The following is a 115,343-nucleotide window of genomic DNA, read 5'->3' on the forward strand; positions in this document are numbered from 1 at the left end:
CATTAAAACCCGAATATACGCATGCATCTAATCTATTCTCGCTAAACAAGTTGTAATAACTCGGGAGTCCATATACTGGAATGACCCTACCTTAGAGCTGCTCTAATACCTGGGGGATGGCGAGCAATGTATCTTCCAGCATCCGTCATCCTGAACAACGAGGGACGGGGTGATTCAGGAGCTACCCACCGAGAGCTTTAAAGTGCGAAAGTTATCGTCATTTCCTAGCGAGCTGTAATCAGATTCCTAGTCTCGTTTCAACTCGCTAGATTGACCCTAATTTTAGTTCATGGTGCGGAGCCTAAGTATTAATATCAACCCACCAACTCTTTACGAATGATCTCCGCACCCGCACTTAACGCATTGAGCTTAGCGGTCGATACTTCACGAGACAAAGGTGCCATACCGCAGTTGGTACATGGGTAAAGCTTGTCGGCATCAACGTACTTCAACGCCTCTCGCAATGTGTTCGCTACTTCTTCTGGCGTTTCAATTTCGTTAGTAGCGACATCAATCGCACCAACCATCACCTTCTTACCGCGAATCAACTCAAGCAACTCAATAGGCACTCGCGAGTTATGACACTCAAGCGAGATAATATCGATATTTGACTGCTGCAATTTAGGGAATACTTCTTCGTATTGTCTCCATTCAGTGCCTAGCGTTTGCTTCCAATCCGTGTTCGCTTTGATGCCGTAGCCATAGCAGATGTGCACTGCAGTTTCACATTTCAGCCCTTCAATCGCACGCTCTAAACACGCAATGCCCCATTCGTTCACATCATCGAAAAACACATTGAACGCAGGTTCATCGAATTGAATAATGTCGACACCCGCCGCTTCAAGCTCTTTCGCTTCTTGGTTGAGGATCTTTGCAAATTCCCAAGCCAGCTTTTCACGGCTACCGTAATGATCATCATAAAGTGTGTCGATCATCGTCATAGGGCCTGGCAGCGCCCACTTGATAGGTTGCTTAGTTTGCTGACGCAAGAACTTGGCATCTTCAACAAACACGGACTTTGTGCGGCTTACTGGGCCAACCACAGTCGGAACACTTGCTTCATAACGGTTGCGAATAGTCACCGTTTTGCGGTTTTCAAAATCTACGCCGCTTAAATGCTCAATAAAGGTCGTCACAAAATGTTGCCGAGTTTGCTCTCCATCACTGACGATATCAACGCCTGCCAATTCTTGCTCTTGCAAAGCGACGCGTAGCGCATCGCGTTTGCCATCAATCAGTTCTTCACCTTGCAGTTTCCACGGTGACCAAAGTTTTTCTGGTTCGGCCAGCCAAGAAGGTTTCGGTAAGCTGCCAGCCGTTGAAGTCGGTAATAGTGTTTTCATCGTCATTCCTTTCTAGATTCTCGTTATCGATTACGCGTAGCTTGCAGACCATTGTTCAAGCACAGATTGATAGGGTTTGATGAAATGCTCCTCGGCAAATTTCCCTTGTTCAACTGCCAGTTGGCTGCGCTCTTCTCGGTCGTAAACGATTTGAGTTAGCGAGTGGTCTAGGTTTTTTAGGTTTGGCTGGTAGCAATTACCGGCAACCGCGTTGGCATTGTAAATCTCAGGTCGGTAAATCTTCTGGAATGTCTCCATCGTGCTTATCGTGCTGATAAGCTCTAGGTTTGAATAATCGTTCAACAAGTCACCGAAGAAGTAGAATGCCAATGGTGCAACACTGTTTGGCGGCATAAAGTAGCGCACCTGTAAGCCCATCTTTTTGAAGTACTGCTCCGTCAACGAAGATTCGTTCGGCTGATATTCAAAGCCCAAAACAGGATGTTGGTTTTCGGTGCGTCGATATACCTTGTTGTCCGATACACTCAGACAAATCACTGGCAGCTTTTTGAAATGCTGTTTGTAAGACTCAGAATTAACGAAAGCTTTGAACAGTTTGCCATGCAAATCACCGAAGTTCGCTGGGATGCTGAACTGTGGCTGGTTTTTGTTGTGGTCCAACAGCAAAACGCTAAAGTCGTAATCACGCACGTATGAAGAGAAGTTGTTGCCCACAATGCCTTCGATACGCTCGTTAGTGTTGTGGTCAACAATGTTAGTTTTGAGCACTTCAATCGATGGGAAGGCTTCTCCACTACCTTGGATATCCATATCAACGGAGATGATTTCAAGTTCAACGGAGTAGCGGTCACCTTGCGCGTTATCCCAATATGCCAACGCATTAAAACGATTGTCGATCATTCGGAGCGCATTGCGCAGATTCTCTCGGCGGTAGTTTCCGCGAGCCAGATTAGCAAAGTTGGTAGTGATTCGCGTATTGTCTGATGGTTGGTAATTCTCATCAAAGCGAATGCTTTTGATAGCAAATGTGAAATCGTTATTCATCGTGAGTTGGTATCCTATTTCCTTAGATAAAGCAGACTTTTCCTAACTCTGTGCATGGGGACATTTTTTGTTTTTTGGTTTTCCCAATCGTTAGGTTGCACAGCACTTACGACGAACGGTTCGTACAAAAATGACCGTCGCAGTGCCTAACACCAGAGCAGTCCTTTTTTTATACTTGCTTCACGAGTTGAGTAATATTGGTATTGTTTCACATTGAACATGAAGGAATTTCATGATTTGAGGAAAAAGCCTGTCTCGTGCGTGTTACACATGCAGTCGATAAAGACTTCCATTGCAGGCGTAACACACTTTCCGGCATTGCAGCCACACTGCGGTTTGATCATTTGCGGTGCGTTGGTAAACTCAAGCTCTTGCTGGCTGCCCTCTTGTAGTTCTTTTTCAACAGTGAAGCGAGGCAGATAAGAGATACCGATATTACTCTCTACACAGTTTTTGATGGTGTTAATACTGCTCAGCTCAATCCTGTTATCGATGCTGATGTTTCGCTCTTGGATGATGCTCTCAAAAGTCTGACGGAAAAGGCACTTAGGACCATTGCTGATGAATCCCAAATCAATGTGTTGCTCCCCTTTCTGTAGATCCAACCCTGTTAAAAGCGGCGAAGCAACAAGGACCAACGGCTCTTGTTCAAACTCATGCACCTTGAGTGCATCATCATTACCGACACGATAAAACACACCCAAATCGGCTTTATCAGCAATCAATTCATCACGAATCTTATAGCAGTTTTGTGATTGCAGTGAGAGCCTTACTTTCGGCGCTCGTATTCTGAATTCCTTCAAAACATTGGCCATTTTATAAGCGAGCTGAGTTTCTGCGATTAAAACCTTCAACTCCCCTGTCGGCTCAGAACTCTCTTGCTGCGCCGTGCCTTCAATGTTTTCCATCACTCGTGCGAGCTCATAAACGTAAGGAAGGATCTTTTCTCCTGCCTGAGTCAGCACCATTTTTCGGCCAATCTTTTCGAACAACTGCAATGAGAGATCTTGTTCTAACTGCCTGATCTTAAAGGTCACTGTCGACTGAGTGCAATAAAGCTTTTGCGACGCTTTAAGAAACGAGCCTTCCTAAACAATGGTTTTAAACGTAAGGAAACGCTTTAGATTCATGACTAAACTCCTGACGTGATAGTTCAAAAAATTAAAACTCTTAGTTTAAATATATTCAATTTCTTAATTGATTAACGCGAAGTATAGTGCACAAAAAACAGGAGAGATAGAGATGAGTGCCATCTACACCGCATTTTTCACCTACGTCATCATTACTTCGCTCACGCCGGGTCCCAACAACATTTTGTCGCTTAGTGTTGCAACCCAGCACGGGCTAAAGCGTTCTACTAAAGTCATTTCTGGGATGTTCTGCGGCTATATTGTTTTGATGCTGTTGTGTGGCGTTTTCACTTACCACATGGTCAGCCTGCTTCCTGTGATTACACCTTGGCTCACATGGGTGGGTGCGGCTTACATCATTTGGTTAGCTTGGGGAATTGCGACAAGTGATATCAAAGCCGCATCAAAAGATTCTGAGGGCATCACTTTCTTAACGGGCTTTGGTTTGCAGTTCGTAAACGTGAAAATCATTCTGTACGGCGTAACATCCATCTCGACATTCGTGTTGCCTTATACACAAAACATCTACTGGATCTTGGCCACCAGTCTAGTGTTCGCATTTATCGCATTGGTGAGCAACTTAATCTGGGCAATAGCAGGCAAACTTCTTCAATCGCAATTCCAGAAATATGGTAAAGCGATCAATATGACTTTAGCGGCGACGCTACTTTACTGCGCGGTACAGTTGTTTGTTTGAGGCTGAGGTTGAGGAGATGAGACGCAGCGATTTCCGCGTCTCGAATTTGTAGGTGGAGAAGTGGTTGGCTTTGAGTGTGCTAACTCAAAGTTGGACAGAAGCTTGTTGAACTTTCTGCTCTATTTTGGCTGGCGGTGATTAGGAGAAGTATGGATAGATCCATAAATATAGTTTTTTAAGATATCAAAAATCCGCCAAGATGCGCGGTCACTTGACAGTCATTCAATTTATGAGCGCTAAAACACTGAGCAGACGAAATGTTGCTGAAATGAGATTTCCAAATAAGTCGAACTGCCCTGTGGGAGTTAACTGCTCTTGTATGCTTTACGTTTGTTTGAATCACAAAGCCTTTCTGCTACCCAAACGACTAAGTAAATAACTGAAAGGCGTCTCCGACGGTAGCTATATTACCTTCAAAACAAAAGGAAGATCTTAAACATCTCCTCCCGTGCTCTACTGAATAGCTTTTGCATGTGGATCTGTCGTTAATTTTTTACCTTTCAGCAAGCCAAGCTCGTGTAAAAAAGAACCTGCACATTTATGTACTTTCGCCTTTTCGAGACTCATACAAACAAACCGTCAAAAGAACTACTGCCTTTTATTCGGCAGTACTCGTTTTGTGTGCCTCAATATATATGGTTTCAAGGATAACTTATCAATAGTTGCTATTTACCAGCTCAAGACGACAGCATCCAAAATAGCTTTAATTCCGCTTAGTTACTACACCAAGATCAAACGCCCATGGGCTAATAGTGCGCACCGAACCAGGAATGATCACACTAGTGATCTCGTTATCAGTAAATGCCCTCCTCCCAATGGTAAGTACTGAGTCAGGTAGAGTTACTCTGGTGAGCTCATTATGGCTAAGTGCCAGCTCCCGAATGGTAGTCAACGTGTTTGGAAGGGTTACGTTAGTGAGCTTATTTTCATAAAGTGCCCCCTTCCCAAGAGTAGTCACGGAGTCAGGAACAACGATATCTCTTCTTGCTCCACCGTAGGAAACAACGACCCTTTTGTTCTCAGTTCCATCATCATTCCGAGCAAAAATAAAGCCATCTGATGGTATATTGTTTAATGTGGATAACGCGTTACCATTGAACCCTCCAGCACCGATGGTGGATAACGAATCTGGGAGAGTTACGCTAGTGAGCTTGTTATCACTAAACGCCCCTTTGCCAATGGCTACCACGGAACCTGGAATGGTCAGGTTGGTGAGCTCATTGTCCTTAAATGCCTCATCTTCAATTGTGGTAACCGAATCCGGTATGGTTACATTAGTGAGTTGGTGACCAACAAACGCGCCTTCACCAATAATGGTCACCGAGCTTGAAATTATGACATCGGTCTCTCTACCGGTATACTCTACAAGTATTGATTTGTTCTGCGAGCCATCTAATTTTTTAGCGTAGACTAACCCTTCCGTTGCATGCTCACAGCCTGTTAGAAGGGCTAGACTAAGCAAGATGCCAAAGATTTAGCCAGTTAGCCTATTGAGTTTTATTCTTGATAATGACATTGCTACTCTCGGGTTTATAATTAGACCGTTATCGGTCTTTCTATGCAAACGCATAAAATGTTCACAGAAATTTAGCTCTACTCAGAGATAAAAGGATGATAACAATACTTTTAATGGATTATCACTCCCAAAAAGATGCTTAGATAGTTTCTCTAACAAAAGAGGCACTTTGACAAGCCAAACAAGCATATAAAACGCTTAAATCGTGTTGAATTTCATTCTATCGGATAAACTTTTGCAGGGTATTTGATCTAATGAGTATAGGGGCAACAGTTTCCTGTAATAAAGAAAACTGTTGCCTATTTGATCATCCATATTCAAGATGAATATTCATAAGAAGACTAGAGATGGGCAATTTCTGCGGCTATCAAAGTCGAGCTAAAAGTCGCGGAAGCGAACAAAGGCTCAGACCAAGCGGAAGTTACGCTCCTAACCCAATTCAATATTATCGGGATGTTTGCACGCAAGCGCCTGAAGGGGCGTAACAGCTGGTAAAACTAATGTATTTCAAGCGATGAGATTGGTTTTAGATTAATCATTATCTACTCCAGTCTGGCTGGAGTAGTTCATGTCAAAAATCGCCTTCGAATAAGTCAAATTAACTTAAATTCAACGCATAGAATCCATCAGACATTCACAGATATATTATCTCAAAGGAATAAGAAAGTGCGCTATATTCGTCTAATTATAATCGCATTGAGTATAGCGATTTTTTCTGTCCAAGCTTTTGACGGAGCTAGGTTTGATCACAAAGATTGGTATTTGGCTTGTGACAATACTGGCACTTGCCGAGCTGCGGGGTACGCGCCAGCTGGTCTTGGCTATGGTATGGCAATGATGTTTAGACGTGAAGCTGGACCTGCAACCCAGATCACGGCAAAGCTTTTTCTGCAGCTACATGATGAGCAGGCGTTGCCAGCAAGTGTGACTTTGTTGATTGACAACCAAGACCTCGGCCCAATCTACACGGATAAAACGAGTCAGCTGAGCGCCATGCAAGTACAGGCATTATTGGCGGTGGTTACTACTAACGCGGTAATTGAAGTAGGCGCTGGCAAGCAGCGCTGGCGCATTTCGAACAATGGCGCCAGCGCTGTGTTTCGCAAAATGGATGAGTATCAAGGGCGTAGCAACACACCATTTGCTGTGGTTGCCAAAGGTAAACAATCTGAGAACGAAGTACCACCCGCTAAAGTACCACCAAGTTTGACTGTGCAAGCACCGCTATCAAACGCTGTTACCCTTGAAATCGGTTCGTCAGCTTATAATGAGGTGTTACAGTTGCTGACCACTAATGTGCCAGCATCTGAGTTGGATTTCGAACTCCAGAGCGCATCACTTGAAACTGCAGAGCTGGGCCAGGGTAAACGCTTTATTGGTGCTTGTTGGCTTATGGCTTACAACGCGCTTTGCCACCATTGGTTAGCGGATAAAAATGACCCCAATCAGTTGGTTGCATTGAAGAGTGATGGTTTTTATATCGATGGTATGGCGCGCCAAGACCGCAAGGTACGAGGATACGGCGATTGCTGGGAAAGTCAGGCATGGGTGTTTGATGGGCAATCTATGGTACCCACTTTGATATCCAGCACGGGTCCATGCAGGGGTATTGCCGGCGGTATTGACCCTATGCCGACCTACATCACTGATGTAACTTTTCCTTCTAAGCAATAATTTTGTAAATGAGGTGAGTTTAAATGTCGCTCTTGGTAGCGGATTGCTAAGTTGTTCGCATCAATAAGTGGTGGAGTATAAAAAAGGATTACTTTCAGTAGGGCAGGTACATGCGGCCTCTGTTTTATAGGGTATAAGATTCTAAGCGATTTAGGGCATTTTCAAGCTAGAAAACACCATGTGTTAAAATTCAGATCGTGATATTTCTGTACAAAAACGTGTTTAGGAAAATTGAATATAAGCAACTATCAAATAACTACAGATGCGGCAACATGAGTTTGGAAGTGCTAGTGCGATGAGCGAAATCGCAATAGTAAAAAGGCTTTGTTTAGATACAGATTATTAAATACCATTACTTTAAATACCTAGACAAGGATGTTGCACGTCGACCTCGGTCGTCATAAGAGAGCCTTCAAAAACAATATCTGATGAAAACACCATTCTCCAAAAACTTTGTGTACTGCCACATATTAAAATTGCAACAGCACACAAAATAGTGTTAATACCAGTGAATATCTACACCTTCATCAAACGCTATCAAACCATTGTGGGTCGCCAAAGATGGAATAGTCACACTGGTGAGTTCATTGCCAGCAAACGCTTCACTTTGAATATCGAACACTGATTCTGGGATAGTTACGCTGGCAAGTCGGTTATTCCGGAACGCTTTATAACCAATGAAGGACACTGAACTTGGTATAGTCACCTTAGTGATCTTATTATCAGCAAACGCCTCCGGTGCAATGGTATTTACCGAATCTGATATAGTTACGCTAGTGAGATTATTGTTACTAAATACCCCATAGCTAATAGTGGAAACCGATTCTGGGATGGCCACACTGATAAGTTCATTGCCAGCAAACGCCTCACGCCCAATGGTGGTAACCGAATCTGGGATGACCACACTGGTTAGTTCGCTGCTAGCAAGCGCCCTACGCTCAATGATGGTCACCGTATCAGGAATAACAACTTCTTTTCTTGCCCCACCATAGGAAATAACAACCTTCTTATTCTCGGTGCCATCCTCATTACGAGCAAAAATAAAGCCATCTGATGGTGCATTATTAACTGTGGATAGTGCATTGCGATTAAATGCACCTAAGCCAATAGTAGTCAACGAATTTGAGAGGGTCACGTTGACAAGCTGGTTGTCAGAAAACGCAGCCTCTCCGATAGTTCTTACTGAATCTGGAATGGTCAAATTGGTGAGTTTATTATTACTAAACGCCTTATCCTCAATAGAGGTCACAGAATCTGGGATAGTTACGCTGGTCAGTCGGTTGTTCCGAAACGCCTCATTCTCAATGGTAGTCACTGAATAAGGTATAGTCACATTGGTGAGCTTGTTGTAAGCAAACGCCTTTTCACCAATGGTCGTCACCGAATCAGGCATAGTCACACTGGTGAGCTCATTATCAGAAAACGCGCCACGCTCAATAGTGTTTACCGAATCTGGAATAACAATTCCTTTTCTTGAACCACCATAGGATACGACAACCTTCTTGTTCTCTGTGCCATCATCATTACGAGCAAAAATAAATCCATCTGATGCCGCATTGTTAACTGCAGATATTACATTACCATTAAACGCTCCATTACCAATAATGGTCACAGAATCCGGGATAGTCACGCTGATGAGCTGGTTGTTAGAAAATGCAGCCCCCTCAATAGTGTTCACGGAATCTGGGATAGTCAAACTGGTGAGTTTATTATCACTAAACACCTTCCAACCAATAATGGTCACCGAATCTGGAATGATCAAATTGGTTAAATTATTGTAACTAAATGCTTCCCACCCAAGAATATTCACGGAATCTGGGATAGTCACACTGGTGAGTTCATTGCCAGAAAAGGCCCGATGTCCAATGGTGGTTATCGAATCTGGAATGGTCACGTTGGTGAGCCTGTTGTGAGCAAACGCATCATCCTCAACGGTAGTTAAAGAACTAGGTATAGTCACACTGGTGAGCTCGTTATCAGCAAACGCCCCCTGGCCAACGGTAGTCAGCGAATCAGGGATAGTCACGTTAGCAAGCTTGTTAGCAGAAAACGCCTTCACACCAATGGTGGTCACCGAATTTGGAATGGTCACACTAGTAAGCTCATTATCAGCAAATGCCCTCTCACCAATGGTGGTTACCGAATTTGGAATGGTCACACTAGTAAGCTCATTATCAGCAAATGCCCTCTCACCAATGGTGGTTACCGAATTTGGAATGGTCACACTAGTAAGCTCATTATCAGCAAATGCCCTCTCACCAATGGTGGTCATCGAATCTGAAATGGTTACACTAATGAGCTTGTTGTCAGCAAACGCCCCTTCACCAATGGTGGTCACCGAATCTGGAATGGCCACACTGATGAGCTTGTTACCAGCAAACGCCCCTTCACCAATGGTGGTCACCGAATCTGGAATGGTCACACTGATGAGCTTGTTACCAGCAAACGCCCCTTCACCAATGGTGGTCACTGAATCTGGAATGGTCACACTGATGAGCTTGTTACCAGCAAACGCCCCTTCACCAATGGTAGTCACCGAATCTGGAATAGTCACACTAGTGAGCGCGTTATCAGCAAACGCCTCCTCACCAATGGTGGTCACCGAGTCTGGAATGGTCACGCTGGTAAGTTTGTTGTGAGCAAACGCATTATCCCCAACAGTAATCACAGAACCTGGGAGCGTTACACTAGTGAGCTCATTGTAAATAAACGCATAGTCTCCAATAGTAGTTATCGAATCTGGAAGGGTTATGCTAGTGAGATTATTATGACCAAACGCGCTCTTATCAACGGCAGTCACCGAATCTGGAAAAGTCACACTGGTAAGATTGTTGCCCTCAAACATACCGAAACCAATGGTAGTCACCGAATCAGGAATAACAATCTCCTTTCTCCCTCCGCCAAAGGAAACAACAACCTTCTTGTTATCAGTACCATCATCATTACGAGCAAAGATTATGCCATCTGATGGCGCATTGTTGAATGTGGATATTGCATTACCATTAAACGCATTAGAACCAATGGTGGTCACCGAATCTGGGATAATCACGCTGGTGAGATTGTTGTCAGAAAACGCTGAACCCTCAATAGTCGTCACAGAGTCTGGGATGGTCACACTGGTAAGCGTATTGCCAGTAAATGCCCCCCAACCAATAGTGGTTACCGAATCAGAGAGACTCACGTGGGTGAGGTTGTTGTCAGCAAACGCAACTTTTCCTATGGTGGTCACTGAATTAGGTATAGTCAGGCTGGTGAGTTTGTTTCGAATAAACGCCTCATCCTCAATGGTGGTCACAGATTCTGGTATAGTCACGTTGTGGATCTCATTATCGGCAAACACACTCTCGCCAATAACGGTCACCGAATCTGGAAGGATCAGGCTAGTAAGCTCGTTGCGTTCAAACGCACTATCCCCAATAGTGGTCACAGAATTTGAAAGGGTCAGGCTAGAGAGCTTGTTTCCATAAAATGCTTCCTTACCAATGGTTGTTACCGAGTCTGGAATGATCAAGCTAGTTAGTTCGTTGTGTTGAAACGCCCAATCACCAATGGTAGTCAACGAATTTGAAAGGGTCAGACTAGAGAGCTTGTTTCCATTAAATGCATCCCTACCAATGGTGGTCACGGAATTTGGAATAGTCACATTGGTCAAATTGTTGTAACTAAACGCACTCGCACCAATAGTAGTCACTGAATCAGGGATAGTCACGCTGGTGAGCTTGCTACGTCTAAACGCATCACGCCGAATAGTAGTTACCGAATCTGGGATGATGACATCTGTTTCGCTACCATTATAGTCAATAATTACTGACTTGCTTTTTGTGCCATACACCAACCCTTCTGTTGCTTTTTCACAGCCAGTAAGAAAGGTTAAACAGAGCAAACTGCCCAGGGGCGGGCAGATTACCCTCGTGAATCTTGTTATTGATAATGACATACCTGTTCTCAGATTTATATTTAGACCGTCATCAGATTTTCTGTGCGAATGCATAAAACATTCACATACGGTCAGTTTTATCTTGGGTTAAGAGGATGATAGCAATACTTATTGCGACTTATCATTCCCAACAAGTTGTTTAAACAATTTCACTACTAAAAGAAGCGGTTTGACAAGCAAAACAACTATATAAAAGGCTTAAATCTTGTTAAGTTTCATTCTATCGCAGTATTTTCGTAGTATAAAACACACGCTTTTAGACTTTTTAGATTATTTAATCTAACGAATTTGGGGTAGAGCCCTCTTAAAACCATCACATCCACAAAGTACCACGAGCAAAATTAAGCTTGAGGGGCGAGCCGGCATAAAAGTTGAAATAGGAGTAAAGAACCTCATCAAAAGAGCTTTTGGTATAGTTCCTGATTTCGCAAACTTTACACCGAATTGATTATATATTGGATGTATTTTTTATCTGACTATAGCTACGCCTTATCGAAGCTAGGAACGCACAAGAAGAGTTTTATGTAATTTATACTTCACAAACAATTTCTCGTAGGTATTTGTGATAGGGTCTACCGTTTTTTAGTACCAGAATTGTTACGAGTCAGACAGCAATTATTGCTTTTAAACTCAGAACCTTAAAAGGCCCTGAGCAGAAGTGCTAGAACAGTAACTTAAAAACATAGCTATTTATTCAAATCTTGTGTAGTAACCACTTCGCTTACCCAAATAGGCATGAAGTCAATGCCTCCAGCGGCAATACCACGGCACAAACCTGTATTACCATAACTCGCACGAACCATTTGTTTGCCATCAAACAACCAGCTTTCAAAGCTCCAGCAATCCCCCAATCCTCGGCCTTTATGAGCGGAGGAAACAATGCCGTCAGAATAGTCATTACCAGAGATGTTAAGACGTTTAGGCACAGCAGCATCGCCTTCTCCCAACAACCAATAACTTGAACCATAGTTATAAGCCGCCATCCAACAGGACGCCTCAATCAATGATTGGCCATTATTAAGCTTTGCAATAGCAATTGACGGTGTTTCTTCAAACAACCTATGGCACTCGGAGCTGTCTCCCTTAGACTCATAGCTAGCACGAAGCTGTGGTAACAATTTGGCATATTGGGCAGATTCTGGCTCAAGTGATTTCATCATTGCATCGCCGCCAACATTCACAAGTGTTGGGATAGCCACAGCAAGATTCACCCTAGACTCAGCGCCCTGACCTTTTGCGACAATAGCAAACGGAGTATTCTGGCGCCCCTGATATTCATCCATCTTACGAAACACGGCACTGGCACCGCTACCAGACAGTACCCATTTAGTTTTACCATCACCAATTTCAATAAGTGCATCTTTAGTCACTACTGCAAGAATGGCCTGAACCTGCATGGATGTCATGGCGTCATGCTGTATCGGGCCCAACTCTAGGCCATCGATATAAAGATTTATCTGCTCAGGCCAATGGTCAAAATCAGATTCATCACCTAAATACACTTTGCCCGTTACTGGCGCTGCAGGCCCCGCTTTACGAGTAAACATCACAGCAACAGGATTAAGACTGCCAATTTCTGAATAGCCAGCCGCCCGGCAGGTCCCTGTATTATCACAAGCTAGATACCAATCTTTGTGTTGAAAACTCTCTCCCTCAAAAGCGCTGACAGAAAAAGCTACCAAACCCAATGTATATATTGTACTTCTAATACAGAGCATTAGCATATTCCTCCAGTTCAGTTTTAATGAATATATCATTGTGCCTCCTTTGCTACTTGCTACTTCTATTTGCCAGTATTAAAAATTCCGTATTCTTATTAACATAAATTTTATATTTATTTATTAGAGCGAACCAGAAAACAAATTTAGTCATTTACTCAAATTCATCAATAGCTAAAGGAATGGCTCCATATCTTTTAGGACTTAACTTTCTTCTCTTTATTGACAAACAATAATAAAAACTCATAATAAATTATTAAGCAATCTTATTTTAATAATTATTCACCTATATATAGTACCTTTTTCTCCCATTTTATAACCTAGAGTAAAGCCCAAACTTTTAACAGGTTTTACTTTATAATTCTGAGCCGAACGTAGTGCTTTATCTATATCTTTTTTCGTTAGTTTATCAGAAATTTCTTTGAACTGTTTTTCTGCGTCTGGATGTTTGTTTTTTTTTGCCCAGTAAGACCATTTAAACGCTTCAATTAAATTCATCATCCCATTTTCATTATCACGATATAATTGCGCAAAGCCAAATTGAGAATATGGGTCATTGTATTTAACCCCCAATGAATACCACTCTATTGCTTTATCTATATTCTTATCGCAACCCAGGCCGTATTGGTACATATACCCAATTTTCCCCATCGCAACGCTTGAACCTTCTTTTACTGCGCTATAATATTTTTGAATAGCCTCTTTATAATTTACAACGTTGTACTTAGTTGATGAATAAATGTCACCAAGTAAAACTAATGCGTAGTGATCCTTCTTTTTGGCAGCAGTCTTAAGCCACTTAAGAGCCTCGTTGAGATCGTAATGGTCATCATCGAGATAAGTGTGTCCAAGAAGAAGCATTGCATCCGTGTCATTCTGATCTGCTGCCTTGTGTAGCCAATGCATCATCATTTTAGGGTTAGAGTACTCTTTTTCCATGGTATAAATCGCCGCAAGAGTTTTTTGCGCTTCTAAATCTCCAGATTCTGCTGCAATCGTGTGCCATCTCAACATTTCTGCTGAATCTCGACGAAAGTGTCCGTTTCCTTCATAGATTACGCCTAAAATAGCAGCGCAATCTACTTCTCCGTCAGCATATGCTTCCGTCAACCATTTGCTAGCTAACCGCCAATCCTTTTTAAATTTTTCACCACTAAAATACAGGTAGCCAAGTTCTTTCTTTGCCTCCGAGCTTCCCTTCAACGCTGCCTTCGTTAACCAATTTACTACTAGCTTTTTGTTATACTTAACACGCCTTCCATGATAGTAACGTCTCGCTAAGATAATTTGAGCCACACTAGACCCCTTTATCGCTAAGTATTTAAGAATATCAATCGGCAACGCAACAACAAGTAATTTATAAATAATATTGAATGTTATTTTTAGCCTAAACATGACTCTTTGTAATAAATTAACATCACGTTTTTTCATTGTTATCTAAATTTCTCCAAGGTTAAATCCTCCGAACTTCATATCAAACTTAATAGTTATTAGTAATATTGAACTTCAACATTTACCTATATCTCTTTCAACTTGTTAAGTACAGGTAAGCATCTGTAGATGATAACCCAAAATTGACCGTGTTTGTGTTGGTTTCACTATGCAAGATAACTTTTTGTCAGGCAAAATCACGTCAGCAACATATAATTGAGTAAAAACACTCTGTAGAAAAGAAACACTATTGAGCTAGAAAGTATAACGGGTAGAAATACAATCGTGTTTGGTGTTCCACCGGCACATCTATGAATATCTATTTGTAACTTTTTCAAATTTAGTAAGTCATGATATTGCAACGTTATTTGTGGACACCAGCGTAATGGTTAAGATTGCACCAGTTAAAAGATATGATCAAAGTGGGTAAGTGCCGTTTCATTAAAAAGCACAGAATAATCATTGCTGACCAGATATCAGGATAACTCGCCACCCAAAAAGGTAACTTTGAACAGACAAACACCCACAGTGAGAGTTTGAATCGCTTTAGGTTACATTTTATGAGGGCAAACGAACGCACCAGATTTTGTAGGGTGTTTTATCTAGTGGGCAATCTAAAACTCAATGTCTAACTGAGCTTCCGTAAGTTTCTCTCACTACTAAAGCTTCTCCCCCTCCTTCCCTTTTCCCACACTTTCAACGATACTCTTGCGCCCTATTGTTCAGTTGGAAAACTTCATGCCTCAAGCTAACTCCGTTGTCGTACTCGACTTTGAAACCTCAGGTCTGTCTCCGAATATGGGGGATCGCGCGATTGAAATCGGTGCGGTTAAGATCGTCGATGGTGAGGTGGCCGATAGTTTTCAGCAACTTATGAATCCTGGCTTTCGTGTTAGCTCATTTATTGAGGGCTACACAGGCATTACCAATAACATGCTGCGCACAGCGCCGAGCTGCGATGAAGTGATGGCATCGTTCAGTGAATTTATTGCGGGTGAGAACCTTATCGCGCACAACGCGTCTTTTGATAAGCGCTTTCTGGATACGGAACTGGAGCGAATCGACTGCGGCTACTCTGGTGAGTTCGCGTGTTCTTTATTGGTAGCAAGACGCCTTATTCAAGATGCGCCGTCACACAAGCTGGGTGAGTTGGTTCGTTATAAGAACATCGAAAACGACGGTGTATTCCACCGCGCGTTAGCCGATGCACAGGTAACAGCAAAACTGTGGCTGCTGATGGTAGAAGAGCTTGAGCAATCGGGCATCGCAGCGCCAAGCTTTAAGTTTATGCAGACGGTAAGTAAAACAGCGAAAGGAAAAGTGGAGCAGTTGCTCTCTAAAAATCGGTTTTAACCACACGAGATATAGACAAAAGTCGATTGCTTTTGATAGGAATCGGATTATTAAATATAGAAAGCGATTGCTCACATTAACATCGCTTTTTATGTATTTAATAACTACTGTTTAGTGTTATTTAATCTCAAAATTTTTTTTGTCAGCTTTATTTGACCTGGAAGGTAAATCATTTGTAATAAACTTGGAACTGAAAATATCAAAACAGCTTTCAATAGATTCCAAATAACATCGTAATCACCAGGAGTAAATTTAAGGGCTGACATTAAAAAAGCCAGAACAATAAATGCATAACAAAACTTTTGAACAAACTCATCAGGATACCAAGAGTACGTTATTTTCGTTTTATTTTTATCTTGTTCTAGTTTACATCGAAGCTCGCCGCCAATCTCTCGCCCTGCAACAATTGAGCTGGAGTTTATAAACTCACGATCATTGAATAGCCGGTCTTGATGTGCTTCAGAACTTCGAGAAGTTTTTCTTTTTACTATTAAGATATTTTTCTTTTTCTTAGTCAAGTAAGCACCTTCACTAGGGTTACTCTCATTCAAATAAAAATAATCAGTATTGTTTAACCGAGAAAGGATCTCTTCTATTGGTTCATCGCTATATTTTTCACTTCTATAAAGTGCGTGATTGATATGCATTACAATATTACAGCCTTGTTTAAAATTGAGATGTAAATTCTAAACAAGGATGACTAAAACACCACTTCCAAAGTAACCATTTTCATAGGTAAATTATCTTTATTTTAGTAAAGTTCCAAACTGTAGATATCACTCCGGCACCCAATCCGAAATCACCTTACCATCTTTGATCGTGATGATGCGTTTGGTGCGTTCTGCGAGGGCGTTATCGTGCGTCACGATGATCAATGTTCTGCCTTCAGCGTGAAGTTGATTGAACAAGGCTTCAATCTCTGCGCCGGATTTTGAATCCAATGCACCCGTTGGTTCATCCGCTAAGATGATTTGAGGGTCGTTGACCAAGGCTCTTGCAATCGCAACTCTCTGCTTTTGACCACCAGAAAGCTGGTTTGGTTTATGGTCTAAACGATCCCCTAGCCCGACTTGCTCTAGCAATTTAGCTGCGCGCTGGCGACGTTCTTTGGCTTTGATACCAGAGTAAACCAACGGCAGTGCCACGTTATCAAGCGCCGTCGCGTATTCCAATAAGTTAAAGCTTTGGAAGACAAATCCGATCTTTTGGTTACGAATGCCAGCCAGCTCATTCGCACTTAAACTTGCGACGTTTTGGCCGCCAAGTTGGTACTTGCCATCGGTGGGCTTATCTAAACAGCCGAGCATGTTCATCAACGTTGATTTGCCTGAACCGGACGGGCCAAGAATCGAAAGAAACTCGCCTTGATTAATGGTTAAGTCAACGCCGTCTAGCGCGCGAACTTCCGCCTCCCCGCTTGAGTAGTATTTACAGATGTTGGTCAGCTCAACAAGCGGCTTGTTCGACATGTTCTTTCCAGAGTTATTGTTGTTATTCACTTTGTAGCGCCTCCAACGGGCTGACTTTTGCGGCTCGGTTTGCAGGTAACCATGCAGATGCCACACCAATGATCACTAAGGTGAGGATGACAATCGCGACAACGACCCACGACAACTCAGGGACAGGTTTACCCAGTTGTTCATAAAAAGCATTGCCCTCTAAAGGAATGGAACTGATGGCAGACACCAGCGCGTACGTCACGGCTAACCCAAACGCCCCCCCCATCATCATTGTCAATAAAGACTGTACTAAATAGTGCATGCGAATAGCCGTTGGGGTTGCACCGACTGCCATGCGCACACCGATATCACGCGTAGATCGCTTTACGGTGGCATACATCACATTGGCGATGCCAACACCAGCAACAGCTAACGTCACGAAGCCGATAATGCCAAGGAAACTCTGCAAACCTATCAGAAACTGCTGCATACTCTTTTGCTTAAGGAACATATCATCGACTTGGACGACCTGTTCATCACTGACACTTGCCCCGTGTTTACGGGCAATCACTTGCCTGATCGTCTTTGCTAAGGCTTCTCGGTCTACATCGGCTTGTGGTTGCACATTGATGCCACCAATTTCACCGTTGACATGAAATCGCTTCCACGTCGCTAACGGCACAAAGCTGGAATAGTTGATAAGATCCCCCTGTTCTATTTGGGCGCTGTTTTTCTCCAATACGCCCACAACGGTGAACTCCTCATTGCCGATTTTTACCTTTTTCCCCACAGGGTTGACTTGCAATGTGACTGTCGCAAACCAACTAAAGTCCTCATTCGGGTTGAATAAGTCGGCTGCCAGTTCATAACCCAGTACAACGACTTTGCGCGTCTCTTTTTGATCGAGTGGGTTTAACCATCGCCCCCCCGCCATCGGCACCAAATTGGTCATGGATTGAAACTCGCTCGTGACCGCTAACGGCTCTTGCCACGAGCTTCTGTCACCAACGGTGATGCGCTCTTTCCACTTCGCCGTTGGCGCAACGCTTTTTACATCGGGTAACGCTCGAACGACCTCTGAATCGTCCATTTTTAGTGTCAGAAACTTACCTTGGTGAAAAGCACCGTGGTCGACGGTGGCCATCCCTCCGGTCAAATAAATCAAGTTGCCGTTACCATTTTGTGCGGTTTTCAATACGCCCTGACGAATACCCTCACCTACCGCCAACATAGCAGCGATACAAAGGGTCGCCCACGCTACTGCTAGAATGGTCAAACCCAGTCTCAGCTTTTCTGCGGCCATTTCTTGGAAAATTTGTCTCATCGGTAACAACATGACTAAGCCCTCGCACTCAAAGCAATGACTGGCGTGAGACGCGATGCTCGCCTTGCTGGGAAATACGACGCCATCAAGGCCAAGATAAGCGTCACAAGTAAAGACCAAGCAATGGAATCTGGCGTGATCACAGGTAAACCAATCCATTCCGGTAATGCCATGCTGCTTAAGACAGATACCACGGCATACGAAAACATCAGACCTAATGCCGTGCCCACGGCTACCAAAATAAGCCCTTCAAGAATAAACTGACTGAGTATGGATTTTTGAGTCGCCCCGATCGCCAAACGCACACCGATTTCACGCGTGCGCTCCGTGACAGATAAAAACATGATGTTGGCAACGCCAAGCGCACCGACCGCCATGGTCATCGCGCCGCTCGCTCCAAGAAAAATCTGAATGCCACGCAAAATTCCACTGATGACCGCCGCACCTTCACTAAAATCGGGTAATTCGACCGCATCTTTATCACTTGGGTCAAAATGAAGCTGCTTGGCGAAAAAGTTCACGATATTTTGTCGAAATGACGATGCATCCATCCCTTCTCTCGGCTTCATCAATACCATCCAAGGTTTCGCATCCCACAAATCGCGGTACGTTGTTTGAGGAATGAAGGCCGTGCGGCTATCGCCGAATGAAATGCCAGTGTCCTCACCAACGGTTATCCCAATCACCAAAAACGGAATGCCGTTGACTTTGAGCCTATCCCCGATTTGGATTCCGCCCATTTGCGCAATTTGATCGCCTAACACCGCCACGCGAGTGTGGTTATCCATATCACTTGGTGACAGGTTTCTCGAACCGGATTGCAGCTTGCGTTGCATTAAAGGAAAGTAAGACGTATCAATACCGCTGACCGTACTCGATAAGTTCTGTCCTTTGAGATTGGTGATATTCGCATCCCATTTGGCGTAAACGCTTGACGCCTGTTGCACGAAGCCTGACTGTTTGATCATGTCGACTTTTTCTTGTGGAATATCAATTTGTCGTCTTGAAGCTAACCCTTGCCACGGTTTACTGGTACTCGACGGAAACACCACTTGCACATTGTTGATCATAAATGAAAACGACTGGGTCTGATGGCGATAAAAGCCTTCGCCAAGTGCGATTAACACCACCACAGAGATCACGCCCCAAGCAATCGCGATAATGGCCAGCACGCTCTTCATGCGGTGCGCCATCAACGTTTGCCAAGTTTGTTGCAATAGACTGCTCATGAATGAAAAGCTCGAGAGATCAACGCCATGGTATCGTCATCGAGTTTCCCTGCGGTTTGCAGTAAGCCGATTCTCTTACGCCAGTAGCTGTACAAGTTGGTTTGCAGACTGTTTTTCGCCTCAAACAAGCTGTTGTGTGCACTGATAACTTCCGACACTTCAAGCAGGCCAGCGTCGTAAAGTTTCTCTTTGCTTTGCAACACTCTGGCGCGCGACTCAACCAGCTCGTTCGCTATCAAAACTTGATTCCAGTTGATATCGACCTGCGTAAACTGCTGAATAACTCGTTTCTGAATATCAATTTCCACTCTACGCATATCTTGCTTGGCGCTTAAAATGTTCAACGATGCTTCGTCCACTTTCGCTCGCACTGCACCATTGAGGTCAATCGGCAAACTCAAACTAATCCCAGCGTTAAACTCGCCGTTTGAACGATTGTCACCATCGCTGTAGCCCACACTGCCTTTGACGGTCGGGTAGTATCCACCTTTAGCTGAATCTTTCGCGAACTCGCTCGCTTTCACCATCTGCGCCGCCACCAACAGCTCTGGACTGCTGTCTTTCGCCAGCTTTAGCCATTGCTCCTGAGAGTCCACCAGCATCGGCGGCTGAGTTAAAGAATCCGTTCGAATTTGGTCGACACTCTCCGGCATTTGATTGATTAACGCCGCAAGCTCTGCTTTTTTCACTTCGAGATCGGCTTTTGCATTGAGGATACTTGCTTGCTCAGAGACTTGATTCGCTCGCATCTCTTCGACATCAACCGACTTCACTTTGCCTGCTCGATAGCGTTTCTCGATGATGTTGAGAAGTTCCTTCCCCTCCTCCAGCTTGGACTGCGCCAATTTGAGGTCGCCCTGTGCGCTTGCCACATCTAGGTAAGCGGTGAGCAACTTCTGCGCAAGCTCGTTATGCGATTGAGATAGCTCTAACTGTGCTTTGAGATAATTGGCATTCGCTTGATCCAGTTCCGACCACAAACTGCTATCCCAAATAGTTTGAGTTAAGGTAGCGCCGTAACTGTTGGAATGGCTTGAGGACTCATTCCAATCCGCTGACGCACTGGCACTTAAGCCCGGCAATAACGCACTGCGGTTACTCTGTACGCCAACCTCGCCAAGCTGGACGCCGATTTTCGCTTTTTCGTAATTTGGATCGTTCTGCTTTGCTTGTTGCCAAGCTTGTTCAATAGAAATTGCGTAGGTCGGCAAACTGAGCGTGGCAGCCAACAATGCAAAGGCGATTGTTGATCGTTGCAGCTTAACCATGCGCCGCTCCCATCATGCTGTTGTCGATAACCTCTTCATCAAGCTCCACGCCGTCAAGCACTTCGACATTGATGCCATCTGACAGACCAAGTTTCACCGGTTGTTTATTAAACCCTTGTTCTGAGCTGTCGGGGATCAGAACATTCGGTACGTCACCATCAAATTGCAGAGCGCGCTCCGGTAGAGTGAGCACGTTTTCAGACCTCTTCAGAATGATTTGAGCCGTCGATGAAAAACCAGAACGAAGCAACACATCTTGTGGGATCTTGAGTTCTCCCACTTCAACCTCAAAACCGTTATCAAAACTTTTTGCCGAAGCATTGCCCTCTGGTGAGTTGAGGTTCTCAGATTGAATCGCCACTTTGGTTAGCACACCAGAAATCGCCACATCAGGATAAGGCGCAACCGTCAACATAACGGGCATTCCCGGAGACAACTGCGCAGCATCATGCTCACTGACGCTACCTTTAAAAATCAGACTGTTCATGTCGGCCAATGACATCATTTCAGTCGCGGCTTGGCTTGATTGAGTCGAGATGATCGGCTCTCCGACCTCTACTTTCTGGTTGAGTACTGTGCCATCAATTGGCGCGTAGATCGTCGACGTTAAACGCGCATCGCCGATCGACGCCTCACCACTGCGGATGAGTTCGAGATTCTGGCGCTTTTGCAATACGTCCGCTTGCGCAGATTTGACTGCCGAGCGCGCACTTACGTATTCGTCGTAGTTACTTGGAATAATGTCCTGCTTGACCAAGCTTTCTAAGTTGGACAGTTTTTGTTTGGCGGATTCCAGATCGGCTTCGCTACGCATGAGTTCTGCCGATGCATCCGTTAATGCTTGGGGAGTTGGGTTTGGACGCACTTTGATCAGCGGTTGGCCTTGCTTCACCTTTTCACCAACTTTCGCGTAAATTTCACCGACGATACCGTCGATTTGTGACTTGATAGACACAGAGTGTGCAGGGACAATTTTACCAACAGCCACCGCTTGTTTTTCAATCGTGCCTTTTTCCACAATCAATGTAGGCAGCAATTCTGGTTGAGCAGCAGATTGGAGATAGAAATACGTACCACCGCCGAGCAGCGCGAAGCTCACAGCGGAGACAAACCAACGTTTCGTCATTATTTATTCCAACAATTATTGGGTAGTCTAATGACTACTCCTAAAACACAAAGTTGAAGGAATAATATCCTGCTTTAATAGCGGTTTGGTTGTCACAGTTGGTATGGCTTTGTCAGTCGGCTCTGACAATCAAAAACTAAAGAATCATTCAGCAAAGACGTTGTCTACGATGGCGACTAACAAGCTCTGTAACCGCTCGTTTCAACCGCCCCCCTTTTCATTCTGAACAATGTGCAAAATGGCGCTGTTCTGTATCCTTCAATCGCATATCCATACAGTCTTGCGCCTCACGTCCTAAAGCAGGAAAAACCGCATGCGCTTTTAAAATGCCTTGGCTGATAAAGCCACATTTCTCCAACACACGAATACTCGCGTGGTTGCCAATATGCGGGGTAGTGCGAATGCGCTTTATACCCAAGCTTTGCAGGTAAACAACGCCAAGTTTGCAGGCTTGGGTTGCATAGCCTTTTCCCTGATAGCGAGCAGAAATACCAAAATGGATTTCACTGCTGTCTTGCTCAGGTATCAGCACCAGACAACCAATAGGAGTTTGAGAAGTGAGTTCTTCAATAGCGAAGACTAATAGGTTGGGAGACTTTTGATCATATTGAGCGCGCCATCTTTCGATCGCTTCAAGGGTTTGATTAACATTTTGGTGGGCTTGGCGATTGAGGAAGCGGCATGCTTGCTCATCGCCTAAATAGTTTTCAAACAGGGGAGCAGCGTCTGTTGTTTTGAGGTATCTGATTGCCACTTGTTGAGATTCAACTCTCATCATGATTTAGCTCTGATAAACATTCGGTTTCCAGATTTGCATGAAGTTTTCTACTGGAGCAATAGGAGTGAACCCAAACTGTTCGTACAACCCATGAGCATCGCGGGTTGCAAGCATCATACGGCGTAAGCCTTGTAGTTCTGGATGAGCAACAATTTCTGATATCAACAACTTACTGATGCCTTTACCACGGTGTACCTCCACAACAAACACATCGGCAAGGTACGCAAACGTGGTACGATCGGTAATTAACCGAGCAAAAGCAACGAGTTGATTTTCATCATCCAAAACCGCGAAACAGAACGAATGGCGCAATGACTTCTCAAAGCGTTCTCTTGGAATACCCTTTCCCCAATAACTGTTTGAAATGAACTGGTAGATAACGTCTAAATCCATGTCATCTAACGACATAGTAATTCGAAATCCTTGCATTGTATCCCTCAACATTGATTTATATTTTCTCAGCCACACAGACAAGCGAGTTGGCATTCGCCTCAAATACTTGCGCTGACCAAGATTGGTACTTCTCTATGATTCTGAATCCCGCTTGTTCAAGGAAACCCTCTATGTCTTCTAGCGGACGATATTTTAAATCAATGCTGGAATGCTCAATCGTTCCACTTTCAAAATGGCGCTCTTTGTTCAAATACATGATGGACGTTTGCAAGTCATACTCGGCCTTCATACCGAAATAATTCACTTCACCATAAGTTGGAGAAACATAGGTTTGCCACAGCGCCATCTCATGATCCAATTCTAGATTTTCTGGCGTTGGTAACCGCGTATCGAAAACAAATCGCCCACCTTTTTCGAGGTGTCTTGATATTGAGCTCAGTGCACCTGCTAGCATCTCGTCACTTAAAAAGGCTTGGAATGCATTCCCTGTCATTATGGCTAGGTCAAACTTCTTACCTAACGAAAACTGGGTTGCGTCGAGATGAAGAAAACGCAAGTTACTCCTGCTTTTGGCTTTGTCCTTTGCGTGTTTGAGCATCCCTTCAGAAATATCAATGCCAATGGCTTCGTTGAGTTGCTCAGAGACTGGAATCGTGACAATACCGGAACCACAACAAACATCCAATACACTTCGAGCATTGGTTTCTTCGATTAACCTTGTGATGAAAGCAATGTCGTGATGGTAATGCTGGTCGTATTGAGCATCGTATTCAATGCCAGACCCGAATTCGGTTAAATCTTGTGTTTTCAAAAACAATCCTTGTTTGTTACTTATTTCAGCGGTGTGACTTTTTCTGCTCTAGCATCAAGTATCGACACACATAACCAACACCAGATACGTAACCAATCACATTTTCTAGGGAAACCACTTCCAACCCAGCTTGCTGACAGAGTTGCTCAACTTCACTTTCGGTATATGCCTTATGCACGACCGATCCACTATAAGTATTTCGAGGCAAATCTTGTCCATCCGGATCGTGGTATTGAAAGCTGATAAAACATCGTCCATTCGCAGTTAGCTTATGCGAAATGCACTCCAGAAGTTGTTGAGGCTCTGCTAGAAACTCAGTAAAACCAAGTGCGGTGATAAGGTCGAAGGTTTGTTCAAACAAAAGGGAAAATGGCTCATCGAGATTATGAACCGCGACGCTTTGATAGAGGTTAGTTTGGCGCGCTTTATCAACCATTTTGGACGAGATGTCTAAGCCATGGATGGCGAGTTCTGGATAGTGACTTTTTACGACATGGCCGATACTGCCAGTCGCACAGGCTAGGTCGAGAACCGAGCCTTGCTCGATGGGAAAGGTTTTTAACTTCTCAGAAATCCAACGTGGACCGACGTAGTGACTGTCATCCACCAACTTTTGATAACGATCCGACACATCATCATACATTTTTGCTACGTTCATCGTTTCCTCCTTGATAACCAGAACGATGCTCGAATGTAGCACGCAATAAGCATCTAGACACTTATTGGTTAACTAGTTCTTTATGGTATGTGACCGACTGGTTGTTTAGGACAACAAAAAAATCCGATACTCAATATTTTGAATATCGGATTTTTATAGCGTTATCGAGCTAACCAAATTCTCGCTAGTATTCCTATCGGAGTGGTAACGCCAGTTGTGACAGAGGAAATTTCACCATTTCTTAAAACATAAATGGTTGGGGTCACGCTAATTTTCCATTCGCGCATAATATCGCTTGAAGGATCGTTTATGTTTTCGAAACGATATTCTTTTGCCCTCATAAACTGCGCCACACGCTCATTCGGTCCCGACGATCCAGAAACGCCAACTACGGTGTAGTCATCACTCAGCCAGCTCACGCTTGGGCTTACAAATTTACAAGCGGGACACCAAGTCGCCCAAAAATAAACAACGACAGGTTGTTCATAACTTTGCGCGATGGCATCGAAGTGTTCACCAGCGCTCAATACGGAGCTCAATGGTGGTAACTCCTGTTTAGGAATATCTTTAGTGCGATACCAATCCATCGTGATGGAAATGACGGTGACAATGAGCACCATCTGTACGATTTGAACGAGCCAATATCGGAATGTTCTACGCTGCTTTGTCGAACTCATTGAATGGTTCCCCCACTCGCTTGTTTCACCGCGCTTAAAACAACATCATCAGTCAGAATAACAGGTAACGGGATACCTTGTGGCGCCGCCGGGCCATAGACGATGTTAAACGGCACACCGTAAAGCCCATGAGCTCGTAAAAAGTCAGTTACCGAGCTGTCCGGATGTGTCCAATCCCCTTTTAACGTCGCCACATTAGGGCTTCGCAGCAATGAGTAGACAGGATCTTGCCAGATCACACCGATCTTGTTCGCTTTACACGTGACACACCAATCCGCAGTGACATCCACAAACACCACTCGCCCATTATTGACGTGATCTTCAATCGCCGAGTTAGAAAGCTTCTGCCACGCTAAGTCCTCAGGAAGCGGTATCGCCCATTGGTCGGCAGTGACACTACCAAGTAACAGGCCACCAGCTATCAACACTAATGACGCAGTTCCGGATACAGCAAGCGCTTTCTCACCATACACTTTCTTGACTCTTGCCATCATTACAACAAAAGCAGCCACAGCGATAAGTGCAATCCATAGCATCGGTACATGATTTGCCATTAATGAAAGTAGCCAAACGCTGGTTGCCAACATCATTATGCCAAACACTATTTTAACGACATTCATCCACGAGCCAGGCTTTGGTAGTTTCAGCGCGATATTTGGAAACACAGCGACTAAGAGCCAAGGCAGTGCCATACCCAATGCTAATGCTGTAAAAGTTGCAAATAACGTTAATACGTCGGCACCCAAGGCAAATGCCACGGCCGTTCCTAGAAAAGGCGCGGAGCAAGGCGTCGCAAGCAATGTAGCAAACATACCTTGAACATAGTGACCAACTAGGGAGTTATCACCTTTCGAGGCCAGCCATGTATTGGTACCCGATGATAGACGGATTTCAAACAGCCCTAGCATATTGGCCCCAAACAAAGTGGTGACCAACACCATCAAACCTAAGAACCAGGGGCTTTGAAATTGCACGCCCCAACCAATGGCATTACCTGTTAGCTTGAGCACCAAAATAAAACCAGCGAGAATCCAGAACGACGTTAATATACCAAGTGACGAGGCAACAAACTGAGCGCGAATTTGACGACGCTCGATACCTTGAGCGGCAACAATACTACTTAGCTTCATCCCCAAAACCGGAAGAACGCAAGGCATAATGTTAAGAATTAAACCGCCGAGCAACGCGAATAGAAAAACACTCGTTAGAGACGTGCTCGGCAGCGGTTCAACTATTGCCTCAGCAGTTGCTTGAGTGGTTTCTTCTGCTAGTAAATTGGTGTCTTTGATGGTCACAAACAGCGACTGTTCATCTAACGCCACATCGCCCAGCCAAGTATCAACGATATAGCTCGCGGTGACGATGTTTCCTTCTTGATGCATTCCTTCAAGCTTGAAGCTATAGTCTCGCGTTGCTTCATCGACACCATCCACCAGCACTTGTGGTTGTTGCCAACCCTGACTGTTCTGTAGCTTGATTTGTAGTTTCGATTGGTTCGCATCCCAACTCGCCTGAGTAACATCAATAAACGGCGATGGCTGCGGCACGTTACTCACTGCTTGAGCGTAACTGAACATCACGCCTTCATCGACTGTTAGATCAGAAGGCAAGAACGTCAATTGAATTTGATAGTCGGTCAGCACACAAATCGTCGTACAAGAAGAAAGTGTCAGTACCGCATCAATCGTGACAGGTCTGGACATGTCTTCGACGTGCAGCGTCATGGGGAACAAAGTATCGCCTTTATACCCAAGAGTCTCGATACCTAATAGTTCGAATTTTTGTGGGTGCGGCCATTGCCAATCCACTTTGGATAAATTTTGTGAATTTTGCCAATCAATAGATGGTGCTACGCCGCCCTCACCAGGTGAACGCCAGTAAGTTTTCCAATCTCCGGTTAACTTGACATCCAAATAACCTGTAAGTGTTTTGGCTTGCGGATCTTGTTGACCAGTGAGCACAAAGCGCGTTTGCACTGGAGGATGTTGTGGGTTGGTTAGCCAACCTGTATCAGTAGTTTGAGCTGAAATACTCAGAGAGAGCAAACTCAAAGCAAGCGTCATAAAAAACATGAACGCAAACTGAGTCAGTTTAGTAATTTGATTCATAGTGATTCCTAGTTAAAAGACAAAGGTGCTAAATAACTGACGCTAGTGGTCAGAAAGCACGCTTTTATTCTCGGAACACACAGAAAGTCAGATGGACTCGATACTTACGGCCTATCGGTTCCGTCCAATGTTGCGCACCAATATAGGCACTGCACAACCAAATTGCCGAAGCAAAAAGACCGACAAACAGAACAACAATAAATACATCGAGTTGATGTTGAGAAAACTGAATTAACTTTTCAGACAATTCGCACTTGCTGGTTTCTTTAGTATCAATCGACTTGACGCTCGAACGCTCATCAGTAAGTGAAACCGCGGGCGATTCCGTCTCATATTTCATAGAGCATGACGATGCAAAACCTGAATTTTGCATCAGACACACAACCACCACCCAGCCAATAATCGCCAGTAGCCATTTTGCCCGCTTATGTGGCGTGTGATGTCGTTTAGTCAACAAACTCATAAGAATTCAGATAAAGTAAGAACGAAGAAGATAATACGCGAGTCGTCATAAAGCTCAAGTTGTATCCTCTAAATAGCCTTAAGAGGCTTCACTCGGTAAGCTTTAATCTAGCTTGCCATAAATATATGCCAACTCTGCGACGGTTTTTGCCGAGAACTTCTTCAATAGATTAGCTCGGTGTACTTCAACCGTTCGCATTGCTATGCAAAGTTCGTCAGCAATACGAATGTTGCGCTTTCCTTCAATGATCAAACGCAAAATGTCTTTTTCTCTAGGTGTGAGCGATTCATAAGCCGATTTTGCTGCTGCCATATCGAGGTTTGTGGCAGACTGCGCCTGTCCCTGCAAAATGGCTCGTGCCAGTTCATCGCCTTTGACTGGTTTTTGGAAGAAATTGACCGCCCCAGCATGCAATGCATCGACCGCCATCGGAACATCACCATGCCCTGTCAGATAAATAACGGCTAACGGGCTGTTGGCTTTATTTAAAATTTGGTGCACTTGCTGGCCACGAAGGTTGGGCATTCGGCTATCAAGGATCACGCATCCGGCCTGATGAATGTTCACTTTATCGAGAAAAGATTGCCCATCAGCAAAAGTCGTCACGTTGAAGTCATGCTCTTCCAACATAAAAGCGAGCGAGTCACGCACCGATTCATCATCATCGACTACAAAAACAGGTAGCTGCTTTTCACCGCTGCTCATTGAGTGCTCCTATGCCTAGTTCAGATTAGTTTTGATATGGAAACACAAGCTCAACCAAACAACCATGTGGTGCTATCGAGCTGATGACAAACTCGCCACCATGCATTTCCATCACATCGCGACAAATGGCTAACCCTAGCCCAAGCCCTTCTTCTTTGCTACTCACAAACGCTTGAGTCGGATTCTCTTGCTGCAACCCTGTACCATTGTCTAACACTCGAATAGAGAGTTGACTGATTTGGTAATCGCAATGCAGGGCAATTTTACCTTGATAACCTGATGAGTGATATTTCTCTTGGAACAAAGTACACGCATCAATCGCGTTGCTGATCACATTAACTAAAACCTGTTGTACGCCAACTGCATCGACAAGTAACGGACGAATGTTCCCTTCTGTACTGGCCACAATAGAAATGTTTTGCTTCTGCATCCGAAAATGGAGTAACTCAATCGTGTCATCAATGAGTACTTGAAGATCGCACGACGTTTTGTCGACACTGCGCTTGCGAATCAACGTTCTTAATCGCTGAATAATTGCATCGGCTCTTTCAACTTGGCCCTGTATTTTCTCAAGCACAGGGACAATATCTTCATGAGGGCGCTTTTTGGCCAAGCGAAGTAAACCGCCTTCACTATAGTTGCGAATGGCTGCCAGTGGCTGATTGAGTTCATGGGCAAGACTAGTGCCGATTTCTCCGACAATCGCGACCCTTTGTGAATGTTCTAACTGTTCACTTTTCTCTTTTAATCGCAACGATGTCTGCTCCAACGCTTGCTTACTCTTGCTAAATCGATACTCAAGCCAAAAGTGGTACGCGTTCAACACAATCACAAACATGAACAGCGCCCATGCCCATTCTTGATGACTACGCAGCCAGCGTAGAGCCTCACTCCACCAAGGTTGTTGCAACGGATGGAGATCCAACGCCTGATAAAGTTTGTCGATGCTCAGCAAGCTGACGGGGGACGTCCAACCTGACGCGCCTGCCGCAATAACCGCAGGGTGTTCAGGTGGCATCGCTAACAATACTTGCGCAATCTGTTTGGCGATCTGAGCTGAGCCGCGCTCTGTTTTGGCAAATGACCAGTTAGGATAAAGCGGTGTGGAAACAGCGCATAACGAGCGCTCGTTCGGCTGTTGATTTAAAACTCGATAATTACTCGGTTGTAAAAGCCCTTCACTTAGCATCTGTTCCAATAAACAAGCAGGGACAACGGCCGCTTCCACATTGCCATCACGTAATTGATACAGGTTGGCATCAATAGGAAAACCAAGATAGCGGACATCAGAAAAGAAATCGTTTGGATTAAGCCCCATTTTGACTATTTGATAGCGCATCGTTAGATAACCACCAAACGCTTTTTCTGATACCGCCGCAACAGGACGTCCTGAGACATCTTGCACCGTTTGATAACTTGAATTGGCTCGAACCACAAGCGCCGAACCAATGCCGTAATTCGAGTTTTGTGGTGCTCTGCTGGTTAGCGTTGCCATCCACGACAGCGCGTATTGCCTGCCCAACCGCACTGCCTGACCTGGGTTGGTTAAGATGAAATCCATGGTCTGAAACTTCACCGCTTCGCCCATTTCATCCAAGTTAAGGGGATGAAGGACAAAATGCACATCGGAAATTTGCTGATTGAGCCAATCAATGGTCGGTTGCCATCTCTGCTCAGCATAAAGATGGCCGCGTATCGCTAACACGCCCACTTCGACTTTTTGCTTGGCCTGTGGCTGCTCTGCTTTTTGCTCTTGCATTCCTTGCAGATCTGCTTGTTCAGAAACTGCGCCCTGAGCCAAAGATGCAAAGGCAACTAAGCAAAGAACCCAAAACTGAAGCAACCGTGGCGTTTTGTTCATGATGAGTAGAATCGTTCCTTCGAAAGTAATGGAGCAAGAATAACAGCTACCCTTGGTAAACCACATTTGTTTTAGATCAAGTTTGATCTGGGTATGTGGAAATCCACAATATAAGCCTCGCAGTGCATTTCTCACAATGGAATCAGTCAATTCAAATACAACAAAAAAAGCAGGTGAGTTATGGATTCCACCAAACGTCGCTTTCTCAGCGCGGTCACTGCCGGAGCCGCGTTAATTCCAGTCGCTGGCATTGGCACGGCAACTGCGGGAAACATTATTCGAAATAACCAGTCCGCTGACCGAAAAGGACAAGTCGGGAAGCGTTATGCCATGGTGATAGATTTGCGTAAATGTGTCGGATGCCAGGCTTGCACTGTGGGTTGCAGCATCGAGAACCAAGCGCCAATCGGTCAATTCCGAACCACCGTAAAGCAATACGAAGTTACGTTAGATGATGGCTCTACAGCCACGCGAGAAGCAAAAGCCTTTATGCTACCGCGCCTTTGTAACCACTGCGACAACCCGCCTTGCGTGGCAGTGTGTCCGGTTCAAGCAACCTTTCAGCGCGAAGATGGCATTGTCATGGTGGATAACAGTCGCTGCGTAGCGTGTGCGTATTGTGTACAAGCTTGCCCTTACGATGCTCGCTTTATCAATGAAGACACCCTCACCGCAGATAAATGTACCTTCTGTGCTCACCGTCTAGAACAAGGTCTATTGCCTGCCTGCGTGGAAACCTGTGTTGGCGGTGCACGTGTAATTGGTGATTTGAATGATCCATCAAGTGAAGTCCGCCACTTAATTGCGAAGCACCAAGACGATATCAAAGTGCTAAAACCCAATGAAGGCACCAAGCCTCACGTGTTTTACATCGGCATGGATGAACGCTTCACCAGCCACATCGACGGACAACCTGCTATTTACGACCCACAGGGAGAGCGCGCATGAACATCACCGAAGTGTTAGTCCAACCTCAAGCGATGGCTTGGCTCCCGTGGGCGGTGCAATATTTCTTCTACATCGGTTCGGCTTATGCGGCTGCTGTTTTATTCCTAATCGCCCTATTATTTGAAAAACACACCAGTCACAGACTGCGCGCTGCGCTTGTTCTGACGCTGGCCATCGGCGCCATCGTGGGGCCATTAGCGTTAACTGGCGACCTTCACCAACCGGGACGCGCATGGCATTTTTACGCACACATCACTCCGTGGTCATGGATGTCTTTAGGGTCGCTTTTCTTGCCTGTTTTCTCAGGTTTAGCGGTAGTGACTGCATGGCTGTATCTCCGCGAGGATCTGATCAACTTACGTAATCAGCCAGGGAAAGTACTGCCTCTAATTTCAAAGCTGTCACTGGGTGACTGGGCGCTCTCTCGTAGAGTCATGCTTATGGTATCTGTTATCACGGTGCTATCAGGCATCACCATTGCAGTCTACACAGGCGCTGAAATTGCAGTCGTTCAATCGCGCCCTTTATGGCACCAACCCGCGTCACCAATTCTTTGGTTTGTCACTGCATTTATGGGCGCGGTCGGATTTTCTCTGTTGATTTGGCTCTTGCTGCCTAGTCAGTCAAAGACGCTGACATCTGGCGATACTAATTTACTTAAAAAATCAGTGGTTACCAGCGGTGTATTAACGCTGATACTGCTACCGATTTGGGCATCCAACAATTCCGCATTTTCGCTCTATTCTAGCGAACAATGGATGCACAACATTGCCCTGCTCACTTTTGTCGTTTTAGGTTGTGTTTTGCTCGCTTTCATCTTCTTTCGCGATACCAAAAAGTCCACATCAGCCAGATTTCGTCACGTCATAGGGCTCGGTTTTGTGTCTGCTGCCGCACTGGCAAGTGCATGGCTGATTCGCTGGTTTACCATCATGGAAGTGCAAACCATCGCCAAGTTCGATGCAGGGCTGTATCCATACCAACTCACTATGGATGGAAATGGCTGGATAGGCATTATCGGCATGCTCGGATTATGGCTTGCACTGGCACTGCTCAGTTCGGAGCTGGTTCAGCCAAAACAAAAGATCGAAGTAAAAGCCTCATCACTCACCTTAACTGAACGCTAATCAAAGAGGATTTCATCATGGATAACAAACGCCGTCAGTTTTTGAAATCAGGCATTGCAGTGGGTGGGCTTGGCGCATTCGCTGCGGGTTACGCCACCACCACCAAACACATGGTCGAAGGTGCGCTCGAAGGCACTGCGGGAGAAAAAACGCGTGATATTCACCACGGTAACTCGCTTGAACCAGAGTACACGGTCAACAGCAAAGGCAACCTAATCCCTAATCCAAATCAGCGCGTTGCGCCATCGATGTGCTTTGGTTGTTGGTCACTGTGCGGATTGCGTGTACGCATTGATAACCGCAGCGACGATATTTTGCGTATTACTGGCAACCCATATCACCCACTCTCTCATCAGCAACACATTCCGTTCGAAACGCCAGTCAAAGATGCTTATTTAAGTTTGGCAGGAGAAGCGGGCCTTGACGGTCGTTCAACAGCATGCGCACGTGGCAATGGGATGTTAGAAATTCGCAACAGCCCGTACCGCATTACTCAGCCACTGAAACGAGTTGGAAAACGCGGCGAAGGAAAATGGATTCCGATCAGTTACGAACAACTGATAGAAGAAGTCGTCGAGGGCGGTGATTTATTTGGTGAAGGTCATGTTGATGGCTTACGCGACATTCGCGATTTAACAACGCCCGTTGATCCTGAAAACCCAGAATATGGACCGAAAGCCAACCAACTGTTAATGACCAACGCCGGTAACGAAGGCCGAGACGACATATTCAAACGCTTCGCGTTCAACAGCTATGGTACGCGTAACTTTGGGCATCATGGCTCTTACTGCGGCTACGCATTTCGTGCTGGCAGCGGCGCATTTATGAACGATTTAGATAAGAACGCGCACTTGAAGCCAGACTTTGATAACGCGGAATACATCATCTTCATCGGTATGTCACCAGCTCAAGCGGGTAACCCTTTTAAGCGTCAGGCGCGCCAACTCGCCAATGCGCGAACAGAAGGTAGCTTGGAATACACCATCATCACACCAAGTTTGCCTGCTGGTTCATCGAGCTTGGCTGCCGGTGACAACAACCGCTGGGTACCAATCAAACCAGGCACCGACTCTGCCCTCGTGCTTGGCATGATCCAGTGGATCATCGAAAACCAACGCTACAACAAAACCTTCTTAACCCAACCGGGGGTGAACGCAATGAAACGAGCTAGCACCGCGCACTGGTGTAATGCTACGCATCTCGTGATAAGCGATAATCAGCACCCGAGAAACGGCACGTTTTTACGCGCGTCGGACTTGAATCTGCCATTCGAGGGCGAAGCGTTGTCTGACTCCGATCCGTACGTCATCGTGGATGATCAAAGCGGCGAATTTGGTGTTCATACCCAGACAGGAGAAGCGGCACTGTTTGTCGATAAAACGGTTTCGCTTGCATCAGGCGAAGTGCGAGTAAAATCTTCCCTGCAAAGACTCAAAGAAGAGGCGTTCAAATACAGTCTTGAGTTCTACAGCCAACAATGTGAGATTCCTGTCGAACAAATTGTTGAACTAGCAAAACGCTTCACCAGTCACGGAACAAAAGCGGTGGTCGATACCCACGGTGGCAACATGCACACCAACGGGTTCTATAACTCGTTTACCATCATGATGCTCAATGCGTTGATTGGTAATATCAATATGAAAGGCGGCGCGATGGCCAAAGCGGGTGGCTACCCAACTTCCGCTGCGGGTCCTCGTTACGACTTCACCAAATTTGCTGGCAAAGTCGGCCCGAAAGGCGTCTTTTTGTCGCGCAGTAAATTCCCCTACCACAAAACCAGCGAATACAAACGTCGCGTTGAGGCAGGTGAATCACCTTACCCAACTCGCGCCCCTTGGTATCCGTTTGCCGCGCCACTGCTGACAGAGCACCTATCTGCGGCTATTGATGGGTATCCATACCGCGTTAAAGCGTGGATCAACCACATGGCGAACCCAATGTATGGTGTACCCGGTTTGAAAACGCTGCTGGAAGACAAGCTTAAAGATCCAAAACAACTCGGTTTGATTGTGTCTGTTGATGCGTTCATTAACGAAACCACCGCGTTGTCGGACTATATTGTGCCGGACACGGTCACCTACGAAAGCTGGGGTATGGCAACGCCTTGGCACGACGTTCCGGTGAAAACCGTCACCGCTCGTTGGCCGATTGTGGGAGCGCGAACAGAGAAAACCGCCGATGGTCGTTCAATTTGCTTAGAAAACTTTTTGATTGATGTCGCCAAGAAAATGCAACTGGGCGGCTTTGGTGACAACGCGATTCAAGATGCGCAAGGGAATTGGCACGCTCTCCACAGCGCTGAAGATTTCTACTTACGTTCCGCGGCAAACTTGGCTTATGTGAAAGGCGGGGTGCCTGAAGTTTCGGCAGAAGACATTGCGTGGTCCGGCCTAGAGCGTTTAATGCCAGCCATGCAGAAGACGCTGACAGCGGATGAGATGAAACGTGTGGCGTTTATTTTTGCTCGCGGTGGACGTTTTGAAAATGCAACCGAAGCGTATCAAGGTGAGCAAATGAAGCACAAATGGACACGACCTGTCGCGATATGGAATGAACGTGTCGGCAGCGCAAGAAACACCATGACCGGTGATTTCTACACGGGTTGCGCAACATGGCATCCACAAAAACTGGCCGATGGCACATCAATGGAAGACCAGTTCCCAAGCTCAGAATGGCCTTTCAGCCTGACGAACTTTAAATCCAACATTCACAGTGCGGTATCCAATCTATCGCCAAGGTTGAACTCGATTAAAGGCGTAAACCCAGTGTACATCCATCCAATCGATGCCGAGTGCGCAGGCATTAAAACGGGTGATGAGTTTGTTATCGAGACACCATCTGCAAGCACCAAAGCACTTGCGATGATAGTCAGCGGGATTCGCCCTGGCACACTCGGATTTGAACATGGGTTTGGCCATACCGAGCTAGGACAACGCTCGCACTGGATCGGCGATAAGCAACAACCCGTAAAAACGCGCAGCCAAGATGGCGTCAATATTAACGACATTGGCTTAATTGACCCTACTCGAGAAGGCAAAGGCGTGTTGTTGGATTGGGTCGTGGGCGCGGCGGCACGTCAGTCCCTGCCGGCCAAAATCCGCAAAGCGTAACGCCGCACGTTAAGACGTCTCTACCGCTTAGAGCTGCCGATTTGTGCAGCTCTTCACCACTTTGTTTTTATCGCTTATAGAACAACCAATAAAAACAAATACGGCCATTTACACTTATTAAATATGTGGAAATCCACAATACCTTTCATTATTGACAAGGCCGACAATATTGTCCAAGTGACTACCAAGTAGCACTTAGACATATTAATAAAAATTAAAGTGAGTCAGCATGTCAAAAATTCTTCCAGTGGTGGTGGCCTGTTTGTTAGCAACCACTATGGGCGCAAGCGCCTCGTCTATTCCGGAAAAAGCCAGCGTATGTAGCGGTTGTCACGGCCAAGATGGCATGGGACAGCCAAATATCGCGCCGATGATCGCTGGTTTAAACGCGAATTATCTCAACACTCAAATCGAACTATTCCTTAGTGGCGAACGCCAAAATGTGGTCATGCAAGGCATGGCGAAGGAACTCAGCGACCCCGCAGACCGTAAGGAAGTTATGGAGTACTTTGCTAACCTCCCGAGCTATGAGTTCACGAATCCAGAACAACGCGGCGACCAAGCTGATATTCGTAACCCGTATCGTAAATTAATTTTCCAAGGCGATTGGGATAGAAATATTCCAGCTTGCGCAACTTGTCATGGAGCCAGCGGTATGGGCGTCGACAAGTTCCCTCGCCTCGCAAGCCAACATGCTGATTACTTAAAAACGCAATTGATGGCATGGAAAAACGGCACTCGCAGTGGCGACCCGCTCAATATGATGGGGACCATCGCAAAAAATCTCACTGACAAAGAGATCGAAAATCTTGCTTACTACTTTGCCTCATTACGTTACTAGGAGCAGTCATGAAACGTTTCTATTCTTTGTTCGCACTGCCTTTCATTTCTACGCTCGTACTAGCTAACGATCCATTACCGGACCGCCAGAAAGAGCTACCTGCGATAGAAAAAGATAAGCACGGTGAATACTTAAAACCGCGTGATCTCAGCACAATCCCAAACACCGCATTTGGTGAGCAAGTAAAACGCGGTTACTCGCTCTTTGTTAACTCACAACAAATGCGCGGAAAATACGTTGGCAACGAACAAAACTGTGTGAACTGCCATATGGAGGCAGGACGAAAAGCAAACGCTGCGCCACTGTGGGCAGCTTACATGGCATACCCTGCATATCGTAAGAAAAACGATCGCGTAAACAGCTATGCTGACCGTATCCAAGGTTGTTTCGAGTATTCCATGAACGGTAAAGCGCCCGCTTACGATTCGACAGAAATTGTTGCCCTTAGTGCTTACGCCTACTGGTTAGCGATGGGCGGCTTGCTTGACAAACATGGTATGGCGGATAAACCCATTCCAGAACTAGACGCAAAAACGTTGCAAATTGGTGGAAAAGCAAAAGACTTCCCGTTGCCCGAAGCCATCGCACAAGCATTACCAATTGAAAAGCGGGGTAATCTCTCTGGGCGTGGCTACCCAAAAATCGCCGCCCCTGAGCAAGAACCATCAATAGAGCGAGGCGCATTGGTCTACGAAAAGAACTGTGAAACTTGCCATCGCGCCGACGGTTCAGGCATCAAAGACACCAACGACCATTCATACATTCCACCACTTTGGGGCGAATATGCGTATAACTGGGGCGCAGGTATGCACCGGATTAACACTGCAGCCTATTTTATTTACGAAAACATGCCGCTTGGGAAAAGTGTGCAGCTGACAGAGCAAGAAGCTTGGGATGTCGCAGCATACGTCAACAGCCATGAGCGTCCACAAGATCCTCGATTCAAAGGCAATGTCACCGCAAACGCGGAGAAATATCACCAGCACCAAGGCTATTACGGCAAAACGCTCAACGGTACGCAAGTCGGGGCCAATGCCTTTAAGAGCGGAACGGTCAAATAAAGTACAACTAACCACTTTAAATAAAATACTCTTTTCCCTGCTCAGATTATCTGGGCAGGATTACTTACCCTTAAAAACAAGTAATTACCCCTCCACAGACAAGCAATATCACATTATTTTCGACTTCCAACATACTCATCTTCGCCGTAAAATCTTGTACCAAACGCGACTTCGTTTATGTCTTAGATCTCCCATATGCTCTAATGCCAAAAGTAAGAAACTCGTAAACTCCTGAATCAAAACAAGCGTGCCTAGTGAAAAAAGAGTATTCTTAAAGCAAATGAATCTAAAACCTACCCGATGAGTATTCAACCTAATTCCCGTCAGTTAATTTCATGCGAAGAGTGCGGCCTTGTTGTTCGCATTCCCGATATCGAACAGGGGCAAAAAGCACAATGTCCTCGATGTTCGCATTCGCTGACTAAAGTGAATGCCAAGCCTTACCAAAGCGTGATCGCCATATCATCGGCATGTTTGATCATGTTAGTGCTAAGCATTTCTTTCCCTTTTATGTCGTTCAGCGTGCAAGGGTTGTCGCAAGAAATCACCTTGTTGCACGCTGCAAAAATGCTGGCTGAGTTTCAAAATGTGCTTTTGGGTGTGCTGTTACTCGCAACAGTTATCGTTTTACCTGCAATCTATGTTGGCCTCATTCTCTTTCTTCACCTTGAAGCATTAAAAGCACGTAAACATACCCCCTCTAAAAAGCAGCAACGAATGGCAAAAGTTTTATGCCGTCTTCTGTTTCGAGTCGAACCCTGGTTAATGGTGGATGTCTTTTTGATTGGCGTGTTGGTCAGCTTAATTAAAATCGCTTCTCTGGCAGACATTGGAATGGGGACTTCATTCTGGGCGTTCTGCGTTTATACCGTACTGGTAGTCAAATGCATATCAATGGTCGACAAAAGCTGGCTCTGGGGGCACTTTATTCCAGCTATCGAGCTATCTAATGTAAAAGAGGGTGATACGCACCATAACCACAACCATATTGGTTGTCATACGTGTCACCAGCTCAACCCTATTGAAGCTAAAAAACACCAACACTGCATTCGTTGTAAAAGCCCTATTCACAAATACAACCCCGCAGACAACTTACAAAAAGCTTGGGCGCTTTTGTTTGCTTCAGTCATTTTCTATATCCCTGCGAACCTCTACCCTATGATGTACACCGTAAGTCTTGGACATGCAGAAGGTTCAACTATCATGGAGGGGGTAATATTGCTTTGGCATTTAGGTTCTTACCCTATTGCGATGGTAATTTTCTTTGCTAGCGTATTTATTCCAATGGCGAAAATGCTGGCACTCGCGTGGCTGTATTACAATGCGCAAAAAGCGCGATATCTTCCGCACGAAGAGAGTATTTCACGCTTAAAGATCTACCGTATAACTGAGTTTATTGGCCGTTGGTCCATGATCGATATCTTCGTCGTCGCGATCTTAGTTGCACTGGTTCAACTGCAAAACTTAATGGCGATTTATCCAGGTCCTGCTGCGCTCTCTTTCGCGGCAGTGGTCATTTTTACTATGCTTTCTGCAATGATATTTGACTCACGTTTGTTGTGGCAATTGCCACAAAACGAAGTGCAGGAGCCGATTTCTGACAACTTAAACGAGAAAGCCAAATATGAGTGATGAGAACAACGTAACCGCTCAAATAAAACCGCAAAAGCAGATTTCTGCGATATGGATTGTCCCGATCCTTGCGCTAGCCATGGGAGCGTGGATGCTGTTCCAATATATCAACAGTACAGGCCCACAAATTACTCTCCAACTGCCAACCGCAGATGGGATTGAGGTTGGCAAAACCGAAATCCGAGCATTGAATGTAAAAGTCGGACTGATTACTGAAGTCACTCTCAGTGAAAATTACGATCACATCATCGCTAAGGCACAAATGAACAAGGATGCAGAGCGCATGCTGCGAGATGACACCATGTTTTGGGTGGTGAAGCCTCGTATTGGCCGTGATGGCGTTTCTGGTTTAGAGACCTTGCTCTCTGGCGCTTATATCCAACTTCAACCGGGTAAATCTAAGATAGAGAAAGAGCGCTTTACGGTCTTAGATGTTCCCCCAGTGGCCTCTCCTGATGCAGAGGGGTTACGCCTTGTGTTAACACACCGCGAGGCTGGTAAGCTAGGCGTTGGTGACCCCGTCATTTATAAAGGCTTTACGGTTGGTCGTGTAGAGAAAACCAGCTTTGATGTTGACACTCGCAAAGCGTTATACCAACTCTTTATTTTCAAGCCTTATGACAGCTTAGTGCGCACTCGTACCAAGTTCTGGCTGAATTCTGGCGTAGATTTACAGCTCAACGCTGAAGGGTTCGAAGTCAAGTTTGGCTCATTAGAGAGCATGCTAACGGGTGGTGTTACCTTCGATACCGTTCCAGGTCTTGAATCCGGTGAACAGCTCACTGAAAATATGGTCAACTTCCGCTTGTACGATGATATTAAACAACTTCGAGAAGGTATGTACGATGATTATATTGAATTCGTTATGCTTTTTGATGAATCGGTACGAGGACTTAAACGTAAGGCACCTGTCGAATATCGAGGCTTGAGAATTGGTACTGTGATGCGTGTACCAATGCGACTTCCAACCCCAGAAGAGAACTTTTCTGCGAAAAAAATCCCTGTATTGGTACGTATCGAGCTCGGCCGTGTTTATGGCGATTTCCAATCCCAATCTTTACCAATGTTAAAAGATAAATTGAAGAGTGAGTTTGCTAAAGGACTACGTGGTACTTTAAAAACAGGTAACTTATTAACAGGCGCACTGTATGTTGACGCCGACTTCTATCCAAACGACGAGCCTTACGTACCGAGTAAGTTTGCTGATTTAGATGTTTTCCCAACCATGCGTGGTGGTTTTGCGCAGGTTCAGCGCCAAGTGAACGACTTCCTAAATAAGATTAATAACTTACCGATGGAAGAAACGCTAGATTCTCTCAATTCAACGTTAAAAACGTCCGAAAAAACGTTAGCTTCAGCAGAACGCGTGGCGGACAGTATTGATAAACTTTTGAATCAAAAAGAAACGCAAGAGATTCCAACAGATATTCGCCAAAGCTTACAGCAATTACAAAAAACACTCGATGGTTATGGGCCCAACTCAACCATGTACAGCGAAATGGAAGCCACGCTAAAAGAATTAGAAAGCGTGATGACAGAGTTTAAACCCGTACTTAAACAGCTAAACGAAAAGCCAAACTCTCTCGTGTTTGGAGAAGATGAAATCAGTGACCCAATACCAGTTAAAGGCCAAAACTAATGAAACGAGTATTCTTTCTGTCTATCGCGCTATTTGTCGGTCTAACGGGTTGCAGTAGCGCTCCGCAAACTAAAGGAGCTATGTACCTTCTACCTAAGGCGGAACCAGTGACGCTGAGCTCTTCTGATATCGCTCAGCGCCCAACTTTAGTTGTTCGTCCAGTGACATTGGCGAGTTATTTGAATGATAATGGCATTGTTTATCGAACCTCTGAGACCAAAGTTATTCAGGCAAAACACAATCAATGGGCGCACAGTATTTCTGAGCAAATCACTCAGAGAGTTGTCGCGGAACTACGTAAAAAGCAAAGTCATTACTGGCCGACTGAAATGAATAATCTGTTGGATCAAAGCGGTGAAGCCAAACTACAGCTTACGTTAAATAAATTTAATGGCAGCTACAAAGGTAATATCGAAATTGAGGGAGAATGGTTGCTCATTAATGCCGAAGGTAAGGTCGAAAACAGTGCGCCAATACAAATCTCACAGCCGCTTCAAGATGAGGGCTATGAAGCGCTCGTCAACGCTTTATCCATAGGCTTAGAAAGCCTAACCTCAGACATTGCCAAACAACTCTAAGTCAATGTTAATTACAGGGAAGCAAGTTGCTTCCCTTTTTTATGCAGAGTGTAGCGACTTCTACTAAGCTGAAAGCTGACGAAAAGCCGAAAAGGAAATTGGATGAAACCATGTAACCTGCTATCACTCTCCTCACTCATTCTTGTATTACCTACATCAGTAGCGCTCTCAACCGAGACACAAGAATCTCGTTGGCGAAATAGCATAGAAGTGTACATGCTAGGACTGAATATCCACGGGGATACCAGTATTGGTCGCTTTTCATCAGAGGTGGATGTCGATCCTAAGTTCATCGTAGACCACCTCGATATTGGGGCGATGTTGCGATTCGAGAGTATTTACCAAAGTAAGTGGGGCTACTACATAGATTATAGTTTCATGAACTTAAGTGGTGATGTTAATAATATCAAGGGCGCTCTGCCTAACGCTCGTTATCGTGCGGACATCGAAATACGGCAAGGTGTTCTAGAAGCAAAGGCATTCCAACGCGAACAATATTCATTTGGTAAACTGGATTATATGTTTGGATTACGTTGGTGGGACAATGACATCACCGGCAAGCTGTATCGTAATGATAACCGGGTACTAGAAGATAGACTGTCATTACAAGAAGATTGGGTCGATTTTTTAGTTGGCTTGCGACTCATTGATGAATTGAGCGAAAACTGGCGATTTCATGCCAGCATCGACGCCGGACTTGGCAACGATACTCACTTCACTTATGCCATTCAAACTGGTGTTCGTTATCGTTTTAACGAATGGTCTGATCTCAACTTAGCTTACAAGTCGACCTGGGTTGATTACAAAAATGAGGGAGTATTTGAATATGATACAGCTTCTCAAGGGCTTTTAGTCGGACTTGGCTTTTACTTTTGATCAGGTGAAACCCTAGCCTATATTCAAGCGTTGTAACTTGTACTAGCTCTAGGTACACGTCTAGTGTCGCGTTACAGATGCTTAAATAAGGCAAATTGATCTTCATCAGACTATAAATTGCTCTTCGGTGTTACTCTCTGTCGCAAAATATAAAACCCCACTCTATGACCTCATATAGGTCTTATTGATAAGGTTCCCGAGTAGCAATGTCGATTAACATTTCCGATTTAACCACCGCCCTAAATAAGGTGGAGCATATTCATAAAGTTCAGCTTGAAAACGTACATCAGTTCTTCAAAGCAAACGAAGCTTTTTCGTTGCAAACATTCAGCCAGCTGATATCTAGCGACTCGCTTGATGATCGATTTAAAACCATCGATAGAGCGTTCTCTTTGCTTGGTGATGCAAAAACCTACCTTTTAGAAGTGTCTTACCTTATTAAGTAAAAAAGAAAGCCCCGATAAAATTCATTATCGGGGCTATCATTTTCTATCTAAACTACTGATTTACAATTTGTAACGATCATCAATTACCGTTAGTTCTGGGAAGGTTTTACCCTCGTCCATCGCTTCTTCTGTCTCTTCTTTTACTTGGTTATCAATCCAGAAATTACCGATATCCATTGGATGAAGCACCCATTCTGTCGCTTTTGTCATGCCGTTTTTAGGAATTTTAACCCAGCGCCAATGAGCAACTCGAGAATAAGGCACCATGTAGCCAGGAACGATGATATTTGCTTTGCTGACATAGTTTTGGATTTGATGCGACAAGTCGTAACGCTTCTCCTGATCAAACTCAGAGTCATACGCTTCAATTAACTTGTCTAGCTCAGGGCTGCTGTAGTTGGTGTGAGCATTCGTTTGTGGTCGATTTGCATTATCCGAGTGTAGGTATTCCCAATACGCAGGGATCTCACCAGAGCCCATATTCAAAAACGCTAGCTGATGCTTTTTCTCAAGAATGTATTTAAACGCAGATGAGCCATCCACCAAGTTTAACGTGAACTCAAGACCAGCAAGTTTCGCTTGCTCTTTCAGGTATGCAATACGCGGTGTCCAAGAGTTGTATCCGTAGGTGATGGCAAAGCTCAAGCGTTGGCCCTTGTCGTTAACACGAATACCATCTGCGCCCACTTTGTCAAAGCCCGCTTTTTCGAAGTGTTTAACCGCCGCATCAGCATCAAACTTTGGCGGTGTATTGTTAGGATCATCGTATTCGCCATGACCAAAGCCGAGTCCATGCGGTTTACGTGAATAATCTCCACGCATGATGTTTTCAATCATGCCGTCATAGTCAGTGGCTGCCATAACACCTTTACGCACTTCTAGGTTATCCAACATCGGCATCGCTGTGTTCATCCAAAGACCACCAGCTCCTTGCGGTGCTTCGTTAAAGCCCCAGTACTTTTGGATATAGCCTTTTTTGTACACATCACTATTGGTTTTGTCATGCCAAAAGCTTGGTAGCACCATCTCAAAGTAGTCTAAGTTGCCTTTCTCAAAGTGCTTCATGGCAATATCAGGATCGCGAATTACCTTAATGCGAACCTTTTCAACGTTATAACGGTTTTTATAGTAGCGGTTGTTGTATCCCCACCAATCTTCACCGACATGTTTGAATGTCACGCTCTTACCTTTCTTCACTTGATCAATGTAGTAAGGCGCTGCGGTTGGCTCAGATTTAAAGTTAAACTTTCTGACGAAGTTATCAGGCATGCCATCGTTATTTGCGTCCTTTTCTCCTTCAAAGAAGTGTTCAGGACGAGGCTGAAAACCATTACTTGGCATGTTAATCATAACCATAAGTGAGTCATGACTTTGAGCTACAGCAAGATTGACTTTGATCGTGTAGTCATCAATTTTTTCAACACTCACAATACTGTTTGTGAAGAAGTCGTTATACCACGGGTCGATAATGTCTTTTGACGTGTAGTACTTCATCATAAAGACGTAATCATCTGCTGTAATTTTTTCACCATCTGACCACTCGGCCGTTTCGTCGAGTTTAAAGAATACGGTTTTGTTGTCCTCTCCAAATGCCCATGACTTAGCAAGTTGAGGGATCCATTTGCCAGTATTTGGATGACGCTGAGCCAGTTTTGGTGAACCATCCATTAAGTATTGGCGCAAACCTGAGTTCGCATCTGGACCAACACTTCGTAATGTTTGCGGAAAGCTCTGAATGTAAGTGCGATAGGTGCCACCTCGTACCGCTTCTTCAGAGGCAAATAGAGGTTCGTTGTTGTTTGAAATCCATTCGATATCAGCTGGCAATTCTGCCGCACTCAGTTGAAAACTGGCAGCGGTCAGTGTTGCTAGTACTGAAAATGGCAGTTTTTTAGTCATGTTTCTTCCTTGTTGTGTTTGCGCACTAAGGTCGTAACAAGGAAGACAGCGTGTGAAAGCTCACAGAAAGCTGCGATTTAAAATACGCAGATAGGAAATAATAGGAACGTAATATGAAGTGACGTCCTGCCAGCTTCTATATTAATTTCAAAGAGTTTCACTAGGTCATCCTAGACCTTACAACGCAGTGAATGCATCTTCGCCATAGTATTCTTTAGACATTTGTAACGCAAGCCATCAATAACACATGGTTGCATTTTCGAGGCATCACAGTGAGTTATGTTACAAAAGTGTGATCGGCATAGTACCAAGCCCTACTTTACTCAGAATAAACCGCAGAACCTTTATCTCAATTGGCCCCGATATACCAGTTAAAGCGAGTAAATGATCAGACATAGCTGGTTAAAAGGAATGGTTGTTTACCGCGATCAGTATTTTCATTCGATGTAAAAAGTGAGGCATCTTAGCCTCACTTTTCTCCATACAATCGAGACAGTGCTTACATGTTAGATAAGCTCTCATTGATCGACTTCAGCACTTCTGCAGGATTTGACGCTTGAGTGATAGGGCGACCAATCACAAGATAATCTGAACCTGATTGGATAGCGTCTACTGGCGTCATGATACGGCGTTGGTCACCTTGTTCTGAGCCAGCAGGTCGAATACCAGGGGTCACTAACTTAAATTCTTGGCCTAGTTCGCTCTTCAGTAATGAGGACTCTTGCGCTGAACATACCACACCATCTAAGCCTGCGTTTTTGGTCAAGGTTGCTAGACGAATCACTTGCTCCTGAGGCGCAACATTCAAACCAATACCAGCTAAATCACTTTGTTCCATACTGGTTAGTACCGTTACACCGATAAGAAGTGGACGATCTTTACCATATGGCTCAAGAATTTCACGTGATGCCGTCATCATACGCTCACCACCGCTCGCGTGTACGTTCACCATCCATACACCCATTTCAGCCGCAGCGCGAACTGCTTTCGAACAGGTGTTTGGAATATCGTGAAATTTTAAATCTAGGAATACCGAGAAACCACGTTTATGGAGTTCACGTACAAAATCAGGACCAAATAGCGTAAACATCTCCTTGCCAACTTTTAGTCGGCATGACGCAGGATCAATTCTATCTACAAACGCAAGTGCATCTGCTTGGTTATCATAATCCAGTGCGACAATAACTTTTTGGTCGATCATTTCATCTCCTAACTGTTTTGGTTCTTATTAAATAAAAAGTTAAAAAAATGCAGCGGACAGAAACTCTGCCAGCTGCATTAAGAATTATTCACCATCCAATCCGCGGATTGGCTTGATCGTCCCCCATCCTTTACAGGACGGACAATGCCAATAAAGGGAATGGGTAGAAAATCCACACTTCCGGCATCGGTAATGTGGTTTCACTTTTAACTGTTCACCCACCATCGCTTGTAGTGTTGATAGGCTGTCTTTCGCTCGACCATCTTCTGCTTCTGCAATGTGGTAGTCAATTAAACGGTAGAAGCCCTTCATGGTTGGGTTTTTCAGCAATTGTTTCGTCAGTAACTCTTGAGCAGCCCCAACGTTCTCGTGATGAGCAACTAATTGAGCCAACATCAACTCGGCTGATACGCCTGCTTTCTTATCAATACAAGCTCGCAGAAACTCGACAAGTTCATCTTCCTGACCCAGATGATGATAGCATTCTGCAATAGTTGGCAAGACATCACTGATAAAGTCTTTATCTTGCTCAAGTACCCCTGTCAGATATTTGATGGTGTGCTTATAGTCTTCAGACTCTAGATAAATTCGTCCCAAAGCAATACTTGCTCGAACACACTTCGGGTCTTCCGCTAACGCTTTTTTAAAATGCTGTATTGCCTTATTAGTATTCCCATCAGCTTGGTCGAGCATGGCTATTTCACACCAAAAATGGGCAATATTTGCACGCATCCTTGAGCGTTTATTACCTAACTTAGCCAATTGGTTCGCGTAATAAATCGCCTTTTCCCATTCTCGTGTTTGCTGATAAATGGTCACTAATTGTTGAAGAGCCGCCTCTTTGTAATCTGGCTCTTCAACTAACTGTTCGAAGATTTTCTCTGCACGATCAAGAAAACCTGAGACCATGTAGTCTTTCGCTAACTGTTGAAGGGCGAGGTTCTTTTGGTCCAGTGTTAAGCCTGAACGAGAAATAAGATTTTGGTGAATTCTGATTGCGCGATCGACTTCACCACGAGACCGGAACAGGTTACCCAACGCAAGGTGAGTATCGATGGTCTCGTTATCAACTTGGAGCAATTCAATAAAGTGATCGACAGCCTTATCTGATTGGTCAGAGAGCAGTAGATTAAGACCCGTCATATACTGACGAGAGATTTGATGAGATTGCTTCTGCTTGTCTTGCTGAGCGCTGCGATGTCCCATATACCAGCCATACGCAGCAGCTATAGGCAACAACAAGAAGAGTAGTTCAAGCATTAAAGTTAAGCCTTATCCTTATGCCTGTTTTTCAATGGCTGGCTTATCAGCAGCGTTGTTTGATTCAGTTGGTTCGTACTTTTTCAGTTTTTTCTTTAAACGACGGACCTGTAGCTGAGTTTTCAGTTGGATGCTACCAAAGATAACCCACGCTAAAGCAAAGCCAACCACAAATACTACACCTAATAGCGTAGATAAGTGGAACTCTCCTTTTGCTAGAAGATAGTTAAAAGTCACGAGCTCTTGGTTTTGGGAACCTAACGCCAATGCAATTAAAAAGAGAGCTAAAACAGCAACGATTTTTATAATTTTCATGTTACATCACCCTTCTAGGAGTAAGTCGGTAAGATTATGCAGGAAAATGCTTCTTCAGACTACGTATATTAGCAATAATCTATACCCAAGTAACCTCAAGATGCTTAGTTTGTAGACATGCTTAGAAGTTAAAGTTATTTGGGTATAGAAAGCAGCAAGGAAAACGGCTGAATCCACAATTAGATTAGTAAACGATCTTGGATGTATGACTAACTTGGATACATTACAAAAAAGCGGCATACACAAACGTATGCCGCTTTTTTCAAACTAATAAGAGTGCATTAACCAATATTTACACGCTCACGAAGTTCTTTACCAGGTTTGAAATGTGGAACGTATTTACCTTCCAATTCCACTTTATCGCCCGTTTTAGGGTTACGACCTACGCGAGGCTCGCGGTAATGAAGAGAAAAACTACCAAAGCCACGGATCTCGATACGGTCACCGCTCTCTAGTGTAGAGGCCATGTGCTCTAAAATATCTTTTACAGCATCCTCTACCTCTTTCGCTGATAAGTGTGTTTGCTCAGCGCAGAGTCTTTCAATCAGTTCAGACTTAGTCATAGTTGCCCTCTTTGAGTATCTTTATCACTTATTATAGTAAGTAATACTAATTCCAACAAACACTTGCTGACAATTCTAGACAAATTTTATGCAAAATGCGCAATGAAGAAATGCCTTTTATTAAGATAGTTTACTGTCATTAGTATTACTACTTAAATATGACCAAATATAAAAAAGGAGCCTTGCGGCTCCTTTTTTGCTTAAGCGAGTATATTATTCGCCTTTAGCAGCTTTGAAAGCGTCAGCCATTGCGTTACCGAATGCATTGTCATCTTGCTTGTTGATAGATGCCATTGCTTCTTGCTCGTCAGCTTCGTCTTTAGCTTTGATAGATAGGTTGATTACGCGGTTCTTACGGTCTACACCTGTGAACTTCGCTTCAACAACATCACCAGCGCTTAGGATTAGAGAAGCATCTTCTACGCGATCGCGTGATACTTCAGAAGCACGGATGTAACCTTCAACGCCTTCTGCGATTTCAACAGTAGCGCCTTTAGCGTCAACAGCAGTTACAGTAGCGTTAACTAGAACACCTTTCTTGTTGTCAGCAACGTAAGCATTGAATGGGTCATTTTCCATTTGCTTGATGCCTAGAGAGATGCGCTCACGCTCAGCGTCTACTGCTAGAACAACTGCAGAGATCTCGTCGCCTTTCTTGTACTCACGTACAGCTTCTTCGCCAGCAACATTCCAAGAAATGTCAGATAGGTGAACTAGACCGTCGATGCCGCCTTCTAGACCGATGAAGATACCGAAGTCAGTGATAGACTTGATCTTACCAGTAACTTTGTCGCCTTTAGCTTGTGCTTCAGCGAATGACTGCCATGGGTTAGCTTTACACTGTTTCAGACCTAGAGAGATACGACGACGTTCTTCGTCGATTTCAAGAACCATAACCTCAACTTCGTCGCCAACATTAACAACTTTAGAAGGGTGGATGTTCTTGTTAGTCCAATCCATTTCTGAAACGTGAACTAGACCTTCAACGCCTTCTTCGATTTCAACGAAGCAGCCGTAGTCAGTTAGGTTAGTTACGCGACCAGTTAGTTTGTGACCTTCTGGGTAACGCTTAGCGATTGCTACCCATGGATCTTCGCCTAGTTGCTTAAGACCTAGTGATACGCGAGTACGCTCACGGTCGAACTTAAGAACTTTAACTTGGATCTCGTCACCAACGTTAACGATTTCAGATGGGTGCTTAACGCGCTTCCAAGCCATATCAGTGATATGTAGAAGACCGTCAACGCCACCTAGGTCAACGAACGCACCGTAGTCAGTAAGGTTCTTAACGATACCTTTAACTTCAGAACCTTCTTGTAGAGTTTCTAGAAGCTCGTCACGCTCAACGCTGTTCTCTGATTCGATAACTGCACGACGTGAAACAACTACGTTGTTACGTTTTTGGTCAAGTTTGATAACTTTGAACTCTAGCTCTTTGTTTTCTAGGTGAGCAGTGTCGCGGATTGGACGTACGTCTACTAGAGAGCCAGGAAGGAAAGCACGGATACCGTTTAGTTCAACAGTGAAACCGCCTTTAACTTTACCGTTGATGATACCAACAACAGTTTCAGCTTCTTCGTAAGCTTTCTCAAGTACGATCCAAGCTTCGTGACGCTTAGCTTTCTCACGAGAAAGTTGAGTTTCACCGAAACCATCTTCAACAGCGTCTAGAGCTACGTCTACTTCAGCGCCAACTTCAACTTCAAGTTCGCCAGCAGCGTTCTTGAACTGTTCAGCAGGGATAGCAGATTCAGACTTAAGACCAGCGTCAACAAGAACGAAACCGTTCTCGATAGCTACTACAGTACCTTTAACGATGCTGCCTTGTTGGAATTCTGTTTCGTTTAGAAACTCTTCAAAGAGTTGAGCAAAAGATTCAGTCATTTAATTAATCTTCAATAAATTAAACTTCCACGGGTATCCTACCGCATGGGGTTATTAAATTCGCCAGTCATCATCCTTGCGACCAACGCTCTTAGCCTAGTCGAGTATTATTACTCAGCTAGCTTCGATTCGATATATTGTAGTGCCTTTTCTACTACTTCGTCGATAGTCATCGACGTAGAATCTAGCACAAGCGCATCCTCAGCAGGGCGTAATGGCGCCACTGGGCGGTTACGATCTCGGTCGTCACGCTCTTGGATCTCGCTTAAAAGGTCAGCAAATCTAACATCTAACCCTTTCTCTTGCAACTGTTTAAGGCGTCGATTTGCACGCTCTTCAGCACTCGCATCAAGGAAGATTTTTGCTTGCGCACTCGGGAATACAATTGTGCCCATATCACGACCATCAGCAACCAGACCCGGAGCGGTCTCAAATGCACGCTGACGACGTAGTAATGCTTCACGAACACGTGGCAAAGCCGCAACTTTAGATGCTGCCATACCCGTTTCTTCTTTACGAAGCTCCCCTGACACGTCTTCGCCTTCTAGAATGACCTTAACTAAGTCACCTTCCGCGATAAATTGAACGTCTAGGTGGGTTGCTAGTGGGACAAGAGCATCTTCTGACTCGGTGTCGACACCGTGGTGAATCGCAGCGAGTGCAAGTACACGATAAATTGCGCCAGAATCTAAGAGTTGGAAACCCAACTTTTTCGCCAGCAACATACATAAAGTGCCTTTACCTGCACCACTAGGTCCATCTACGGTTACAACCGGAGTTTGAGAGGACATGTTCTTCTCCACCAATAGTTTCTTTTCAGCAATTTGCTCGGTTTTCGAGGCGCACATTATACGGGTAATCAGTCTTTGGAGCGAGGAAAAATGTCGTGTAAAGCATTACACCTAATGCGTAATTGGATTCATCAATAAACATAAAGTTCAACAAAAACGGCGAGAGCTTCCGCCCTCGCCGTTTTAAATGTCATGAACTTAAGCTCGATTAAACAATCGGCTTTTGACCACGCTCAGCTAACTTTAAAATAACACTATCAGCGACTTTACCCGCCACACCTGCTAGCTTGTCGGCCAGTTTTTTCTTTTGTACATAATGCACAGAAAGTACAGTTTTATCTTTGCATGCTGCAACAACGATATCATCAGATGTACTAATGTCATCCACCAAACCAAGCTCTTTCGCTTGTGTACCGAACCAGTGCTCACCAGTGGCTACTTTGTCTAGGTCCAAACTAGGACGACGCTCACGGATGAAGTCTTTAAACAAGACATGTGTTTCTTCAAGTTCTTGCTTAAACTTATCGCGCGCTTTATCGGTATTCTCACCGAACATCGTTAGCGTGCGTTTATATTCACCCGCTGTTAGTTGTTCGTACTCAATGTCATGTTTCTTCAACAGTTTGTTGAAGTTAGGAATTTGTGCGATAACGCCAATAGACCCCACAATTGCAAATGGTGCAGAAACAATCTTATCTGCTACACATGCCATCATGTAACCGCCACTTGCTGCAACTTTGTCAACAGAGATGGTCAGAGGAAGACCTGCGGCTTTGATTCGGTCCAGTTGAGAAGAGGCAAGGCCGTAACCATGAACCATACCACCGCCAGACTCTAAGCGAAGTAACACTTCATCACCTTCACGTGCGACAGCCAAAATAGCGGTGATTTCTTCACGTAGAGACGCAACTTCTTTTGCGTCTATGCTACCGTTGAAATCAAGAACAAATAGGTGTGGTTCACGCTTGCTATCTAATGAACCGTCTTTGCTCGCTTGTTTGATTTCTTTCTCGCGAGATTTGTTCTTCTCTTTTTCTTCTTTCTTGACGGCTTTATCTCGAGCCTTGATGAAAGCATCGTCATGCAAATGATGCTCTAACTGCTCAACAGATTGTTTGTGTTGCTCTGAAAGGTTGGTAATCTCTAACTCCCCTTTCGCCGCACCCGATTTGCCACCAGCCGATTTTGCAATAATGAGCAGAACAATTATCGCAGCAACCACCGTGATAATTTTGGCCAGAAACAGACCATAATCTAATAAAAATTCCAACGAGAGCTCCTTTATCTCATTTCAGATGACGTTAGTATGTTACGCAGAAACATCAGCGAGAAGGCAGCGCGGTTTGTAACCACTTGTTCTGATTGATAGCATACCTAACGAAAGTTCTGGAATTGGTATAACACATGAATTGGTGTATTGTAACCATCTTGTCACGATTACCAAGATTTTCCATTGAGAAACAGGCGTTTTTTAGCGTCAATTAACTATCATGGACCCTCTTACAATAATAAGGATTTATCGCCGTGAACTACTCCGTTTCAGCTGATGCTCTAAAAGGTAAAGTCATTCTTGTTACTGGCGCTGGTAATGGCATCGGCCGTCAAGCCGCGCTTTCTTATGCCGAGCACGGTGCAACTGTTATTCTCTTGGGTAGAAATGTGCAAAACCTTGAATCTATCTATGATGAGATTGAAGCTGCTGGCTATCCACAAGCTGCTATCATTCCATTGGATCTCAAGGGTGCAACTCAGCAGAATTACATTGATATGGCAGAGACAATCGAAGGACAGTTTGGTCGCTTGGATGGTCTATTACACAACGCAGGTGTCTTGAGTTCGCTGTGTCCATTTGATCAAATCAAAGAGGAAGACTTCGACGATATCATGCAGATCAACGTGAAAGCCGAAGTGCTAATGACTCAAGCATTACTGCCTGTGATGCGTAAATCAGAAGCTGGGCGTATTATCTTTACCTCTTCAACCGTCGGCCACTCTGGCCGCGCATTCTGGGGGCCATACGCTATCTCTAAATTTGCCGTAGAAGGCATGATGCAAGTTTTAGCTGACGAGCTGAGTGATACACCGATCCGCGTTAACGCAATTAACCCTGGTGCCACTCGTACTCGCATGCGTGAAAAAGCATATCCGGGTGAAGATGCGAATACTCTCAAAACGCCACTGGATATCATGCCGCTATATTTGCACTTAATGGATCCTGCGGTTACCGATGTGAACGGTCAGTGCATCGACGCTCAACCGAAGCGTAAATAACTCATTCAGGTTACCTCACATAATCGATTGAAAAGGCAGCAAACGCTGCCTTTTTTCATTTCTCTCTTCATAAAAATCTTGCGACTTTCTCCCACAGAAATATACTGTACATATATACAGGTATTTATTATGCAAGATATTATTCAGAACTTAAAAAGCCAACACCTTGTTTGGCAAGCAAATTTAACGAAAGCAGATCCTCAGCAGTTGCAGACTAGTTCCGGTTTTTCTGAATTAGATGATTTGCTCGGCGGAGGCTTTCCACCTCATGGCGTAGTGGAGATGGAATCTATTGGTAGTATTGGTGAATTGCGTTTGCTCGCTCCCTATTTAAAAGCCACTCAGACCAATGGTATGACCGCATTTATTCAACCACCTGCGCTAGTGAATTCTCTGTTTTTACACTACATCGGGTTGGATATAAACCAAGTGTGGGTCGTTACTCCAACTCACCCCAAAGACGCTCTTTGGGCTGCAGAGCAATGTCTGAAAAGTGGGGTATGCAGTAATGTTTTGTTATGGCAAGAAGAGCTTGAAATACATCAAGTGAAACGCTTACAGGTAGCGAGTGAACAAGGTACTTGCCCTCTCTTTATGCTTAAAACAGATACTATCAACCGCTTGTCTTTGCCTGTATCACTCAGTTTAAAACTGAAAGGCGACGAGCAAGGGATTCATGTTGAAGTGCTGAAAAGGAAAGGAGGCTGGAATAGAGGTAGCGTTAGTATCGGATTCCAACACCATTACCCGCAACTGGTGAAACCATCATCTGAAACTGTGCACTCGACTGTGGTCAATTTCCCACTGGCGAACCAAGGTTAGTGATATGTCTCTGTGGATTTACTTGCACTTCCCTCGCCTGCAGCTAGACGCACTCTTTGGTGATAACCAAGAACAACCCGTGGTGATTGTCGAAAGCCAACGTTGCCAGATTCTTCAATACAACGAGATTGCCGAACAACAAGGCATTAAGCCTGGTATGGGCTTAGGCAGTGCTGCGTCCTTGTGTCGAGATTTACAAGTGCATCCTTATCATCCACAAACCGAATTAAATAAATTACAAGAGGTAGCCCAGTGGTTGTATTTGATCACATCTGACGTTGTGTTGATGCCAAACCAAGGTATTTTACTGCGTGCTACTCCAATGCTCGCTCTGTATGAAGGGCTTGAAAACTATTGGAATAAAGTCAGAGCTCACTTATCGGAGCTGAAACTGAGTTTTCAATTCGGATGTGGTTTTTCGCCTTTTGCTGCCAAATTGATGGCAATATCAGGAGCGAACGTCATCAGTGAAGACAAATCTGCCATACAAAAAGTCCTATCACCATTACCGTTAACACTGGCAGATTTATCAAGCGCTACCGTAGAGAAGTTACAACGTGTAGGCGTCACCACATTGCAAAACCTGCTTGAACTGCCATTGCAAGACATCGCACGACGCTTTGATATCGATTTGGTGAACTACGTTGGTCGACTGACTGGGCAGTTTAAACACCCTGTCGACCTTTATCACCCTACCGAATCCTTCCAAGTTTATTTAGAGCTGTTGTTTGAGATCGAAAACGTTCAGTGGATTGAAAAACCGTTGGCCAAATTACTTCGTCAACTCGAAACCTTTCTTAAATTAAGAGATAAGGTCGCTTTTGAACTGTGTTTAACACTCCACCAGCGTGAGAAACAAGAGCAACACCTTCAACTCACTTCTGCGCAAGGTGATTACCTATGTCAGCGTTGGCAACAGTTAGCGAGTTTAAGCTTAGAATCACTCTCGCTTAATGGCCCAGTCACAGGGCTAACGTTAAAAGTCATCCGTCAAGGTGAGCCTCTTAGTGCATCACGCGATCTCTTTGCTGGGCAGAAAGGAAACATGAATGCTTTAGAGCTGCTCTCTTTACTGCAAGCTAAATTGGGGAAAAGTGCCGTTTTAAAACCCAATATTGCTTGCGATCCTAGACCAGAAAAGGCCAGTCAGTATCGCCCTGCTGATGCTCCAGATAAAAAGGGGCACGCCATACCTTCCATACTACGCCCCGCAATGCAATTACCCACTCCCATTGTATTGCAAGAACAAGTTTCTTTGGTCCACGGACCTGAGCGAATAGTTTCTGGGTGGTGGGATGGTGATGAGATCATGCGTGATTACTACATTGCACACACCAAGCAAGGCCGCTGGTTATGGATATTTCGCGATCAGCACAAGCACTGGTTTCTTCATGGCTATTTTTGTTAAATCGACAGTTATTTTTGTTGGATCATTATGAGTTACGCGGAACTATTTTGTCAGTCTAACTTCTCTTTTTTGACTGGGGCTTCTCATGCAGAAGAGCTGGTACTCCAAGCTGCTTTCTATCGCTATCAAGCTCTAGCTATAACGGATGAATGCTCAGTCGCGGGCGTTGTCAAAGCCCATGCAACCATCGAACAACATAAACTCGATATCAAACAAATCGTTGGAAGTATGTTTTGGTTAAATGATGAATGCCAAATCGTACTGCTTTGCCCTTGTCGCAAGGCTTATGCCGAGTTGTGTCGTATCATCACAAACGCAAGGAGACGCAGTGAAAAAGGCAACTATCAACTGTTCGAATGGGATTTGATGTCGGTTCGACATTGTTTGGTATTGTGGCTGCCCACACATCAAGAGAGTGATCACTATTGGGGGCGCTGGCTCAATCAACACCACGCTAATCGTTTGTGGGTAGCGATTCAGCGCCATTTGAGTAACAACGATACTGAATACATTGCGCACTGCGAGCAGTTAGCACATGAATTTCAATTACCTATAACTGCCTGCGGAGGCGTTCTCATGCATGATGTTGAACGCTTGCCATTACAGCATGTACTTACTGCTATAAAGCATGGGTGTAGCGTCGATAAACTCGGTTTTGATCGTATTTCGAATACTGAGCGAGCACTTCGTCCTTTTAAAAAGTTGATTCGGATTTACAAACCAGAATGGCTGGAAGAAAGCACTTACATCGCCGATTTATGCGAGTTTAAGCTCTCCGATTTAAAATACGAATATCCTACCGAGCTGATCCCAGATGGTTACACACCCGACTCTTACTTACGTATGTTGGTCGAACGCGGTAAAAAGCTGCGTTTTCCTGAAGGCGTGCCAGCAGAAGTCAATCAAACCATCGAGAATGAACTGGCGCTTATTCAAGAGCTAAAATACCACTACTACTTCCTTACTATTCACGACATTGTAATGTTCGCGAAACAGCAAGGCATTCTTTACCAAGGGCGAGGTTCCGCTGCAAACTCTGTGGTGTGTTATTGCCTGGAAATTACCGCCGTCGATCCTCGACAAATCGCTGTCTTATTCGAACGATTTATCAGTAAAGAACGTAAGGAACCGCCGGATATTGATGTGGACTTTGAACACGAGCGCCGTGAAGAAGTTATCCAGTATATTTACAAAAAATATGGCCGTGAGCGTGCAGCACTTGCTGCAACAGTGATCAGCTATCGCTTTAAAAGTGCCGTGCGTGAAGTCGGTAAAGCACTAGGGATTGAAGAGACCCAATTGGATTTTTTCATTAAGAACGTTAATCGCCGAGATCGCAGCCAAGGCTGGCAAGCTCAAATTATTGAACTGGGCTTACAACCAGAATCTCTCAAAGGGCAGCAGTTCATCCAATTGGTCAACGAGATCATTGGCTTCCCACGCCATTTATCTCAGCACGTAGGTGGCTTTGTAATTTCATCTGGACCTTTATATGAGTTGGTACCTGTTGAAAATGCCTCGATGGAAGATCGCACTATCATTCAATGGGATAAAGACGATTTAGAAAGCTTGAAGCTACTAAAAGTCGATGTGCTCGCACTCGGCATGTTAAACGCCATCAAAAAGTGCTTTCAACTGGTCGAGAAACATCACCAGCGATCCCTCTCTATTTCCGAGATCACTCGCCGACAAGATGATCCACACGTGTACCGCATGATCCAAAAAGCCGACACGATAGGCGTATTCCAAATTGAATCTCGTGCACAAATGAGCATGCTTCCTCGCCTAAAGCCTGCTTGTTATTACGACTTAGTGATTCAAATTGCAATTGTTCGTCCAGGCCCTATTCAGGGTGATATGGTGCATCCTTTTTTAAAACGACGAGATCACAAAGAGCCAGTCAGTTATCCATCGGAAGAAGTAAAAAGCGTTCTGGAGCGGACTATGGGCGTCCCTATTTTCCAAGAGCAAGTCATCAAGCTAGCCATGGTAGCCGCAGGGTTTAGCGGCGGCGAGGCCGATCAACTCCGTCGAGCGATGGCATCATGGAAAAAGAATGGCGATCTCGCTAAATTCAGACCAAAACTGATCAATGGTATGCAAGAGAGAGGCTATGACTTAGCGTTTGCTGAGCGCATTTTCGATCAGATTTGCGGCTTTGGTGAGTACGGCTTCCCTGAAAGTCATTCAGCGTCTTTCGCAGTGCTGGCATATTGTTCTGCATGGTTAAAATATTATTACCCAGCCGAATTTTACACTGCATTGTTGAACAGCCAACCAATGGGATTTTATAGCCCATCGCAATTAGTACAAGATGCTCGCCGACATGGCATCGAAGTATTGCCGGTGTGCGTCAATCATTCAAAATATCAGCATCATCTCGTCTCACGTCCGAATGGCAGGCTCGGCGTGCAACTTGGTTTTCGCTTGGTGAAAGGCTTTAACGCAGAAAGCGCACAAAGGCTTATTGAGCGCAAACCACTTAATGGTTACCGAACGATTCAAGAAGTAAAGCAGATATTAAGAAGCCGAAGTGACATTGAATTATTGGCTTCAGCCAATGCATTTCAGGCCTTATCGGGGAATCGTTATAACGCTCGCTGGGCAGCAATGGATTCCTTATCTGACCTACCATTGTTTCACAAGGTCGAAGAACCCAATGTTAGCTACCAGACTCAACCCTCTGAATATGAAAATTTAATTGAGGATTACGCAAGCACGGGACTATCTCTTAGCCGCCATCCAATTAAATTATTAGAAGAAACGGGCAAACTCCCTCACTTTACTCGCATGATGCAACTGGCAGAGAAGCCGCATAAGTCACTGGTCACAGTGGTAGGCGTGGTAACAGGAAGACAATCTCCAGGCACCGCCGCTGGCGTGACATTTTTTACGTTAGAAGATGACACGGGCAACATTAATGTGGTCGTTTGGCAAGCGACAGCACGAGCCCAAAAGCAAGCGTATTTAGGCGCTAAAGTATTAATGGTGAAAGGCATTCTTGAAAGAGAGGGAGAAGTCACGCACGTTATTGCTGGCAAGTTGATTGATTGCACGCACTACTTGAACAATCTACAAAGTAAATCTCGGGATTTCCATTAGTACAGAGGAATTAAGGAGAGAGATGTTAAAAATCAGAGAGAGGTGCGCTCCCTCTGATTTCACTAGATCTAATCATGCACTTTTAGAAAGCATCTGGCGTAATCGGTCTTGAGCAACTTCAACCAGCAGATCCGGTTGGAATTTAGATATAAAGCGATCACAGCCTACTTTTTGTACCATGGCTTCATTAAAACTACCGCTCAGAGAAGTGTTCAATGTGATAAACAACTTAGACATACGTGGATCTTGGCGCACTTCATGGGTCAGTTTATAACCATCCATTTCAGGCATTTCAGCATCCGTAATCATCATCAACAGCTCTTTTTCTACATCTTTACCTTCATCACACCAACGTTTTAAAACCGTTAACGCTTCCAGCCCGTCACGACACTCGATGATATTCATACCTAATTGAGAAAGCGTATCGCGAACTTGATTACGAGCTGTAGAGGAATCATCCACAATCAGAACATTACGCCCGACCATTGCTTGGGCCAGTTCTTGATCGAGAATGTCCTCCGAAATAGTCACGTCGTAATGCACGATCTCTGCTAAAACTTTTTCAACGTCAATAATTTCGACAATTTGAGAGGCATCCCCCTCTTTGATTTGCGTGATAGCCGTGAGGTAATTCGAGCGACCAGACGTGGAAGGAGGCGGCTGAATTTCAGTCCATGCCGTATTAATAATGTTTTTAACCGGACCGACTAAGAAGCCCTGCACCGTGCGGTTGTACTCTGTCACGATCAAATTTTCTTCTTCCGCTTCACCACGTAAAGCAGGAAAACCAATTGCGCCTCGTAAATCAATCACTGGTACCGCTTCACCTCGTAGAGAAGCAACCCCACGAATATTGTAGTGCGACCCAGGGAGCTTGGTTAACGGTGGAAGCTTGATGACCTCTTTCACTTTGAACACATTAATCGCAAATAATTGGCGACTATTTAAAGTGAACAGCAGAAGCTCTAGTCGATTTTCACCAACCAAGTTTGTACGCTGGTCAACCGTATTTAACACTCCGGACATACTACTACCTAAATTATGGATAATTCTTATTTTACTCGAAATCAGTACAGACACAGCAAGGTTATATAACCAAATAACCTTAAAATATTTGGCTTTTCGAGCACAGCTTTAAAGTACAACAGTTTTAGCGTATTACTTCTCTTTGCATCAGACGCAAAGTCACGCAGCACATTGAAAGCCATTTTGTTTATTTACTTGAGCTTTTTAGGAAATTACATGAATGGCGCAGATATAGCAATGCAACATAACTCAAATTCCCTTTCTAGTAATAGGCGATCAAAAAGGGTGAGCCGTTAAGTCTCACCCTAAATCACCTACAAATGCAGTCTCAACAGCCAGGCACATCATCATGTTAAAAAGTACTTAACCTTCCACAACCTTCATCAATAGTTGACCATCGTACAACGCTTGCTTAATCAACGCGGCACCAGGCATTGTGGCTTGCTTATAGAAACGAGACTCCACCAGCTCAAGATCTTGGTGATAAACAGGTAAACTCTGCTCTTCGATACAGCGACGAACCGCAGGATAAAGCACATCTTTTGCTTGGTTAATCACACCACCGATCAAGATTTTCTCAGGGTTAAATAAGTTGATCACAATAGCAATTGCAGAGCCTAAGTAGCGTCCAAGTTTTTCAATCACATCGACGGCCAAAGGATCACCGTTTGCAGCGGCTTCACAAATGCTCTCAATACTCATTTCTTCTTGTTTAGCAAGAATAGAGTCTTCGCCATCAGCGATTCGTCTTACGACTTCTTCACGAATTGCTTGAGAACTGGCAACGGTTTCCAAACAGCCAATATTGCCGCAATGACAACGTTTTCCATTTGGGTCAATTTGAATATGCCCGAGTTCACCAATGTTACCGTGACGGCCTTGCAAAACGCGCCCATCCAGAATGATGCCCGCACCTAAACCGTGGTGGATAGAGATAAGAACGGAGTTGTCATTATCTTGAGAATGACCAAAAAGCTTTTCTGCTAATGCCCAAGCTCGCGTGTCATTGGCAATGAAAACTGGCAAGCCTGTTGCTTTGTATATCTCTGGTCCAAGAGCAAGATTTTCGACATTGTAATGAGGCATCTGCAAAACGACACCTTGCTCTGAGTTCACGAGACCAGGCAGCGTAAGGGCAATACTGGTAACCCGATCAAGTTGATCCGCGTAAGTCTGAAAGAATTCATCAATTTCGTAAAGCAGGCGCTCAAGCACATCGTCTTGATCAAGCTCGTGTATCTCGATTTTAGTATCGATCAGTACATCACCGCCTAACTCATGCAAAGCAATGGTTAAATAACCTCGCCCCAAACGCATTGACAAAAATTGCCAGCCTTCATTATTGACCTGCAAACCGACAGCAGGTCGACCACGACTCGTCGCTTCTTGTACTGTCGTTTCATGAATCAAGTGCGCTTCAATTAATTCTCGAGTGATTTTGGTGATACTAGCAGGAGCAAGCTCACTCTGCTTGGACAAATCAATTCGAGAAATAGGACCTTTTAGGTCAATTAGTTTATATACACGACCAGCATTGACCTGTTTGATATGATCAATATGGCCCGGTTGAGCCATGTACATCTTGCACTCCGAAATTCTATAACGGGACAATTTTTTTACTTTGCGAACTAATTGTGAAGTGAATTAATAAATCCCCGTGACAAGCATCACGTATAAACCTGTTTGTTTGTGTATTCAATCAAATAACGAAGAATCTACTCCTGTTAAATTGTTTGAAAAATAACTTATTTTTATTCACTAAATTATGAAGTAGTGCCTTTAAAGCAGCGCATTTTTATCAATAAGGCCATTGCCTGTCGAATATCTGTCTGTTTTACCGGGGTTACTCTTAATATAAACATTCTGTGCATATACTTATATTCAAGTAGCTTTAAGGTGTGGGCTCAGCAACGAGGCTAACCTTGAGAGCGATTGCGTAAAGTAAGGATAGAGTTCAAGTTACCTTTACACACACATTCATCGGAGAATCTATGACTTCCAAATTAAGACGAACAAAAATTGTCACTACGCTGGGTCCTTCAACGGATAAGGACAATATACTTGAGGAGATCATCAAAGCCGGTGCAAACGTTGTCCGTATGAATTTTTCACATGGAACCAGTGAAGACCACATTCAACGTGCGAACAAAGTCCGTACCATTGCAGCAAGACTTGGGCGTCAGGTTGCAATTCTTGGTGACTTACAAGGCCCTAAAATCCGTGTATCAACGTTTAAAGACGGCCAAGTCATTTTGAATGTGGGCGATAAATTCACATTAGATAGTGATTTACCAAAAGGTGAAGGCAATCAAGAATCTGTAGGGTTAGATTATAAAGAACTGCCGCAAGATGTTTCACCAAATGACATTTTATTACTCGATGATGGACGCGTTCAGCTGCAAGTTACTACAGTAGAGGGTAATAAAGTTCATACCCGTGTGATTGTCGGTGGTCCACTGTCCAACAATAAAGGGATCAACAAAAAAGGCGGCGGATTGTCAGCGGATGCGCTCACAGAGAAAGATAAAGCCGACATTCTTACCGCCGCAGCAATTCAAGTAGACTACCTTGCTATTTCATTCCCGCGTAACGGCGAAGACATGCATTACGCTCGACGCTTAGCCAGAGATGCAGGCCTTGAAGCCATGTTAGTGGCTAAAGTCGAACGAGCAGAAACCGTCGCGACCAATGAGTCTATTGACGACATTATTCTCGCATCCGATGTAGTGATGGTTGCACGTGGTGACCTTGGTGTAGAAATCGGTGACCCTGAGCTCATAGGTGTCCAGAAAAAACTGATTCGCCGCGCACGCAGTTTAAACCGTATCGTGATTACTGCGACACAAATGATGGAGTCCATGATTACTAGCCCAATGCCAACGCGTGCTGAAGTGATGGATGTGGCCAATGCGGTTCTAGACGGCACTGACGCGGTGATGCTGTCTGGAGAGACTGCTGCAGGTAAATATCCTGTAGAAACGGTCAAATCCATGGCCGAAGTATGTGTGGGGGCAGAAAAAATGTCGGAGGCAAGTCTATCTACTTATCGCTTAGATAGAACCTTCGAAACCGCTGAAGAAACCATCGCAATGGCAACCATGTACTCTGCGAATCACATGGAAGGAATTAAAGCGATGATCTCATTAACTGAGTCCGGCAGGACTGCGTTGATGATGTCTCGCTTAAGCTCTGGCTTGCCAATATTTGCCTTATCACGGAATGAATCGACACTAAATCGAGCAGCATTATACCGAGGCGTGACACCTGTATATTTCGAGTCAAAAAGTGATGCGGGTTTACCAACGGCTCAAGCAGCTATTACTAGCCTTAAAGAGCAAGGGTTCTTGCACAAAGGTGATTTAGTCATTATTACTCAAGGCGATGTAATGGATGTTGTTGGCTCAACCAACTGCATGCGCATTCTACAAGCGTAGTCGTTATACCTAACTGGAGTTAACCACAAGAACCCGCAAATAAGGCTCCGAAAATGGAGCCTTATTTATATGCTTTGTATATTGCGCACATCGTGAACGTAAGAAGGTTTATGCACTCTCTCTACCATCAATTTCAACATCCAGCTGGTCATAGAGTTGAACTAGGTTAAACCCAGCTTGAAGCCCAAGTTGATAGTCATGCTCTAGTGACTCTTGGTCACTTAACAAAGAAGAAGAACGAAGTCCCTCTTTAGGCGCAACTTGTAAAATAAAAGTGTCGTCAGGTGGAGCAGATATAAAGGCCTGAGTGAGCTCAAATGTTTGATAATGAATCATCAGCATGTCGGCTAAACCTGAATCAAAATTCTCACCAATCAGATGACTTAAACGATACAAGTTATCGGCACCGAACAACCAACGACCTCCATTTAACAGCATTTTCCCTGCAAGCTTCGATTGATGTGCTGCATTAATTTTTTGTTGGAAGAACGACGCCCAATCCAGCTTCCACTGATTCACTTTTTGCTGCCATGATTGCTGTACTGAGTTGATAGACTCTCGATACCATTCGACAGGCACATCCCCCACTTCACTTTGGGCTCTCGCTTCAATCTCTGAAAACGGCTCTGTGCGAATGACAATAATGTTGCGAGCATTCTGACGCCACGCTTCTTGAACAGGGATAGAGGCAGACACGCCGCCATCAACAAACTTATTGCCATTTACGTCGACAGGTCCGTGGTACAACTTGGGAATCGCACATGTCGCTAGCATAGTGTTAAACCACGAGTCATCCAAGATTGGTAGATATTGATCTGATAGCGTCTCTATATTCGTTACCGCAGCAAACGCTCCTCGTTTTCCCAATGCACTACGACCTAAATCAAGGTCAAGCTTGTATGGGAAATCTTGAATCCGTTCTAATGCCCACTCTAAACCTAAGTACTGCTGCTTTCGGATATAGCGAAACAGATTAAAAAATTCAGGAGACGTTGTCAGCTCGGTAATAAAAGCTTTGCCCATGCCATGTTGACGACACAAGTAAGAACATAAGTTAAGTGCTCCGGCAGAGGTGCCATAGAACTCATCGAAAGGATCGAAGTTGGAAAGTAAAAAGGCGTCTAAAACGCCAGCGGTAAAAATCCCTCTCTGCCCTCCACCTTGCGTGACTAAAGCAGTTTTACCATGCCTAAAGTGCTCATAAACTTTTACATCAAGCTCTGCATGGCTTTCTGTGATTATACCGCTGTTACGTATCATAGGCTCACGCCATTTTGTTAAATCGTTTGGTAAAAGTGGTTATCTTAAGCTGTTGTAATAGCAATGATGCCAAATGACAAAAGCACTGCAAAAACAGTCACCACAATGATTAATGCGGATTTTAGATCGTGTTCCATAAACACCTCCTTAATATGTAACAAATTAATAACACCGGTGTGAAATATGTTCAAGACTTGCTTAATTTAGTCGCGCAATTTTGACTAACCCATCACAATTAGCTTAGTCATAATAAGGAGATAGGGCATGAACCAAAAACTCAGCTGGCTAGTAGGAATCATGATGATGAGTACTGCTATCAATGCACAAGCGAATATCATCGTTACGCCATACATAGGCTATACAGGAGGCGGCCAAGTAGAGGATGAAAGTGGTAATACATACGATCTCGACCCCGCAGTGAATTACGCTCTTTCAGTCGAGACTCCCTTAGAAAAAGGAAGGATCGGATTGTTTTACTCCAATCAATCGACGGAACTTGAAAAGCTGTCCAACTCGGCAGATATCCATTATCTGCACTTCCAAAGCAGCATGTACTATCCTGTCGCAGAAAATTGGCAAACCTATATCGGTGTAGGTTTGGGCGCTTCTTACGCCGATGTGGATTGGGTAGACAAAAAATACGGATTTTCGGCTAGCGCTTTTGCAGGGCTGGAATATGAATTTTCAAAGAACTTTGCATTAACAGCCCAACTGAGGTGGTTAGGAACGGTCGTTGATAACGATACATCTGGCGCCTGTACTCTACCTAATGACGGCTCAAACTGTATCATTAAGTTCGATACTGATTGGATGAACCAATTCCAATCAAATGTCGGTTTTAGTTTCCGCTTCTAATTTTTATGCATGTTCCTTTGTAGGACTCGTCACAAAGAACGCTGAACGAGTCCTGCACAGAGCCGATAAAGGATATCGTCTAAACACCATTGTTTGGCAAAGTAACGAAGCATCATCTAAATAGGTGCACAAAAGATAGCCGTACGCCCTAATTCATCAAAATAGTCTTAAACACCAAAGCAATTATTAGATTCCAGTCATTTATTCCAGACAAACAACCAACCACCCACACAAAACCACAATCAAACCCAAATTTAACAAGATTAAAACCAGACAACGCATATGAATTAACATTTAGATTCTATTGCGCTAAGTATTATTAGAAGTTAGTCTGATCAGTGAAAACAGATAAATATTTCAGTTTTATCAAACACACATCAAAATTTTAAGATTAATAATCTACTTTCTCTTACAGTATCCAGAATATAGCTCTATAAAATTATAAGAAGTTAGAATTAAGGATAGAAAAGCTGATGGATAACAGCGGTCCTTTCTTCCAACTGTTTGCGCAATTATTACTGTGTTACGTAGAGAGCTTCATTCCTCAGGGAGTCTTATAGGAGTCAAATATGAAGCGAGAACAATGGGGATCCCGGGCGGGATTCATCTTAGCAGCAGTTGGGTCTGCTATCGGTTTGGGAAACATTTGGCGTTTCCCATACATGGCCTATGAAAACGGTGGCGGCGCATTTTTTATTCCTTACATTTTTGCCATGATCACTGCCGGTATTCCATTTATGATCCTTGAGTTCAGTATGGGACAAAAATACCGAGGCTCAGCACCAAAAACACTTGCGAAAATTCATTCTAAGTTTGAATGGCTTGGCTGGTTCCAAGTTGGTGTGGCTGCAGTTATTGCCGTTTACTATGTGGCTGTTATCGGTTGGTCGATTTCTTACTTTGGGTTGTCGTTCACTCAAGGTTGGGGAACCGATACCAACGCATTTTTCTTTAGTGAATACCTAAAGCTAGGTGACAACTCACCAACAGACTTAGGTAGTATTCAATGGAAGATTGCTTTATCCATGGTAATTGCTTGGGCAATTACTTACACCGCCATTGCCAAAGGCGTGAAATCAGGAATTGAACGAGCATCTAAAATTATGATGCCAATCCTATTCTTGATGGTGATTTTCTTAATCGGACGTATGATTTTCTTGCCAGGAGCTCTAGATGGCGTGAACTACATGTTCGAACCCGATTTCAGCAAAATTTGGGATGTGAAAGTATGGGCAGCGGCATATGGTCAGATCTTCTTTACGCTAAGTATCGGCTTCGCCATCATGCTAGCTTACTCTAGCTACCTACCAGAAAAGTCGGACATAACGAATAACGCGTTTATGACCGTGTTGATCAACTGTGGCTTCTCGATCCTAGCCGGCATCATGATCTTCTCAGTATTGGGTTACATGGCTCAAGAGCAAGGTAAGCCGTTAACAGAGGTGGTATCTGCAGGCGTTGGCTTGGCTTTTGTTACTTTACCTGCGGCAATTAACCTACTACCTGCCCCATATATTCTTGGTCCACTTTTCTTCTTTGCACTGGTGGTTGCTGGTCTAAGTTCGCATATTTCAATTATGGAAGCCGTAACTTCAGCCATTATCGACAAGCTGAAGTGGAGCCGTAAAAAAGCTGCAAATGTTGTGATTGGTATTGGCTTCGTTGTCTCTATGGCGTTTGCTACCAATGGCGGTCTGCTGCTACTCGATCTAGTAGACCACTTTGCGAACAACGTTGGCATCATGGTTGGTGGTCTGGTTGAGATTGTCTTGATGGCGTGGCTATTGAAGCGCGTGCCAGAAGTACGTAATTACGTTAACGAGCGCTCTGATTTCTCTGTTGGTCAATGGTTCGAGATCTGCTTACGCTTCGTTACACCAATCATGCTCGCCATTATCTTAGCGACCAAGCTATACGCCCTAATTACTGAAGGCTACGGTGGCTATGATCTAACTTTAGGCTGGGCACTTATCGCCGCACTCTTTATCTTTGGTCTAGTGATCAACGCAGTGAACCGCAAGGAGACAGCAAAATGACAATCAGCGCAATTATTATGATGGTTATTGGTTTAGGTATCACTTGGGGCGGCGCTGCCGTTTGCATCAAGCGAGCCATGGATAAACAATAGAACGTTAAGTTCCATATAAAAAAACGCCGGTAGTTACCGGCGTTTTTTTATACATACATTAGTTCAATTCTAGAAACTGTACTTGATGCCAACGGCGCCGCCAAGTTGCAAGTCAGCACCTTTGTAAAGATCTAGCTCTGGGTGTATTTGGCCATAAAGGTCCCAGCCGCGTGATAAATCCCAGTTCACACCAAGTGGTACTCTCACACCAAACTCGTCATCCCATTCATACCAGCCACCAACGCCGACATACCAAGTCACAGGCATGTTTTGATCGAATGTTCCACGCTTAGCGATGTAATCAAACGCCATACCATCGTTTCCGATAATGCCACGATATTTGTTATCTAACTCTACAACAACACTTAATTGTTGATCGACAGCCATACCAACTGATAGATCCGTTGGTTCGCTTGCCGCCATTGCCGTACTAGAAACTAGTCCCAAAACTAAAATGAATTTGTTCTTCATACACGTTATCAATTATTCAAAAAAACATTATTCGCTATTCAAACATAATGGCATATCAATATGTCAACGATGGGTAAGCTCGATGTATGAAAAAGCTGACAAAAGTAAAGATGAGTTTAGGATCACACTAAAAAAGGAACTGTCAGTTAATAAAATAGGAACTAAAAAAGGAGGCCGAAGCCTCCTTTTATGCATTACTATGAATGACTGCGATTAACCGTGGTTACGAATCCACTCATCCATTTCAGTTTTTAGGTTATCAGACTTAGTACCGAAGATAGCCTGTACACCACCAGCTACAACTACAACACCAGCAGCGCCTAGTTGTTTTAGCTTGTCTTGGTCAACAGCTGCTGTATCTGCAACTGCTACACGTAGACGTGTGATACATGCATCTAGACCAGTAATGTTAGCTTTACCGCCAAACGCTGCAACCAGTTCACCGCCCATATCAGAGCCAGAAGTTACAGCTGCACTTTCCGTTTCATCTTCACGGCCAGGTGTTTTTAGGTCAAGCGCTGTGATTACACCACGGAACACTACGTAGTAAATTACTGCGTAAACTAGACCAACGGCAATCATTAGCACCATCTTCTGAGCGTTACCAGATAGAACTAGGAAGTCGATCAGACCGTGAGAGAAAGAAGTACCGTGTACAAAGCCTAGAGTGTTCGAAACGATGTATGCAGAACCAGCTAGTAGAGCGTGGATACCGTATAGTAGTGGAGCAACGAATAGGAATGAGAATTCGATTGGCTCAGTAATACCAGTTAGGAATGAAGTCAGTGCAGCTGACGCCATGATACCCATTACTTTTGCACGGTTTTCTGGTTTAGCACAATGAGCAATTGCGATTGCTGCAGCTGGTAGACCGAACATCTTGAACATGTAACCACCCGCTAGCTGACCGAAGCCATTACCAGCAGCACGAGATGCTTCATCAGCAACTAGGTAACAAGTTAGTACACCATTTTGAGCTTCACCGGCAGCGTTAACACAAGAACCTGCTTCGAAGAAGAACGGTACGTTCCATACGTGGTGTAGACCGAATGGGATTAGAGAACGCTCAACAACACCGTAGATACCGAATGCTAGCTGTGGGTTTTGGTGTGCAGCCCAATCAGAGAATGCAGAAATTGCACCGCCAATTGGTGGCCAGATAACAGAAAGGATAACACCTAGGATGATCGCAGCAAAACCAGTGATGATTGGCACTGCGCGCTTACCAGCGAAGAAGCCAAGGTACTCTGGAAGTTGGATTTTGAAGAAACGGTTGAATGCCCAAGCAGCCACACCACCGACAAGGATACCACCTAGTACACCTGTATCGATTTTCTCAACACCCATAACGCCCGCCATTACACCTAGCGTTGCCGTCATGATGCCGTAACCAACGATAGCTGCAAGACCTGCAACACCGTCGTTGTTAGTGAAGCCTAGAGCTACACCTACTGCAAATAGAAGTGCCATTTGGCCGAATACTGAACCACCAGCTTGTTCCATAAGATTAGAAACGATCTCTGGAATAAAGCTTAGATGGGCAGCACCCACACCTAATAAAATACCTGCAACTGGTAAAACTGATACTGGAAGCATCAGAGCCTTACCAACTTTTTGCAGGTTAGCAAAAAGGTTCTTAAACATGTTTATGCTCCTGATAAATTTATAAGTATTATTTGGGCACTAACGGCACACCCCCGTAGCCTAAAGGTTAGCACCCAATGAAAATGTAACCACAACTGCATTATATTTTCCGGCTCTAAATATATATTGATGACCCTCAAACTTTCCACACAGTTACGAAATTTAGTTTCAAAACAAGTCTTGGATCACACCCAAAAACAGCCGATGAAAAGGTTTGCATTGTACTTATATTACTGTTTTATAAAGAATTAATTATTTATATAATTAATTTTAAGGCGTAAATAAAATACGCCTCAATGTTATTTTTAGTAACAAAATTACATTTGTGATTTTTGAATGTTATTAAATCAACATTTTTAGTAAACATTAAACTCGTGAGCGTATCTGTTGTTTTTATCAACAAAAAAGGAGCCTAAGCTCCTTTTTTATGCTCTTATTATTTTTTTATCGCAAAAAAAGATTTCGGAAGTTTTCGGTGGTTTTTTGTGCCACTTCAGAAAGAGAGCACGATTTGAGTTGCGCAATATAAGAAGCGACTTCGACAACGTAAGCGGGTTGATTCTCTTTGCCACGATGAGGGACAGGAGCCAAGTAAGGAGAATCTGTCTCAATAAGAAGCTTCTCTAAAGGTAGAGTCTTCACCACTTCTTTTAACTCTGTAGCTTGACGGAAAGTAACAATCCCCGAGATAGAAATATAAAACCCCAGCTCCAGTGCAGCTTCAGCAAATGGAAGATCTTCTGTAAAACAGTGGATAACACCACCACATTTCTCTGCCCCACCCTTACGCAAAATATCTAGAGTACCCGCACGTGCGTTTCTGGTATGGATAATTAAAGGTTTGTTGAGCTCCACTGCAAGATCAACGTGTTGCTCAAAGCGCTCTTTCTGTAACGCGGCCGTTTCGGGCTTGTAATGATAATCTAAACCCGTTTCGCCAATAGCGACGACTTTTGCATTCGACGCATGGTGGCGCAATACGTCCATCGAAAAGTCGCTTTCAACATCAAGTGGGTGCACACCGCACGAAGCATAAACATTGTCATAAGGCTCGATCATTTCCATCATTTTCGGGAAAGAATCCAGCGTTACTCCAACAGAAAGTAGCTCAGTTACGTTTGCTTGTTTAGCTTTGTTAATAACGTCTTCCACATTGATGTGGAGATCGTCGTAATTCAATTTGTCTAAATGACAATGAGAATCTACGAACATAATGCCTCTCGTGATTCAATTAACCAATTCATTGATAGTAGCTCAAGGTTCAGGCCAGGAAAGGCTTGCACCTGAGCTTTCAGGTTCATCAGCGCCTTCGCTGATGAGTACAAACCGTTATAGTTGTCCGGTTGAAACTTTGTCGCGCCCGGAAGCATTTGAGCTTCTGATACACCAAACTGCGCTTTCTGAGCATCTGTCAGTAAATACCATGCCCAGTCTAGTGATTGCTCTGAGTGTTTAGCGATTAAAGAAGCACACTCAGAAACGTCTGAAACAGGCGAAGACATTGCCTTAATAAAACTGCGTTCAAAAGCCAAGTAAGCTTCGAGCTCACCATTATTTAACGCATCCAATGTTTTTATTGGAGAGCCCATATTCAGTTTTAAGGCATAAGCAGGAACTTGCTTCGCCCCTTGTTCGTGCATCCATTGCATCGCTTGTTCCGCTGACGGAGGCGCAACAACCCAGTGTTGGCAACGGCTACGAATCGTTGGGAGCAGACGCTCCTGATTGTGGGTAACGAGCAAAAACAAGCACTTTGCCCCAGGCTCTTCTAGCGTCTTTAACAGCGCATTCGATGCCGACTCGTTCATAGAGTCCGCCGGTTCTATTACAAATAGGCGGTAACCATTAAGCTGAGATGATTCCTGAGCAAGACGGTTACAAGCGCGAATTTGGTCCACCGTTATCGCCTTTCCTTCTTTCTCTGGCTTGATCCAGTGTAAATCAGGGTGGTTTTGAGATTGATTTAGCTGGCAGCTATGACAAAAACCGCATGCTTCACTCGCGTAATTTTGGCAAAGAAGTGCTTGGCTAAAAAACTCGATAAGTTTTTCGATGCCCAAGCCCTGCTCGCTTTGTAATAAAAGCGCACCTGGTATTCTGTCCGACTCTAACCCTACTTTGAGGTTATCCCATATTGGCTGTAGCCATGGATAATCATTTAACATGAGTCACCTAAATTTACGTTTCACTTATTGACGAGCTAGCCACTCGTTTAGAGCGTCCCGAATATCACGCGACACGCCTTCAATCGTCTGTTCTGCGTTAATGATAACGATGGAAGGATCGGCATGAGCAATCTCCAAATAACGCTCACGTGTACGCTCGAAGAAACTAATATCCATCTTCTCTATACGATCTAACTCACCACGCCCACGTGCACGCTCAAGCCCAACACGAGGGTCAATATCCATATAGAGAGTGAGAGCAGGTTTAAAATCACCAAGCGTTGTATCTCGGAGATTTTTCATTAACGATGCGTCAATCTGACGGCCACCACCTTGATAAGCTTGCGACGACATATCGTGTCGGTCACCAACCACCCACTGACCGTTTTCCAAAGCTGGTTTGATCACGTTCTCAACCAACTGAACACGTGCAGCGTACAGAAGAAGCAACTCCGTCATGTCCTTAAGTTCTTCGCCTTCGTGCTCTTCTTTCACCAGAGCGCGCATTTTTTCTGCTAGCGGTGTGCCTCCTGGCTCACGGGTATTTACGATATCCTCAATACCGGCCGCTTTTAGCGTATCTAAAACGGTTTTAATCGCAGTGCTTTTACCCGCGCCTTCTAGGCCTTCAACGACAATAAAGTTTGCTTTCATCATTTGTTCTTTCTTAGTTCTCTTAAATAGGCACGAACAGCACGGTTGTGCTCAGCAAGGGATTTCGAGAATACATGTCCGCCCTTTCCACTTGCTACAAAATATAAATAGTTGCTGCTTTCTGGATTCAAAGCCGCTTCAATGGAAGCTTCACCAGCCATCGCAATCGGTGTTGGTGGCAAACCATTGATGGTATAGGTGTTATATGGTGTCGGCGTACGCAAATCTTTCTTACGAATGTTGCCATCGTAGGCGTCACCCATACCATAAATAACTGTCGGATCAGTTTGTAACCGCATACGTTTGTTCAATCGGTTGATAAACACAGAAGCGACGCGCTCACGCTCAGAATCAATAGCCGTCTCTTTCTCGATGATAGACGCGAGAATCAAGGCTTCATATTTATCCTGTAATGGCAGCTTTTCTTGACGAGCTTCCCAGCTAGCGTCCAGTATTTTATTGAGTTTTCGATGCGCTCGTTTTAATAACTGGCTTTCACTCGCACCCGCTGTGTAATGGTAGGTTTCTGCTAAAAACAACCCTTCTAGCTTTTCTCTCTCAATTCCGAGCTTCGCAGCCATTTCTTTTTCTGAAAGATCGGTTAAATCATGCTTTAAATAAGGAGCACTTTTTAGTTGATCTACCCATTCAGAAAAGCGGCTGCCTTCAACAAAAGTGATCGCAAACTGGTATTCTTTTCCAGTATTCAGATGCTCCAATGTTTGCGAAAGTGACATACCAGGCTCAAGTTGGTAAGTACCCGCTCGCACTTGCAACAATTCTGGATATAAGTGAGGAATTAAACGGATGTACTCCGATGTTTCAATCACCTCATCTTCAACTAAGGCGCGCATGACATGATGAAAGCTTGTACCACTTTCTACAGTAAACAGCTGAGGTTGTTCCAATAGAATAGGCTTTTCAACGTATTGTTTAGCCTGAGAAATTATATAAAAAACAGCTGCTGCGCCTATCACTGCGATCAGCACAACAAAAGCCAACAGTTTTTTAATCACGTAGTTAAATTCCCTTGCAGTCGTTGAGTCAATTTTCCTATCGGAAATATAGTCTTAGAGTTCGATGTCACTATGCTGCTAATAGGTGCGACACCTAATATTGAGTTACACATGAAAGCCTCGTCAGAACTCAGCAAATCTGGAAGTATAAAACGCCCCTCGATGACTTCAATATGACTTACTTTAAGTAACTCAAGCACCTTACGACGCATTACGCCCGTAACGCCTGATAAGGTCAGCTCCGGCGTAAATACTTTATTACCTTTAACCCAAAAAAGGTTGGCCATTGTAGTTTCAATGACATGGTTTTGCACATTTAACGTTATTGCATCTGCAAACTCTGTATTGTCGATTTCAGCCTTGGCGAGAATCTGCTCTAAACGGTTGTTGTGCTTATGTCCAGCAAGTAAAGGTTGAATCCCTAGACGAGTATTACAAACGCCCAAGTCCACACCTTGTTCTTGCCAAGATGAATAATGAGAAGGAAACGCAAAATTGGAAATTGTCACGATAGGGCCTTCAATCCCATTAGGGCTATACCCTCGCCCGCCAATACCGCGGCTAACGTGAATCTTCACCCCCGCTCGTGCGTCAGATAATACCGCTTTGCTTGCCCAATCATGCACAACTTTCCAGTCAGGTGAAGAGATCTTCAAAGCGTCAAGGCAAGCACTCATGCGCTCAGTATGTTCTTGCCAGTAAACCAACTCTCCATTTTGGGTCAGGATGGTGGTAAAGCCTCCATCACCGTATTGGAATGAGCGATCACCTAGCTCTACATGCGTTTGCGGAACTCCATTTACCCAAAACATTCACGTACCTTCAAATTAGCAGACAACAAATAAAACAAAACGGCTCAATGCTAAGCATCGAGCCGTTAGAATACAAGTTTCGCTTATCTAAATTAGGTTAGATAGCGTTACTCAGCGAACTTCTTAAAGATCAAAGAACCGTTTGTACCACCAAAGCCAAACGAGTTACAGATAGCGTACTCCATACCTTCAACTTTGCGCGCTGTATGCGGCACAAGGTCGATGTCTAGACCTTCTTCTGGATCATCAAGGTTAATGGTTGGCGGAACAATTTGGTCAACCAAAGACATAACCGTGATAATTGCTTCAACAGAGCCAGCAGCACCTAATAGGTGACCCGTCATCGACTTAGTTGAAGACACAAGAACTTGCTTCGCACCTTCTTCACCAAGAGCACGTTTCACGCCTTTGATTTCTGCAACATCACCAGCTGGAGTAGAAGTACCGTGAGCATTCACATAACCTACTTGAGTACCTGTGATGTTAGCATCACGCATCGCCGCTTCCATCGCAAGTGCACCACCAGAGCCGTCTTCGCTTGGAGATGTCATGTGGTAAGCATCACCAGACATACCAAAACCAACCAGTTCTGCGTAAATCTTCGCGCCACGTGCTTTCGCGTGTTCGTACTCTTCAAGCACCATCATGCCAGCACCATCACCTAGAACAAAACCATCACGGCCTTTATCCCATGGGCGAGACGCTTTTTGAGGCTCGTCATTACGAGTAGATAGCGCTTTAGCTGCACCGAAGCCAGCCATGCCAAGAGGCGTAGAAGCTTTTTCTGCACCACCAGCAACCATCGCATCTGCATCGCCGTAGGCAATCATACGTGCTGCATGGCCGATATTATGCAGGCCAGTAGTACATGCGGTAGAAATCGCGATATTTGGACCACGAAGACCACGCATGATAGATAGGTTACCTGCAACCATGTTTACAATGGTCGAAGGAACAAAAAATGGGCTAACTTTGCGAGGGCCTTTGTCTACTAATGCAGTATGGCCAGTTTCGATAAGGTCAAGACCGCCAATGCCTGAGCCGATAGCAACACCAACTCGAGCCGCATTTTCTTCGGTAATTTGTAAGCCAGAGTTATCAAGAGCTTGAATACCCGCTGCAATGCCGTACTGGATGAAAAGGTCCATCTTACGAGCATCTTTTTTAGACATGTACTCTGTGCAATCGAAATCTTTAACAAGACCTGCAAAACGAGTTGAGAAGTTCGTAGTATCAAAGTGCTCGATATTTACGATACCACTTTGACCTTCTAGCAGGGCTTTCCAAGATGATTCTACTGTGTTGCCTACCGGTGACAACATACCCATGCCAGTGACAACTACACGACGCTTGGACACGATATAATTCTCCGGGAATTGAATATTTCTATGAGAGGATAGAAGAAGTTAGAAAGAACACAGGCGGTCTAGGAGACCGCCTGGGAGAGCTAATTACTGAGCGCTGTTTACGTAGTCGATTGCAGCTTGAACAGTAGTGATCTTCTCAGCTTCTTCGTCAGGAATCTCAGTGTCGAATTCCTCTTCTAGAGCCATAACTAGTTCTACAGTGTCTAGAGAATCAGCACCTAGATCATCAACGAAAGAAGCTTCGTTTTTAACTTCTGCTTCGTCTACACCTAGCTGTTCAATAATGATTTTCTTTACGCGTTCTTCGATGTTGCTCATTTTTCTTTTCCTTTACAGATTTCGCCTAATGCGATGATTCCGTAGTTTATTCGAACTATTGAAAGTTGCAAGGGGGTCCTTGCTGGTCAAACCACAAAATTAGCGAATTTAACCGAATTTCAATACATTTTTGACTTAAATCATGCACAAATCTTGCGCATAAGCATGACAAGTTCATGACAGTTAACTGCAACTATAGGCTATTTTTCACAATGTAAAATAGCTTATTTTGCATAAACTGTCGCATTAAACCATGTACATACCACCATTTACATGCAAAGTTTCACCAGTAATGTACGCTGCTTCAGGAGAAGCAAGGAAAACTACTGCTGATGCAATTTCACGTGGGTCACCTAAACGACCTGCTGGCACGTTCGACAAAGTTGCCGCACGTTGGTCATCATTTAGTGCCTTAGTCATGTCAGTTTCGATGAAACCAGGAGCAACAGTATTCACTGTTACACCACGAGACGCAACTTCACGAGCCATTGATTTAGTAAAACCAATCACGCCCGCTTTCGCTGCTGCGTAGTTAGTTTGACCTGCGTTACCCATGGTACCAACAACAGAGCCTACGTTGATGATACGACCCGCACGTTTTTTCATCATGCCGCGTAAAACCGCTTTAGACATGCGGTAGATAGGCGTTAGGTTGGTATCGATGATGTCGTTCCACTCATCATCTTTCATACGCATCAATAGGTTGTCACGAGTAATACCAGCGTTATTCACCAGAATATCGATCACACCAAATTCTTCGTTGATCGTTTTTAGTGTCGCTTCGATAGACTCGACATCGGTCACGTTAAGAGCTAGACCTTTACCGTTATCACCAAGATACTCGCTGATAGCAGCCGCACCACTTTCAGAAGTAGCAGTACCGATAACCGTAGCACCTCGCTCGACAAGAAGTTCCGCGATCGCGCGGCCAATACCACGGCTTGCGCCGGTAACTAGCGCGATCTTACCTTCTAGATTCATCATGTTGTGTTTCCTTTTCTTATCGCAAATTTATCGCTTGATGGATTACTTCGCAGCGTCTAGCGATGCGATATCATTCACTGCTGCTGCAGTTAGCGTTTTCACGATACGTTTTGTTAGACCTGTTAAAACTTTACCAGGGCCAAGCTCAAGAAGATTTTCTACGCCTTGTTCGTGCATCAGTTCAACTGTTTCAGTCCAACGAACTGGGCTATGTAGCTGACGAACAAGCGCATCTTTGATTTTTGCAGGATCTGTCTCAGCAACCACATCAACGTTGTTGATAACTGGCAGCTGTGGTGAGTTAAATTCGATAGACTCAAGAGCTACAGCAAGTTTTTCCGCTGCTGGCTTCATAAGTGCACAGTGTGAAGGTACTGAAACAGGAAGAGGAAGCGCACGCTTCGCACCGGCTTCTTTACATAGCGCACCAGCTCGCTCTACTGCGTCTTTGCTACCAGCGATAACGACTTGACCAGGCGAGTTAAAGTTTACTGGAGAGACCACTTCGCCTTGCGCTGCGTCTTCACACGCTTTTGCAATCGCATCATCAGCCAAACCGATAATCGCGTACATTGCGCCAGTACCAGCTGGTACTGCTTCTTGCATAAGTTGACCACGTAATTCAACCAGCTTGATGGCTTCTTTAAAGTCAATAACACCCGCACATACAAGTGCTGAATACTCACCTAGGCTGTGACCGGCTAGGTTTGCTGGTTGCTCTAAGCCAAGTTCCTGCCATACACGCCAGATTGCAACAGATGAAGCTAGCAAAGCTGGTTGAGTACGGAAAGTCTCGTTTAAATCTTCTGCAGGTCCATTTTGAACAAGCGCCCATAGATCGTAACCTAGTGCGTCAGATGCTTCTGCAAATGTTTGTTTTACTACGTCATATTGTTCGCCTAGTTCTGCAAGCATACCTACAGCTTGAGAACCTTGACCTGGAAATACGATAGCAAACTTGCTCATGTTGTTTTCCTTTAAGCAAAGTAAAAAGAAATAAGATGCACCAAGTGCACCTTAAATTTTGAATTCTTGTGAAACTTAGAACTTCACAAGGGCCGAGCCCCAAGTGAATCCGCCGCCAAACGCTTCAAGAAGCAGAGTTTGACCGCGTTTAATACGACCATCACGTACCGCTTCATCTAGTGCTGTTGGCACCGTCGCAGCTGATGTGTTGCCGTGTTTATCAAGTGTAATCACGACTTGGTCTAGTGACATCGAAAGTTTCTTCGCTGTCGCTGAAATAATGCGGTAGTTCGCTTGGTGCGGCACTAGCCAGTCTAGTTCAGACTTATGCATGTTGTTGGCTTCAAGCGTATCTTTTACTAGTTTCGATAGCTGAGTGACAGCGACTTTGAATACTTCGTTCCCAGCCATATGAAGCCATTTATCCGCATCTTGCCCCCGCACAGGTACAGGTAGGCTTAGAAGCTCTCCGAATTGACCATCCGAGTATATGTGGGTAGAGATAATGCCAGGCTCTTGGCTAGCGCCTACGACAACGGCTCCGGCACCATCACCAAATAGAATAATGGTTGAACGGTCTGTCGGATCACACGTTTTAGACAAAGCATCTGAACCAATCACAAGTACGTTTTTGCACATACCAGATTTGATATGTTGGTCTGCAACAGATAATGCGTACACAAAACCAGAACAAGCAGCGGCTAAGTCAAAAGCTGGACAACCTTTAATGCCAAGCTTTGCCTGCACCTGACACGCAGATGAAGGGAAAGTATGGCTACTGCTCGTTGTGGCTACGATAATCAGGTCGATATCGTTTTTATCAATACCCGCCATATCGATAGCGTTTTCAGCTGCGTAGAATGCCATGTCTGCTACAGTTTCGTTTTCTGCAGCAATTCGACGCTCTTTAATACCCGTGCGAGCAACGATCCACTCATCACTTGTATCTACCATTTTCTCTAGATCTGCGTTTGTACGCACCTGAGATGGCAGGTAGCTGCCAGTACCTAAAATTTTGCTATACATGAAGACTAATAATGCCTCTCGAGTAAAACCGCTTCCAAACGATCGCTAATACGGCTTGGTACTTGTCGTTTGACCTCGTGTACTGCCTCGCCAAGTGCATTGACAATCGCAGATACATCCGCACTTCCATGGCTTTTTATGACAATGCCGCGCAATCCTAGCAAACTTGCGCCGTTATACTGGTCGGGGTTCAGTGTTTTTAGTTCATTAAACAGCCTAGAAAACAACTTTCTAGCTATCCAACCCTTTATCGTTGATGCCATTATGCTGGTTTTAATTTTTTCGATAAAAAGTTGAGCTGTTCCCTCACTGGCTTTTAAGCATACGTTGCCGACAAATCCATCACAAACAATGACGTCAGCAACATCATGCAAAATTTGATTACCTTCAATATAACCGACAAAGTTAATCGCATCGGTCTGAGAAAGCATTTCTGCGCAACGTTTGACTAAATCGTTACCTTTAATCTCTTCTGCGCCAATATTGAGTACAGCAACGCGAGGAGGACGACCCAAGTGTTCTTCAGCTAATGCACTGCCCATTACAGCAAATTGGAACAAGCTATCAGCATCGCACGATACATTCGCCCCCAGATCTAGCATCCAAGTGCGCTTTCCGGTAATCGTCGGTAAAGCGGAAACTAAAGCAGGACGTTCAATGCCAGGAAGTAACTTAAGAATGAAACGCGATAGTGCCATTAATGCACCGGTGTTGCCACCACTAACACAAGCATCCGCTTTCTGCTCAGAAACCAAATCGATAGCCATACGCATAGAACTATTTTGGCTATTACGTAACGCCAATGAAGGTTTTTCTGAGTTCGAGATAACTTTCTCGCTGTGAAGAATAGTCAAGCGGGAACTGGTCGAGGTACCGAGTTGAGATAATTGAGACGTGATCAGAGATTGATCACCAATAAGAATCACTTTTAGCTCTGGGAAATGAGACAGTGCCTGCACGGCGGCAGGCACTGTTACGCGTGGACCGAAATCCCCGCCCATTGCATCAAGTGCAACGGTAATACTTTGCAAAGGTTCAACCTTACTTGTTGATAACCTTTTGACCACGGTAGTAACCTTCAGCAGTTACATTGTGGCGTAGGTGAGTTTCACCAGAAGTCGCGTCTACAGATAGAGCAGCTGTAGTTAGCGCATCGTGTGAACGACGCATACCGCGCTTAGAACGAGTTTTACGGTTTTTCTGTACGGCCATTGACCCTACTCCTATACTATTGGGTTAAAAACCTGAAGAAGAATCGGCTACCACACCTATTACTTTTTCAGACTTTTCAAAACGTCGAATGGATTCGGTTTTTCTTCCTCAATTTCTTCAGGAATCTCACCAAAAACCATGTTATTTGAATCAACGCTACAATCCGCTTCATCGTGCATCGCAATTTGAGGTAATGCTAAGATGAACTCGTCTTCAACAAGTTGTATGAGGTCTAATTCACCATATTCATTTAGATCTACCAAATCATAAATTTCTGGTGCTTCCTGTTCTGTTTTCTCACCGTAGTAAGGAGTAGAAAGGAATTCAACTTCGCACTCATGTGCGAATACCTCATTACAACGCTGACACTCTAAATCGACTTCGATGTTAGCTTTACCAGAGATAACAACGAGTCGCTGTTCATCCATCCCAAATGACAATGAGACTTCTGCGTCGCGTTTTACGCCTTCAGTTGTTTCCACTAAGCGCTTGAAAAGACTAGCTTGGATGATGCCATCGTAATCCAATCGTTTCTGTGCAGCTTTAGCTGGGTCAACCGTTCGCGGTATTTTTACCTTTTGCATAGGGCGCGAATATTATCTTCCAAATCAAAATTAGTCAAAGAAAAAGGCAAAAAAGTTGTACTTTTTTACGCTTAACATACAGAGCATTAGCCAGAATCATTTTTGATCGATTATCCTATTGGAAATGCTCCCACGAATTGTAATTCAAAATGAAAAATTACCAACTGGTTTTAGCCTCAACTTCCCCTTTTCGTAAACAACTGCTTGAAAAGCTCTCACTACCATTCGTTTGTTTACCACCTGATTGCGATGAAACACCTTTTGACCAAGAAACGCCAACTGAACTTGTGCAGAGACTGGCCCAAGAGAAAGCAATATCTTGCCAGACGGATAAAGCAAGTTTAGTTATCGGCAGTGACCAAGTTTGTGTCATTAATGGTGAAATCGTTGGCAAGCCTTTAAATAGAGATAACGCGATAAATCAACTTTTGGCTCAAAGTGGAAAAGTCATCACTTTCTATACTGGTCTTGCGGTACATAACACCGTCACAAACCATACAGAAGTCGGCTTTGATTCTTTCGAGGTGCACTTTAGAGATTTAACGCTTGAACAAATCGAACGCTACGTCGACAGGGAAGAACCTTTTTACTGCGCAGGCAGCTTTAAAAGCGAAGGCATGGGAATTTGTTTGTTTACGAAATTAGTTGGTAAAGACCCGAACACACTTGTCGGACTACCATTGATTGATTTGATTGATATGTTGCATGTTCAAGGACTCGATGTCCTTTAACCCAAATACGATAAAAGGGAGCCACAGGCTCCCTTTTGCATCCGCGAGGAAAACATGGTTACGCGTTTCTTAAACCCGCCAACACTTTTTCTAGTTTCGGTTCCATCGGTGCGTTGATTTCCATCCACTCATCATTTGATGGGTGTTGGAACTTGATGTTTGCCGCGTGTAGGAACAAACGATCTAAACCAACTTGACCTGTATAAGCATCAAAGCGACGATCACCGTAGCGATCATCCCAAGCGATTGGGTGACCAGTGTATTGCGTATGAACTCGGATTTGGTGAGTTCGACCAGTAATCGGACTCGCCTGAATCAATGTAGCTTGTTCGAACTTTTCCAAAATCTTAAAACGCGTTTCTGACGGCTTACCATTAGGGTTAACACGAACAATACTGTTCACTTCGTTTTTGAGCAGTGGCGCGTTCACAACCTTACAACTGCTTTTCCATTGCCCCATGACAAGAGCTAAGTAAAACTTCTTTACTGTCTTTTCACGAAACTGGGCTTGCAAGTGACGAAGTGCAGAACGCTTCTTAGCAACCAGCAAAATCCCTGAAGTATCACGGTCAATACGATGCACAAGTTCAAGAAAGCGAGCTTGAGGTCGCAGAGCCCTAAGCGCTTCAATCGCACCAAACTTTAAACCACTGCCACCATGCACAGCGGTGCCAGATGGTTTGTTTAGAATCAACATATGATCATCTTCGAAGATAATCATATTTTCCAACTCAGCGACTTTGTTAAGTTTCGTACTTGGTGCGACATCGTCATCTTTTTTCTCGACGGTAACCGGTGGAATACGAACGAGATCGCCTGCTTTTAACTTGTACTCTGCTTTTATACGCTTTTTATTTACGCGCACTTCGCCCTTACGCACAATTCTGTAAATCATGCTTTTAGGAATGTCTTTTAATTGGTTGCGCAAAAAATTATCAATGCGCTGACCCGCCATATCTTCGTCAATGTCGACGAACTGGACTTTTGTTCTTATTTCGTTCATGAGCCGTATTGTAAACTCAATTTCGTGCGACTTCACATTATTCTTGTCGTAAAAGAAACACTCGGTGGCACATACTGGTCTAAATTTCGCCAAGCTTTTGTTTAAATTATTAAAACTCTCAATCAAGTTCTCAATTTGTTTTCTGTCTTGAACAGTTTGCACATCTCAATTGCTTATGAAACAGCCAGTTATAAAATAGAAATTTTGAGTTTAGCGGCAAATTTTCTATCGTTTGCGTGAAAGCAGATTGCTGATAGCCACGCGCACTGCTATAGTTCACAGCTGCTAAGGAAGGTTTGGTTACATTTTATTCATTACCAATCATTTATCCTCAAGCAATGTGAGTAGATCGTTGAAGGTCGAGTGCAGCATTGGCGTGAGACACATCGAATTCAACACTCTTGCCACCCTACTCCTCGCATATTCACGTTGAGTACCTACCGCCCAAATAGCGGGTCACAAGTCTACGTTTCCAACAGAAACCACAAGAGGCTTGTGATGACTGAAGTGCCCGAGAGCATCCCCTTCCAGCCGGGAGGCTGCAAAATACAAGCCATGGGATCAGGCACCGTGAAAGAGCGAAAAAACAGTGGCAAGTCGACAAGAAAGATATAAAAGAAAAGACAACGAGAATTTTCAATGAAAAGAATGTTAATTAACGCAACTCAAAAAGAAGAGTTGCGTGTCGCTCTGGTTGATGGCCAGCGACTTTTCGATCTTGATATCGAGAGTCCAGGTCATGAATCTAAAAAAGCGAATATCTACAAAGGACGTATCACACGTATCGAACCAAGCTTAGAAGCCGCATTTGTTGATTACGGCGCCGAGCGTCACGGTTTCCTCCCTCTCAAAGAAATTGCCCGCGAATATTTCCCTGAAGGTTACACCTACCAAGGTCGTCCAAGCATCAAAGAAGTGCTAACGGAAGGCCAAGAAGTTATCGTTCAAGTGGAAAAAGAAGAACGTGGAAGCAAGGGCGCAGCTCTTACTACTTTCATTTCTCTTGCTGGTAGTTACCTTGTTCTGATGCCTAACAACCCTCGTGCTGGCGGTATTTCTCGTCGAATCGAAGGTGACGAGCGTACTCAACTAAAAGCCGCATTAAGTACTTTGGAACTGCCTCAGGGCATGGGCCTAATCGTACGTACTGCTGGCGTTGGCAAGAGTGCTGAAGAGCTTGAGTGGGATTTGAATGTACTACTTAACCACTGGGGTGCAATCAAAGGTGCAGCGGACTCTAACCCTGCTCCATTCTTAATCCACCAAGAAAGTAACGTTATCGTTCGTGCAATCCGTGACTATTTGCGTCGTGATATTGGCGAAATCTTAATTGATAGCAACACCATCTACGAACGTGCAAAAGAGCACATTCAATTGGTGCGCCCTGATTTCCTTAACCGCGTTAAGAAATATGAAGGCGAAGTTCCACTATTCAGCCACTACCAAATCGAAAGCCAAATTGAATCGGCTTTCCAACGTGAAGTGCGTCTGCCATCTGGCGGTTCTATTGTTATTGACCCGACTGAAGCACTAACGTCTATCGATATCAACTCTGCTCGTGCAACCAAGGGCGGTGATATTGAAGAAACAGCCCTAAACACGAACCTAGAAGCAGCCGACGAAATTGCTCGCCAGTTACGTCTACGTGACTTGGGTGGCTTAGTGGTTATCGACTTTATCGATATGACACCTGTTCGCCACCAACGAGAAGTAGAAAACCGTCTACGTGAAGCCGTTCGTCTTGATCGCGCTCGTGTACAAATCGGTCGTATTTCTCGCTTTGGTTTGTTGGAGATGTCACGTCAACGTTTAAGCCCTTCTCTAGCAGAAGCAAGCCACCACATCTGTCCTCGCTGTAGCGGTACTGGAGTCGTTCGCGACAACGAATCTCTAGCACTTTCTGTACTTCGTTTAATCGAAGAGGAAGCACTGAAAGACAATACAGCGCAAGTTCTCGCAGTTGTACCTGTGCCAATCGCTTCTTACTTGTTGAACGAAAAACGTCGTTCAGTTAACCATATCGAACGCATTCAAGAAGTGAAGATTACGGTTGTTCCAAACTCTGACATGGAAACGCCGCACTTCGAAGTTATCCGTGTTCGTGAAGGTGAAGAGTTCGATCTGATTTCTTACCTACTTCCTAAAAAACTGGAAGCAATGAAAGAAGCGGAAGGTAAAGAGCCAGCGGAAGTTGACGTAAAACCAAAACGAATTGAAGAGCCAGTTCTTAAAGGCTTTGCGGCTCCGTCTCAAACCGCACCTGCACCAGCAGCTAAACCAGCTCCTGAGGCGAAGAAGAAAGAACAAAACGTTGAACAAGAAGAGAAACCTGGATTGTTCAGCCGTCTGTTTAAAGCACTTGGTAGCTTCCTATTCGGTGGTTCTGAAGAAACAAAAGAAGAACAGAAACCTCAGGAAGAGAAAAAACCAAATCGCGATAATCGACGTAACAAACGTGATCGTAACGATCGTCGTCGCAATAACAACCAGCGCGATAATCGTGATAACCGCGACAATCGCGATAACCGACGTCGTCGTAAGCCTCGTGATGAGCAGGCTAATGAGCAAAACGAAGCTCAACAACAAACAAATAAACCGCAAAACCGTAACCAAAAGCGTAAACCTAAAGCTCAACAGGCAGATAAAGCCCAAGAGCAGAAAGCAAACGCAAAAGTAGCGGAAAAAGGTCTGCAGCTAGCAGCGGAAGCTCGTACTGAAACAAAACCAGAAGAGAGCAAACCGAAGCAGCAAAATGCGAAAGCAGAAAAAGTGAAAGAGCGCCGCCAACGTCGCAAATTGAACAAGTCTGTACGCGTTAAGGACCAAGAAGCTATTGAGAAGAAAGCCGAAGAAACAGCGGTTAAGACTCAAGAAACGGTTGAAGCTAAAGTTGAAAAGCCAACAGAAGCAGCGGTAGAGGCACAGCAAGACAACAAGCAAGCAGAGTCTAAGCAACGTCGTAATCGTCGTTCGCCACGTCACCTGCGTGCAAGCGGCCAGCGTCGTCGCCGTGGCCGTGATCGCCGCCCTAACCCGTTCCGCCTACGTAAGGGAGGTGTCGCTTCTCCTGAAATGGCTATGGGTAAAGTAATGCCACGTTACATTCCGAAACCAGCACCTAAGAAGGAAGAGCGAGTTAAGGAAGAAGCTGTAGCAGCAGTACCTACAATCCAAGGTGGCTTTGCGTGTCCAGAAATGGCAATGGGTAAAGTGATTATTCGTCGCGAGCAGCCTGTCGTAACAGATGCGCCAGTTGTTGAACACAAGGTTCAAGAAACCGTTGAAGCGAAAGTGGAAGCTCCAGTAGTAGAAGCACCCGTTGTGGAAGCACCTGCTGTGGAAACAGTAATCACAGAAAAAGCTGAATCAGCAGTAATAGAAACAGCCTCGGTAGAGCCTATCGTTGAAACTCCTGTAACTGAACATGCTGAACCGGTTGATGCCATTGTAGAAACGGCACCTGCTGAAGAGCCTATCGTTGAAGCAGAAAAAGAGATTGCGGCCGAAGCGCCAGTAGATAAACCAGAGCCTAAAGTCGAAGCCATTAAAGTTGCGGCTAAGCTAAACGCTAGCGCACCGATGACAAAAGCACCTGGCCCTCAAGAGCTACGCGAAATCACGGTTGCAGCAGCACCGTTCAAAACCGAACGTTACCAAGCTAAAGGTGCTGGTAGCCAAGTGGCTAAAAACCGTGCATCGGCAGAGATGACAAAGCCTAACTTTAACTAGGCTAAATCATTACGTTCAACTGCTTAACGGCATAAATAAATTAAAGGCTACCATCTGGTAGCCTTTTTTATCTTCATATTTGCCCAAAAAATTGTTCATATAAATACCAATTCGTGATCACATTTGTACGCCATTATTCGTATCATTCTTGAACTTAATCACACTTTTCGGTAGCATGCGCCGACTCAAGTTTTCGACACCATTCTGATGCTGCTCTTTTAATACTACGGTTTACACTGCAATGTTTGATTAAAATTCAACCTTCCAGTGGCTTGTGCAAATACGAATATGTGTCGGGTTTAACTCATTGCAAAGAGAACTTAAAAACAAACATGTTCGAATTTCCCCAATTTTCTAAGCACTCCGTAAAAAATGATGTGCTATCAGGCTTAACCGTTGCGCTAGCATTGGTTCCTGAAGCTGTCGCATTTGCGTTCGTCGCAGGCGTAGATCCGATGGTCGGTCTTTACGCTGCATTCATCGTTGGTCTTATTACTTCCATTTTCGGTGGTCGTCCTGGCATGATCTCTGGTGCAACAGGTGCCATGGCAGTCGTAATGGTTTCGCTTGTCGCGACTCACGGTGTCCAGTACCTATTCGCAGCCATCATGCTCGCTGGTATTCTTCAAATTGCCGCTGGTATGTTTAAATTGGGTAAGTTCATCCGTATCGTACCTCACCCTGTGATGATCGGTTTTGTGAACGGTCTGGCTATTGTTATCTTCCTAGCTCAGTTGGGTCAGTTTAAAGCGCCAGACATCAACGGCATGCTTACTTGGCTACCACAAGACCAGATGCTGCTAATGCTTGGTTTGGTTGCGCTGACTATGGCAATCATTCACTTTCTACCAAAAATCACAACAGCTGTACCCTCTTCACTTGTTGCGATCGTAACGGTGACGGCTTTAGTGGTTGGCTTGGATCTGGAAACTCGCACTGTTGTTGACTTCCTGCGTACAATGTCTGGTGATGAAGCTGCAACACTCGCAGGTTCACTACCAACCTTCTCTATTCCTGCGGTACCATTTACACTAGAGACACTACAAATCATTCTTCCATACGCGATCATTCTCGCGGCCATTGGTCTAATTGAATCTCTACTAACACTGACAGTTTTAGATGAGATGACGAATACTCGTGGTCAATCTAACCGCGAATGTATCGGTCAAGGTATGGCAAACATGACGTGTTCTGTGTTTGGCGCAATGGGTGGTTGTGCGATGATTGGTCAGTCGATGATCAACGTAAACTCAGGTGGTCGCGGCCGTCTATCTGGTATCGTTGCGGCTATCGCTCTATTGATGTTTATCTTATTCGCTTCTTCGCTAATTGAAATGATCCCACTCGCTGCTCTGGTTGGTGTGATGTTCATGGTTGTCATTGGTACATTCGAATGGGCAACATTTAAGCTAGCACGCCGCGTACCGAAGCAAGACTTCTTCGTTATTGTTCTTGTGACCGTTGTTACTGTTCTTACTGACCTTGCTGTTGCCGTAGCGGTTGGTGTTATCGTTTCTGCATTAATGTTTGCATGGCAACACGCTAAGCACATCTATGCCGACACGTGCTTAAACGAGGAAGGTTCAAAAGAGTACAAGATTCACGGCCCTATTTTCTTTGGCTCTGCGGCTAACTTCCTGGAGTTGTTTAACGCGCCTGAAGATCCAAAAGATGTGATTGTCGATTTTGCAGACTCTCGCGTGACAGATCACTCTGCAATTGAAGCCATTGAAACACTGGCTGAGCGTTACAATGCTCAAGGTAAAACGCTACACCTTCGTCACCTAAGCCCAGATTGTCGTAAACTTTTGGACAAAGCTGGCAGCTTGGTTGAAATTAACGTGAAGGAAGACCCAAGCTACAAAGTCGCAACCGACATACTAGCGGGTTAACACGAATAAAAAGGGATGAGCTGAGCTCATCCCTTTTTCTATTGTCTTCAAGCACGGCGATTATAGCTTCTTCAAAATTGCGTCTGATGCCTCTTCGATTAAATCAAGCACCAGTTCAAAGCCATCTTCCCCACCATAATATGGGTCCGGGACTTCGTCGTAAACTGACTCAGAATGACTTAAAAATAACGATACTTTGTGTCGATACTTCAACGGACAAATATCCAATAAATCGGCCAAATTTGCTTTATCTGCGGCTAATATAAGGTCAAACTTTTCAAAGTCATCAATGGTGACTTGGCGCGCTTGCATTCCTTTAAAAGAATAGCCTCGCTGCTTTCCTGCTGCCATCGCTCTTGAATCCGGTCGGTTTCCTGCGTGGTAGCCAATTGTACCTGCCGACTCAACCTCTACTTCAACGCCTAGCTTTTGAGCTTTCACTCTTAACACTGCCTCTCCAGTTGGTGACCGACAAATGTTTCCCATACAAACAACAAGTATTTTCTTCATTTTATTCCCTGAATTATCGGTGGTTTTTCTTCACGATATGTTGGTCTATCATAGCGAGATAAATCAATGAACCCAAATTAGCTTGGGCACAGCACGAAAAGGAATTGAGGAAGTATTATGTCTATCGAAGAAAATAAAGAAGCACGCCATAAAGCTCGCCAACAAAAAGTCAAAGAACAGGTAGACGCAAAAATCGCTGCTGCTCAAGAGGAAAAAGGTCTGCTACTGATCATTACCGGAAATGGTAAAGGTAAATCGACATCAGGATTCGGTACGATCGCACGCGCAGTGGGTCATGGTTTGAATTGTGCTGTCGCGCAGTTTATTAAAGGTACTTGGGACAACGGTGAGCGCAACCTACTTGAGAAACTCGGCGTTGAATTCCAAGTAATGGCAACCGGCTTTACGTGGGAAACTCAAAACAAAGCCGCTGATACCGAAGCAGCGCAAGGCGTATGGCAAGAATGTAAGCGCATGCTGCAAGACGACTCTATCGATGTCATCTTGTTTGACGAGCTAACTTATATGGTGAGCTACGGCTACATCGACTTAGACGAAGTGGTCGAAGCACTGAGCAACAGACCTAAAATGCAGTCGGTTATTATTACTGGGCGTGGCGCACATCGAACCCTGATTGAAATGGCCGATACCGTTTCTGAAGTGAAAAATGTAAAGCACGCATTTGAATCTGGCGTAAAAGCCCTCAAAGGCGTCGATTGGTAACACTCGCAGAGTAATTTAAAAAGGGTTGGCAAAATGCCAACCCTTTTGATTTTCACGCACGGTTAGTTGAAAAGATTCTTCAATAAACCATCGACCGCATCTTTGGTTTTCTCGTCTTTGATTTTGTCCGTTAGCTTCTCTACGCCACGATCGATTTCTTTCTGAGCTTTCTGCTTCAGAACATCATCGAATACGAGCTTGAATTTAGGTTCTGCCCACTGACCAGACACATTGATTGGAATCGTGATGTCTTTCAGCTCATCTATATCTTTACCGCCCTGGCCTTCTAGGCTGCCTACAACTGACGTGCTGATAGTAAAGTCGACTGTTTCATTGATGTAGTTTGCGGTACCTTTACCACGAACACGTAACAATGGAGACTGAGCTTGCATATTATCCGTTGATACTACACCTTTGTTGAGTTTCAATGTCGCCGTCATCGCACTGAAGTCTGTTTTCTTAGCTTCATTGGTGCCTTCAACTTTTTGCCCTTTAAATTTCGCATAGTTTTCACGAATCAACTGAGCAACGTTGATGCCATTCACCGCACCGTCAGCAAAATTGATAACAACCGTACCAGATAGATTCTTCTTGATACCGGTAGGCGTTAGACTCTTACCTGTAACATTCACATCAATGTTACCTGTCCCTTCAAGTTTGTCGTTCTCAGCAACGTCTATAAGTAGCGGTTGAACTTTCACGCCTTTGATTGACTTTTTAACGCTGTAAGTCGCTGGTGATTGGCGTGCATCTAACTTCGCTGTCGCTGAGATTAAGCCTTGGTACAACTTCGAACTAAATGATGTAAGCTCAAACACGCCACGATTTACAGTGAAGCTCGTTTTTACCGCTTCCATCTTCGCATTTGCCGCTTTGAATTTGTCGATGGTAATGTCACCCTTTACATCTAACGCTTTCAACGCAGACAAATCAGGCTCAACCTCAGGTCCGGCAGGAGCACTCTCGCCACCAGAAGCAGGCTTATTACCTTCGGCAGCTTGCTTATCTAACCCTAAGAACTCATCAAGATCGATATTGGGGCTATGGAGAGCAAAGCGTACTTTAGGAATATCACCGAGTGTCACATCTGCCTTACCATCTAGGGCGATAGCATTCGCTGTTAACTTCTCTAGAACAAAACTCAGATGGTTTTTCGTTAGGTCGAAAGACAGATCAGACACCATGTCGACTTTCATCGGGGACTGAGGTAAGGCATCACCCTCAAAAGTCGATTTAAGAGTTAACTTATCCAACTGTACTTTGCTGATAGCCTTGTCCACGCTAAGTTGACCAGCACCCCGCATATCTAACTTCATACCACCAGCGTCACCCTTAATGGCATAAGTCAGGTTATTTACTTTATCGAATTCAAACGTGTCTAAACCGATCGTTGCCGATTCAATTTTATTGGCAGGGTCAGAGTATGTCGCATCAAAGTTGATGTTCTTTAGCGCGTAGTTTGCCAAACCTTTTTCTAGCTTAAAGTCTGCCTGACCTTTCGCGGTGAACTTTTGGTCGTTCATTTCGCCCTTCACGCCAAAATCAGCCGTTGTCCAGTTGTCAAAAGCGAATTCGGAAAGGTTTAATGAGATATCATAAAGTTTGGTGTAACTACCGGCTTGCTTATCCTGCATTTCTAATGAGCCATTAGAAACCGTAACACCAGCAAGATTAATGCTCCAATCAGAGCCAGCAGGCTGCGTTTCACCATTTTGCGTAGGCGCAGTATCGCTCGCTTGCTCTGCTTGTTGTGTTTGGGCTTTCGTCAATGCATCAATATTCTTGCTGCCATCTTTCTTGGTTTCAATGTAGAACTCAGCCCCATCAAGCGTGACGTTTCCAATTTCAAGCTGTTGACTAAAAAGTGGCATGACAGAGATATCTACACCAACGGTATCAACTTTGAATAAATTGGGTTTACTAAAGCCTTGTGGGTTTCGCAACTCTGTATGTCCCAACTCAAAGCCAATCGATGGGAAAAATTGCCAACTGATATCCCCTTCAATCACCAACTCTAATCCCGTTTGCTTTTGCGCTTGCTCAACAATAAGGGGTTTAAACTGATTCGGATTGACGAAGATGGTTAACGCTAAAATTGCGACCAAAATGACCACAATCGGTATTGCTAGAATTAAGAGCAGTTTCTTCATTTGTTTTTCCTTGCTCGAGTGTTTTTACAATTATAAGCGCAGACTCCATTTACCGCTGACAGTTCCACAAAAGCGTGAAAAGTGTCTGGTTTTAACCTGCAACTGACTAATTTAAAAACAAAAAAAGAAGTGGCACTTAAGGTGCCACTTCTTCTCGTAAAAATAAAGCGATATAGCCGTCTATAGGCTTAAGCTTTCAAAAGTCTTGCAATGTGAGCTTTTAATACATCAATTGCGATACGGTTTTTACCACCGCGAGGAACAATAATGTCCGCATATTGCTTAGAAGGTTCGATAAACTGCATGAACATCGGACGTACTGTTTGTTGGTATTGCTTAAGAACAGACTCCATAGTTCGGCCTCGTTCTTCCACATCACGCTTAACACGGCGAAGCAAGCAAATATCTAACGGTGTGTCCATAAATACTGTCGCATGCATCAAATCACGAAGACGAGGGTCTGTAAGAAGAAGGATACCTTCTAGAATGATCACCTTTTTAGGTGTCATTGTGGTGGTGTTAATTGTTCTTGTGTGCTCAGTGTAGCTGTACTCAGGCACTTCTACTGCTTCACCACGTACCAATTTTTCTAGGTGCTCACACAGTAGGTCGTGGTCCAACGCACTCGGGTGATCGTAGTTCGTCTTTACTCGCTCTTCCATGCTTAGGTGGCTTTGGTCGTTGTAGTAGCAATCTTCCGTGATGACACCGATTTGATGATCGCCTACTTTCGCGCGAAGCTCATTATAAATAGTGCTCGCGATCAGACTTTTTCCAGAAGCAGAAGCGCCAGCAATACCTACGATGACGCATTGATTATTATCAGACATTAGTTTGCACCCGATGATGATTTCTTGTCACATAAAAAGATAAACTGCCTGATTATAGGGAGTTCACCCCATAGTTACTAGTTGGAATTAGGGTTTAGTCATAAGTTTCTGCCTGCTCAGAGGATTAACCTCCGAGCAAACGTTAAAATGTGCAATTATCAACCAACAGGCATAGTAAACTTAGTTCACCATTGTAAAGCTAATCGCATCTGGTTTTGCTTTGCCTTGCCAAAACATCGTGCTACATACGCGATCGGCAAGTTGCTTATAATACCCTGCATGCTCACTTTCTGGGCGTCTTGCTACCGTTGGCACGCCAGCGTCAATATCTTCTCGCATAGAGATATGAAGCGGAACTTGTCCTAACAATGCTAAGCCAAATTCTTGCGACATTTTTTCAGCTCCGCCCATACCAAAAATATGCTCTTTCGCGCCACATTGACTACAAATGTGATAACTCATGTTTTCCACAACACCAATAACCGGGACATGGACTTTGTTAAACATTGCCGCTCCCTTCCTTGCATCGGCAAGGGCTAAATCTTGCGGCGTTGTGACTAGCACGCTACCTGTTACCGGAATTTGTTGTGACAGAGTCAATTGAATATCCCCCGTACCTGGCGGCATATCAATCACCAAATAATCCAAATCTGGCCAATCTGTTTCAGTTAATAACTGCGACAATGCTTTTGAAGCCATTGGACCGCGCCATATCGCCGCTTCTGATTTATCCACCAAATAACCGATAGAATGAGTATAGATGCCGTGAGCAAAAATGGGTTCCATCCACTTGCCATCACGAACTTCTGGTTTAGCATCTTCTTGCCCCAACATCATAGGTACAGACGGACCATAGATATCTGCATCCAACAATCCCACTTTCGCCCCAGATTGAGCAATCGCCAACGCTAAGTTAACTGCGGTAGTAGATTTACCAACGCCACCTTTCGCAGAACTGACGGCAATGATGTTCTTAACACCCTTAACCGAGTTAGCCACTTGAGTTTCTAAAGCTTTAACTCCAAGGCGAATATTAAATGGGAATTCAGCCACTTTACCCGAGGCTTGCTGCTGTTTGATCCAGTCATGCAGTACGGTTTGAAGCTCATTACTTGCGAATGGCAACGTTATATCAATAGAACCCTGTGTCGTAATCGAAATTGCGCCATGAATATCTGCCCAGTTTTCCACCAAATGTAGATGTTGGAATTGGTTAAACCAGTGACAAAAATCTTGTTTTGAAGTGAACTGATGCATAAGCCCTCCTTTTAGATGTCATGCTACCACCGTCCAGGCTCAACCAGAACCCCAAAAAAACTAAGGCATTCCGCAGTTTGACACCTTGGAGTTAGTCAGTTCATGGGGTAGTATTATCCATCAAAATTTATTTATACCTATCAAGAAAAGCGAATATTAAGTATGGCAAACGATCCAAAAAACTTTCCGTCAAGGAAAATGCTGGTAACTTGTGCCCTTCCGTACGCTAACGGTTCGATCCACCTTGGTCATATGCTTGAGCATATCCAAGCGGACATTTGGGTTCGTTACCAACGCCTACGCGGCAACACTGTAAACTTCATCTGTGCTGACGATGCTCACGGCACGCCAATCATGCTTAAAGCGCAACAGATGGGTATTACTCCTGAAGAAATGATTGCCGCAGTTAGCGAAGAGCACCAAAAAGACTTCGCTGGATTTGATATCAGCTTTGATAACTACCACAGCACACACTCAGATGAGAACCGTGAGCTAGCGTCACACATTTATCTTGAGTTGAAGAAAAATGGCTTTATCTCTAGCCGCACTATCTCTCAGCTGTTCGATCCAGAAAAAGAGATGTTCTTACCGGACCGTTTCGTAAAAGGTACCTGTCCAAAATGTAAGTCTGAAGACCAGTACGGTGACAACTGTGACAACTGTGGTGAGACTTACAGCCCAACAGAACTGATCAATCCTAAATCTGCGGTTTCTGGTGCGACGCCAGTAATGAAAGATTCAGAGCACTTCTTCTTCGACCTGCCTCAGTTTGAAAGCATGCTAAAAGAGTGGACTCGCTCTGGCTCGCTACAAGCTGAAACAGCGAACAAAATGCAAGAATGGTTCGAATCTGGTTTGCAGCAATGGGATATCTCACGTGACGCACCATACTTTGGCTTCGAGATCCCTGGTGAGAAAAACAAATTCTTCTACGTGTGGCTAGACGCGCCTATCGGCTACATGGGCTCTTTCAAAAATCTATGTGACAAGCGCGACGACCTAGATTTCGACGAGTATTGGAAAAAAGACAGCTCAGCAGAGCTGTACCACTTCATCGGTAAAGACATCGTTTACTTCCACAGCCTATTTTGGCCAGCAATGCTAGAAGGTTCTGGCTTCCGCAAGCCTAACAACGTATTCGTACACGGTTACGTAACCGTAAACGGCGCGAAAATGTCGAAGTCTAAAGGTACGTTCGTAAAAGCAAGCACTTACCTAGAGCACCTAGACCCTGAGTGTCTACGTTACTACTACGCTGCGAAGCTAAACAGCCGTATCGATGATCTAGATCTTAACCTTGAAGACTTCACTCAGCGCGTAAACGCTGACGTTGTTAACAAGATCGTTAACCTGGCATCTCGTAACGCAGGTTTCATCGCGAAACGTTTTGAAGGCAAACTGTCTGACAACTTTGCAGAGCCTGAACTTTACAACGAATTTGTTGCTGCTGCTGACCGTATCGCTGAGCTTTACGAAACGCGTGAGTTTGGTCGTGCAATCCGTGAAATCACGGCATTGGCAGACAAAGCTAACCAATACGTTGATGAAAAAGCACCGTGGGTTGTAGCAAAAGAAGAAGGCAAAGATCAGGAACTACAAGACATCTGTTCTGTCGGTATCAACCTGTTCCGCGTACTGATGACTTACCTGAAACCAGTAATGCCATCGCTAGCTGCGCGTACTGAAGCGTTCCTAAACCAAGAGCTAACTTGGGAAAACATCGCTGCTCCACTAACAGGCCACGAGATCACTAAGTTCAAAGCACTGTTCAACCGTATCGATCCGAAGAATGTTGCAGCGATGATCGAAGCGTCTAAAGAAGATGCGGCGGCAGAAATGGCGGCGAAAGAGAAAGCTGAAGCGGAAAAGAACAAGGCTAGCCAAACCGAGCTAGACAAAGAACCAATCGCTGAAGAGATTGAGTTCGATGCTTTTGCTGCAGTAGATATGCGTATCGCTCGTATCATCTCTTGTGAAGAAGTACCAAAAGCCAACAAACTGCTTAAGTTCCAATTGGACATCGGTGGTGAAACTCGTCAGGTATTCTCTGGCATCAAGTCAGCTTACAAACCTGAAGAGCTAGAAGGCAAGCTAACGGTAATGGTAGCAAACCTAAAACCTCGTAAGATGAAGTTTGGTATGTCTGAAGGTATGATCCTAGCGGCAGGCCCTGGTGGTAGCGACCTGTGGATCCTTGAGCCACACGAAGGCGCTCAACCTGGCATGCGCGTAATGTAAGTTGTAGCTTTACAATCAAATTTAAAAAGTCCTCGCCAGTTCAGCGGGGACTTTTTTTGACTGAATTCACACTTTTGGGGAGTTTGTGCACCAAACTTGTACAGCACCTCTCCCATCACAATCCTAAATTACTGTTTTAATAGAATTTAATTAGTGGCATCAAAACTGCAATCTTCCTTGTTAGGTCCAAACACTAACAAGGAGTTGGTTATGTTTGTTTTGATTTCCACACTATTGTCCATCGCTATTTTAGCCGGAATATATCACTTATCTTCTAAACGAGAGCAGCAACATGCGCGCAAATATCAGCTGTTAACATTGTTGCGAGATGTTGTTCACCTTCTGAGACACCACCGAGCTGCTACTCACTACTCGCTTCAATTCCAACAAAACGATCAACAAAAATTGGACGCTCTTCATGATGCTCTGACTAACAAGCTGCATCTTTTAGTCGAAACATCACGGTTTGAAAACAAACCCATGTATCGCGTATTACAGATTAAAGTAGGGAAACTACTTGAACAATGGAATGACCATAGTGTTGCAAGAAACCAGATGGAGCATGGTAAGTTAATTCGTCATTGCTTGTTTTTGATGGATGAAGTAACCATCGCATGGCTAGCGGTTGAGCAAAGAGATGACTTGCATAATGAGTATCACATGAACTGGCAAAACATTATGGATAGCTTGGAGACCCTGACTCAGTTACGAATCAGCATTCAAGATTTAGGAGAGCAAGGCGGAAATGAGCGTTTCAAAAATTATGCATCGGTCATGATGCGTAAGCTAAACCAACTAGCGGTTATCGCTCCACTTAGCATTACCTCTCCTGCTTCCACGCGCTCAATACAGACGCTAAATGAATACGTGACAGGGAGTCATGTCGACTTAACAGAAGCAGAGCTTTATGGCATCACATCGGACTTGTCATTGACCATCTTCAATACTTACGACCATGTCCTTTCAGATGTCGTAGAGTCATTATATCTACCGTTACCCAGACTCTCGCTAGCAGGATAAACGTTCCATGCCTTATTATTGGTGCTTGGTTCGTCGCCGACTTATAAATAAAAACAAAAAAACCGCAGGCCTAAGGCACTGCGGTTTTCGCTTATCCAACTTGTCAGCGCTTAACTGTCGTCTTCCGTGAAGTTCGTTGGTAATTGCTTTTTCATTTCGTTCCAGATCAACGCACTTTCCATACCATAATGACGAATCACTACTGGTAGTTGTTCACGCTGGCCACTTTCACAAGTTTCGAGCAATTGATGGTAAAACTTCAGAGCTAGCTCACGAGAAGCTGGATTTGAGAAGTAGTAGCTACCGACACGATCGTAAAGCTTCTTCAAACCATTAAAGATCAAACCGTAAATTTGATTTCCTGAATGGAATGCTAGGCGCTGGAAAAGCATATAATCGTAAAAGTTGAACGTTTTAGCAATCAAGATTTCTTGACGCTTCGCTTCATCTTTCTCGTTATCTTCTTTCACATTCTGCAGAACTTTTTCAGCATACGGCGAAGAAGCGATGAATTCGTCCCAGGAAGCCGCATTCATTAAAGCTTCACAAGATTCGATTACGTTCTTAATTGTACGCTCAGAGCTCTCTTTGTTCGCTTTAAATGCATAGCGCATAAAGATAGGACTGATGTTGGTACGTGCCGCAAGCAGATCTTCTACAATGTTTGTCGCATTATCAACGTCTAGCGTCATTAAAGTATCCAAAATATGCAGACCAGAGGTCTCCATAAATTGGTTAACTTTCGTAGGTTTGCCGTGCTGGATAGTCAGCCATCCATCACGGGCTAGTCGTTGAAGAACCTCTCTTAAAGTCGTTCGAGTAACACCAATCAGTTCGGACAGCTCGCGCTCAGCAGGTAAAATTGAGCCTGGAGGAAAACGGCCGTTCCAAATGCTCTCGATAATATATTTTTCTGCGAATCCCGCAGGGCTTTTCGCCTTTATGACCATTCTACTTTTTATCCAATATTGATTTCTGAGGGTCGATACTACTCATCATACCACTACTTAGCGGTTTGAGAAAATTTACGATCAATAGTGGAAACGACTACATAACATAGAGTTAATACTCTATATGTTGTGTCAATTTAAGAGGCTCTAACATGCGAGCGAAAGCAGTAAAATATGAATTTTCATTTAATTAAACAGCTCACAAATCTCGGAGAAATAAAGACAACCGTGTCACATTTTTATATTCAAAATATGAAAAATTACTTTGTATATCACAGTTAATATTCTTTCTTAATTTGCCTTTTCTCGTCACTGACCGTCATTTAAAATCCAAGAGGATTTTTTTAAGACTTTCATGGTATAGTAACGCTGTTTTGATCGCGTTATTACATTTAAAAAGTCATTTTAGTCGGTAGCATCACGTTTTGTTATTGACTAATAAATGCCTGAGTGTAGAGTTTGCGGTCGAAAGTGAGCGGTGCTTGAGTTCAGGGGAAGTAACTTGGCAAGACTACAATAAACAAAGGATTGTTGTTTTACTAAGTTATTGTTTTTAAAGACTAGTTAATAAGTCTAACAAACAGATACTTAAGCACTATTGTAGTGTCTATTCATAATTTTGTTATAAAGAGAATTATCATGCCGATATCGCTCGGAAACGCTTTTATCAAGAACTTCCTTGGTAAAGCGCCTGATTGGTACAAAGTTGCCATTATAGCCTTCTTAATAATTAACCCGATTGTATTCTTCCTAATAAACCCATTTGTAGCTGGATGGTTGTTGGTCGCTGAATTTATTTTCACGCTAGCAATGGCATTAAAATGCTACCCATTACAACCTGGCGGTTTACTTGCTATTGAAGCCATTGCTATCGGCATGACTAGCCCTGCGCAAGTTAAGCACGAATTAGTAGCAAATATCGAAGTACTGCTACTTCTGGTATTTATGGTTGCGGGCATCTACTTCATGAAGCAGCTATTGCTGTTCATTTTTACCAAAATTTTACTTGGCATTCGCTCTAAAACCCTACTATCACTCGCGTTCTGCTTTGCTGCGGCATTTTTGTCTGCATTTTTGGATGCCTTGACAGTTATCGCCGTTGTTATCAGCGTGGCGATCGGCTTTTACTCTATCTATCACAAAGTAGCGTCTGGTAACCCTATCGGTGACCATGACCATACACAAGATGACACGATCACTGAACTAACGCGTGATGACCTAGAAAACTATCGTGCCTTTTTGCGCTCTTTGTTGATGCATGCTGGTGTAGGTACTGCCTTAGGTGGCGTAACCACGATGGTTGGTGAACCTCAAAACTTAATTATTGCAGACCAAGCGGGTTGGTTATTTGGTGAATTCCTAATCCGTATGTCTCCAGTGACACTACCTGTATTTTTCTGTGGTCTCATCACTTGTGCTTTAGTTGAAAAGCTTAAAGTGTTTGGCTACGGCGCGAAGCTTCCTAACAACGTTCGTCAGATCCTCGTCGATTTTGACCGTGAAGAGCGTAAAACGCGAACAAATCAAGATGTCGCAAAACTCTGGGTTCAAGGTCTTATTGCGGTTTGGTTGATCGTTGCACTCGCTTTGCACTTAGCGGCTGTCGGCTTAATTGGCCTTTCTGTGATCATTTTAGCGACCGCATTTACTGGTGTCATTGAAGAGCACTCCATGGGGAAAGCGTTTGAAGAGGCCCTGCCCTTCACTGCACTGCTTGCAGTATTTTTCTCGATCGTTGCTGTAATCATTGACCAAGAGCTGTTTAAACCAGTCATCGATGCGGTGCTTGCCGTTGAAGATAAAGGTACTCAGCTAGCTCTGTTCTATGTGGCGAATGGCTTATTATCTATGGTGTCGGATAACGTGTTCGTTGGTACGGTTTACATCAATGAAGTAAAAACTGCACTCATTGAGGGTCTCATTACTCGTGATCAGTTCGACTTACTGGCGGTGGCAATCAATACTGGTACTAACCTGCCTTCTGTTGCAACGCCAAACGGTCAAGCGGCATTCCTATTCTTACTCACATCGGCTCTCGCTCCATTAATTCGTCTGTCTTACGGTCGAATGGTTATCATGGCGCTGCCTTACACCGTCGTTCTTGCGATTGTCGGTCTGATGGGAATCATGTTCTTCCTAGAGCCTGCAACCGCTTCTTTCTACGAAGCTGGTTGGATTTTACCTCATAGTGGTGATCTGACTCCCGTAGTATCCGGTGGTCACTAAAATTTGAGTTGATTAGGAAACTTATCCACGATAAAAAGCTCTGAGTATTCAGAGCTTTTTCTATTTCAGACAGGAACAAAAACGTGACTATTTTAAATTCACTTAACCAGTTTTCAAAGGGACGTTTATCGTGGCTACTGCTTCTGCTATTCGTCGTTTTCTTTGAAGCATGTGCCCTCTATTTTCAGCACGTCATGATGCTTGCACCATGTGTCATGTGTATTTATGAAAGAGTCGCGATGATTGGAGTGGGCGTCGCTGCAATGGTTGGTATATTGGCACCCAAGAACCCAATTTTCCGCTGGCTAGGTTTGATAGGCTGGGGATTAAGTGCTTACAAGGGTTTGTTACTTGCGATGCAGCACGTTGACTACCAGTTTAATCCATCACCATTCGCGACTTGCGATTTATTCGTCACATTCCCTAGCTGGGCTCCGCTCAATCAGTGGGTTCCTTGGATGTTTGAAGCATATGGTGATTGCTCTAAGGTTGTGTGGCAGTTCCTTGATTTATCAATGCCACAATGGTTAGTCGTAATTTTTGCAGGCAATTTAATCGCTTTGGCATTAATTGTAATTGCACAATTCTTCCCTGCAAAACGCGTTAATCCAATTCGTTAATCCTACTGACGCGTAAAAATTAACAAAAAGCCGACCATCTGGTCGGCTTTTTGTTAAGTGGATAGCGCGGCGATTCGATTTAGCCGCGTGATTGACCACAGCACTGCTTGAATTTTTTTCCGCTCTCACAAGGACAGGGATCATTGCGCCCGATACCTTTGAATGGGTTTAGGCTTTGAGCTTTATTGCCTACCATCAACTCATCCGCGCCCAGCGCGACTTCACCGACCATTAAATCAAGCTGGTCGACTAAATCTGTCAGGGCCGGTGGCGTTTCAATACCTGCGTCGCGCATCTGTTGCTGCGTTGCTGGCTCATCGATAGCCAGCATCAAAGTGGTCAGTAATGCTTGCAGCATACGCTGTAATCCATCATTGAGCTCAACGTCTTGCCACTGTTCTTCAATCATTGGCCAAACAGACATAAAGCCTTCGGCAAAATCAGCAAGTTGTTCAGGTTCTTTGCCTGTTAGCTCTAGCACAGAATATTCGTTTCGTTGAATTCGGTTATGCTGCTTGTGAATTTGCTCTTCCACAGCTGGTTGAATCGCTTTGAATCCCTCACCTAATAGCGGCTCTAACCACTTTTCAGGAACGAGTGGTTTTGTCGTCAGATTCGCAGCTAACACTGCGCCTTCGATAAATAGGCAAGATTCATCGACGTGAACTTCACCTTTTTCAATCAATGTGTATTGCATGACATCTGGTTTCCCATAAATTTGGCGGCATTATACCTCAGAGCTCAAAAGCACGTAACCTAACGTTGTGTGTTTGACTGCATTGGGCGCTTCGAGTCTTTTAATGACAAACTTAACTTACATCGCTACAATCGCCCTCCTTTTTACCACCAAACTGTATTAGGCAAGCTATGCGAGTTGTACTAGGCCCAATGGAAGGCGTTTTAGATCATTTGATGCGCCAAATCCTGACCGAGATAAACGACTATGACCTGTGTGTTACGGAGTTTGTTCGCGTAATCGACCAGCTATTACCCGATCATGTGTTTCACCGTTTATGCCCAGAGCTGTTGCAAGGTTCTCAGACTGCATCTGGTGTGCCAGTACATGTGCAATTGTTGGGACAAGAACCGAACTGGATGGCTGAGAACGCAATTAAAGCGGCAAACCTTGGCGCAAGAGGCATTGATATAAACTTTGGTTGCCCAGCCAAAATGGTCAACAAAAGTAAAGGTGGAGCAGCGCTACTCCAACATCCAGAGCTCATTCACCGTGTGGTTAAAGCTTGTCGAGAAGCCGTTCCAGAAGCCATTCCCGTAACTGCAAAAATTCGTCTTGGCTGGGAGAACCCTGAAGATTGCTTTGAAATTGTCGATGCCATTCAGTCTGCTGGCGCAAATGAATTGACCGTACACGCACGTACTAAACAAGGTGGTTATAAAGCTTCTGAGATAAAATGGGATTACATCAACCAAATTCGCGAACGTTTTGATATCCCACTGATAGCGAATGGTGAAATTTGGAATTATGAAGACGGTCAACGTTGCATTGAAACGACAGGCGTTAACTCTTTGATGGTGTGCCGAGGCGCTTTCAATATCCCTAACTTAGGCAATATGGTGAAACATAACCACCAGCCAATGTCATGGCCCGAGGTGGTTGAGTTGCTCATCTATTACTCCAAGTTCGAGATGAAAGGCGATAAAGGCTTGTATTACCCAAACCGCGTAAAACAATGGTTCTCTTACTTACGTCAGGCTTATCCTGAAGCAAAAGACCTATTTAGAGAAATCAGAACGTTCAACAAAGCCGCACCAATTGTTGAGCATATTCAACGCTACCGCGATGACTTAAACTCTCAGGTTGCATAATTCCCGAACACAAAAAGGACGAATATCTCGTCCTTTTTAGTACCTAAATCCTAGTAACAAATCTTATTTTTTCCGGTACTTTTGGCTTGATATAACTTTTCATCCGCCGCTTTAAACAACTCATCAAAGTTTTCTACTCGGCTCTCTTTACTAAACACCACACCGCCAGAGATCGTAAAGCCTTCTTTCGTTACGCGTATCGAGCGCTCATCTATGGCTTTTTTTACTCTGTCTAAAATGAGTTTAATGCCTTCTGAATCTTCGTCATAAATAGCTAAAACGAACTCTTCGCCACCAAACCTTGAGGCAACATCGGTATGGCGAATATTTTCACGTATACATTTTGCAACAAGCTGAATTGCAGAATCACCGACATCATGACCATAGGTGTCGTTGATCTTCTTGAAGTTATCAATATCGAACACTGCCAAAGCAACCTGTTTTTTTGTCATCTTATTACGCCACACGGTTTGCATACCTCGACGATTCAATAAGCTGGTCATTGGGTCTCTTGCTGCCAGTTCTTTAAAGTAACGTCGCTCGCTATGCATATTCACATAGAACAAGACGACGGTACTCAGCACGTAAATAAATAGTGCGACAATAAGGCTGTATTTTTCAAAAACCGCTAGGTTCTTAGCTTCATCCCAAAGGTTGTACTCGTAGTACATGCTGTGATTCGCACTCAATCGCTCTAATTCGACTGGTTTGATTCGTGTACTGTTTGAAGGAATGGATTGTAAATTGGAAACCAAATGAAACTGACCAACAAGACCTAGCGACGAAGCCATGAGCGTATTGATGTCAAAATCAATAGACAAAACACCTTGATGTTCTCCTTTCTCATAGACGGGTACCGTCATACTAATGACTTGACCTTCCATCGAGTCCAACACAGGCCCTGGTCCAGCCAAGGTAATGTTCACTTTATCTTGCGCGGTTTTTTGCCAAAAAGGTCGGGCTTTTAGCGTTGACAAAAGCTCTCTTGTGAAATTTTTTGCGTAGGTATCGGGTGAGGAGATAACGTAACCGCGCTTGTCAATGTAATGGATTCCAACAATGTGCGATTCAATATCGTGCAGAAATGACAATGACGGCGCAAAACCCGCCTTTTGTTCAGCTAACTGGTTAATCGTTGAACCTTGCTGACATAAGCTTTCGTCCCCTACGATCATATAATCAAGGTCAACCGCAGGTAACCCTTCACTATAAACACTTTCGAGTAATAACACATCTATAGGCCAAAGATAACAAAGCCCTTCTTTGACTAAAGAATTATGTTCTTCAAACAGTGGGTTAGCGTAATTGGTATAGTTGGTGAAGCTGTAATCTAAAGCCGTGAGTACTTTAATACCGCGAGACATTGCACGCTCGATACGCGAATACTCAGAATCGATATAGCGGTTAACCGCATCATAGTAATTTTTCGTTGTCACGAGTAAAACCACTACAAATAACGCCAGAGGAAAAAAGATGACAAATGAGAGGCTAAATCGCCTTTGGTTTACCATTGAGTACCATACATATGAAAGGTCAATAGTCTCTTATGACTGCTATTAAATTGATACTCGTTATCTGGTGACGCATGCAATGCAGCACCAGATAACAAGAGACCAAACAAATGTGTGCGCGCTGTTTGAGACCGTTTATATATTAAAGGAGTTTAATCAATATAGAGTGTGGTGTCACTTTAGTCGCCATAATTTGCAGCTCTGTGCAGACATATTGACAGAGATATGACCTTTATAATCAACCTGTTCTGTGTCATCTAACAACGATACAACTTGGCTAACCTCCAAGCCCAGTTGCCACATAGGTAAATCGATTGAACATTCATTACCACTGAGATTAATCATAACAACGACTGCTTCACGACCTAGTACACGTGCGTACGCCAACTGGTTGTTAGTGCAATGCAGCCATTGAATACAGCCCGACTGTAAAGGCTTACATTGTTTACGTATCTTGATCCATTGTTGGTAAAGCGATAGCCATTGTGAACTTTCGATTTCATTCCAAGGAAAACAGCGACGATTATCCGGGTCTAGACCTCCTTCTAGACCGACTTCACTCCCGTAGTAAAGACAAGGCGTGCCAACGTAAGTCATAAGCATTGCTAGCGCGATGTTCATTTTACGCTTATCACCATCAACCAGTGTGATAAACCGAGCAGTATCGTGACTATCGAGTTGATTTAGCTGCGATAGCTGATTAGAAAATGGGATTTTTGCTCTGGCTTCGTCCAACCATGCTTTAAACTCCAAACCATCAATGTTGATTGGATCGTACATAATGTCTTGTCGTGCGATAAAAGCTCGAACTGGATGAGCAAAACCGTAGTAGTTCATCGCCCCATCCTCTTGATCACCTTGCAACCACTGCGTTGCTTCAAAAAAGTGCTCACCTAACACATAAGCATTCGGGTTTACTGACTTAGTCGCATTACGAAACGCTGCCACATAATGAGCATTGTTTTTCGCGCCGTCTCCTTCGCCAAGCATATGGATTACATCAAACCGCCAGCCATCAACCAAGTACGGTGGCTTCAGCCAATACTTGATGACAGACTCTTCACTTTGGTAGATGTAGTCGCGCACCTGTTCATTTTCAAAGTTCAGAACCGGTAAGTTACCAATGCCTTTCCAACCAATGTAGTGATTGGTTTCGCCTTCGAAAAAGTAGTAATCACGGAACTTTGACTGCGGATTGCCATACGCTCCTTCTCCTTTTTGTTCTATATCAAACCAAGGATGATGCACTGATGTGTGGTTAAACACCGCGTCTAAGACAATCTTCATATTCTTACCACGGATTTTCTCACACAGTTCAGCAAACTGATCATTGGTGCCGAACATAGGGTCAACAGTGAAGTAATCGGTGGTGTCGTATTTATGATTACTTGGTGAAGAAAAGATCGGATTAAAATAAAGCGCAGTAACGCCGAGCTGTTCAAGATAGTCCAACTTTTGTTCTACACCTTTGAGGTCGCCGCCAAAGAATTCACGTGCCCCGGTATTTTGGTGAGAACCTACCGCGTCTCCCCACGCCTTGACGAACGAGGCAGAATCATACTGAGCATAAGCGTGGCGAATATCAGACTCACTTTTACTAGCAGAAAAACGGTCAGGAAAGATTTGATAGAAAACTTGCTCTTGGACCCAGCTTGGTGGTTGATGCTCTACATTCAACTTAAAGTGGAACTCTTTGGGTGGAATACGCTTTTGTACGCCTCGTGCATCGAGCCAGTATTGTTGTCCGTCTTTGAGGAGCTTAAACACATAATGTGTGACATCTCGATCTTGATTTGGTCGAAACAATGCCTCCCATAGTAATAATTCACCAGCCGTTCCTACTTGAGCCATGTCGACCAGATATTCTTCATTGTCCGGCTCAATACGCACATAGACGGAATCAAAATCCAATGTCTCGGTTTTCAGTCTGACTGTAACTTGCTCGTCATTAAAAGCTAAACCATCAATAGTTTGACTATGAAAAATAAATGGCAGGTTCATTATGGGCACTCCTCGTCATCGGATATGCCACTATGTTATTGAAGAATTAGAGACAAGAAATCCTCCTTGCGAGTTGACATATCAGCCAATTTTCTCAAGGAGGATCACACTTAGTAGGCGTAGTGACTTGTCGGATACCGCTTAGTTCAACAAGAGACTGTCATCTGCCAGCTCTTCACCACGCACTTTGGAGAACATATCCAACAAGTCTGGTACCTGCATGTTAGCGCGCTGCTCTCCAGCCACATCAAGCACAATTTCACCTTGGTGAAGCATTACGGTCCTATCGCCACATGCTAATGCGTCTTTCATCGAATGCGTCACCATCATCACGGTTAAATCGAACTCATCGACAATACGTTTAGTTAAGTCGATAACAAACGCCGCCATACGAGGATCAAGCGCAGCCGTGTGTTCATCAAGCAACAACAACTTACTCTCCGATAACGTCGCCATCACAAGGCTAACGGCTTGTCGTTGTCCACCAGACAGCAACCCAATGCTATCGCCCAAGCGGTCTTCTAAACCAAGACCGAGGATGCTAATTCGCTCTTGGAACAGCTTGCGACGTTTGGTAGAGAGCGCCAACCCCCAGCTGCGTTTTTTACCACGCATGTGCGCTAGAGCCATGTTCTCTTCTATCGTCAGTTCACCACAAGTCCCGGCCAATGGATCTTGAAACACTCGGGCGCATTGCGTCGCACGTTGGGCAACCGTCTGCTTGGTGACGTCTTTGCCATCAATGATCACCTGACCACCTATCATCGGCGTCTCACCTGTCACCGCACCAAGCAACGTCGATTTTCCTGCGCCATTAGAACCAATCACGGTAAGAAATTGATGCTCTGGAACCTCTAAAGAGACGCCTTTCAATGCACGATTTTCCAAAATCGTCCCAGGGTTGAACGTGACCTGAATATTATTTAGTTCGATCATAATGCCTCCCCAGAACCATTTTTTGATGCCGCTTGTTTAGCATCAGTAACGCGTTGTTTCGCTCTCATGCTCTGTTTTAGCTTTGGAGCAATAAGCGCCACAGCCACCAATACTGCGGTAACAAGGTTGAGGTCTGAAGCTTGTAAACCAAACATGCCAGAGCTCAAAGCGAAAGCCACTGCAAGGCGATAAAGTACCGAACCGATGATGACCGCAAATACCGCAACCCAAATCTTGCGCCCGGGAATAAGGGTCTGCCCCAAAATCACAGCTGCCAAACCAACGACAATGGTGCCCACGCCAGAGGTCACATCCGCAAAGCTGTTCGTTTGTGCAAACAACGCGCCTGCGAATCCCACAAACCCGTTGGATAAAGCCAAGCCAAAGTAGGTATAAAAGCCAGTGCTCGCCCCTTGCGCAGAAACCATACGCGCATTCACACCCGTGGCTCGTAAACCAAGACCAAAGTCGCTGTTCAGCAGGCGAATGACAAAGAAAGCGGAAAGAAGAACTAAGACCCCAACAACCAGAGGGCGAATAAACATCGCATCGCCCAATGCTTCAAACGGAGTGAGAATAGTATCCTCTCCAAGCAACGCCATATTAGGTTTGCCCATAATACGAATATTAATTGAAAATGCAGCGATCATGGTAAGAATGGAAGCTAACAGGTGTAAAATACCACACCGAACAGCCAGAAAAGCGGTTACCCACCCCGTCATACTACCAGCTATCATCGCCATTATTGTCGCAAGCCAAGGATTAATACCTGCGACAATCGCCGTTGCAGCCACCGCAGCTCCCATTGGAAAGCTGCCATCCACACTCAAATCGGGGAAATCGAGAACACGGAACGTAAGATACACACCCAGAGCGACTAGGCCATAAATCAAGCCAATTTCGAGTGCGCCAAAAAAAGCAAATGCAGACATAACTGCTCCTTTCTGCATGCTCAGGCTGGCTAATACCAACCTGAACGTAAGACTTCTAACGTATACTCCCCTTCTTCTCTAGCAGAATGCTCTACACGAGAAATCCGGCGAGTATCAATTTTGGGGCAAGCGTCTACCAACCAACGTGACGGTCTTTACCCCAAAAAGCGTTACTTATTGCATGCTTGTCGCACGTTCAACCACAGAACTTGGCAGCTTGATACCGAGCTTAGATGCTGCGCTTTCATTAATTACAAGGTCAGAGCCCGTCGCGACTTTTACATCCAGCTTGCCTGGTTCTTGACCATCAAGAATCGCCGCCACGTAATCCGCGGTTTGTACACCAACCTGGTAGTAGTCAAAACCTAAGCCTGCAATAGCACCCTTTTCGACATACGACGTCGCGCCACCAAATACAGGTTTCTTCGCTTGATTCGCTGCCACAATCATCCCTTCAATCGCACTTGCAACTGTATTGTCTGTTGGGGCGTAAAGAATGTCTGATTTCGCTGCAATCGCTTGAGTCGCAGACTGAACATCAGCACTTTTTAGTGCGGTCGCTTCAACCACTTGTATGCCTTTTGCTTTTGCGCTTTCTTTTAGTAATTCAACTAAAGTCACGGCATTAGCTTCACCGGGATTAAATACAACCCCGATGCTTTTCACCTGAGGAAGAATTTCTTGGATGAGATCGACATGCTGAGCAACGGGTGAAAGATCAGACAGGCCAGTTACGTTTTTGCCTGGTTGTTCCATCGACTTAACCAATTTCGCACCAACCGGATCTGTTACCGCAGTAAAGACAACAGGAATAGAGCGAGTAGCCGACACCAAAGCTTGTGCCGAAGGTGTCGCGATGCCAACTAACACATCAGGATTTTCGCCGACGTACTGACGGGCAATTTGCACCGCAATCGCTGGATTACCCTGTGCGGTCTTATAATCAAATTCTAGATTTTTGCCTTCTTCGTAGCCTTTCGCTTTCAAACCATCAAGTAACCCTTGGCGCGTCGCGTCTAACGCCGGGTGTTCGACAATCTGTGAAACTGCGACAGTTGCAGTGGCGGCCAGTACATTGGTAGAAGAGAAAATAGCAGTAGCTGATAGAACGGCAGTGGCTAATAAACGTTTCGTTTTCATCATAACTCCTTGATGTGACTTCGTCCTTGTTTCACGAGCTTTCAATATGTGTATCGACTCGTGAATTCAAATGTTTGAAGGCGGTATTGTTGTGTTCATATAACTGTGCACTTCTTGCGCATCTTGTTTTTATTATTACTACTAAGTCTTAGTAAAGAAAAGAAAGATTTAACACTAAAGCAACATTTGTGATCGGGGGGACTTCTTCATCCGGAAAGAATCTTTGGTAAACAAAGCTTCGCTCGCTTCATCAACGACCGTCAAAGTAGGTAATAGAGGCAGGATCAAAAATGGAGCGGCCAGTGCACACTCCATTTCAAACAATTTAAATTAGAACCAACGCTCTAATGACGATTTATCGAGCTGGCGAAACGCTCGGTTCAGTATTATCGCAAGCTCTTTGTAACGAGGGCGAGCTTTGACAGGCTCTAATGCAAAACCTGTTTCCACAATTTTTTGATGCAACTCCCGATACCAAGAGGCCAAAGAAGGCGGCAATTTCGTGTTGGATCGAGCACCAAGCCACCAAATGCCTTGAAGTGGCAAGCTAATCGCAAACAAGGCGACAACAATGGATTGAGGTAACGCGTGGTAATTGTTGAATGCCATTTGAGTGAGTACGCTGATCGCAGCAACGGCCGGCATGACTTTAATGCCAAAGCGAGTCGCCTTAATGATACGCTGTTCCGGAAATATGGCGCTTAGCTCTTTACGAACCGGCCAGATCTCCATGTAATTCTGGCCATCTTTCAGGCTATGGATCAATCCGACTTTATTACTCATACCGCTCTCTCACTAAAAAATAGTTGAACATTTCAACTGAAGGTACAAAAAATTGATGAAAGTTAATATTCTTTCAAATTTTTTTTGTTATCATTGCTTATTATCGCTATCCTTTGCAGACCCTCAATCTCATTGTTGCTGTTATTTACAATTTAAGCAACTCCGAGATATCTATCTGCACGGATCGCATCATAGTGATGGAAGGGTTCATCACTATTTCTTTATATGGAATTAGAACAATTTTTGACCAGGATTAGTACGCAGCCTTCTGGGTATCGGCTATTCTTGTGATTAATTTTTCATTCTTTAACTGATTTTTTTATCAGACGAATAACAGGTAGTCATACATGTCTAAGCTAGTTTTAGTTTTAAACTGCGGTAGTTCTTCTCTTAAATTTGCCGTTGTTGATGCCGAAAACGGCGACGAGCACTTGTCAGGTCTTGCTGAGTGTCTTCACCTTCCTGAAGCTCGCATCAAGTGGAAACTTGATGGCAAGCACGAAGCTCAACTAGGCAATGGTGCAGCTCACGAAGAAGCACTAGCGTTTATGGTAGAAACTATTCTTGCTTCTAAGCCAGAGCTTAAAGCTAACCTAGGCGCAATCGGTCACCGTATCGTTCACGGCGGCGAGCAGTTCACTCAATCTGCACTAATTACTGATGAAGTTCTAAAAGGTATTCAAGACGCTGCAACATTTGCACCTCTTCATAACCCTGCTCACATCATCGGTATCGAAGCGGCTAAGAAAAACTTCCCAGAGCTGAAAAACGTTGCTGTATTTGACACTGCGTTCCACCAAACTATGCCTGAAGAGTCTTACCTATACGCTCTTCCATACAACCTATACAAAGAACACGGTATCCGTCGTTACGGCATGCACGGTACTTCTCACTTGTTCATCACTCGTGAAGTTGCAGGCCTACTAAACAAACCAGTTGAAGAAGTAAACATCATCAACTGTCACCTAGGTAACGGCGCATCTGTATGTGCGATCAAGAACGGTCAATCTGTAGACACTTCTATGGGTCTTACTCCACTTGAAGGTCTGGTAATGGGTACTCGCTGTGGCGACATCGACCCTGCTATCGTCTTCCACCTACACGACGCTCTAGGTTACTCTGTTGATCAAATCAACACGATGCTAACTAAAGAGTCTGGTCTTCAAGGTCTAACTGAAGTGACTTCTGACTGTCGTTTCGTTGAAGACAACTACGGTCAAAAAGAAGAAGCAACACGCGCAATGGACGTGTTCTGCCACCGTCTAGCTAAATACGTTGCTGGCTACACTGCTTCAATGGAAGGCCGTCTAGACGCAATCACTTTCACTGGCGGTATCGGCGAGAACTCTGGCCCTATCCGTGAAATGGTTCTAAACCGTCTTGGCATCTTCGGTATCGAAGTAGATAGCGAAGCTAACCTTAAAGCTCGCTTCGGCGGCGAAGGCGTTATCACGACTGAAAACAGCCGTATCCCTGCAATGGTTATCTCTACTAACGAAGAGCTAGTCATCGCTGAAGACACTGCTCGCCTGACAGGTCTTTAATTGAATTCCTGGCTAGCCACTCGGCTAGCCAGTTTTCATTCAAACGAATTTCTTAGGGGCTCAACTCCTATTCTTCGAGCTTCATGGAATAAGAGTTGAGCTTTTATCCCCCAAATAGCTAAAGGTACTCTACGAATGTCTCGTACTATTATGCTTATCCCTACTAGCGCAGGCGTTGGCCTAACAAGCGTTAGCATGGGTGTTCTCCGCGCTATGGAGCGTAAAGGCGTTAAAGTTTCTTTCTACAAGCCAATCTGTCAGCCACGTTCAGGTGGTGATCAGCCAGATCTGACTTCAACTATCGTTGGTCGTAACAGCGATATGAAGATCGGTGAACCAATGGCGATGTCTGTTGCTGAAAGCCTAATCGGTAACGACAACATGGACGAGCTGCTAGAAACCGTTGTTGAACGTTACAACCAAATCAACAAAGACGCAGACGTTACGCTAATCGAAGGTCTTGTACCTACTCGTAAGCACCCATTTGCAAACCAAGTAAACGCGGAAATCGCGGCAACACTTGGTGCAGAAATCGTGCTAGTTGCGACTCCAGGTACTGATAACCCTGCGCAACTGAAAGAGCGTATCGAAGTAGCATGTTCTAACTTCGGCGGCACTAAAAACAAAAACATCTCTGGTGTTATCATCAACAAGCTAAACGCTCCTGTTGACGAAGCTGGCCGTACTCGCCCTGACCTATCTGAAATCTTTGACGATGCAGACAGCGCGAAACAAAACGAATTGAAAGTGATGGAGATTTTCAACACTTCTCCAATTCGTGTACTAGGTTGTGTGCCATGGAGCATTGATCTGATTGCGACTCGTGCAATCGACATGGCTAAACACCTGAACGCAGATATCATCAACGAAGGTGACATCAACACTCGTCGCATCAAGAGCATCACTTTCTGTGCACGTTCTCTGCCAAACATGATTGAGCACTTCAAACCGGGCTCTCTACTTGTTACTTCTGCAGACCGTCCTGATGTTATCGTTGCTGCTTCTCTTGCTGCAATGAACGGTGTGGATATTGGTGCTGTACTGCTAACTGGCGGTTACGATATCCCTAGCGAAATCGAAGGCCTATGTAAACCAGCATTCGACACTGGTCTACCTATCTTCAAAGCACAAGGTAACACTTGGCAAACGTCTCTAAACCTACAGAGCTTCAGCATCGAAGTACCTGCAGACGATAAAGAGCGTATCGAGTTCATCAACGAACACGTTGCTGGCCACATCGACGGTAACTGGATCGAGTCTATGACTGAAGGCACTCAGAAGTCTCGTCGTCTAAGCCCACCAGCGTTCCGTTACCAGCTAACTGAACTTGCTCGTAAAGCAGGTAAGCGTATCGTTCTTCCAGAAGGTGACGAACCACGCACAGTTAAAGCAGCGGCAATCTGTGCTGAACGCGGCATTGCAGACTGTGTACTTCTAGGTAACCCAGATGAAATCCGTCGCGTAGCAGCTCAACAAGGCGTTGAGCTAGGTACTGGTGTAACCATCATCGATGCAGATGCTGTTCGTGAAAACTACGTTGCTCGCCTAGTTGAGTTGCGCGGTGCGAAAGGCATGACTGAAGTTGTGGCTCGTGAGAAGCTACAAGATTCAGTATTCCTAGGCACAATGATGCTTGAGAACAACGAAGTTGACGGCCTAGTTTCTGGTGCTGTTCACACTACGGCGAACACTATCGTTCCTCCGTTCCAAATCATCAAGACGGCACCAAATGCGTCTATCGTATCTTCAGTATTCTTCATGCTTCTGCCTGATCAGGTACTGGTTTACGGTGACTGTGCAATCAACCCAGATCCAACTGCTGAACAGCTTGCTGAAATCGCTATCCAATCTGCTGACTCTGCAGCAGCATTCGGTATCGAACCACGCGTTGCAATGATCTCTTACTCTACTGGTGAATCTGGTAAGGGTGCAGACGTTGATAAAGTACGTGAAGCTACAAAACTGGCTCAAGAGAAACGTCCTGATCTTATCATTGACGGTCCTCTACAGTACGACGCTGCTATTATGGAAAACGTTGCTGCTTCTAAAGCACCAAACTCTCCAGTTGCAGGTAAAGCGACAGTATTTGTATTCCCAGACCTAAATACGGGTAACACAACTTACAAAGCGGTACAACGTTCAGCTGACCTAGTATCTATCGGTCCAATGCTGCAAGGTATGCGTAAGCCTGTAAACGACTTGTCTCGTGGAGCGCTAGTAGACGACATCGTGTACACCATCGCTCTAACAGCTATCCAAGCAGACCAAGAAGCTAAATAATCGCTTCTGACATCTAGTTAGATATAGATACAAAGCCCTCGATTCGTCGAGGGCTTTTTCTATTGCTGGCCAGAACACTTATTTGTTTTTTATACCAATCACTGCACAACCTATAATTACTGGTGCGCAAAGCTTTTCTCCCTATCGCCCCACCACACCTAATCGACAATGCTCGCGCTTGTTCTTACACCGATTGACCCATTCCCCAAAATACATTGGCTCCAAGGCAGCACGGCCCCTGTTCAATTTATCGGCATTATTTACGTTTTAGCTAAACTTTTTTGCTAGGAAATACGTAAAAGCTACTGCAATGCACAAACTCATTGACTGCTAAGGAATATATATGAAGGATTTCATCAATACATCACTGATTAAGTTTGGTTTAGCTGCGTTTCTGATTAGTTTTTCTTCATTCAGCTTTTCCGCCTCGAGTATTAAAGGCGTCGATCAAGATATGTCCGGAGGAACGGTGACCGCTGAAATGGCTCATGCTGATGACAATGGGTGGATGGTTGTCCACCGAACAGACGAATCAATGAAGCCTGGTCCTGTTATCGGCTACGCTCCGTTAAAAATGGGAAAGAATGAAAACGTAAATGCAATTTTGATGGAACCAGTAGAATCAGGCGATATGCTGATGTTAATGGTCCACGGAGAGAAAGGTGGCATGAAGACTGGTGTGTTTGAGTATACGCTCGGCGCTAAAGAGGACGGTCCTGTAAAAGTGGACGGAAAGCTAGTGATGGACATCGTACGCGCTAAGTAAGGTGGCGATGAATGAAAAAGTAAACTTCCTACTCCCGGTATTTAGATGACACAAAAGTACTTAACGGCATTGCTAACCGTTAAGTACTTTTTCATTTGCAATGGAAGCAGCAAACTAGCCAATCCTTTCTCTTCCATGAGGAGTATTTAGGTCTAAATCAGGCCCTTTTGGTACAACTTGCGTCGGATTAATCCCAGTGTGGCTGAAGTAGTAGTGGCGTTTAATGTGATAGAAATCCGTCGTTTCTTCGACGCCTTCGACTTGATATAACTCTTTTAAGTAGCCTTGTATATTTTCGTAGTCTGCGATGCGCTGCTTGTTACACTTGAAATGCCCCACATACACCGCATCAAAACGAATAAGAGTCGTAAACAAACGCCAATCAGCCTCAGTAATTGTGTTCCCTGCTAAGTAACGATGCGTCGCTAAGTGAGCATCGATTTTATCTAACGCATTAAACAAAGAATCAAACGCTTCTTCATACGCCTCTTGTGTAGTCGCGAAGCCACAACGATACACTCCGTTGTTGACATTTGGATAAACAAAATCGTTCCACTCATCAATAACGTGTTTTAGATGATCTGGATAATAGTCGTCGTGATTCCCTGTTAACGCATTGAATTCCGAATTGAACATGCGAATGATCTCTGACGACTCGTTTGACACAATAGTATTGGTCTTTTTATCCCAAAGTACAGGCACGGTTACGCGGCCCGTGTAATCGGGTTTGGCCTGCGTGTAAATTTGATACATGCGCGTGTGACCAAACAATGGCTCAGGAAGCCCCATTTGCCAACCTTGGCTGAGCATATCAGGGCAAACGACCGTGACATCAATATGTGGTTCTAAACCTTTCAGCTTGCGGAAAATGAGGGTTCGATGTGCCCACGGACAAGCAAGAGAGACATACAAATGGTATCGACCGGACTCTGGTGTAAACTCCGCATCAGGGTCGTTTTTAACCCAGTTACGGAATCCGGCATCTTCGCGCACAAATTTGCCACCATTTGATTTTGTGTCATACCAGACATCTTGCCAAACACCTTCAACCAACTTACCCATGATTGCTCTCCTCTCGTTCTGTTTGTGTCTATATTAGCGTTTCCTATCAAACAGAGAATCATCGAACTTAGGACATCATGTTCAAGAAATTCGAATGTATAAATCAGACACATAAAAAAAGCGCGACCCGATGAAGGTGTCGCGCTTAAGCCCGTCACAGGCTGAATTTATACACTAACGTGTAAACAAGATACCGCGTGAACGTCATTACCTAAAATGGTTGGCTTTGTCTTCGCACACTCTTCGGTTGCTTGTGGGCAACGAGTGCGGAATACACAACCCGACGGTGGGTTGATAGGTGAAGGAAGATCACCCTCTAGCATTTGGATTTTCTTATTGCGC

96 protein-coding genes and 4 pseudogenes (1 of these 100 running past the window's edge) are annotated in these 115,343 nt (G+C 44.4%); 35 read left to right on the forward strand and 65 right to left on the reverse strand.

Features of this window, described 5'->3' with window-relative positions; genetic code table 11:
* Positions 1 to 314 precede the first annotated feature (314 nt).
* The 3 genes and pseudogenes from R7R78_RS06590 to R7R78_RS06600 form a co-directional block, all read right to left on the reverse strand.
* Complete coding sequence (locus R7R78_RS06590; RefSeq protein ID WP_213868110.1) at positions 315 to 1,343, reverse strand: methionine synthase; 1,029 nt, start codon at positions 1,341 to 1,343, stop codon at positions 315 to 317.
* 30 nt (positions 1,344 to 1,373) lie between these two features.
* Entirely contained in the window at positions 1,374 to 2,348 is a 975-nt protein-coding gene (locus R7R78_RS06595) for a DUF1852 domain-containing protein (RefSeq protein WP_025767248.1), read from the reverse strand.
* 230 nt (positions 2,349 to 2,578) lie between these two features.
* A pseudogene (locus tag R7R78_RS06600) lies at positions 2,579 to 3,478 on the reverse strand (LysR family transcriptional regulator).
* A 112-nt stretch (positions 3,479 to 3,590) separates the two neighbouring features.
* Between R7R78_RS06600 and eamB the strand changes: the two are divergent.
* A complete protein-coding gene (gene eamB / locus R7R78_RS06605; RefSeq protein ID WP_225473322.1) occupies positions 3,591 to 4,175 on the forward strand; it encodes a cysteine/O-acetylserine transporter in 585 nt (194 codons plus the stop codon).
* 222 nt (positions 4,176 to 4,397) lie between these two features.
* Here the strand turns inward: eamB and R7R78_RS06610 are convergent.
* Positions 4,398 to 4,712: pseudogene (locus tag R7R78_RS06610) on the reverse strand (thiamine biosynthesis protein ThiJ); the annotation flags it as partial.
* Between R7R78_RS06610 and R7R78_RS06615 the strand changes: the two are divergent.
* A pseudogene (locus R7R78_RS06615) lies at positions 4,707 to 4,826 on the forward strand (plasmid-related protein); the annotation flags it as partial. The pseudogenes R7R78_RS06610 and R7R78_RS06615 overlap by 6 nt on opposite strands.
* 52 nt (positions 4,827 to 4,878) lie before the next feature.
* On the opposite strand, the gene R7R78_RS06620 reads toward R7R78_RS06615, so the two are convergent.
* Positions 4,879 to 5,637 carry a leucine-rich repeat domain-containing protein gene (locus tag R7R78_RS06620; RefSeq protein ID WP_225473324.1) on the reverse strand — a complete coding sequence of 253 codons (759 nt, stop codon included), beginning with the start codon at positions 5,635 to 5,637 and terminating at the stop codon, positions 4,879 to 4,881.
* A 405-nt stretch (positions 5,638 to 6,042) separates the two neighbouring features.
* Between R7R78_RS06620 and R7R78_RS29990 the strand changes: the two are divergent.
* Positions 6,043 to 6,177 (forward strand): annotated as a pseudogene (locus tag R7R78_RS29990) (chromosome partitioning protein ParB); the annotation flags it as partial.
* Between the two features lie 180 nt (positions 6,178 to 6,357).
* A complete protein-coding gene (locus tag R7R78_RS06625; protein WP_225473326.1) occupies positions 6,358 to 7,365 on the forward strand; it encodes a DUF1176 domain-containing protein in 1,008 nt (335 codons plus the stop codon).
* A gap of 499 nt (positions 7,366 to 7,864) precedes the next feature.
* Here R7R78_RS06625 and R7R78_RS06630 read toward each other — a convergent pair whose 3' ends face one another.
* The 3 genes from R7R78_RS06630 to R7R78_RS06640 form a co-directional block, all read right to left on the reverse strand.
* Positions 7,865 to 11,248, reverse strand: a complete 3,384-nt coding sequence (locus R7R78_RS06630) for a leucine-rich repeat domain-containing protein (protein WP_225473328.1) — start codon at positions 11,246 to 11,248, stop codon at positions 7,865 to 7,867.
* A gap of 740 nt (positions 11,249 to 11,988) precedes the next feature.
* Positions 11,989 to 13,059: a DUF1176 domain-containing protein gene (locus R7R78_RS06635; RefSeq protein ID WP_225473329.1), complete on the reverse strand. Its 1,071-nt coding sequence runs from the start codon at positions 13,057 to 13,059 to the stop codon at positions 11,989 to 11,991.
* Between the two features lie 243 nt (positions 13,060 to 13,302).
* Positions 13,303 to 14,451 (reverse strand): tetratricopeptide repeat protein, encoded by a 1,149-nt coding sequence (locus R7R78_RS06640; protein ID WP_225473331.1) that lies wholly within the window; start codon positions 14,449 to 14,451, stop codon positions 13,303 to 13,305.
* 738 nt (positions 14,452 to 15,189) lie between these two features.
* Here R7R78_RS06640 and R7R78_RS06645 point away from each other — a divergent pair.
* Positions 15,190 to 15,804 (forward strand): PolC-type DNA polymerase III, encoded by a 615-nt coding sequence (locus R7R78_RS06645; RefSeq protein WP_225473334.1) that lies wholly within the window; start codon positions 15,190 to 15,192, stop codon positions 15,802 to 15,804.
* A 104-nt stretch (positions 15,805 to 15,908) separates the two neighbouring features.
* On the opposite strand, the gene R7R78_RS06650 is transcribed toward R7R78_RS06645, so the two are convergent.
* From R7R78_RS06650 to R7R78_RS06720, 15 genes are all read right to left on the reverse strand, one after another.
* The gene (locus R7R78_RS06650) at positions 15,909 to 16,451 is read right to left on the reverse strand and encodes a hypothetical protein (RefSeq protein ID WP_225473336.1); all 543 of its coding nucleotides are present in this window, start codon (positions 16,449 to 16,451) and stop codon (positions 15,909 to 15,911) included.
* Positions 16,452 to 16,580: 129 nt separating this feature from the next.
* A complete protein-coding gene (locus R7R78_RS06655) occupies positions 16,581 to 17,273 on the reverse strand; it encodes an ABC transporter ATP-binding protein (RefSeq protein ID WP_225473394.1) in 693 nt (230 codons plus the stop codon).
* A 22-nt stretch (positions 17,274 to 17,295) separates the two neighbouring features.
* On the reverse strand, positions 17,296 to 18,579 hold the full coding sequence (locus R7R78_RS06660) for an ABC transporter permease (RefSeq protein WP_225473343.1): 1,284 nt from the start codon (positions 18,577 to 18,579) through the stop codon (positions 17,296 to 17,298).
* Positions 18,580 to 18,581: 2 nt separating this feature from the next.
* Positions 18,582 to 19,796: an ABC transporter permease gene (locus R7R78_RS06665; protein WP_225473344.1), complete on the reverse strand. Its 1,215-nt coding sequence runs from the start codon at positions 19,794 to 19,796 to the stop codon at positions 18,582 to 18,584.
* Positions 19,793 to 21,064, reverse strand: coding sequence for a TolC family protein (locus R7R78_RS06670; protein WP_225473345.1), 1,272 nt, complete (start codon positions 21,062 to 21,064; stop codon positions 19,793 to 19,795). Before R7R78_RS06670 ends, R7R78_RS06665 begins: the two co-directional genes overlap by 4 nt.
* Positions 21,057 to 22,190: an efflux RND transporter periplasmic adaptor subunit gene (locus R7R78_RS06675; RefSeq protein ID WP_225473346.1), complete on the reverse strand. Its 1,134-nt coding sequence runs from the start codon at positions 22,188 to 22,190 to the stop codon at positions 21,057 to 21,059. Before R7R78_RS06675 ends, R7R78_RS06670 begins: the two co-directional genes overlap by 8 nt.
* Before the next feature lie 217 nt (positions 22,191 to 22,407).
* Positions 22,408 to 22,968, reverse strand: a complete 561-nt coding sequence (locus R7R78_RS06680; RefSeq protein WP_225473347.1) for a GNAT family N-acetyltransferase — start codon at positions 22,966 to 22,968, stop codon at positions 22,408 to 22,410.
* A 3-nt stretch (positions 22,969 to 22,971) separates the two neighbouring features.
* A complete protein-coding gene (locus R7R78_RS06685; RefSeq protein ID WP_053349639.1) occupies positions 22,972 to 23,397 on the reverse strand; it encodes a GNAT family N-acetyltransferase in 426 nt (141 codons plus the stop codon).
* 19 nt (positions 23,398 to 23,416) lie between these two features.
* Positions 23,417 to 24,172 carry a class I SAM-dependent methyltransferase gene (locus R7R78_RS06690; RefSeq protein WP_054866271.1) on the reverse strand — a complete coding sequence of 252 codons (756 nt, stop codon included), beginning with the start codon at positions 24,170 to 24,172 and terminating at the stop codon, positions 23,417 to 23,419.
* A gap of 25 nt (positions 24,173 to 24,197) precedes the next feature.
* Positions 24,198 to 24,830 carry a class I SAM-dependent DNA methyltransferase gene (locus R7R78_RS06695; protein ID WP_225473348.1) on the reverse strand — a complete coding sequence of 211 codons (633 nt, stop codon included), beginning with the start codon at positions 24,828 to 24,830 and terminating at the stop codon, positions 24,198 to 24,200.
* A gap of 161 nt (positions 24,831 to 24,991) precedes the next feature.
* Positions 24,992 to 25,507, reverse strand: coding sequence for a protein disulfide oxidoreductase (locus tag R7R78_RS06700; RefSeq protein ID WP_213968757.1), 516 nt, complete (start codon positions 25,505 to 25,507; stop codon positions 24,992 to 24,994).
* Positions 25,504 to 27,615 (reverse strand): protein-disulfide reductase DsbD family protein, encoded by a 2,112-nt coding sequence (locus R7R78_RS06705; protein ID WP_225473349.1) that lies wholly within the window; start codon positions 27,613 to 27,615, stop codon positions 25,504 to 25,506. Before R7R78_RS06705 ends, R7R78_RS06700 begins: the two co-directional genes overlap by 4 nt.
* Positions 27,616 to 27,679: 64 nt before the next feature.
* Positions 27,680 to 28,078 carry a hypothetical protein gene (locus R7R78_RS06710; RefSeq protein ID WP_033905718.1) on the reverse strand — a complete coding sequence of 133 codons (399 nt, stop codon included), beginning with the start codon at positions 28,076 to 28,078 and terminating at the stop codon, positions 27,680 to 27,682.
* Positions 28,079 to 28,180: 102 nt separating this feature from the next.
* Complete coding sequence (locus R7R78_RS06715; protein ID WP_186584814.1) at positions 28,181 to 28,783, reverse strand: response regulator transcription factor; 603 nt, start codon at positions 28,781 to 28,783, stop codon at positions 28,181 to 28,183.
* A gap of 25 nt (positions 28,784 to 28,808) precedes the next feature.
* Positions 28,809 to 30,644 carry a sensor histidine kinase gene (locus R7R78_RS06720; RefSeq protein ID WP_225473350.1) on the reverse strand — a complete coding sequence of 612 codons (1,836 nt, stop codon included), beginning with the start codon at positions 30,642 to 30,644 and terminating at the stop codon, positions 28,809 to 28,811.
* Between the two features lie 180 nt (positions 30,645 to 30,824).
* Between R7R78_RS06720 and dsrO the strand changes: the two genes are divergently transcribed.
* The 10 genes from dsrO to R7R78_RS06770 all read left to right on the forward strand — a co-directional run bounded on the left by dsrO (position 30,825) and on the right by R7R78_RS06770 (position 42,902).
* Positions 30,825 to 31,592, forward strand: coding sequence for a sulfate reduction electron transfer complex DsrMKJOP subunit DsrO (dsrO, locus tag R7R78_RS06725; protein WP_136976677.1), 768 nt, complete (start codon positions 30,825 to 30,827; stop codon positions 31,590 to 31,592).
* Positions 31,589 to 32,719: an NrfD/PsrC family molybdoenzyme membrane anchor subunit gene (nrfD, locus tag R7R78_RS06730; protein WP_225473351.1), complete on the forward strand. Its 1,131-nt coding sequence runs from the start codon at positions 31,589 to 31,591 to the stop codon at positions 32,717 to 32,719. The genes dsrO and nrfD overlap by 4 nt, the downstream gene beginning before the upstream one ends.
* A 17-nt stretch (positions 32,720 to 32,736) precedes the next feature.
* The gene (locus tag R7R78_RS06735; RefSeq protein ID WP_225473352.1) at positions 32,737 to 35,829 is read left to right on the forward strand and encodes a tetrathionate reductase subunit A; all 3,093 of its coding nucleotides are present in this window, start codon (positions 32,737 to 32,739) and stop codon (positions 35,827 to 35,829) included.
* A 277-nt stretch (positions 35,830 to 36,106) separates the two neighbouring features.
* A complete protein-coding gene (locus tag R7R78_RS06740) occupies positions 36,107 to 36,670 on the forward strand; it encodes a c-type cytochrome (protein ID WP_370687796.1) in 564 nt (187 codons plus the stop codon).
* Positions 36,671 to 36,678: 8 nt separating this feature from the next.
* Positions 36,679 to 37,731 (forward strand): c-type cytochrome, encoded by a 1,053-nt coding sequence (locus R7R78_RS06745; protein ID WP_225473353.1) that lies wholly within the window; start codon positions 36,679 to 36,681, stop codon positions 37,729 to 37,731.
* A 300-nt stretch (positions 37,732 to 38,031) separates the two neighbouring features.
* Entirely contained in the window at positions 38,032 to 39,363 is a 1,332-nt protein-coding gene (locus R7R78_RS06750; protein ID WP_054729239.1) for a paraquat-inducible protein A, read from the forward strand.
* The gene (gene pqiB, locus R7R78_RS06755) at positions 39,356 to 41,002 is read left to right on the forward strand and encodes an intermembrane transport protein PqiB (RefSeq protein WP_005376682.1); all 1,647 of its coding nucleotides are present in this window, start codon (positions 39,356 to 39,358) and stop codon (positions 41,000 to 41,002) included. Before R7R78_RS06750 ends, pqiB begins: the two co-directional genes overlap by 8 nt.
* Positions 41,002 to 41,580 carry a membrane integrity-associated transporter subunit PqiC gene (locus R7R78_RS06760; protein WP_225473354.1) on the forward strand — a complete coding sequence of 193 codons (579 nt, stop codon included), beginning with the start codon at positions 41,002 to 41,004 and terminating at the stop codon, positions 41,578 to 41,580. Before pqiB ends, R7R78_RS06760 begins: the two co-directional genes overlap by 1 nt.
* A 102-nt stretch (positions 41,581 to 41,682) precedes the next feature.
* The gene (locus tag R7R78_RS06765; protein WP_042523080.1) at positions 41,683 to 42,456 is read left to right on the forward strand and encodes a hypothetical protein; all 774 of its coding nucleotides are present in this window, start codon (positions 41,683 to 41,685) and stop codon (positions 42,454 to 42,456) included.
* A gap of 206 nt (positions 42,457 to 42,662) precedes the next feature.
* Complete coding sequence (locus R7R78_RS06770) at positions 42,663 to 42,902, forward strand: hypothetical protein (protein WP_033905728.1); 240 nt, start codon at positions 42,663 to 42,665, stop codon at positions 42,900 to 42,902.
* A 60-nt stretch (positions 42,903 to 42,962) separates the two neighbouring features.
* Here the strand turns inward: R7R78_RS06770 and R7R78_RS06775 are convergent, their stop codons facing one another.
* The 8 genes from R7R78_RS06775 to sohB form a co-directional block, all read right to left on the reverse strand.
* A complete protein-coding gene (locus R7R78_RS06775) occupies positions 42,963 to 44,801 on the reverse strand; it encodes an extracellular solute-binding protein (RefSeq protein ID WP_017633867.1) in 1,839 nt (612 codons plus the stop codon).
* Positions 44,802 to 45,300: 499 nt separating this feature from the next.
* Entirely contained in the window at positions 45,301 to 46,002 is a 702-nt protein-coding gene (gene pyrF / locus R7R78_RS06780; RefSeq protein WP_005376667.1) for an orotidine-5'-phosphate decarboxylase, read from the reverse strand.
* Positions 46,003 to 46,086: 84 nt separating this feature from the next.
* Positions 46,087 to 47,262, reverse strand: coding sequence for a lipopolysaccharide assembly protein LapB (gene lapB / locus R7R78_RS06785; protein ID WP_005376665.1), 1,176 nt, complete (start codon positions 47,260 to 47,262; stop codon positions 46,087 to 46,089).
* 18 nt (positions 47,263 to 47,280) lie between these two features.
* A complete protein-coding gene (locus R7R78_RS06790; RefSeq protein ID WP_005376663.1) occupies positions 47,281 to 47,577 on the reverse strand; it encodes a LapA family protein in 297 nt (98 codons plus the stop codon).
* Between the two features lie 281 nt (positions 47,578 to 47,858).
* Positions 47,859 to 48,140, reverse strand: a complete 282-nt coding sequence (gene ihfB, locus R7R78_RS06795) for an integration host factor subunit beta (protein WP_005385816.1) — start codon at positions 48,138 to 48,140, stop codon at positions 47,859 to 47,861.
* 213 nt (positions 48,141 to 48,353) lie between these two features.
* Complete coding sequence (gene rpsA / locus R7R78_RS06800; protein ID WP_005385817.1) at positions 48,354 to 50,024, reverse strand: 30S ribosomal protein S1; 1,671 nt, start codon at positions 50,022 to 50,024, stop codon at positions 48,354 to 48,356.
* A gap of 110 nt (positions 50,025 to 50,134) precedes the next feature.
* Positions 50,135 to 50,815 (reverse strand): (d)CMP kinase, encoded by a 681-nt coding sequence (gene cmk, locus R7R78_RS06805; RefSeq protein WP_021033981.1) that lies wholly within the window; start codon positions 50,813 to 50,815, stop codon positions 50,135 to 50,137.
* A 208-nt stretch (positions 50,816 to 51,023) separates the two neighbouring features.
* Entirely contained in the window at positions 51,024 to 52,085 is a 1,062-nt protein-coding gene (gene sohB / locus R7R78_RS06810; protein WP_005385819.1) for a protease SohB, read from the reverse strand.
* A gap of 254 nt (positions 52,086 to 52,339) precedes the next feature.
* On the opposite strand from sohB, the gene R7R78_RS06815 reads away from it, so the two are divergent.
* From R7R78_RS06815 to R7R78_RS06830, 4 genes are all read left to right on the forward strand, one after another.
* The gene (locus R7R78_RS06815; RefSeq protein WP_005372980.1) at positions 52,340 to 53,086 is read left to right on the forward strand and encodes a YciK family oxidoreductase; all 747 of its coding nucleotides are present in this window, start codon (positions 52,340 to 52,342) and stop codon (positions 53,084 to 53,086) included.
* Between the two features lie 129 nt (positions 53,087 to 53,215).
* Positions 53,216 to 53,908, forward strand: a complete 693-nt coding sequence (imuA, locus tag R7R78_RS06820; protein WP_005372979.1) for a translesion DNA synthesis-associated protein ImuA — start codon at positions 53,216 to 53,218, stop codon at positions 53,906 to 53,908.
* A 4-nt stretch (positions 53,909 to 53,912) separates the two neighbouring features.
* Positions 53,913 to 55,316 carry a Y-family DNA polymerase gene (locus tag R7R78_RS06825; protein WP_225473355.1) on the forward strand — a complete coding sequence of 468 codons (1,404 nt, stop codon included), beginning with the start codon at positions 53,913 to 53,915 and terminating at the stop codon, positions 55,314 to 55,316.
* Between the two features lie 27 nt (positions 55,317 to 55,343).
* Entirely contained in the window at positions 55,344 to 58,418 is a 3,075-nt protein-coding gene (locus R7R78_RS06830) for an error-prone DNA polymerase (RefSeq protein WP_064354175.1), read from the forward strand.
* A 72-nt stretch (positions 58,419 to 58,490) separates the two neighbouring features.
* On the opposite strand, the gene R7R78_RS06835 is transcribed toward R7R78_RS06830, so the two are convergent.
* The gene (locus tag R7R78_RS06835; RefSeq protein WP_005372976.1) at positions 58,491 to 59,444 is read right to left on the reverse strand and encodes a chemotaxis protein CheV; all 954 of its coding nucleotides are present in this window, start codon (positions 59,442 to 59,444) and stop codon (positions 58,491 to 58,493) included.
* 363 nt (positions 59,445 to 59,807) lie between these two features.
* Positions 59,808 to 61,025, reverse strand: coding sequence for an ROK family protein (locus R7R78_RS06840; protein ID WP_005385828.1), 1,218 nt, complete (start codon positions 61,023 to 61,025; stop codon positions 59,808 to 59,810).
* A gap of 410 nt (positions 61,026 to 61,435) precedes the next feature.
* Between R7R78_RS06840 and pyk the strand changes: the two genes are divergently transcribed.
* The gene (pyk, locus tag R7R78_RS06845) at positions 61,436 to 62,878 is read left to right on the forward strand and encodes a pyruvate kinase (protein WP_025767228.1); all 1,443 of its coding nucleotides are present in this window, start codon (positions 61,436 to 61,438) and stop codon (positions 62,876 to 62,878) included.
* A gap of 108 nt (positions 62,879 to 62,986) precedes the next feature.
* Here pyk and R7R78_RS06850 read toward each other — a convergent pair whose 3' ends face one another.
* The gene (locus R7R78_RS06850; RefSeq protein ID WP_005372971.1) at positions 62,987 to 64,138 is read right to left on the reverse strand and encodes a patatin family protein; all 1,152 of its coding nucleotides are present in this window, start codon (positions 64,136 to 64,138) and stop codon (positions 62,987 to 62,989) included.
* A 44-nt stretch (positions 64,139 to 64,182) separates the two neighbouring features.
* Complete coding sequence (locus tag R7R78_RS06855) at positions 64,183 to 64,275, reverse strand: YnhF family membrane protein (protein WP_005372970.1); 93 nt, start codon at positions 64,273 to 64,275, stop codon at positions 64,183 to 64,185.
* A 127-nt stretch (positions 64,276 to 64,402) separates the two neighbouring features.
* Between R7R78_RS06855 and R7R78_RS06860 the strand changes: the two genes are divergently transcribed.
* The 3 genes from R7R78_RS06860 (at position 64,403) to R7R78_RS06870 (ending at position 67,121) form a co-directional block, all read left to right on the forward strand.
* Complete coding sequence (locus tag R7R78_RS06860; RefSeq protein WP_137282262.1) at positions 64,403 to 64,993, forward strand: outer membrane protein; 591 nt, start codon at positions 64,403 to 64,405, stop codon at positions 64,991 to 64,993.
* Positions 64,994 to 65,562: 569 nt separating this feature from the next.
* Positions 65,563 to 67,029, forward strand: a complete 1,467-nt coding sequence (locus R7R78_RS06865; protein WP_005372966.1) for a sodium-dependent transporter — start codon at positions 65,563 to 65,565, stop codon at positions 67,027 to 67,029.
* Entirely contained in the window at positions 67,026 to 67,121 is a 96-nt protein-coding gene (locus R7R78_RS06870) for a MetS family NSS transporter small subunit (RefSeq protein ID WP_005372963.1), read from the forward strand. The genes R7R78_RS06865 and R7R78_RS06870 overlap by 4 nt, the downstream gene beginning before the upstream one ends.
* A 69-nt stretch (positions 67,122 to 67,190) precedes the next feature.
* On the opposite strand, the gene R7R78_RS06875 is transcribed toward R7R78_RS06870, so the two are convergent.
* The 15 genes from R7R78_RS06875 to yceD all read right to left on the reverse strand — a co-directional run bounded on the left by R7R78_RS06875 (position 67,191) and on the right by yceD (position 80,340).
* Positions 67,191 to 67,592 (reverse strand): hypothetical protein, encoded by a 402-nt coding sequence (locus R7R78_RS06875; RefSeq protein WP_005372960.1) that lies wholly within the window; start codon positions 67,590 to 67,592, stop codon positions 67,191 to 67,193.
* A gap of 213 nt (positions 67,593 to 67,805) precedes the next feature.
* Entirely contained in the window at positions 67,806 to 69,236 is a 1,431-nt protein-coding gene (gene ptsG / locus R7R78_RS06880; RefSeq protein ID WP_005372959.1) for a PTS glucose transporter subunit IIBC, read from the reverse strand.
* Positions 69,237 to 69,680: 444 nt separating this feature from the next.
* A complete protein-coding gene (locus R7R78_RS06885; protein ID WP_225473356.1) occupies positions 69,681 to 70,448 on the reverse strand; it encodes a TatD family hydrolase in 768 nt (255 codons plus the stop codon).
* Positions 70,439 to 71,401, reverse strand: a complete 963-nt coding sequence (locus tag R7R78_RS06890) for a DNA polymerase III subunit delta' (RefSeq protein ID WP_054729226.1) — start codon at positions 71,399 to 71,401, stop codon at positions 70,439 to 70,441. Before R7R78_RS06890 ends, R7R78_RS06885 begins: the two co-directional genes overlap by 10 nt.
* Positions 71,402 to 71,425: 24 nt before the next feature.
* Positions 71,426 to 72,058 carry a dTMP kinase gene (tmk, locus tag R7R78_RS06895; protein WP_005387350.1) on the reverse strand — a complete coding sequence of 211 codons (633 nt, stop codon included), beginning with the start codon at positions 72,056 to 72,058 and terminating at the stop codon, positions 71,426 to 71,428.
* A complete protein-coding gene (mltG, locus tag R7R78_RS06900) occupies positions 72,055 to 73,071 on the reverse strand; it encodes an endolytic transglycosylase MltG (RefSeq protein ID WP_005372950.1) in 1,017 nt (338 codons plus the stop codon). The genes tmk and mltG overlap by 4 nt, the downstream gene beginning before the upstream one ends.
* Positions 73,068 to 73,883 (reverse strand): aminodeoxychorismate lyase, encoded by an 816-nt coding sequence (pabC, locus tag R7R78_RS06905; protein WP_225473357.1) that lies wholly within the window; start codon positions 73,881 to 73,883, stop codon positions 73,068 to 73,070. Before pabC ends, mltG begins: the two co-directional genes overlap by 4 nt.
* A gap of 107 nt (positions 73,884 to 73,990) precedes the next feature.
* Positions 73,991 to 75,241, reverse strand: a complete 1,251-nt coding sequence (fabF, locus tag R7R78_RS06910; RefSeq protein ID WP_033905745.1) for a beta-ketoacyl-ACP synthase II — start codon at positions 75,239 to 75,241, stop codon at positions 73,991 to 73,993.
* A 93-nt stretch (positions 75,242 to 75,334) separates the two neighbouring features.
* Positions 75,335 to 75,568, reverse strand: coding sequence for an acyl carrier protein (acpP, locus tag R7R78_RS06915; RefSeq protein ID WP_225473360.1), 234 nt, complete (start codon positions 75,566 to 75,568; stop codon positions 75,335 to 75,337).
* Between the two features lie 246 nt (positions 75,569 to 75,814).
* Positions 75,815 to 76,549 carry a 3-oxoacyl-ACP reductase FabG gene (gene fabG / locus R7R78_RS06920; RefSeq protein ID WP_031781117.1) on the reverse strand — a complete coding sequence of 245 codons (735 nt, stop codon included), beginning with the start codon at positions 76,547 to 76,549 and terminating at the stop codon, positions 75,815 to 75,817.
* Between the two features lie 45 nt (positions 76,550 to 76,594).
* Positions 76,595 to 77,518 (reverse strand): ACP S-malonyltransferase, encoded by a 924-nt coding sequence (gene fabD / locus R7R78_RS06925; protein ID WP_005387313.1) that lies wholly within the window; start codon positions 77,516 to 77,518, stop codon positions 76,595 to 76,597.
* Positions 77,519 to 77,593: 75 nt separating this feature from the next.
* Positions 77,594 to 78,544, reverse strand: a complete 951-nt coding sequence (locus R7R78_RS06930; protein ID WP_017821385.1) for a beta-ketoacyl-ACP synthase III — start codon at positions 78,542 to 78,544, stop codon at positions 77,594 to 77,596.
* Between the two features lie 5 nt (positions 78,545 to 78,549).
* Entirely contained in the window at positions 78,550 to 79,575 is a 1,026-nt protein-coding gene (gene plsX / locus R7R78_RS06935) for a phosphate acyltransferase PlsX (protein WP_017633846.1), read from the reverse strand.
* Between the two features lie 10 nt (positions 79,576 to 79,585).
* The gene (rpmF, locus tag R7R78_RS06940) at positions 79,586 to 79,756 is read right to left on the reverse strand and encodes a 50S ribosomal protein L32 (protein ID WP_005396978.1); all 171 of its coding nucleotides are present in this window, start codon (positions 79,754 to 79,756) and stop codon (positions 79,586 to 79,588) included.
* Positions 79,757 to 79,815: 59 nt separating this feature from the next.
* Positions 79,816 to 80,340, reverse strand: a complete 525-nt coding sequence (gene yceD, locus R7R78_RS06945; protein WP_005387307.1) for a 23S rRNA accumulation protein YceD — start codon at positions 80,338 to 80,340, stop codon at positions 79,816 to 79,818.
* Between the two features lie 149 nt (positions 80,341 to 80,489).
* Here yceD and R7R78_RS06950 point away from each other — a divergent pair, with 149 nt between their 5' ends.
* A complete protein-coding gene (locus R7R78_RS06950; RefSeq protein WP_054729223.1) occupies positions 80,490 to 81,071 on the forward strand; it encodes a Maf family protein in 582 nt (193 codons plus the stop codon).
* A gap of 58 nt (positions 81,072 to 81,129) precedes the next feature.
* Here R7R78_RS06950 and rluC read toward each other — a convergent pair whose 3' ends face one another.
* A complete protein-coding gene (gene rluC / locus R7R78_RS06955; protein WP_021033985.1) occupies positions 81,130 to 82,074 on the reverse strand; it encodes a 23S rRNA pseudouridine(955/2504/2580) synthase RluC in 945 nt (314 codons plus the stop codon).
* A gap of 639 nt (positions 82,075 to 82,713) precedes the next feature.
* Between rluC and rne the strand changes: the two genes are divergently transcribed.
* Positions 82,714 to 85,803 (forward strand): ribonuclease E, encoded by a 3,090-nt coding sequence (gene rne / locus R7R78_RS06960; protein ID WP_225473362.1) that lies wholly within the window; start codon positions 82,714 to 82,716, stop codon positions 85,801 to 85,803.
* A 332-nt stretch (positions 85,804 to 86,135) separates the two neighbouring features.
* Positions 86,136 to 87,695, forward strand: coding sequence for a SulP family inorganic anion transporter (locus R7R78_RS06965; RefSeq protein ID WP_005380840.1), 1,560 nt, complete (start codon positions 86,136 to 86,138; stop codon positions 87,693 to 87,695).
* Positions 87,696 to 87,755: 60 nt separating this feature from the next.
* On the opposite strand, the gene R7R78_RS06970 is transcribed toward R7R78_RS06965, so the two are convergent.
* On the reverse strand, positions 87,756 to 88,205 hold the full coding sequence (locus R7R78_RS06970) for a low molecular weight protein-tyrosine-phosphatase (protein WP_033905751.1): 450 nt from the start codon (positions 88,203 to 88,205) through the stop codon (positions 87,756 to 87,758).
* A 117-nt stretch (positions 88,206 to 88,322) separates the two neighbouring features.
* Between R7R78_RS06970 and cobO the strand changes: the two genes are divergently transcribed.
* On the forward strand, positions 88,323 to 88,928 hold the full coding sequence (gene cobO / locus R7R78_RS06975; protein WP_005380837.1) for a cob(I)yrinic acid a,c-diamide adenosyltransferase: 606 nt from the start codon (positions 88,323 to 88,325) through the stop codon (positions 88,926 to 88,928).
* 62 nt (positions 88,929 to 88,990) lie between these two features.
* On the opposite strand, the gene R7R78_RS06980 is transcribed toward cobO, so the two are convergent.
* The 3 genes from R7R78_RS06980 to apbC all read right to left on the reverse strand — a co-directional run bounded on the left by R7R78_RS06980 (position 88,991) and on the right by apbC (position 93,165).
* Positions 88,991 to 91,078: an AsmA family protein gene (locus R7R78_RS06980; RefSeq protein WP_225473364.1), complete on the reverse strand. Its 2,088-nt coding sequence runs from the start codon at positions 91,076 to 91,078 to the stop codon at positions 88,991 to 88,993.
* 188 nt (positions 91,079 to 91,266) lie between these two features.
* Positions 91,267 to 91,908: a uridine kinase gene (gene udk / locus R7R78_RS06985; RefSeq protein WP_005380833.1), complete on the reverse strand. Its 642-nt coding sequence runs from the start codon at positions 91,906 to 91,908 to the stop codon at positions 91,267 to 91,269.
* A 180-nt stretch (positions 91,909 to 92,088) separates the two neighbouring features.
* Positions 92,089 to 93,165 (reverse strand): iron-sulfur cluster carrier protein ApbC, encoded by a 1,077-nt coding sequence (gene apbC / locus R7R78_RS06990; RefSeq protein WP_137282267.1) that lies wholly within the window; start codon positions 93,163 to 93,165, stop codon positions 92,089 to 92,091.
* A gap of 162 nt (positions 93,166 to 93,327) precedes the next feature.
* On the opposite strand from apbC, the gene metG reads away from it, so the two are divergent.
* Both metG and R7R78_RS07000 read left to right on the forward strand, forming a co-directional pair.
* Positions 93,328 to 95,403 carry a methionine--tRNA ligase gene (gene metG / locus R7R78_RS06995; RefSeq protein ID WP_213895505.1) on the forward strand — a complete coding sequence of 692 codons (2,076 nt, stop codon included), beginning with the start codon at positions 93,328 to 93,330 and terminating at the stop codon, positions 95,401 to 95,403.
* 210 nt (positions 95,404 to 95,613) lie between these two features.
* A complete protein-coding gene (locus R7R78_RS07000) occupies positions 95,614 to 96,423 on the forward strand; it encodes a hypothetical protein (protein WP_005380827.1) in 810 nt (269 codons plus the stop codon).
* 110 nt (positions 96,424 to 96,533) lie between these two features.
* On the opposite strand, the gene fadR is transcribed toward R7R78_RS07000, so the two are convergent.
* The gene (gene fadR, locus R7R78_RS07005; RefSeq protein ID WP_005380824.1) at positions 96,534 to 97,373 is read right to left on the reverse strand and encodes a fatty acid metabolism transcriptional regulator FadR; all 840 of its coding nucleotides are present in this window, start codon (positions 97,371 to 97,373) and stop codon (positions 96,534 to 96,536) included.
* A 639-nt stretch (positions 97,374 to 98,012) separates the two neighbouring features.
* On the opposite strand from fadR, the gene nhaB reads away from it, so the two are divergent.
* Together nhaB and dsbB are read left to right on the forward strand one after the other, a co-directional pair.
* Positions 98,013 to 99,599: a Na(+)/H(+) antiporter NhaB gene (nhaB, locus tag R7R78_RS07010; protein WP_005380822.1), complete on the forward strand. Its 1,587-nt coding sequence runs from the start codon at positions 98,013 to 98,015 to the stop codon at positions 99,597 to 99,599.
* A gap of 83 nt (positions 99,600 to 99,682) precedes the next feature.
* Entirely contained in the window at positions 99,683 to 100,219 is a 537-nt protein-coding gene (gene dsbB, locus R7R78_RS07015) for a disulfide bond formation protein DsbB (RefSeq protein WP_213885513.1), read from the forward strand.
* 79 nt (positions 100,220 to 100,298) lie between these two features.
* Here dsbB and R7R78_RS07020 read toward each other — a convergent pair whose 3' ends face one another.
* A complete protein-coding gene (locus R7R78_RS07020; RefSeq protein ID WP_213885514.1) occupies positions 100,299 to 100,916 on the reverse strand; it encodes a YecA family protein in 618 nt (205 codons plus the stop codon).
* A gap of 170 nt (positions 100,917 to 101,086) precedes the next feature.
* Between R7R78_RS07020 and dusC the strand changes: the two genes are divergently transcribed.
* Entirely contained in the window at positions 101,087 to 102,046 is a 960-nt protein-coding gene (gene dusC / locus R7R78_RS07025) for a tRNA dihydrouridine(16) synthase DusC (protein ID WP_017633856.1), read from the forward strand.
* A gap of 50 nt (positions 102,047 to 102,096) precedes the next feature.
* Here the strand turns inward: dusC and R7R78_RS07030 are convergent, their stop codons facing one another.
* The 6 genes from R7R78_RS07030 to yfbV all read right to left on the reverse strand — a co-directional run bounded on the left by R7R78_RS07030 (position 102,097) and on the right by yfbV (position 109,349).
* Positions 102,097 to 103,557 carry a sensor domain-containing diguanylate cyclase gene (locus R7R78_RS07030; protein WP_005387278.1) on the reverse strand — a complete coding sequence of 487 codons (1,461 nt, stop codon included), beginning with the start codon at positions 103,555 to 103,557 and terminating at the stop codon, positions 102,097 to 102,099.
* A 174-nt stretch (positions 103,558 to 103,731) separates the two neighbouring features.
* On the reverse strand, positions 103,732 to 105,558 hold the full coding sequence (gene malZ / locus R7R78_RS07035) for a maltodextrin glucosidase (RefSeq protein ID WP_225473366.1): 1,827 nt from the start codon (positions 105,556 to 105,558) through the stop codon (positions 103,732 to 103,734).
* Positions 105,559 to 105,699: 141 nt separating this feature from the next.
* Positions 105,700 to 106,494, reverse strand: coding sequence for an ABC transporter ATP-binding protein (locus R7R78_RS07040; RefSeq protein WP_005387275.1), 795 nt, complete (start codon positions 106,492 to 106,494; stop codon positions 105,700 to 105,702).
* A complete protein-coding gene (locus R7R78_RS07045) occupies positions 106,491 to 107,426 on the reverse strand; it encodes an ABC transporter permease (RefSeq protein ID WP_012841584.1) in 936 nt (311 codons plus the stop codon). Before R7R78_RS07045 ends, R7R78_RS07040 begins: the two co-directional genes overlap by 4 nt.
* 174 nt (positions 107,427 to 107,600) lie before the next feature.
* On the reverse strand, positions 107,601 to 108,566 hold the full coding sequence (locus tag R7R78_RS07050) for an ABC transporter substrate-binding protein (protein ID WP_017633858.1): 966 nt from the start codon (positions 108,564 to 108,566) through the stop codon (positions 107,601 to 107,603).
* Between the two features lie 330 nt (positions 108,567 to 108,896).
* Positions 108,897 to 109,349 carry a terminus macrodomain insulation protein YfbV gene (yfbV, locus tag R7R78_RS07055; RefSeq protein WP_005380809.1) on the reverse strand — a complete coding sequence of 151 codons (453 nt, stop codon included), beginning with the start codon at positions 109,347 to 109,349 and terminating at the stop codon, positions 108,897 to 108,899.
* 347 nt (positions 109,350 to 109,696) lie between these two features.
* Here yfbV and R7R78_RS07060 point away from each other — a divergent pair, with 347 nt between their 5' ends.
* The 3 genes from R7R78_RS07060 (at position 109,697) to R7R78_RS07070 (ending at position 113,939) form a co-directional block, all read left to right on the forward strand.
* Positions 109,697 to 110,893 (forward strand): acetate kinase, encoded by a 1,197-nt coding sequence (locus R7R78_RS07060; protein WP_005380807.1) that lies wholly within the window; start codon positions 109,697 to 109,699, stop codon positions 110,891 to 110,893.
* A gap of 135 nt (positions 110,894 to 111,028) precedes the next feature.
* Complete coding sequence (pta, locus tag R7R78_RS07065) at positions 111,029 to 113,173, forward strand: phosphate acetyltransferase (RefSeq protein ID WP_136976692.1); 2,145 nt, start codon at positions 111,029 to 111,031, stop codon at positions 113,171 to 113,173.
* Positions 113,174 to 113,516: 343 nt separating this feature from the next.
* Positions 113,517 to 113,939: a hypothetical protein gene (locus R7R78_RS07070; protein WP_005387269.1), complete on the forward strand. Its 423-nt coding sequence runs from the start codon at positions 113,517 to 113,519 to the stop codon at positions 113,937 to 113,939.
* Positions 113,940 to 114,053: 114 nt separating this feature from the next.
* Here the strand turns inward: R7R78_RS07070 and R7R78_RS07075 are convergent, their stop codons facing one another.
* Both R7R78_RS07075 and oppF read right to left on the reverse strand, forming a co-directional pair.
* Entirely contained in the window at positions 114,054 to 115,001 is a 948-nt protein-coding gene (locus tag R7R78_RS07075) for a glutathione S-transferase family protein (RefSeq protein WP_005387267.1), read from the reverse strand.
* A gap of 167 nt (positions 115,002 to 115,168) precedes the next feature.
* A protein-coding gene (oppF, locus tag R7R78_RS07080; protein WP_005387265.1) for a murein tripeptide/oligopeptide ABC transporter ATP binding protein OppF crosses the window boundary here: on the reverse strand, positions 115,169 to 115,343 show its end. Its footprint extends 839 nt past the window's final position; the window shows 175 of its 1,014 coding nt (coding positions 840-1,014); its start codon lies beyond the right edge, outside the window — the gene reads right to left on this strand; its stop codon occupies positions 115,169 to 115,171.

It is taken from the genome of Vibrio sp. 2134-1 (assembly GCF_033339495.1).

What these genes read in the sequence shown, in the direction of transcription:
- R7R78_RS06590 (WP_213868110.1), bottom strand. Translation starts at nt 1,343, where the DNA reads ATGAAAACACTATTACCGACTTCAACGGCTGGCAGCTTACCGAAACCT.
- R7R78_RS06595 (WP_025767248.1), bottom strand. Translation starts at nt 2,348, where the DNA reads ATGAATAACGATTTCACATTTGCTATCAAAAGCATTCGCTTTGATGAG.
- eamB (WP_225473322.1), top strand. Translation starts at nt 3,591, where the DNA reads ATGAGTGCCATCTACACCGCATTTTTCACCTACGTCATCATTACTTCG.
- R7R78_RS06635 (WP_225473329.1), bottom strand. Translation starts at nt 13,059, where the DNA reads ATGATATATTCATTAAAACTGAACTGGAGGAATATGCTAATGCTCTGT.
- R7R78_RS06640 (WP_225473331.1), bottom strand. Translation starts at nt 14,451, where the DNA reads ATGAAAAAACGTGATGTTAATTTATTACAAAGAGTCATGTTTAGGCTA.
- R7R78_RS06645 (WP_225473334.1), top strand. Translation starts at nt 15,190, where the DNA reads ATGCCTCAAGCTAACTCCGTTGTCGTACTCGACTTTGAAACCTCAGGT.
- R7R78_RS06650 (WP_225473336.1), bottom strand. Translation starts at nt 16,451, where the DNA reads ATGCATATCAATCACGCACTTTATAGAAGTGAAAAATATAGCGATGAA.
- R7R78_RS06655 (WP_225473394.1), bottom strand. Translation starts at nt 17,273, where the DNA reads ATGTCGAACAAGCCGCTTGTTGAGCTGACCAACATCTGTAAATACTAC.
- R7R78_RS06660 (WP_225473343.1), bottom strand. Translation starts at nt 18,579, where the DNA reads ATGTTGTTACCGATGAGACAAATTTTCCAAGAAATGGCCGCAGAAAAG.
- R7R78_RS06665 (WP_225473344.1), bottom strand. Translation starts at nt 19,796, where the DNA reads ATGAGCAGTCTATTGCAACAAACTTGGCAAACGTTGATGGCGCACCGC.
- R7R78_RS06670 (WP_225473345.1), bottom strand. Translation starts at nt 21,064, where the DNA reads ATGGTTAAGCTGCAACGATCAACAATCGCCTTTGCATTGTTGGCTGCC.
- R7R78_RS06675 (WP_225473346.1), bottom strand. Translation starts at nt 22,190, where the DNA reads ATGACGAAACGTTGGTTTGTCTCCGCTGTGAGCTTCGCGCTGCTCGGC.
- R7R78_RS06680 (WP_225473347.1), bottom strand. Translation starts at nt 22,968, where the DNA reads ATGATGAGAGTTGAATCTCAACAAGTGGCAATCAGATACCTCAAAACA.
- R7R78_RS06685 (WP_053349639.1), bottom strand. Translation starts at nt 23,397, where the DNA reads ATGCAAGGATTTCGAATTACTATGTCGTTAGATGACATGGATTTAGAC.
- R7R78_RS06695 (WP_225473348.1), bottom strand. Translation starts at nt 24,830, where the DNA reads ATGAACGTAGCAAAAATGTATGATGATGTGTCGGATCGTTATCAAAAG.
- R7R78_RS06700 (WP_213968757.1), bottom strand. Translation starts at nt 25,507, where the DNA reads ATGAGTTCGACAAAGCAGCGTAGAACATTCCGATATTGGCTCGTTCAA.
- R7R78_RS06705 (WP_225473349.1), bottom strand. Translation starts at nt 27,615, where the DNA reads ATGAATCAAATTACTAAACTGACTCAGTTTGCGTTCATGTTTTTTATG.
- R7R78_RS06710 (WP_033905718.1), bottom strand. Translation starts at nt 28,078, where the DNA reads ATGAGTTTGTTGACTAAACGACATCACACGCCACATAAGCGGGCAAAA.
- R7R78_RS06715 (WP_186584814.1), bottom strand. Translation starts at nt 28,783, where the DNA reads ATGAGCAGCGGTGAAAAGCAGCTACCTGTTTTTGTAGTCGATGATGAT.
- R7R78_RS06720 (WP_225473350.1), bottom strand. Translation starts at nt 30,644, where the DNA reads ATGAACAAAACGCCACGGTTGCTTCAGTTTTGGGTTCTTTGCTTAGTT.
- dsrO (WP_136976677.1), top strand. Translation starts at nt 30,825, where the DNA reads ATGGATTCCACCAAACGTCGCTTTCTCAGCGCGGTCACTGCCGGAGCC.
- nrfD (WP_225473351.1), top strand. Translation starts at nt 31,589, where the DNA reads ATGAACATCACCGAAGTGTTAGTCCAACCTCAAGCGATGGCTTGGCTC.
- R7R78_RS06735 (WP_225473352.1), top strand. Translation starts at nt 32,737, where the DNA reads ATGGATAACAAACGCCGTCAGTTTTTGAAATCAGGCATTGCAGTGGGT.
- R7R78_RS06740 (WP_370687796.1), top strand. Translation starts at nt 36,107, where the DNA reads ATGGGCGCAAGCGCCTCGTCTATTCCGGAAAAAGCCAGCGTATGTAGC.
- R7R78_RS06745 (WP_225473353.1), top strand. Translation starts at nt 36,679, where the DNA reads ATGAAACGTTTCTATTCTTTGTTCGCACTGCCTTTCATTTCTACGCTC.
- R7R78_RS06750 (WP_054729239.1), top strand. Translation starts at nt 38,032, where the DNA reads ATGAGTATTCAACCTAATTCCCGTCAGTTAATTTCATGCGAAGAGTGC.
- pqiB (WP_005376682.1), top strand. Translation starts at nt 39,356, where the DNA reads ATGAGTGATGAGAACAACGTAACCGCTCAAATAAAACCGCAAAAGCAG.
- R7R78_RS06760 (WP_225473354.1), top strand. Translation starts at nt 41,002, where the DNA reads ATGAAACGAGTATTCTTTCTGTCTATCGCGCTATTTGTCGGTCTAACG.
- R7R78_RS06765 (WP_042523080.1), top strand. Translation starts at nt 41,683, where the DNA reads ATGAAACCATGTAACCTGCTATCACTCTCCTCACTCATTCTTGTATTA.
- R7R78_RS06770 (WP_033905728.1), top strand. Translation starts at nt 42,663, where the DNA reads ATGTCGATTAACATTTCCGATTTAACCACCGCCCTAAATAAGGTGGAG.
- R7R78_RS06775 (WP_017633867.1), bottom strand. Translation starts at nt 44,801, where the DNA reads ATGACTAAAAAACTGCCATTTTCAGTACTAGCAACACTGACCGCTGCC.
- pyrF (WP_005376667.1), bottom strand. Translation starts at nt 46,002, where the DNA reads ATGATCGACCAAAAAGTTATTGTCGCACTGGATTATGATAACCAAGCA.
- lapB (WP_005376665.1), bottom strand. Translation starts at nt 47,262, where the DNA reads ATGCTTGAACTACTCTTCTTGTTGTTGCCTATAGCTGCTGCGTATGGC.
- R7R78_RS06790 (WP_005376663.1), bottom strand. Translation starts at nt 47,577, where the DNA reads ATGAAAATTATAAAAATCGTTGCTGTTTTAGCTCTCTTTTTAATTGCA.
- ihfB (WP_005385816.1), bottom strand. Translation starts at nt 48,140, where the DNA reads ATGACTAAGTCTGAACTGATTGAAAGACTCTGCGCTGAGCAAACACAC.
- rpsA (WP_005385817.1), bottom strand. Translation starts at nt 50,024, where the DNA reads ATGACTGAATCTTTTGCTCAACTCTTTGAAGAGTTTCTAAACGAAACA.
- cmk (WP_021033981.1), bottom strand. Translation starts at nt 50,815, where the DNA reads ATGTCCTCTCAAACTCCGGTTGTAACCGTAGATGGACCTAGTGGTGCA.
- imuA (WP_005372979.1), top strand. Translation starts at nt 53,216, where the DNA reads ATGCAAGATATTATTCAGAACTTAAAAAGCCAACACCTTGTTTGGCAA.
- R7R78_RS06825 (WP_225473355.1), top strand. Translation starts at nt 53,913, where the DNA reads ATGTCTCTGTGGATTTACTTGCACTTCCCTCGCCTGCAGCTAGACGCA.
- R7R78_RS06830 (WP_064354175.1), top strand. Translation starts at nt 55,344, where the DNA reads ATGAGTTACGCGGAACTATTTTGTCAGTCTAACTTCTCTTTTTTGACT.
- R7R78_RS06835 (WP_005372976.1), bottom strand. Translation starts at nt 59,444, where the DNA reads ATGTCCGGAGTGTTAAATACGGTTGACCAGCGTACAAACTTGGTTGGT.
- R7R78_RS06840 (WP_005385828.1), bottom strand. Translation starts at nt 61,025, where the DNA reads ATGTACATGGCTCAACCGGGCCATATTGATCATATCAAACAGGTCAAT.
- pyk (WP_025767228.1), top strand. Translation starts at nt 61,436, where the DNA reads ATGACTTCCAAATTAAGACGAACAAAAATTGTCACTACGCTGGGTCCT.
- R7R78_RS06850 (WP_005372971.1), bottom strand. Translation starts at nt 64,138, where the DNA reads ATGATACGTAACAGCGGTATAATCACAGAAAGCCATGCAGAGCTTGAT.
- R7R78_RS06855 (WP_005372970.1), bottom strand. Translation starts at nt 64,275, where the DNA reads ATGGAACACGATCTAAAATCCGCATTAATCATTGTGGTGACTGTTTTT.
- R7R78_RS06860 (WP_137282262.1), top strand. Translation starts at nt 64,403, where the DNA reads ATGAACCAAAAACTCAGCTGGCTAGTAGGAATCATGATGATGAGTACT.
- R7R78_RS06865 (WP_005372966.1), top strand. Translation starts at nt 65,563, where the DNA reads ATGAAGCGAGAACAATGGGGATCCCGGGCGGGATTCATCTTAGCAGCA.
- R7R78_RS06870 (WP_005372963.1), top strand. Translation starts at nt 67,026, where the DNA reads ATGACAATCAGCGCAATTATTATGATGGTTATTGGTTTAGGTATCACT.
- R7R78_RS06875 (WP_005372960.1), bottom strand. Translation starts at nt 67,592, where the DNA reads ATGAAGAACAAATTCATTTTAGTTTTGGGACTAGTTTCTAGTACGGCA.
- ptsG (WP_005372959.1), bottom strand. Translation starts at nt 69,236, where the DNA reads ATGTTTAAGAACCTTTTTGCTAACCTGCAAAAAGTTGGTAAGGCTCTG.
- R7R78_RS06885 (WP_225473356.1), bottom strand. Translation starts at nt 70,448, where the DNA reads ATGTTCGTAGATTCTCATTGTCATTTAGACAAATTGAATTACGACGAT.
- R7R78_RS06890 (WP_054729226.1), bottom strand. Translation starts at nt 71,401, where the DNA reads ATGTTAAATGATTATCCATGGCTACAGCCAATATGGGATAACCTCAAA.
- tmk (WP_005387350.1), bottom strand. Translation starts at nt 72,058, where the DNA reads ATGATGAAAGCAAACTTTATTGTCGTTGAAGGCCTAGAAGGCGCGGGT.
- pabC (WP_225473357.1), bottom strand. Translation starts at nt 73,883, where the DNA reads ATGTTTTGGGTAAATGGAGTTCCGCAAACGCATGTAGAGCTAGGTGAT.
- acpP (WP_225473360.1), bottom strand. Translation starts at nt 75,568, where the DNA reads ATGAGCAACATCGAAGAACGCGTAAAGAAAATCATTATTGAACAGCTA.
- fabG (WP_031781117.1), bottom strand. Translation starts at nt 76,549, where the DNA reads ATGAATCTAGAAGGTAAGATCGCGCTAGTTACCGGCGCAAGCCGTGGT.
- fabD (WP_005387313.1), bottom strand. Translation starts at nt 77,518, where the DNA reads ATGAGCAAGTTTGCTATCGTATTTCCAGGTCAAGGTTCTCAAGCTGTA.
- R7R78_RS06930 (WP_017821385.1), bottom strand. Translation starts at nt 78,544, where the DNA reads ATGTATAGCAAAATTTTAGGTACTGGCAGCTACCTGCCATCTCAGGTG.
- rpmF (WP_005396978.1), bottom strand. Translation starts at nt 79,756, where the DNA reads ATGGCCGTACAGAAAAACCGTAAAACTCGTTCTAAGCGCGGTATGCGT.
- yceD (WP_005387307.1), bottom strand. Translation starts at nt 80,340, where the DNA reads ATGCAAAAGGTAAAAATACCGCGAACGGTTGACCCAGCTAAAGCTGCA.
- R7R78_RS06950 (WP_054729223.1), top strand. Translation starts at nt 80,490, where the DNA reads ATGAAAAATTACCAACTGGTTTTAGCCTCAACTTCCCCTTTTCGTAAA.
- rluC (WP_021033985.1), bottom strand. Translation starts at nt 82,074, where the DNA reads ATGAACGAAATAAGAACAAAAGTCCAGTTCGTCGACATTGACGAAGAT.
- rne (WP_225473362.1), top strand. Translation starts at nt 82,714, where the DNA reads ATGAAAAGAATGTTAATTAACGCAACTCAAAAAGAAGAGTTGCGTGTC.
- R7R78_RS06965 (WP_005380840.1), top strand. Translation starts at nt 86,136, where the DNA reads ATGTTCGAATTTCCCCAATTTTCTAAGCACTCCGTAAAAAATGATGTG.
- R7R78_RS06970 (WP_033905751.1), bottom strand. Translation starts at nt 88,205, where the DNA reads ATGAAGAAAATACTTGTTGTTTGTATGGGAAACATTTGTCGGTCACCA.
- cobO (WP_005380837.1), top strand. Translation starts at nt 88,323, where the DNA reads ATGTCTATCGAAGAAAATAAAGAAGCACGCCATAAAGCTCGCCAACAA.
- R7R78_RS06980 (WP_225473364.1), bottom strand. Translation starts at nt 91,078, where the DNA reads ATGAAGAAACTGCTCTTAATTCTAGCAATACCGATTGTGGTCATTTTG.
- udk (WP_005380833.1), bottom strand. Translation starts at nt 91,908, where the DNA reads ATGTCTGATAATAATCAATGCGTCATCGTAGGTATTGCTGGCGCTTCT.
- apbC (WP_137282267.1), bottom strand. Translation starts at nt 93,165, where the DNA reads ATGCATCAGTTCACTTCAAAACAAGATTTTTGTCACTGGTTTAACCAA.
- metG (WP_213895505.1), top strand. Translation starts at nt 93,328, where the DNA reads ATGGCAAACGATCCAAAAAACTTTCCGTCAAGGAAAATGCTGGTAACT.
- R7R78_RS07000 (WP_005380827.1), top strand. Translation starts at nt 95,614, where the DNA reads ATGTTTGTTTTGATTTCCACACTATTGTCCATCGCTATTTTAGCCGGA.
- fadR (WP_005380824.1), bottom strand. Translation starts at nt 97,373, where the DNA reads ATGGTCATAAAGGCGAAAAGCCCTGCGGGATTCGCAGAAAAATATATT.
- nhaB (WP_005380822.1), top strand. Translation starts at nt 98,013, where the DNA reads ATGCCGATATCGCTCGGAAACGCTTTTATCAAGAACTTCCTTGGTAAA.
- R7R78_RS07020 (WP_213885514.1), bottom strand. Translation starts at nt 100,916, where the DNA reads ATGCAATACACATTGATTGAAAAAGGTGAAGTTCACGTCGATGAATCT.
- dusC (WP_017633856.1), top strand. Translation starts at nt 101,087, where the DNA reads ATGCGAGTTGTACTAGGCCCAATGGAAGGCGTTTTAGATCATTTGATG.
- R7R78_RS07030 (WP_005387278.1), bottom strand. Translation starts at nt 103,557, where the DNA reads ATGGTAAACCAAAGGCGATTTAGCCTCTCATTTGTCATCTTTTTTCCT.
- malZ (WP_225473366.1), bottom strand. Translation starts at nt 105,558, where the DNA reads ATGAACCTGCCATTTATTTTTCATAGTCAAACTATTGATGGTTTAGCT.
- R7R78_RS07040 (WP_005387275.1), bottom strand. Translation starts at nt 106,494, where the DNA reads ATGATCGAACTAAATAATATTCAGGTCACGTTCAACCCTGGGACGATT.
- R7R78_RS07045 (WP_012841584.1), bottom strand. Translation starts at nt 107,426, where the DNA reads ATGTCTGCATTTGCTTTTTTTGGCGCACTCGAAATTGGCTTGATTTAT.
- R7R78_RS07050 (WP_017633858.1), bottom strand. Translation starts at nt 108,566, where the DNA reads ATGAAAACGAAACGTTTATTAGCCACTGCCGTTCTATCAGCTACTGCT.
- yfbV (WP_005380809.1), bottom strand. Translation starts at nt 109,349, where the DNA reads ATGAGTAATAAAGTCGGATTGATCCATAGCCTGAAAGATGGCCAGAAT.
- R7R78_RS07060 (WP_005380807.1), top strand. Translation starts at nt 109,697, where the DNA reads ATGTCTAAGCTAGTTTTAGTTTTAAACTGCGGTAGTTCTTCTCTTAAA.
- pta (WP_136976692.1), top strand. Translation starts at nt 111,029, where the DNA reads ATGTCTCGTACTATTATGCTTATCCCTACTAGCGCAGGCGTTGGCCTA.
- R7R78_RS07070 (WP_005387269.1), top strand. Translation starts at nt 113,517, where the DNA reads ATGAAGGATTTCATCAATACATCACTGATTAAGTTTGGTTTAGCTGCG.
- R7R78_RS07075 (WP_005387267.1), bottom strand. Translation starts at nt 115,001, where the DNA reads ATGGGTAAGTTGGTTGAAGGTGTTTGGCAAGATGTCTGGTATGACACA.